A 113396-nucleotide genomic window follows, 5' to 3' on the forward strand; every position below is an offset into this window, starting at 1 on the left:
CAGCGAACGGCACGTGGTGCCCGTTAACGGCACTCGGGAAGCGATTTTTGCCTTTGTGCAGGCGGCGTTGGATCGCACCCGCCCGGCGAAAGTCGCGGTGCCCAATCCGTTTTATCAAATCTACGAAGGTGCGACGCTGCTGGCAGGCGGTGAGCCGCTCTATTTAGACTGTACCGCTGAGAACAATTTTCGACCTGACGTTAACGCCGTGCCCGCCGCGACGTGGCGCGACGTGCAAATCGTCTTTATCTGCTCGCCGGGCAACCCCACCGGCGCGGTCACGTCCCTTGATGAATTTAAGCAGCTGATTGCCCTCGCCGACGAACACGACTTTATTATCGCCTCGGACGAGTGTTACTCGGAGCTCTACCTTGACGAAACAGCCCCACCACCGGGGTTGCTGCAAGCCTGCGCCGAGCTGGGCCGTGATGATTACCGGCGCTGCGTGGTGTTTCACTCGCTCTCCAAGCGCTCCAACTTGCCGGGCCTGCGCTCGGGCTTTGTGGCGGGGGATGCGGCACTGCTCACACCGTTTAAGCGCTACCGCACTTACCATGGCTGTGCCATGTCGCTGCCGTTGCAGCACGCCTCTATCGCCGCCTGGCAGGATGAGCAGCACGTACGCGCCAACCGCGACGCCTACCGCGAAAAATTTAGCGCGGTCACCCAGGTGCTTGCCTCAGTCATGGATTTTCCCGCGCCACAAGCTAGCTTTTACCTATGGCCTGCGGTGCCCGGTGGCGACGATATCGCCTTCACGCAGAGGCTGTTTGCCGAACAGCACGTTAGCGTACTGCCCGGCAGCCTAATGGGACGCAGGGGTGAAAATGGCGTTAACCCCGGCGCAGGGCGTTTGCGCCTAGCGCTGGTGGCTGAGCTAGCGCCCACCCTTGAAGCCGCCCAACGAATTCGCCATCTCATCGAGCGCGGTTAACTTATTCCACATTCTCTGGTTCAACATTCTCAGGAGGTCGTATGCTGACGCTGTATATCATCGATAACTGCGATACCTGCCGCAAAGCGCGTAAAGCGTTAGATGAGAAAGCGCTGCTGTATAAAACCCACGATCTGCGCAAAGATGGTCTATCTGCTGCGCTACTAGAACACATTTTACATCGCGTGCCGCTTGTGGAAGTCATTAACAAACGCAGCAAAACCTGGCGCGAACTTTCCGATGAGGAAAAAGATTACGACGCCAACTCGGCCCGCCAGCTACTGATGAAATACCCCACACTGCTGAAGCGGCCGCTGCTCGAAGTAGACGACTCCACTATCTTAGTCGGCTACCGCGAGGGCGATTACGACAAGCTCGGCTAAGTACTCAAGTGGCTAAGTGCTTCAGCAACTAGATACTTGAGAAACTAAGCACTTAAGCAACTAGGCACCTTGGCTTTGCCTGCTTTTCTTCACTATTTATCACTACAGGACACCTTCTTATGCTGAGCTTTGCGCTTGGAATCGGCACCCAAAACACCCAGGGCGACTGGCTGGAAATCTACTACCCGGCGCCGCTGCTCAACCCACCCGCCAGCCTGGTGGAAGCCGCCAAACAAGCTCTGGATGCCCCCCAAGGCAACGCCGCCATCAGCTTTTTGCCCGAAGACTGCACACGCCTGGCTAAAGCGTTAGAAGCCGCGGGGCACTCCGCCCAGGCAGAGCTTGCCGAAGCGCTCTCTGCCAGCCAGCGCCCCCTGGTCGCGATGTTCCTGGAGAGCGACGAAGCGCCACAAACCGCGCCAGAGGTGTATTTAAAGCTGCATCTGCTGTCCCACCGCTTGGTCAAACCTCACGGTCTTGATCTCACCGGCATGTTTGGCCTTCTGCGCAATATTGCCTGGACCAACGAAGGCGCCATCGACATTGAAGAGCTGCCTACGCGCCGCTTGAAGGCACGTATGGCGGGCCGCGCGCTGTCCGTCGACTGTGTCGATAAATTCCCCAAAATGACTGACTACGTGGTGCCTACCGGTATCCGCATTGCCGACACCGCCCGCGTACGTCTGGGCGCTTACCTAGGCGAAGGCACTACCGTCATGCACGAAGGCTTTGTCAACTTCAATGCGGGCGCCGAAGGCCCCGGCATGATCGAAGGTCGCATCTCAGCCGGCGTGATGGTCGGCAAAGGCTCCGACTTGGGCGGCGGCTGCTCCACCATGGGCACTCTCTCTGGCGGTGGCAATATCGTCATTAAGGTCGGGGAAGGCTGCTTGATCGGCGCCAACGCAGGCATCGGCATTCCCCTGGGTGACCGCTGCACGGTAGAAGCAGGGCTGTATATCACCGCTGGCTCCAAAGTGACCTTACTGGATGATCAGGGCCAGGAAGTGAACACCGTTGCCGCCCGCGAGCTGGCCGGGCAAGACGATCAGCTATGGCGCCGCAACTCCCAGAATGGCCGCATTGAGTGCTTGACCAATAAAAGTGCTATCGCCCTGAACGAGGCGCTGCATGCCCACAACTGAATCTGAAGGACTGTCGCCGACGCTCACGCTCGCCTTTGAGCTGCTCAGCCGGGCCTCGGTAACGCCGGACGACGAGGGCTGCCAGGAACTCATGATCGAGCGCTTAGCAGCGCTCGGTTTTCATATTGAGCGGCTACCGTTTGGCGACGTAAAGAATTTCTGGGCGGTTCGCGGCCATCACGGCCCGGTGGTGGCCTTTGCCGGCCACACCGACGTGGTGCCCAGCGGCCCCTATACCAACTGGCAGTACCCACCGTTTGAGCCCTGCATTGATGATGACGGCATGCTGTGCGGACGTGGCGCGGCGGATATGAAAGGCAGCTTGGCCTCAATGCTGACCGCCGTTGAGCGCTTTGTGGCCAACCACCCGAATCACGATGGCCGTATTGCCTTTCTGATTACCTCCGATGAAGAGGGCCCGGCAGTCGACGGCACTCGCGCGGTGGTCGAGCACCTGCGCGAGCGTAATGAACGGCTCGACTACTGCATTGTCGGCGAACCATCCTCGACCACGCGCCTGGGCGATGTGATCAAAAACGGTCGTCGCGGCTCACTGGGCGCCACGCTGCACATTAAAGGCGTGCAGGGTCACGTGGCCTATCCGCATTTAGCGCGCAATCCCATCCACCAGGCCATGCCAGCGCTGGATGCGCTGGTCAACGAGCACTGGGACGCGGGCAACGACTTTTTTCCCGCCACCAGCTTTCAGATTTCCAATCTGCGCGCAGGCACCGGGGCGACCAACGTGATCCCCGGCGACGTGGAAGTGGTGTTTAACTTTCGCTTCTCCACCGAGGTGACCTCTGATGAGCTCAAAGCGCGCACGGAAACCATTCTCGACCAGCATGGATTGGAATATCAGATAGACTGGACGCTCAACGGCGAGCCGTTTTTAACCGCGGAAGGCGCGCTGGTTGACGCCGCCATTAAAGGCGTTGAAGCGGTGACCGGCGAGCGCCCGGCGCTCTCTACCAGCGGCGGCACCTCGGATGGCCGCTTTATCGCCACCCTTGGCGCTCAAGTGGTCGAGCTAGGCCCGCTCAACGACACCATCCACAAGGTCAATGAGCGCGTTCGCGCCAGCGATCTGGACGACTTAAGCCGGATTTACGAAGCGACGCTGCAAGCGCTACTCTTCTCCGGTGAGGTAAACCTATGATGGAGCGTTACCCCGATATAGAGATTTACCTAGCCAGCGTGTCGCTTGATGCGCTCAATGAGTGGTTGAAAAGTGCACTAATCGCGCCACCGCTGAGCCCCGCAGGCAAAGGTAAATGGCAAACCCGCGGCCAATACCAGGGTGACTGCGTGCCGGTATTGCTGGTAGACAAAGCCGCTGATGGCTTTGCCAGCCTATGGTTTGATAGCAACCACACGCCGTGGATGACCGACCAAGAGTGTGCCCAACAGGCCGCGGAAGCGTTGCAAACCGAAATACGTTGCTCACTGGGTGGCTGGCACCCCGGTGATGACCCTGACCGCTTCTGGCAAGTGTTGCCCGGTGGCAAAGAAGGGGCAATAGAGTGGCCCGATTCAGGGCGTTAATCGAGCGCTTTAAACGTAAACGACCCCGCCGAAGCGGGGTCGTTACTATCCAACGATCAATTTAACTAGCCGTTGGGCTCACTCAATAATACTGACATCGTCGGCCTGCAAACCACGCTCATTTTTAATCACGTGATAACGCACGATTTGGCCTTCTGCCAACATACGCGGGCCACGACCACGAATGGCACGGAAGTGTACAAACACATCTTCGCCATTATCGCGGGTAATAAAACCGTAGCCTTTGTTGGTATTGAACCACTTTACTTCACCCTCTTCGCGGCCATCGTTAGGATCGATGATGTCTTCCTCCTCATCATCGTCCAACGGTGCAGCCGCTTGGGGTTGGCGCGTTGCTGGCTTGGGACGAACCACAGCATCGGACGCCACCACGATCGAGGGCGCAAAAGCGGCAGACGCTAATGTGCCAATACACAGAACAATAAAACTACCTATCGCAACGGCGATATAGACACCGCTAACTCCACTGATTGCCAACTCGGCCATCCACAGCTCGGCGAGGGCACTATCGGTTAAATGAACAATCCCCGCCAGCAAAAGTGGCGTGGGGGCGGCAAGTAATACACTGATTAAGAAACAGCGAAACACAACTTTTGGGTTCATAGAAAAAAAAAGCTCTCTTGTTGTATGGGTAACAGACGAAGGACAATACCCGCACTATCAGGCCCATTCCCAATAGCACCGGCATACTACTACATAAGGCTGCAATGTTATCATGACACATGAATTATCGCCTGTTGACCTAGCTCAACGTCTTGAATCTTTAGAGAGTCGCATAGCCCATCAAGAGCATTGGCTGGATACCCTGGATCAAGCGGTGGTACAACAGGAGCGCCGCCTGGAGAAACTGGAGCAGCTCAGCGGCCTAATGCGCGAACGCCTGCGTGAGCAGCACCAGGCACTCCAGGCAAGCGAACCCCAGGGCGGCCAGCGCCCCGAGGATGAACTTCCGCCCCACTACTGAACTAACGCCAGCCCCGGATGCGACTAATTAATTAGCCGCCGACAGCTAGCTTTCAACAGTTTAGCTGCCAACAACGCTCGCAGGGTCGATACTTTCCAGCCCAAAGGCATCCGCTACGGCCTGGTAGGTGACTTGCCCCGCGTGCACGTTAAGGCCCGGGAGAAAGTGTGGGTCGTCATGCAGCGCCTGCTGCCAGCCCTTATCTGCCAGGGCGAGTACAAAGGGCAACGTGGCGTTGGTCAGCCCCTGGGTGGACGTACGCGCTACCGCGCCGGGCATATTGGCCACACAGTAGTGCACCACCCCATCGACGATATAGGTCGGTTCGGCATGGGTGGTGGGCTTGCTGGTTTCAAAACAGCCGCCCTGATCGATGGCAACATCGACCAGTACACTGCCAGGCTTCATATCAGCCAGCATACTGCGAGTGATTAGTTTTGGCGCAGCGGCGCCGGGCACCAGCACCGCGCCAATGATCATGTCAGACTCACGGGTGGCCGTTTCCAGCGCGTCTGCGGTGGAGTAAACGGTTTTAATGCGCCCCTGGTAACGGTCATCCAGCACTTCAAGCCGCGCTAACGACTTATCCAGAATGGTAACTTCCGCGCCTAACCCTAACGCCATGCGGGCAGCGTTTTCGCCTACCACGCCACCCCCAATCACGGTTACCTTACCTGGCGCCACACCCGGCACACCGGGCAGCAGCACGCCCGCACCGCCCTGGGCCTTCTCCAGGCTATGGGCCCCAGCCTGCACCGCCATTCGTCCCGCTACGGTGCTCATAGGCGCCAGCAGCGGTAGGCCACCGCGGGCATCGGTAATGGTTTCGTAGGCGATACAGGTGGCTCCGCTCTCCATCAGCCCACGGGTAAGGGACTCTTCAGCGGCCAGGTGCAGATAGGTGAACAGCGTATGCTGTGGGGTGAGTCGCGCCACTTCGTCCGGCTGCGGCTCTTTCACCTTGAGGATCAGCTCAGCGTTGCGCCACAAAGTGTCCACATCCGCTTCTATTTGTGCGCCGGCGGCTTGAAAATCAGCATCGCTAAAGCCTGCACCTTCTCCGGCACCGGCCTGAATGCTCACCTGATGGCCGCGCCCGGCTAATTCCCGTGCGCCGGTAGGGGTTAAGGCCACGCGATACTCGTGATTTTTGATCTCTTTGGGGACAGCAATTTTCATTGGATTTTTCCTGTGCTTTTAAAGGTCAGTCATGTTGTTAAGCAAATTACAGCACAGCTAACGTTGACCACCACCCCAGAAACAAAAAACAAAAAAAACGCCGGTCAAGGCGTTTTTTAGGAGAAAAATCTAGCGATTGCCAGTTCTACACGAAAAAATCCACTTCGTTCTACGTCACTCCACAATAACTGCGCCGCCGTAGATACGCCGATACTCCTCGGGCAGGCGCTTGGGCCGCCCTGTTGAAAGCGCCACGCAGGCAAAGCGTGTACGGGCGTAAAGCAACGTTTTAGCGTCTTTGACTCGCACCAGCTGAAAACGGCGGGTCAAACTAAAGCGCTCGTCACAATCGACAATCCAGGTAGCCAGCTGTAGCTCATCACCTGCAAAGGCAGGCGCCAGGTAATCCAGCTCGTGGCGGTGAACCACCATGGCCCGATCAAGCTCTCGGTAACGCTCAAGAGAGAGGCCGAGCGCGACCGAGTGAGCCCAGCTAATCTGCTCAACCCAGCGCAGGTATTCACTGTTGTTGACGTGCTGATAAGCATCGATCGCCTCATCGGCCACGCGGATATCGATCACAAAAGGATCGGGCAGCGCCCACTCCATCGGCTAACTCCTGTGTACCTTTACTCCCCTACACGCTGACTTCTCTGAACTCTAGCTACCTGAACTAGTCGCGGAACACACGCACACCCAGCGCCTTCAGGTAAGACGTTTCAGGGATAGCCGGATGCACCGGGTGATCAGGCCCTTGGTGGCCTTGGAAAATCACCTGCCCGTGACGATCCTGGTGGCGAACCGCACCACGCACTACGTCCATTAGCCGCTCGGGCGCCAGGTGCATGGAGCAGGACGCAGACAACAGCAGACCATCGCGACCCAGCAGGCGCATGGCCTCGCGGTTCAAGCGGGCGTAGGCACGCTCACCGTTGGGAATGTCCTTGCGCTTTTTGATAAACGCTGGCGGGTCAAGAATGACCACGTCAAACTCCTCGCCCTCTGCCTTCAACGCTGCTAACGCTTCAAATGCATCTCCCTCACTAACCGCTACCTTCTCCTGCACGCCATTCAGCTCGGCGTTGCGCGCCACTTGAGCCAGCGCCGGGCCTGAAGAGTCCAGGCACATCACCTCTTTCGCGCCATGAACAGCCGCCTGGACGCCCCAACCGCCTACGTAGCTGAATACGTCCAGCACGCGCTTACCTTCCACATTGCGATTGATCCACTCGCGATTAACCCGGTGATCAAAGAACCAGCCGGTCTTCTGACCGTTCAGCACCGGCACCACAAAGTGAGCGCCGTTCTCTTCGAGCACCACTTCGTCAGGCAGCGTACCTTTGATGACGTCAACGTGGGCCTCAAGACCTTCCTGACGACGGCCGCCAGTATCGTTACGGAAGACGATCACCTCCGGTTTGATGACTTTTTCCAGCGCGTCGACAATTTCATCCGCCAGCGCCTGCATACCCGCGGTATTGAGCTGCACGACGAGGACATCACCAAAACGATCGATCACCAAACCTGGCAACAGGTCGCCTTCGCCGTGGATCAAGCGGTAGAACGGCTGCGCATAAAGGCGCTGACGCAGTGCCAACGCTTGATTAAAGCGGTGTACAAACAGCGAACGATCCAAGCGCATCTCGGGGTCACGAGACATTATCCGGGCAGCAATTAACGAATGAGGGTTTACATACGCGACGGCCATTACTTTGCCATTGGAGGCTTCTACCAGTGCGGTTTCGCCTGCCGCAAAGTTTTTCAGCGGCGTCTCTTTGATATCCACCTCATTGGAGTAGATCCAAAGATGGCCCGCTTTAAGACGGCGGTCGGCATTTTTATTCAGGCGCAGGCGTTGGGTCACAGCAATCTCCAAAAATTTTGTCTTTAAAACCTTGCCTTAAAAACCTGTGTCTTAAAACCTGGGCTTAAAAACCCGTGTTTTAAAAACTCAGACAAGGCAAAAGATGAGGCAAAGCAATACTTAAATAAAACAGTAGCACTGATAGGTAGCCATTAGCGCTGGCAGCCGGGGCAGAACACACTAGCACGCTGGCCAAGCGTAATGCGCCGAAGCTCAGCGCCACAGCGCAAACAGGGTTGGCCGTGGCGGCCATAAACATTAAGGCGTTGGGCAAAGTAGCCGGGCTCACCCTGGCCACTGACAAAGTCCCGCAGCGTGGTGCCACCTTGGGTAATTGCCGCCGCCAGCACGTCTTTCACGGCCAGGGCCAAGGCGTCATAGCGAGCACGGGAAACTCTCCCCGCCGCACGGCGGGGATCAATGCCGGCCATAAATAGCGCCTCTGCCGCGTAGATATTCCCGGCACCAACAACCACCTGGTTATCCATCAGAAACGGTTTTACTGCCACGCGCTTGTTGCGCGAGAGCGTGTAGAGCCATTTGCCGTTAAACGCATCAGACAGCGGCTCAGGGCCCAAGTGAGCAAGCCGTTTATCCTGCGCTGCGTCTGCGGCCTGCCAATCCACAAAGCCAAACCGACGGGGATCGTGATAGCGCAGCACATAGCCGCTGGCAGTCACCACGTCCACGTGGTCATGCTTTTTAGGCAAATCCCCCACCCGGGCAATCCGCAGACTGCCCGACATACCCAAGTGCCAGAGCAGCGTCGCGCTAGCGTCACCTTCAAGCGCGCCGCCAGCCTGGATAGGAATCTGCAGGTATTTTGCCCGCCGCATCAACCCCCCAATGCGCGCACCTACCAACCGCTCGGCCAGATCATCGGGCACAGGCACACGCAGCCGCGGCTGACGCACCAGCACTTCGGTGACTTCCTGGCCTTCAATATAGGGAGCAATCCCGCGTCGGGTGGTTTCAACTTCAGGAAGTTCGGGCATATTTAGACATCGTACCTGCCTGTAGTGACAGCCTAATGAAGGTGGTTTAGCGAAGCATGCGACACACGAAAGACATGCATGCAAAAACCCGGCTTGAGGCCGGGTTTTTGAACAGGCGCTCGCCTGCAGTGGAAGCCGATCAACATCGCAAAAGCGATTACTTGATCTTCGCTTCCTTGTAGATCACGTGCTTACGGATGACCGGGTCGAATTTCTTGAATTCGAATTTATCCGGAGTGTTCCGCTTGTTCTTATCAGTGGTGTAGAAGTGGCCTGTACCGGCACTGGACACCAACTTGATTTTATCGCGCATGGTTTAACTCTCCCAAAATGCTTGGCCCAAAATACCTGGCCCAAAGGGCTCTGTATAATAAAGCTGGCTTAGATAGCGTCGCCACGCTTACGAATAGCAACCAAAACTGTGTCGATACCTTTCTTGTCGATGATGCGCATTCCTTTAGTGGAAACGCGCAGCTTGACGAAGCGGTTCTCAGACTCAACCCAAAAACGATGGGTGTGCAGGTTCGGCAAGAAACGACGACGTGTCTTACGCTGGGAGTGTGAAACGTTATTTCCAGTTACCGGACGCTTGCCGGTAACCTGACATACTTTGGACATTAGAGCCTCCAACTGCTTGGCCAGGATATAATAACCTGAGTGTTCAAAACTGTCGGGCAAACCGGAGCAGGGAAGGTGTCGACGCCGTTAACCGCCAAGCTTTATCCAAATCCGTTATTCAACCCAAGTTTAAAGGTGGCACTTTATACCAGAGCACCCGACTTACAGCAAGCAAAACCCACAAAAAAGGCTGGAAAAGCACTTTTTTGCTCATTTTACTTAATCAAAACGGCATAGAACAGTGCATTCTTATACTGCTTATAGCCAGCCGCGCTCGGCAAAAGAGATCACTTCTCCATCCCCCACCACGAAATGATCCAGCACGCGCACGTCAAAAAGTACCAGCGCCTCTTTGAGGCGTTCCGTGATACGTCGATCAGCATCGCTTGGCTCTGCCACACCAGAAGGGTGGTTATGCGCCAGGATAACGGCGCCAGCGCTCAGCTCTAATGCGCGCTTGGCAACTTCGCGGGGGTAAACGGATGCGCTGTCTAGGGTACCGCGAAACAGCGATTCATAGCGAATAATTCGGTGCTGAGTATCCAAAAAAAGCACCGCAAACTCCTCATGCCCTAAATGGCGTAGCTGCGAACTCAGGTAGTGGCGCACCAAGGCAGGTGATGTCAGCGCATTGCCCCGCGCCAACTGGCTGGCTAAATGGCGCCGCGACAGCTCAAGCGTCGCCTGGAGCTGAGCGTACTTGGCGCTACCTAACCCACGGGCAGCACAGAAGCTTTCCTGATCGGCCTCTAGCAGTTGGCGCAAACCACCGAAACTGCTGAGTAAATCCCGCGCTAAATCGACCGCCGAACGACCCTGTACGCCAACACGCAAAAAAATTGCCAGCAACTCGGCATCTGAGAGCGCCTGGGCGCCAGTATTTAATAGCTTTTCCCGGGGCCGCTCACCTTCCGGCCAGTGATTAATTCCCATCGCACCTCACCCGCGCTGCCCATCTTTGTCGATCGAAGCCAGCCTCAACACGCATAGCTTTACAGCCATAAGCCTCATTAAACCTAGCTTAACCTTGTTTGTGCTCAATATGCCAAATTGTTGGTGCCAATGGTATGGTAAGCCTCCTTACGAACGCGGATATGGATCACTGACCATGGCCTCTGCTGTTAACTCGACAAGCGCGTCGACGCTCGCCGGCAAACGCGTACTGCTCGGCGTTAGTGCGGGTATCGCTGCCTACAAAAGCGCGTTGCTTGTGCGCCTGCTCAAGCAGGTGGGCTGCGAGGTGCGCGTGGTGATGACCGACGGGGCCCAGGCCTTTATTACCCCGCTCACGCTGCAGGCGCTCTCCGGCGAGCCTGTGCGCACCTCTTTACTCGACCCCGAAGCCGAGGCGGGCATGGGCCATATTGAGCTGGCCCGCTGGGCGGATATAGTGCTGATCGCTCCGGCGACTGCCGACCTTATCGCTCGTTTGGTGCACGGTATGGCCGACGACCTGCTCACTACGCTCTGCCTGGCCTCAGAAGCGCCCAAACTGATTGCCCCGGCGATGAACCAGGCTATGTGGCGCCACCCCGCCACCCAGCGTAACGTAGCGCAGCTTGAGCATGACGGTTGGCAGCTCATAGGCCCCGCCGCCGGTGACCAGGCCTGTGGCGATGTGGGGCCAGGCCGCATGAGCGAGCCTGAAGAGATTTTTAGCGCGGTTACGGCGCTGTTTGCTGCCCCTATCACCACAGCGCCTCACTCACATGCACCCCATATTGTGATCACCGCTGGCCCTACCCGTGAGCCACTGGATCCCGTGCGCTACATCTCCAATCAAAGCTCGGGGAAAATGGGCTTTTCCCTGGCCGCAGCCGCGGTAGCTGAAGGGGCCAAGGTGACGCTGATCAGCGGGCCGGTTAACCTACCCACTCCCCAGGGCGTCACTCGAATTGACGTTGAGTCAGCCGAGCAGATGCACGCTGAAGCTCAGCGGCTAGCGCCTCAAGCGGCGCTGTTTATCGGCTGCGCGGCTGTCGCCGACTATCGCGCGGCAGCCCCTGCCGAGCATAAGCTCAAAAAGCAGGATGATAGCGACACACTCACCCTGACCCTGGTTAAAAATCCCGATATCATCGCCGGCGTCGCGGCACTGCCCGCCAAACAGCGCCCGCTGGTGATCGGCTTTGCCGCCGAAACCCAGGAGGTTGAGCGTTACGCACGGGATAAATTACAGCGCAAAGGGCTGGATATGATCGTCGCCAACGACGTCTCCCAGGCTGGCCTGGGCTTTGGCAGCGACCAGAACGCCGCCTGGATACTCTGGCGCACCCCTCAAGGCGTCGAGAGCCGCTCAGAAGCTACACAGCCGAAGACACAGCTGGCCACCACCATCATCCGTCAAGCGCTCGCCCTACTACCCACAACAGCCGCTACGAAAACATCTGGAGAATCCCCATGAGTGCACGCCCCCGCCTGCAGTGCAAAGTATTAGATGAGCGTTTGCACGACTACCTCCCTGCCTACGCGACAGCTGGCTCGGCGGGAATGGATCTGCGCGCCCTGCTGGATGAGCCGTTAATATTAGCGCCCGGCGATTGTCAGCTCGTACGCACCGGCATTGCCATCTATATTGAAGATCCGGGCTTGGCAGGCATGATCCTGCCGCGCTCCGGTTTGGGGCATAAACATGGCATCGTGCTAGGCAATTTAGTGGGTTTAATCGACTCAGATTACCAGGGCGAACTAATGATTTCGGTCTGGAACCGTGGTCAGAGCTCGTTTACGCTAACCCCCTTCGATCGGCTGGCACAGTACGTGCTTGTGCCTGTGGTACAGGCCGAACTCTCCTTGGTGGACGCGTTTGAAGACTCCTCAAGGGGCGGCGGCGGGTTTGGCAGTACGGGCAGTCAGTAACGAGTGGTCGCGCCTGTTTAGGAACCCTTTTAAGGAAACGTCTATTTAGCTGGGAAGCCCTATGAACGCACAGTCTGTACCCGCTTCGATTTTTCGCGCCTACGATATTCGCGGTATCGTTGACGACACGCTCACTGAAGAGACGGTAGAAATGATCGGGCGTGCTGTCGGCTCTGAGGCCGCCGCGCGGGGCGAATCCAGCGTGGTAGTCGCCCGCGACGGTCGCCTTTCAGGCGCTCGGCTGCAAGCAGCGCTGATGCGTGGCCTGAACGCCGCAGGGCGCGATGTGATCGATATCGGCATGGTGCCCACCCCGGTGCTCTACTTCGCCACTCACATACTGGAAGGCACCCACTCAGGCGTAATGGTCACCGGTAGCCACAATCCGCCTGACTATAACGGCTTTAAAATTGTGCTGAGCGGCGAAACGCTCTCTGGTGATGCGATTACAGCCCTGTTTGAACGTATCCAGTCCGGCAACCTAGACAGTAGCTTAGACAATGCTCAAGGCAGTATCACCCAGCAGGATGTTCGTGAACGCTATTTAACGCGCATTCTAGGCGACGTTAAGATCAACCGACCGATAAAAGCCGTGGTCGACTGCGGCAACGGCGTTGCCGGGGAACTCGGTCCGCAGCTGCTGGCACGGTTAGGTATTGAGACCATCCCGCTGTTTGCGGAAATTGACGGCCATTTCCCCAATCACCACCCTGATCCGGGCAAGCCGGAAAATGTCCAGGATCTGATCCGCAAAGTGCACGAAACCGGGGCCGACATTGGCCTTGCTTTCGATGGTGATGGCGACCGTCTGGGCGTTGTCACACCCACTGGCAAGCTGATTTATCCCGACCACCTGCTGATGGTGTTTGCCACCGATATGCTCGCGCGCCAACCTGGGGCCAAGGTTATTTTCGATATTAAGTGCACCGGCAACCTGGTCAAAGTGATCAGCGAGGCCGGCGGCGAACCGGAAATGTGGCGTACCGGGCACTCGATGATCAAGGCGCGTATGCAGGAAACCGGCGCTCAGCTTGGTGGCGAGATGAGTGGGCATATTTTTTTCCAAGAGCGCTGGTATGGTTTTGACGATGGCCTCTACGCCGCCGCTCGGCTGGTAGAGATTCTCGCCAATCAAGCCGACGACGCCGATACTTTTTTTGCCAACTTCCCTCAAGACGTTGCCACACCGGAAATTAATATAGCGGTTACCGACGATAACAAATTTTCTCTGGTGGATAAGCTTGCTCGCGAGGGCGACTTCGGCGAAGGTATAAAAACAACTTTGGACGGCATTCGCGTTGACTACCAGGATGGCTGGGGGCTGTGCCGCCCCTCGAACACCACGCCTGCACTGGTCATGCGCTTTGAAGGGAAAGACGAGGCCGCGCTAGCACGCATCAAAGCAGTTTTTAACGACGCGCTTCGGCGCGTCGCGCCAGACATTGAGCTACCCCAGTAGACAGATAGCTCTTCAAATAGTTAGGCGCTGAAGGGATCGCGACCACCTAGAAAGCGCGACCCTCACCACTCAATCAGCATAAACGTTAGCAGCATAATAAACGTTCGCAAGGGACAACCTCATGAGTTCAGCCAGTCGCGATCCCCAGGTCGTTGTGGAGGTGCTTTCCGAAGCCCTCCCGTATATTCAGCAGTTCTCCGGCAAAACCGTGGTGGTCAAATATGGCGGTAACGCCATGACCGAAAGCACCCTGATCGACTCCTTTGCCCGCGATATCGTGTTAATGAAGGAAGTCGGCATCAACCCGGTGGTGGTGCATGGCGGCGGGCCGCAGATCGGAGACCTGCTCAAAAAGCTCAACATTGAATCTCGCTTCGTCAACGGCATGCGCGTTACCGACTCGCAAACCATGGACGTGGTCGAGATGGTACTGGGCGGCTTGGTCAACAAAAGCATCGTCAACCTGATCAATCAAAGCGGCGGTAAAGCGATTGGCTTGACCGGTAAAGATGGCTCACAAATTCGTGCCCGCCAGCTCAAAGTTGAGCACCAAAGTCCCGAAATGACGGCGCCCGAGATCATCGATATTGGCCATGTGGGCGAAGTGGAGTCGATCTCAACTGAGCTTATCGAGATGCTGGCAGCGCGTGATTTTATTCCGGTGATTGCACCGATTGGCGTCGACGCCGCAGGCCACAGCTACAATATCAACGCTGACCTGGTAGCGGGAAAGATCGCCGAAGCGCTCAATGCAGAAAAGCTGATGCTACTCACCAATGTCGCCGGGTTAATGAACACCGAAGGTGAAGTGCTCACCGGTTTAAGCACCGCTCAGGTGGATGACCTGATCGCCGATGGCACGATTTATGGCGGCATGCTGCCCAAAATCCGCTGCGCGCTGGATGCAGTGAAGGGCGGCGTGAACAGCTCGCACATTATTGATGGCCGTGTCCCCCACGCGGTGTTACTGGAAATTTTCACCAATGCTGGGGTAGGTACTCAAATCAAGGACGCGAGCTAACCGCGACGGAGGTCACATTATGAGCGAAGATCAAAAACCTCGCCGCCGCGAGCAAATTCTCCAAGCCCTGGCATTGATGCTCGAGGAAGATAGCGGCAAGCGCATTACCACAGCCGCCCTCGCCCGCCAGGTAGGCGTTTCAGAAGCGGCGCTCTACCGCCACTTTCCCAGCAAAGCGCGTATGTTTGAGGGGCTGATTGACTTTATCGAAGAGAGTATTTTTGCCCGCATCACGCGTATTTTAGAAGACGTTCCCGACGCCAACTCCCGCTGCGGCACCATACTCGCGCTGCTGCTGGGCTTTGCTGAGAAAAATCCTGGCCTGGCACGAGTGATGGGCGGCGACGTACTCACCGGCGAAACCGCACGGCTACGCCAGCGGGTCAACCAGCTGTTTGAACGCCTGGAAATGCAGCTTAAGCAGATTCTGCGCGAAGCCGAACTGCGTGAAGGCCTACGCCCCACGATTCCTGCCTCTGCCGCTGCCAATTTGTTAGCGGCCCAGGCGGAGGGGCGAATTTCACAGTATGTGCGCAGCGACTTTAAGCGCTTGCCCACCGAACATTGGGAAGATCAGTGGTCGCTGCTGTCGGCCCACTTACTGCGCGCCACGGCACAGCCTGCTTAGGCTCGCGTGCTGGCTGCACAAAAAGCCGGCTCCTTTAACGGGAGCCGGTTTTTTTAATGCTGAAAAGCCACAAATTGTGCATTCAGCGTGGTCTTAGGCGACCATTTCCTCACCCATTTTCTGACGCAGCTTTTTCATGGCATTTTTTTCGAGCTGGCGAATACGCTCCGCGCTGACGCCGTAGACGTCGGCCAGATCATGCAGCGTCTCTTTGCTATCGGCTAACCAGCGGCGCTGGAGAATATCCCGCGAGCGCTCATCAAGCCCTTCGAGGGCAAGCTGCAAACGGCGCGTCGAGTCTTCCTCGAAGTTGCTATCTTCCAACTGCGTGGCAGGGTCGGAAGCGGAATCATCCAGGAAGTGCACCGGCGCTTGATAGGTGCTCTCTTCATCATCGCCTGCCGGAGCATCATAGCCTGCATCGTAAGACGACAAGCGCCCTTCCATATCGCGCACGATCTCGGGCTTAACGTCGAGATCTTTGGCGATGGCGTCCACTTCGTCGTTGTTCAACCACGCCAAACGCTTCTTCGCACCGCGCAGGTTAAAGAACAGCTTGCGCTGGGCTTTGGTCGTGGCAATCTTAACGATCCGCCAGTTGCGCAACACAAATTCGTGAATTTCTGCTTTAATCCAGTGCACGGCAAACGAAACCAGACGAACGCCCTGGTTCGGATCGAAGCGCTTGACGGCTTTCATCAAGCCAACGTTACCTTCTTGAATCAAATCCGCTTGGGGCAACCCATAGCCCGAATAGCTACGCGCGATATGCACCACAAAGCGCAAATGCGACAGTACCAAACGACGAGCGGCTTCCAGATCGCCTTCATCATAGAGGCGATAAGCGAGCTCACGCTCTTCATCGGCCGTTAATACCGAAATTCCATTGACTGCGCGGATATAACCGCCCAGATCGCCGCCGGGCGAAAGCTGCCCCACCGGTAGAAGACTAGTGCTCATGTGCAGGTGGTCTCCCCTGTAACCCATCGTGGTTGACGTAGCACGTTATCAATAACCTATTACAAAACCGTGATACTAATTCAGTCATACACATTCAGTCATACACATTCAGTCATACGAATGTCTGCGATACTGAGACCTTAACGCAAGCATAAAGTTCGCAGGTTAAGCATTACCAGCAGTATCGCATTAGCTGCTTAGAATTCATCAATTATCTTGGCCGAATACTCGAAAGGTGACGAGTCACCGCCAACCAGGCACCCAACCAACCTAGTAGTGTACTGCAAGATAGCAGAATTGTAGAGCCTGTCACGTCGAGTTGGGGTAAAGAAAAACTCGCCCCGTAACTTGCCGCCAGAGCGGATACCGGCAGGGAAAGCCAGTGATTGCCCAGACCTAACAAACCTAGTGCCAACAGCCCACCGCCTAAGCCGTACCAAGCACCGCTGTACAGGAAAGGCCGTCGCACAAAGGCATGCGTGGCGCCAATGAGCATCACGACTTCAATTTCCCGGCGACGACTCTCCACCGAGAGACGAATGGTATTACCGACCACCAGCAGCACGCCTAAACCAAACAGCACCCCTAGCGCCAGCGCTACACGGCGACCTAGCTCGGCTAGGTTTCTCAGCCGCTCTACCCAGGCCAGGTCAAGACGCACCTCATCCACCCCAGCGAGCGCTTCAAGACGGGCGGCCAACTGCTGCATGGCAACTGGATCAACGCTTTCTGGGCGCACCACCATACTGATAGGCAGCGGGTTACTCTCCAGCCCTGCCAAGGCATCATCGAGCCCCAGCGACTGCTGGAACTCCGCCATACCCTGCTCGGCGCTGATCAGCTGGGTTTCGAGCACGTCCGGTTCCGCGTTGACCGCCTCCTCGATACGCAGCGACTGGGCATCATCAGCACTCAACTCCAGGTAGACCGTTAGGGTGGCGCTCTCATCAAGCTCTGCATCCAGCAGGCGGGCACTATCCAGGGTTAGCCACAGCGCCGCAGGCAGTACCAGTGCAATAGCGATCGCCAGCATGGTCAGGAGATTACCCAGCGGATAGCGTATCAAGCGCTGAAAGCTATCCCACCCCATACTGCGGTGATGGCGCCCCCATGCCCGCAGGCGGCTGGAAAAGCGCGTTTGCTGCGACCTGGCGCCCCGCTGTGGCGCTTGGGCTTTCTCAACCGCTGGTTTAACAGCGGCTTTGCGCGGCGTTTTTAATGCTGCTCCCTGACGACGCTTGGGTGTCGCGGATGACCTCATACCGCCCCCTCATCGGCTACCAACCTGCCGTCGCTTAAGCGCAGGATGCGGTGGCGCAGTCGGGCAATTAGGGCCAAATCGTGGCTGGCGATCATCACGGTGGTACCAATCCGATTAAAGTCCTCAAATAGCGCCATGATATCCGCCGAAAGCTGGGGATCCAGATTGCCCGTCGGTTCATCGGCAAGCAGGAGCGCGGGCTTATTAACCACCGCCCGGGCAATGCCGACCCGCTGCTGCTCGCCGCCGGAGAGCTCTATGGGCAACGCCTTTTCACGATGCAGCAGCCCCACTTTATCTAACGCGGCACGCACACGGCGGGCGGCTTCCCGAGGTTCAACCCCTTGAATCTCCAGCGGTAGAGAAACATTGTGAAAAATGCTGCGATCAAAGAGCAGCTGATGATCCTGGAAAACCACGCCAATTTGGCGCCGATAGAACGGCACTTGGCTGGCATGCAGCTGGGCAATGTCGTGCCCCGCTACGACGACGCGCCCACGGCTAGGTTTCTCAAGGCGCATGATTAAGCGTAGTAGCGAGCTTTTCCCCGCCCCGGAGTGGCCGGTAAGAAACACCATTTCGCCCCGGGCAACCCGAAAGTTAAGATGTGCCAGCGCTTCAAAGCGTCCACCGTAGCGTTTTCCCACATGCTCAAAGGCGATCATGCGCTGGCATCGTCCCCTTGGCGGTCAAATAGCGCTTGGACAAAATCATTGGCCTCGAAGGGGCGCAGATCGTCGATGCCCTCCCCCACACCAATAAAACGAATCGGCGTTTCCAGCTGTTTAGCCAGCGCGAAAATAATCCCGCCTTTGGCGGTGCCGTCCAGTTTGGTTAGCGTGATCCCGCTGACCGGCACGGCGTCGTTAAAGGTGCTGGCCTGGGAAATCGCGTTTTGCCCGGTGCCCGCATCCAGTACTAGCATCACTTCATGAGGCGCGGTGTCATCTAGCTTCTGCATCACCCGGTGGACTTTTTTCAGCTCTTCCATCAGGTGGCTTTTGTTATGTAGCCGTCCGGCGGTATCGGCGATCAGTACATCAACACCTCGCGCAGTGGCGGCCGCTACCGCGTCATAAATCACCGAGGCGCTGTCCGCGCCGGTGTGTTGGGCGATGACCGGCACCTTGTTGCGCTCGCCCCAGACTTTGAGCTGTTCGACAGCGGCGGCACGGAAAGTGTCACCGGCCGCCAACATAACGCTTTTGCCTTCGCGCTGAAAACGCTGGGTGAGCTTACCAATGGTGGTGGTTTTACCCACGCCATTAACACCCACCACTAAAATAACAAACGGCCCCTTGCCCGCCTTTTCCAGTACAAGCGGTTTGGCGACCGGCGCCAGCATGGCGGACAACTCTTCTTGCAGGCCACGGTAGAGGGCTTCTGGGTTGTTCAACTCTTTGCGCGAGACCCGCGCTTCCAGGCGACCAATAATCTCGGTCGTCGCATCAATGCCCACATCGGCCATTAACAGCTGCGTTTCCAGATCTTCCAGCAGTTCGTCATCGATCTGTTTTTTACCTAAAAACAGATCGGCGATGCCATCGGTTAAATTGGCACGGGTTTTCCCCAGGCCTGACTTGATACGCGCAAACCAGCCTTTCTGGTCGCTTTTGTCAGCCACCGGTTTCTCTTGCAAAGCGGGCGCGGGCGTCAGCTCTGGCTCTGGCTCTGGCTCTGGCTCTGGCTCTGGCTCTGGCTCTGGCTCTGGCTCTGGCTCTGGCTCTGGCTCTGGCTCTGGCTCTGGCTCTGGCTCTGGCTCTGGCTCTGGCAAAGTTTCCGGCGCTTCTGAGGTCTCTTCAACAACGTCAGTGGAAGTCTCGGGCGTTGCAATGTCCATCTCATCGGCTTGCTCTTGAGGCTGCTCCTTTAACTGCTCCTCCTGCGCCTGCTTGTCTTGAGGCGCCTGTTGCGGATCTTGCTTATTCTTGCGTTTAAAAAAACCAAACATGAGTGTTACCCGACATAAATAGTGGACATTAAGGTTATGCTAACACCGTAACCCAAGACTTTGGATAAACAGCCCGCTACAATCCGCTTTATGACACGACAACGCCCCCCTCGATCCTCTACATCCCGCCGCACACCTGCTCAGCGGGGTGGTCAACAACTTGGCAAACCCGTTGGTAAGCCACTTGGTAAGTTACGCATCATCGGCGGTGAGTTCCGCCGCCGTCAGTTGCCGGTGCTGGATAGCCCAGGCTTGCGTCCAACCCCAGACCGAGTGCGTGAAACGCTGTTCAATTGGCTCGGCCAACAGCTTTACGGCCAGCAGGTACTCGACCTGTTCGCAGGTACCGGTGCGCTAGGCATTGAAGCGGTGTCTCGCGGCGCCTCCTGGGTCGATTTTGTCGAGCGCGACCCGCGGGTAGCGGCGCAGCTGTCGACCAATCTGGCATCGCTCAATATTACCGCAAGCGCGGTGCATGTTAACGATGTTCAGACTTATCTGACGCGCCCAGCCAAGCCCTATACGCTGGTCTTTCTTGACCCGCCTTTCCATCAGCAGCTGGCCGCGCCCTGCTGTTCGACATTGGAAACTAGTGGCTGGCTGGATAACGAGGCAATGATTTACCTGGAAACCGAGACATCGCTGGCTCCCAAGGTGCCCGCCAACTGGCTATTGCACCGCGAAACCCAGGCGGGCGAAAGCACTGCGCGGCTCTATCAACGTCAAGCACCGTAAACAGCGCTTGCCGCCACGCGGCGGTGGCGTTACGCTCGCCTCATTCGTCCCTACTGACAAGCTTTGTGCTTGTTTATTTGGGTGCCTTTTTATGACCTATTTTGGGTTTTCGTTTTTACGCTAGGGAGAGATACATGAGTCTGGAGCTATTTAATCAACTTGAGCAGAAAGTCACCGACACTGTTGATGCACTGGAGATGATGAAACTGGAAAATGAAGAGCTGCGCGGCGAAAACGCCAAGCTGAAAGAGGAGCGCGAAGAGTGGGAGCGTCGCCTCAACAGCCTGCTCAGCAAGTTCGACAGCCTCGAAACCTCCAGCACGCCTTAGGCTCAGGATAAGTGCGCTGCTGCCCTAAAGCACCAGGGACATCAGCAGCGCATCCTCACGCCCGGCGGCGGCTTGCGACGATAGCGGTGGGTAGTAGCCTTTGCGCCGTCCGTCTTCGCTAAACCCGCAGCGCTGGTAGAGCCGGATAGCGCTAAGATTACTCACCCGCACCTCTAGCAGCAGCCGCTCGCTCAGCCAGCCGCGTGCGGTGGACAGCACGACCTCCATCAACGCCCGACCTGCTCCACTGCGTCGCTGCTCTGGGTGTACCCCAATGGCTTGTAGTTCCGCCTCAAACGGCAGTCGCGCCACAATGGCGTACCCTAACAACTGCTCATCCTGCCACCAGCCCAGTACACAGGTATCCTGGCTGCCCAACGCTGCCAGCATTTGCGTCTCAGAAGTACCGCTCTGCGCCCGGTACTCAAGCGCAATCAGTAGGGCTAGGTGCTCAACGTTGAGTTCAGTGATCATCCGTTGCCTGCTGAGCACTTTCTAACTGAGTGCCCACTGCCTGAGCGCCAGTCGCCTTATCGGCTTCCCACTGCTGGCCTAACGCCTGCAGCGCTGGCCAGAGGTCGCGCTTACTATGGCTACCGTCGAGGAGCGCCCCAAGTGAGGGGCCCTGCCATAAGGGCAGCGAAAGCGTTTGGCTGTGACCTTCAGCCACGTTCAGTATGCGCTCCAGCGGCGCTTGTTCAGCTCCAGATTCGGTATCAGGCTCGGCTTCCAACTCACCCCACCAGAGTAATCGCTCTAACCGCCACCCCTGTCGGCTCGCGCTTCCAGCGATAAACGCCGCCAAGCCCTCGCGGGCTTCGTCCAGGGGATCCTCCACCGCAAAGGCGTTGGCCATTTGCGGCCAGGTGAAGTGGCTCACTTCCGGCAACGCTCCACGCTGAATGCCCGCGGCCTGTAACAGGTTGGCCAGTAGCTGCTGCTCAAGCGGACTCATTTCCCCCGCCTGCAGCACCATCCAGCGGCCCTCAAGACAAACGCAGGAGAGCGCGAACTTAAGCGGTTTGGCTGGCACGGTTTCCGCGCTGGAAGTCGCCGTCTCCGGGTTGGCAATCGCCGGCTTATTTTGGCCCGACTTGTCCGCACGCTGCTTGTCTTGACCCAGCAGTGCCCGCACCGCCGAGGGTGAGGCAATGGCTTCGCCTGAGGCCTGGGGGTCGGAAGATTGAAGTTCGGACGGTTGAGGTTTGGACGTTTGCCGCTTGGGCGCAGGGGCGTCGTCCAGCAATGCCTGTAGCCGCTCCCGAGGTGGCGTAGGGGCAGGCGTCGAATCCTCCCACTCGCAGGCCTCGGTGGGTAGCGCATTAGGCAACTGGTACTTCGCGGCCCAGGCGGTAATACCCATGGCGTCCAGGTAGTGGCGCCGAGTAACTTCTTGATTCACTTCCCGCCGCCGCGACAGTTGGGTGAGCTCGGGCGTTCACCGCCGTGTGCCTGCCACTCGCTGGGGGTATAAAGATGCAGCGCTAAGGCGTGCACCGGTCCGGAAAGCTCATCGGCCAACAGCGCATAAATTTGCTGGTGACGCTTCACCGGCATCATGCCGTCGAAGGAGTCACTCACTAGCGTCACTTTGAAGTGGGTTTCAGAGTTCGCGGGCACGTTGTGCATGTGGCTTTCGTTTTCAACCTGCAGCACGTCCGGCGCAAGTGCCGTTAACTTCTGCTCAATCTGTGTCTGCAGCGTCATAAGGTTCTCCTTGAGAGATCACAAACCATTTTATTGTACGCGCTTACTGGCCCGCAGACGATGCCCGTCGAGCGTGTAACGCACGCCTTGCCAGCGGCATACGCGCCACGCTTGCCAAGAGCGCCAGCAGCGTGGTCGCCGCCCCCAGCCAGAGCGTTACCTGTACCGGCCAGCCTAGCGCCAATGCAGCACCGACTAAGGCCACGCCAAACGACTGCCCGACGGTACGCGTGGTGCTCATGACGCCAGAGACGTTGGAACTGCGCTCCGGTGGCAGACTACCCATCATTTCGCGATTGTTGGGTGGCTGGAACAGGCCAAAACCAATACCGCATAGCGCAGTGCGCCATAGACTTCCCGCCACGCCGGTCGACTCATCGACCAGCGCCAGCGCAATCAGGCCAATGATAAGTAGGCCAAGCCCCGCGCTGGAGAGAATACTGGGATTAATACGGTCGGCTAAGCGCCCCGCTACAGGGCCAACGAACATGATAGCCAGTGGCCAAGGAGTGAACAGCCAAGCGGTTTCCAGTGGCGAAAAACCCATCTGCTCCTGGTAGAAAAACGACAGCGCTACAAACGTAAGGCCCTGACCTATAAAGGCAAGCCCAGAGGCCGATACCGCCAGTGTAAAGCGCAGCTCGGCAAACACGCTAAGCGGCAACAGTGGATACGGCGCACGACGCTGACGCGCAATAAACCCAGCACAGGCCAATACTGCCAACAGTACCCAGCCGCCGCTTTGCCAAATCGGCGCGGCGTGGCTCACGGCGTCCATGGCAATAAAGAAGCTGGCCAGCATAACGATCGAGAGCAGCGCCCCAGCCACATCAAAACTGCCTTTGCGTGGCTCTTCTCGGGGCAGCGCACGCTTGGCGAGCCATAACGAGCAAAGACCCAGCGGCACATTTAGCGCAAACAGCCAGGGCCAGTCGGCAAAGGACAGGATTACCCCACTCAGCGTGGGCCCTGCCGCGTACCCACCGGCCACCACCAAGGCACTCAAGCCAAGGGCGCTGCCCAAGAGGCGCGAGGGGAAAATGGCTCGATAGAGCGATGGGCCAATCGATAGTGTGGCCGCAGCACCTAGCCCCTGAAAGGCACGAAATACCAGCAACGTTTCTAAATTGCGTGATAGTGCTGCCCCTAGCGCGGCCGCGACAAAGGTGGCCAGTCCAAACAGGTAGAGCCTGCGACGTGTGATCAATTCACTAATGCCCGCAAACACGAGCAAAAAAGCCGCACAAACAACCTGAAACAGGTTGGTAATCCATACCGCTCGGGATGCCGACACATTCAAGTCGGCGGCAATAGTGGGCAGCGCTAGATTGATCATGGTGGTATCGACCACCGCCATCAAGGTACCGGTTACCAGCGCCAGCACGGCAAGGGCGCGTTCAGGCCCAGGCAGGCCATCGTCGCCGGGGCGGGTTTCAAACAGTCGCATGCAAGCGTTCCTAGGCAGGAGATATCTTAAACAAAACGGTGAAAGCGAAACGACTCAAATAGTGGTATTCAAAATCCTGTCTTAAAAACCACTATCTTAAAAACATTGTCTTAAAAACATTGTCTTAAAAACACAGAAACCGGCCTAAGCCGGTTCCGTATTGCGCTATTTCGAAGTGCGCTAGCTGGCTGTTAGCAACCAGCCGCTCAGGCAACCACTAAGCTTAAATAATACTAGGCTTGCCTAAATACTAGCACGCTAACGGCTAGTCCTGCTCACTATCGAGCAGTAACGCATCATCGACTTCTGAGATTTCCAGCGCCGTTTCGTCGTCTAGATCAATGGCCAGGTAGCTGTGCTCGACGCGCACAAACTCCTGGAACAATGCCCAGTCGAGTTTATCCGGCCACTGCCGTTCGTCCTCTTCCCAAGCGCGCAGCTCAGTCTCGAGAATTTCCACGTAGCGGTCGCGCACAAAAGTTTCCAGCGCTTCCGGGGTATCCATCTCTGGAATCAGGTAAATGGTACTTTCACGTTCGACGTCGTCCAGGGTCAGGTCGTCGTCTCCCATGGTGGGTTCCAGCGCGTTGATCCAGTCCACAAAGGGCTGGGTCGGCCTGACGCTCAGTGCGGAGCGGTTAAGCAGTTTCATGGGATTCTCCTCGCCGTCGAAACGTTGACCATTATGGGCGCTATAACGCGCCCTTACCAACTTTTCATCCGTTATCGTAGCGTGTTAGTCCACTTCAGGGCGCATCGCCGGGAACAGCAACACATCGCGAATCGATGCGCTGTCGGTGAACAGCATCACCAAGCGGTCAATACCGATGCCTTCGCCCGCGGTGGGCGGCATGCCGTACTCCAAAGCACGCACGTAATCTGCATCGTAGTACATTGCTTCCAGGTCACCGGCATCTTTTTCCGCGGACTGGGCACGGAAGCGCTCCGCCTGATCTTCTGCGTCGTTAAGCTCCGAGAAACCATTGGCGATTTCGCGACCACCGACAAAGAACTCAAAGCGGTCAGTAACGAAGGGATTGGCGTCATTACGCCGGGCAAGCGGACTCACTTCAGCTGGGTATTCGGTGATAAAGGTCGGCTGGTCGAGCTTATGCTCGGCAACCTCTTCGAATATCTCCGTTTGCACCTTGCCCAGGCCCCAGCTCTCTTTGACCTTGATGCCCAGTTTCTCGGCGGTTGCCCGCGCCGCTTCCAGCGAATCCAAATCGCTGTCGGCAATGCCGTCTCCATGATCAAGAATCGCCTGACGTAGCGTTAAGCGGGCAAAAGGTTTGCCGAAATCGTAGCTCGCGCCCTGATACTCAATCACTGAGTTACCGAGCACTTCTTCAGCGGCGGTGCGCAGCATCGCTTCGGTCATATCCAGCAGGTCGCGGTAATCCGCATAGGCCCAGTAGAACTCCACCATGGTGAACTCTGGGTTGTGGCGCGTTGATAACCCTTCGTTGCGGAAGTTGCGGTTAATCTCGAACACTTTCTCAAAACCGCCCACCACCAGACGCTTGAGGTAAAGCTCTGGCGCAATACGCAGATACATGTCGATATCCAGCGCATTGTGGTGGGTAATGAACGGCCGAGCCGCCGCTCCGCCGGGGATCGGCTGGAGCATCGGTGTCTCTACTTCCATAAAACCACGCGCTTCAAAGAAGCGGCGCATGGAGCTGATGACCGCTGCGCGGGTTTCAAACACCTTGCGCGACTGCGGATTCATGATCAGATCCACATAGCGCTGGCGATAGCGGGCTTCCATATCGGTGAGGCCGTGAAACTTGTCCGGCAGCGGGCGCAGGCTCTTGGTGAGCAGCTGCGCCTCTTTCATCATCACGTACAGATCGCCCTTGCCGGATTTATGCACCGGCCCGTGGGCAGCGACGATGTCACCGATATCCCAGCTTTTAACGTCTTCCAGCACGTCGGCGGGCAGGCCCTTTTTATCCACGTAGAGCTGGATTTGCCCGGCCACATCTTGAATGACGATGAAGGGGCCACGTTGACGCATCACACGACCCGCCACAGCGGCGTGGTGATCCAGCGCTTCAAGCTCGGCCTTGTCTTTATCGCCGAAGGCATTTTGCAGCTCGACGGTTAGGCTGTCGCGGCGAAAATCATTGGGAAACGCACTCTTTCCCTGCTCAGCGGCGCGCTCACGGCGAGCAGTCAACTTGGCACGGCGCTCGGCGATCAGGTGGTTTTCGTTGTCTGCAGGAGACGCGTCTTGGTTAGCCATGGGGCACCCTGTTCATGTTCAAACGCTAAAAAAATTACAAACCTTGCTTCAAGCTGGCGACGATAAATTGATCAATATCCCCGTCGAGTACTTTATCGCAGTTGCTGGACTGCACGCTGGTGCGCAAATCCTTGATGCGCTGATCATCCAGCACGTAAGAGCGAATCTGGCTTCCCCAGCCGATGTCAGCCTTGGAGTCCTCGGCCTCCTGCTTGGCGGCGTTGCGCTTTTGCATCTCGTGTTCCCACAACCGCGCTTTCAACTGCTTCATGGCAAAATCGCGGTTGGCGTGCTGGCTGCGTTGCCCCTGGCAGGCCACCACGATACCGGTCGGCTCGTGGGTAATCCGCACGGCCGAATCGGTGGTGTTTACGTGCTGACCGCCCGCGCCGCTGGAGCGGTAGGTATCGACGCGCAAGTCCGAGGGATTAATCTCTACCTCGAAACTGTCGTCAATTTCCGGGGACAGGAATACCGAGGCAAACGAAGTATGCCGACGGCCACCGGAATCAAACGGGCTTTTACGCACTAGGCGGTGCACGCCGGTTTCAGTACGCAGCCAGCCGAAAGCGTAATCGCCCTGGATATGCACCGTGGCCGACTTAATGCCCGCCACTTCGCCCGCAGAGATTTCGGTGATATCGGCTTTGAAGCCGTGACTCTCCGCCCAGCGCAGATACATGCGCAGTAAAATATTGGCCCAATCCTGAGCTTCGGTGCCACCAGAGCCGGACTGAATTTCCAGGTAGGCGTTGTTCTGATCCATTTCACCGGAGAACATGCGCCGAAACTCAAGCTTTTCTAACGCCGCCTGCATGCTGTCCAGCTCTTTGCACACTTCTTCGACGGTGCCTTCATCCTCTTCCATTTCTGCAAGCTCTAGCAGATCCCGGCTATCGCCAAGGCCCTGCTCAAGTTCATCAATGGTGGCCACTATGGCTTCGAGGGAGGCGCGCTCTTTGCCTAACTTCTGCGCGTAGTCTGGATCGTTCCAGACATTGGGGTCTTCCAGTTCGCGGGTGACCTCTTCTAGCCGATCTTTCTTCTCGGCATAGTCAAAGATACCCCCTAAGAACGTCTGTCCGCTCAGACAGGTCCTTGAGCTGGTTGTGAATCGGATTGGTTTCCAACATGGGATCGCCCTAGCTTGGTCTACTCGGATCGTACAGAGGTGTATCGATCAGAAAAGCGCATAGTGTAACGAAAGCCGACACGCCCCGCATCCAATGGCCTGCCACTAGGCAATAAAAAACCCGGCATGCGCCGGGTTTCATTGGGGTTTGGCTCTTTAGGGCTTAAAAGCGATAGGTTAACTGAGCACCAAAACCGTGAGCTTCGTTTTTGTAGTCGGCTGAGTAGGAGGCCCCGCCAACCGGCTGGCCACCCGTGGCCTGGCTGGCCAGCAGGTCGCTACGATCCTGCTCAACAAAGGTGCCGCGCTCTGACAGATAGGAGTAGGCAACATCGACAGTCAGGTCAGGCGTTGGGCTCCATCCTGCCCCCAGCGAGAAAATACGCCGATCATCGGAAGGAATACGTACGCTACGATCCTCATCATTGGTCGGCGTCATGTCTAACGTAACCCCAGCACGAAGCGCCAATGTCTTGGTTAACTGGTACTCGCCGCCAGTGGCAAACGCCCAGGCGTTTGAATAGTTCTGAAACTCTTGGGTAATCGTATCGCCTTGGCTGCCGGTAACCAAAATTTGATCAAAGTGGCTCCAACGCACCCAGGATGCACCGAACATCAGCTTGAGACGGTCAGTCATTTGCTGGGTAAGCGAGAAGTTAACCGTCTCAGGGGTGGTCAAATCCAGGCTAGCAGTATCTGAGCGAACGACATTACCCAGGGGATCAGTAGCGCTAAAATCACCTTCCAAGGTGTAGTCTACTTTCGAGCGGTAAGTCAGCCCCAGGGTGGTTTCAGGTACTGGACGATAGATTACGCCTAAGTTATAGCCCCACGCTTCGTCGTCACCATCAACCCGCGAGTCGATGTCGGCATCTGGGTTAAAGGTGGCCTCACTGGGTACTTGTCGGCGTAGTTCGCCTTCCACACGGTTGTAAGTAATCCCCGCGCCTACTGACCACTGGTCATTAAAGCGGTAAGAAACCGTCGGCTGTGCACTGACCACCTTGACTTCGGTGTAGTCGCCAAAGTAGCGACCCTGGAAATCATCTTCATAATCGGTTTTTGAGCCAAAGGGTGCATACACCCCAAACCCGAATGCAAGTTGGTCGGTCACCGGGTGCGCATAAAACGCAAAGGGGATCGGCGTCCCCGGCACCATATCGCCATCATTCCCACCGGGGATACTACCAACGGGAATCTGATTGCCATTTGGCGCGCCACCAAGCGCGACCCCGGAGTCGATATAGCGAGAAGCTTCGACATTAGAGATGTCAGTATTCACGTTTAGATACGTGCCACCAACGGTCACCTGGGCACGGTCTAAAAACGACATACCCGCTGGGTTACCGTACACAATGGTTGCATCATGGATGTTAGAGCTTCGCCCGGCATGGCCATAGCCCTGCCCACTCACGCTCTGCTCGTTAATTTGATACCCGCCCGCGTGGGCTTGGCTGGCAAAAGCGGCCGTAATGGCAGCAGCCAGGGTGAGCTTATTAAATTTATTATTCATAGTGGGCCTCTCTTCCCGATGATCCAGTGGATACCGACGATCCACCCTCTTTATTTTTACATGACTGTTTTCTCGCAACTGAGCCAAAGGTTCAAGGGCAAACGTTCGTTTTATTTTATTTTTGGCTTATACATTAGTCGCACGGTCGTTTTAAATCAGTGTTTTAGTCATTTCAGCTTACTGAGCCAAGAGGCCTTGACCTATGGGTTACCCATAGGTTCTACACTAAATAACCACTATTTAACCGGTCGGGAGAACAGGCCATGAAAGTTACTGAGCTTGCCAAACGGGGCGGTGTTACCGCTGAGACCGTGCGTCACTACGCTCGTGAGCGGCTACTTGCTCCTCAGCGCCACCCGGATAACGGCTATCAGCTATTTTCGGATACCGACTTAGAGCGGCTGCGTTTTATTCAGCGGGCGCGCAAATTAGGTTTTAGCGTGGCTGAGATTCGCGACATTTTGACCCACGCCGACCAAGGCGACTCTCCCTGCCCACTGGTACGCGACTTACTCGCCAGCCGCCTGCCGCAAATCCGCGCACGTATTGCCGAGCTGGAAGCGCTAGCCGAACGAATGGAACAGGCCATGGAGAGCTGGCAGCAAATGCCCAACGGCTCCCCCGACGGCCACAGCGTGTGCCGCCTGATTGAGAGTTTTCCTGACGCCACGCCTACCAAGGAGACCCCATGAGCGACGCCTCTACCGAAGCCGCCTCAAACGTGAGCCCTGCCAATGGAGTCACCACGCGAACTATTCCTGGCATGAATTGCCAGGCCTGCGTCAAGCGTATGCGCGAGGCAGTACAAAACGGTGACCCAAGTGCCGAAGTGATCGGCACGCCTAGCGAAAAACGCCTAGAGGTTGTTTCATCGCTAACCGACGCCGAGCTTGATCAACGCTTGACCGAGGCGGGCTACCCGCCCGGTGAAGCAGCGCTGGAGGAAGCAGCCCCAGACGGAGCAACTAAGCAACCAGATACCACGCCACCCGCTAAGGCTGAAAAGGCTGCAAGTCCCCCCTCCCAAGGCCAAGGTAAAAAGCAGCGTCTGGCGATTAGCGGGATGACCTGCGCCAGCTGCGTTAAGAGCGTGCAGAAAGCACTAGAGCGAACTGAGGGAGTCGACACCGCCAGCGTCAATTTTGGCACCCACTCCGCCCAGGTGTTTGGCAGTGCAAAGACCCAAGCGTTAATCGCCGCCGTTGAGTCAGCTGGCTATGGCGCCGAACCGATTGTGGATATGCGGGAAGCAGAACGCACTCGTGCAGAGCAGGATGCCAAGACTTACCAAAAACGGCTGCGCGGCAGCGCGATCTCGCTGGCACTGGCGATTCCGCTGATGCTCAGCATGCTTTTTTTCCATCCCCACCCGATGGGCATGGGGCGTCTCTACTGGCTGGTGATCGGCTTGTTAACCTTGGGTATTTTGGCCTTCCCAGGACGCCACTTTTTCGTCAACGCCTGGAAGCAGTTTAAGCATCGCCAAGCCAATATGGATACCCTGGTGGCCATGGGCACCGGCACCGCCTGGCTCTACTCCATGGCCGTGGTGCTGTTTGCGCCGTGGCTGCCAGAAGTCGCTCAGGGGATCTATTTTGAAGCCTCAGCCATGGTGATCGGGCTGATTCTACTCGGCAATGCCATGGAGCTACGTGCCCGGGGCCGCACCAGCGATGCGCTAAAGCGCCTGCTTGATCTACAGAGCCGAACAGCGCGGGTGATTCGCGACGGTCACGAGCAGGAGATTGAGATTGATGCGGTGCGCGCTGGCGACCACGTACGAGTACGCCCCGGCGAGCGTTTACCGGTGGATGGAGACGTCGTTGAAGGCCAAAGCCATATCGATGAGTCGATGCTTACCGGCGAGCCACTCCCCATCGCCAAAAGCGCGGGAGATGAAGTCAGCGCTGGCACGGTGAATGGCAAAGGCGGCTTGATCTATCGCGCCACGCGGGTGGGCACCGACACTCGCCTGGGGCAGATTACCGAACAGGTAGCGAGCGCTCAAAACTCGCGTCCACCGATTGGCGAGCTAGCCGACCAGGTCTCCAGCGTTTTTGTGCCTGCGGTAATGATCATTGCCGTATTGACGGCCCTGGTGTGGTTCAACCTAGGGCCCGCTCCCCAGGTGATCCATATGCTGGTGACGGCGACCACCGTGCTGATTATTGCCTGTCCCTGCGCGCTGGGTCTGGCGACGCCGATCTCGACCATGATCGGCGTCGGTAAAGCGGCAGAGCATGGGGTGCTGGTACGCAGCGGCGAGGCGCTGCAAACCGCTAGCAAGCTGACCACGCTAGTAGTCGATAAAACCGGCACGCTCACCCAGGGCAAGCCCAGCGTCACTGATGCGCAGATGTTTGGCGTAGAGCAATCCACCGCGCTGGCATTGGTGCACGCGCTGGAACGCAGCTCCGAGCACCCATTGGCGGCGGCGTTAATGACCTACGCGGATGAACACGAGGCTAACCCTGCCGAGATTAATGGTTTCGACAGCGTGACCGGTGGCGGAGTAAAAGCCCAAACCGCCGACGGCAAAGCGCTGCTGCTGGGCAATGCACGTCTATTGAGCGAGGTAGGGGTGGATCTCAAGGCGGGTGAAGAGCAAGCACGCGCCCTAGAAGAGCAGGCTCGCACGCTGGTGTACTTGGCGGTGGATGGCAAACTGGCCGCCCTGTTTGGCATCAGCGACCCGCTTCGCCACGACACCGTGGCCGCGATCAAGCGCCTGCAAAAAGACGGCTTAACGATTGTCATGTTAACCGGCGATAACGAGCACACCGCCAAGGCCATTGCTCAGGAAGTGGGTATTGATGAGTACCGCGCAGGCCTGCTACCCGAGGACAAGCACGCTGAGATCGAGCGCCGTCAAAAGGCGGGAGAAATCGTTGGCATGGTGGGCGATGGCATCAATGATGCCCCGGCGCTGGCCCGGGCGAACGTAGGCTTTGCCATTGGCCAAGGCACCGATGTGGCGATTGAGAGCGCGGGCATCACGCTAATGCGCGGCTCGCTGCACGGGGTGGCGTCAGCGATAGAGATCAGCCGCGCCACGCTGCGCAATATCAAACAGAACCTGGTGGGCGCCTTTGGCTACAACCTGCTGTGTATTCCTATCGCGGCGGGGGTGCTCTACCCGCTAACCGGTATGCTGCTCTCACCGATGATAGCGGGCGCTGCCATGTCACTCTCTTCCATCACCGTGGTGAGTAACGCCAACCGCTTGCGGCTATGGAAAACCAGCCAGGAGGACGCCTCATGAGCTTATTGATCAACTTGGCAGGCCTGGGGCTCATTGCACTGATCGTGTGGTGGTTCTGGCTTGGCTAAACGTTTTTAGCTCACTCCAATATATCGCCCTGGCTTATGGTTCAGGGCGATAATCAGGTTGAGCGTCAGCGCCCCTAGTACCGAATAGCCCACGCGGTCCAACGGTAGTTGGGTCAGGGCTACCAGCAGGATAACGCCATCAATGGCCAGTTGAACATAGCCTGCGCGCAGGCCGTGTTTATCCTGCAAGTAGAGCGCGAGGATATTGATACCGCCCAGGCTGGTACGGTGGCGAAACAGCATCAGCATACCAATGCCCATCAGCGCGCCGCCCATCAAGGCGGCGTAGATCGAGGGCACGTTGGCAAATTGCACCCAGCCTTGGGTTAACTCTGAAAACAGCGATACTAAGCCGATGGCGGCAAAGGTGCGTAGGGTAAAACTCCACCCCATCCGCTTCACCGCCAAGTAGTAAAACGGCAGGTTAATGGCAAAAAAGTACACTCCAAAGCCCCAGCCGGTAATGCTGCTGGTGATGTAGCTCAACAGCAGCGCTAAGCCTGCCGTACTGCCGGTCAATAGCACCGCATGGGTGTAAAAGGTCACTCCCAGCGCGACAAAGAACGTGCCCAGCAGCATCGCCATCATATCTTCATAGGGGCGATGCTGATCCTTGGGTAAATCTTCCACGCGCATGGGGCGTCCTTACTTAAGTTGCCAGTAGATGATACAATGTACAGCTTAAATTGGGCTGGCGTGCTCGACCATCAACTGCAGCGTCTCGCGGCCGCGCCAGCGGTTACGGTTAAGCTTATAAGCACAGTGCAGTGTATCCCCCACGTTAAACCCAGGCAGTTCCCCTGGCGTTAAGGCACGAAACCAGATGGCTTTGCAGGTCACCGGGCCAGTGGAGAGTTCCAGCATCAGGTGCGCGCCGTCAGCACCCACCGGGCGCAGCGCCTCGACAATAAAGCGGCCTTCAAACAGCGGCGGATCAAACTCCCGCCCGTAGGGCCCAAGGGTTTCTATCTCTTGCAAGGTGGTCAGCGAAAGCTGTGCCGTGGAGAGCTCGCCATCCGTCCATAGGCGCGGATAGAGCGTTCGTCCCTCCAGCTGTTCGCCTACGGCCCTCAGGAAAGCCGCTTTAAAGGCGTCAAGCTGATCCCGTGGCACGCCTACGCCTGCCGCACCACTATGGCCGCCAAAGCGCGGTAACGCCTGGGGAGCAAGCTCAAAGGTGCGCTGTAGGGCATCACGCAGGTGCAGCCCATCAATCGAGCGGCCGGAGCCGGTTAGCATACCCGGTGCCGAGGCTTGTGTTAGCACCAGCGCCGGGCGCCCGTAGGCCTGCACCAATCGCGAGGCGACGATACCCTGTACGCCGGGGTGCCCGTCTTCAAGCAGCACCACCACGGCGGGCTCATCGGCGTCCAGAGCTGCTGTGGCAAGAGTGCGCGCCTCGGCGGCCATATCAGCCTCAATCGCTTTGCGGGACTGGTTATCCTGATCCAGCACGTCGAGCTGGCGATTGGCGACCCCATCGTTCTCGGCCAGCATAAAGTGCAGCGCCGCGTAGGGGTCGTCCAGCCGCGAGCGGGCATTAATCCGCGGCCCCATCTGAAACGCTAACGTCTCGGCGTTAAACGGCACACTGTCAGCGCCTAAGCGCGTGGCCATGGCGCGCCAGCACGCTGCATCCATGCGATTGATCAGTTTTAACCCTTGATTGACCACCGCGCGGTTGGCGGGACTGCCCCCCAGGGAGACACAGTCAGCCACGGTGCCCAAAGCTACGTAGGAAAGCCAGGGCGACAGCTTGGGCGTCGACTCTGAAAGCGCCCCCCACTCAATCAGCACGCCGCGGGCGAGTGACATCAACAGCCACGCCACCATACAGCCAGCGATGGTTTTGTCGGGATACTCACAGTCATCACGGGTAGGGTTAACACAGGCGAATGCCGAGCTTGGCGGCCCCTCACTGGGCAGGGCGTGGTGGTCGCTGACTACCACGTCGATACCTGCCGCTTTTAATCGCGCGATACGCGGCTCATCAGAGCTGCCACAATCGGCGGTAATCACCAGGGTCGGAAACGGCTTTTGAGCCAAGGTGCGCTCTACCAGCGGTAGGCTAATCCCATAGCCGTCATGAATACGGTGGCCAATCAGGCTATGTAGCTTGCCCTCTGGCACCCCAAACAGCTCCACCAGCGTGCGCTTAATCACCACGTGGGAGGTAATGCCATCCACGTCGTAGTCGGTGAGAATGCCGATGGCCTCACCCTCTGCCACCGCCTGAGCGATACGTTCGGCGGCGCGGCGACCGTCAGCCAGTTTCTCCGGGTGGGCCAAATAACGCAGGCTAGGTGCGATTAACGGTAGCAACTCACCGCTGTAGCCCGGCAAGCGCGAGGCCAGCAAACGCGCCTGCAGTTCGCTTAGGCCTTCCGCCTGAGCGCGGGCATAAAGCGCCTCATCCACTGGACGAGGCTCTAGGCGCGGCCCGGCCTTGCTAGACGACAGCGTGCGATGGGGTAAATCAGTCACTGAGGCCATTAATACGTCAACGCCGGTTTTCCGCAACGTACTGCTGCACGGCGGCAAGTTCCGCAGGGAGCACTGTGTAGCGCTCTTCGCGCTCAATCAGGTCTTCCATATGCGGCGGCAGTGGCACGCCCAGGAAGCCCGCCTTCACAACGGCCTCGGCGAATTTAGCCGGGTGCGCAGTGGCGAGGGTAATCATTGGCGTTGACTGATCTGCCCGGGCACGCTCGGCAGCACGATAGCCGGTGGCGGTGTGCGGGTCGAGCATTTCACCAGTGCGTTTATGGGCGTCGCGAATCACTTCCAGAATCGTCGCATCGTCCACGCTGTAGCTGGAGAACTTCTCGCGCAGCTTGGCCAGCGGCGCATCGGCCAGCGCCGTGGGTTCCTGCTGGAAGCGCTCAAGCAGCGCCGCCACGGCCAAGCCATCGCGGTCGTAGGCGTCAAACAACAGGCGCTCAAAGTTAGATGACACAACGATATCCATGGAGGGCGCTAAAGTAGCCGCTAGCTCTTTTTTGGAGAAGTCGTTGGCGGCCAGCGTGCGGTGCAGAATGTCGTTGGCGTTGGTGGCGATGATGAACTGCTTCACCGGCAGGCCCATTTTGTAGGCCATATAACCAGCAAACACGTTGCCGAAGTTAGCCGACGGCACGCAGAAGCTCACTTCACGGTGCGGCGCACCCAGCGCAACGCCGGAGGCGATGTAGTAAACGATCTGCGCCATAATGCGCGCCCAGTTGATCGAGTTCACCGCGACCAAGCGAGTACCGTTGAGGAACGACTGATCGGCAAAGCTGGCCTTGACCATCGCCTGGGCGTCATCGAAATTGCCTTCGATGGCAATATTGAAGACGTTATTGGCCAGCACCGAGGTCATTTGTCGGCGCTGTACTTCCGAGACCCGGTTGTGCGGGTGCAGGATAAAGATATCCAGGTTGTCGCAGTGGCGACAGCCTTCAATCGCCGCCGAGCCGGTATCGCCAGAGGTCGCACCCATGATCACCGCACGCTCGCCACGCTTTTTCAGGAAGTGGTCGAGCAGGCGGCCGAGCAGCTGTAGCGCTACGTCTTTAAATGCCAGGGTCGGGCCGTGGAACTGCTCAAGCAGGAAGTGATTGGCATCCAGCTGTTTGAGCGGCAGCACGGCGTCGTGATTAAAGGTCGCGTAGGCCTCGGTCACGATGTTGCGGAAGGTCTCGTCGTCGATCTCACCGTTCACAAACGGCTTCATCACCCTAAAGGCGATTTCCGCATAGGAGAGCCCGGCCATGTCGGCCAGCTCTTCCCGGGAGAACTCAGGCATTGTTTCCGGCACATAGAGGCCGCCGTCGCTGGCCATACCGGTGAGCACCACTTCTTCAAAGGAGAGCGCGGGCGCCTGCCCGCGCGTGCTGATATAGCGCATCTAGGCTTACTCCCCTTCACTCAAGCTTTCCACGCGAATACGCGTGACGGGGCCCGCAATATCGGCCATGGATTCGATTTCGCGAATCGCTGCGTTCATCTGCTTCTCTTTAGTACGGTGTGTGAGCAGAATGATCGGCACCAGCTCGCCTTCGGTCGCCTCTTTCTGAATCAGTGCCTCGATCGAGATGCCCTGCTCAGATAGAATCGTGGCCACCCGCGCCAACACGCCGGGGCGATCCACCGCCAGCAGGCGCAGGTAGTAGGCCGTGATGATATCTTCCATCGGCATGATGGGCAGTTGGCTGACATCTTCGTCGATGCCGCTAAACGCCAGGTACGGCACCCGGTAGCGGTGCTCGGTGGAGATATCCCGCGCCACGTCGAGTAAATCGGCCACCACCGCTGATGCAGTCGGCTCGGCGCCGGCGCCAGCGCCGTAGTAGAGCGTCGGCCCTACCGCGTCGCCCATTACTGCAATAGCATTTTTTACGCCATGAACATTGGCCAGCAGGCGCTCTTTAGGAATCAGCGTGGGGTGAACCCGCAGTTCCAGGCCTTGATCGGTACGCTTGGAGATACCCAGATGCTTGATCACGTAGCCAAGGTTGTCGGCTTGCTCGACGTCTTCCGCAGTAATCCGTGAAATGCCTTCGGTGAAGGCTTTCTCGAACTGCAGCGGCACGCCGTAGGCAATCGAGGCCAAAATCGTCAGTTTGTGTGCCGCATCGATACCTTCCACGTCAAAGGTGGGGTCAGATTCGGCGTAGCCTAGCGCCTGGGCTTCTGCGAGCACGTCTTCAAACGCCCGGCCTTCATCGCGCATATGGGTAAGAATATAGTTGCCGGTGCCGTTGATAATTCCCGCTACCCATTCAATGCGGTTGGCACCCAGGCCTTCGCGCAGCGATTTGATCACCGGAATGCCGCCTGCGACTGCAGCTTCGAATGCCACGATGACGCCCTTTTCGTGAGCGGCTTTGAAGATTTCGTTGCCATGCACCGCAATCAGCGCCTTGTTGGCGGTAACCACGTGCTTGCCGTTTTCAATGGCGGTGAGCACCAGCTCGCGGGCGATATCGTAACCGCCAACGAGCTCCACCAGGACATCCACATTGGGGTTGGTCGCGACTTCAAACACATCGGAGGTGGCATTGATGCCGGTAATATCGCAGTCAGGATGAATACTGCGGTGAGCAACCTGCTCAATCACAATAGGGCGGCCAGCACGACGCGCAATATCATCAGCGTTGCGAGTCAATACGTTAAAGGTGCCGCCACCGACAGTACCTAGACCACAAATACCTACTCTTACCGGTTTCAAAATACTTCCCCTTTCGTGTTGTGCACCTGGTGGTGCTGGCCTTAATTACGGTTTTGAATTCGATCTTAAAGACCGTGCCTCAGCGCTTTGTATTATCTTTCAATGTGACGTCATTCGTCATCTAAGCCTAACATGGCAAAGAGCCGCTCGGGGGGCACAAAGCCCGGCACCAGTTGCCCATTGGGCAAAATAATTGCTGGCGTGCCTTGTACGCCCAGTGCCTTACCCAGATCATACTGCCCCGCCACAGGATTGTCGCAGTCTGCTGCACTGGAAATAGTCTCGCCTTCTTTGGCTTGAGTCATCGCTTCGCTGCGATTATCCGAGCACCACACCTGCTGCAGCATGGTGGCAGCCTGGCTGCCCATGCCCGCACGGGGAAAGGCCATATAGTGAACGGCGATACCACGCTCATTCAACTCCGGAATGGTGTCGTGTAACCGCGCGCAATAGGGGCAAGTAGGATCGGTAAATACCGTCACTGTTGCTTTCGGTTCATCGGCACCGCGGAAGATCACTAGCTCACTCTCAGGCACTGCCGCCAGCGCATCTGCACGCTCTTGGTTCTGCTCTTGCTCGGTCAAGTTGACCAACCCGTCGGGTGCATTTTCATATAGGTCGCCGACCAGGAAGTGGCTGCCGTCTGCATTGGAGTAGAAAGATTCGCCGTTCTCCAACCGCACGTGATAAACGCCATCCATAGGCGTTTCGGTGACCGCTTCCACGGGCATCGACTGGCCATTGACGCTAAGTGTTTCAGCCAAACGATCTGCCACGTCGTCAGCCTGTGCAGCGGAAGGTAGCAGGCTGGCAGTTAGCAAACACGCCAGCATCGAGGAAGGTGTCAGTAAAGGTAGTGTTACAAAACGGCGTTGACGCATCATCAATTCAACCTCGTGGGTGATGTTCAGCATGTAGGCTTTCCAAGCGCGCCTGGGCTACATGGGTATAAATTTGGGTCGTCGACAGATCGCTATGACCCAACAGCAGCTGTACGACCCGCAAATTGGCCCCATGATTCAATAAATGGGTGGCAAATGCATGGCGAAGCGTATGGGGCGACAGTGGCCGGGTAATCCCTGCCGTTATGGCATGCACCTTAATCCGGTGCCAAAACGTTTGCCGGGTCATCGCTTTGTCACCCCGCCCAGGAAACAGCGCGGGGCGTGTTGGGTCGCTCATCAGCGCCAACCGTGCAGTCTGCATATAGTGCGCCAGCCAATCTGCGGCCTCTTCGCCCATGGGAACCAAGCGGTCTTTATCGCCTTTACCACGCACCCTAACCACGTTTTGGCGCAGATTGACCGCATCACCAGTGAGCCCTACCAGCTCTGATACCCGTAAGCCACAGGCGTACAGCAGCTCCAGCATGGCACGGTCACGAACCCCCAAAGGAGTCTCCGTATCCGGCGCCAAGAGTAGGCGCTCAACCTCGTCCTCTTCCAAGGTATTAGGCAAGCCGGGTATGACCCGCGGTAGTTTGATATCAGTCAGTGGGTCACTTTCCACTTGGTTGTTTAAACGCCCCCAACGGTAGAAGCTGCGCAGCGTCGACAGCAGCCGGGCATTACTGCGCAGTTGATACCCCTCCTCCCGGCGATTGGCCAGCCACTCACTGAGGCGCTCCGGCGGCGGCGCCAGAAGGGCTTCACCGTGGCTCTCCAGGTGGCTCTGCCAGGCGGTTAAATCACGCCGATAGGCGGCTAACGTATGATCGCTGGCGCCCTGCTCAAGCCAGAGAGCATCTAAAAATGCATCGATAACGCTCATACGTTAGTCACCTCAAGCCGCTTTTGTTGAGCGGATAAACAAAACCCCGCCCCGCAAAGCGGTGACGGGGTCTTGGTATCCGGGCGCGACGCCTGTTCGAGAACAGCGTGCGCCCGAGGAGCAGTGGCGTTTAAGCCAGCTTTTCCTTGATACGTGCAGAACGACCACTGCGCTCGCGCAGGTAGTAAAGCTTGGCTTGACGCACGTCACCGCGACGCTTGACTTCGATAGAGTCAACCAGCGGGCTGTAGGTCTGGAAGGTACGCTCAACGCCAACGCCGTGAGAAATTTTACGCACGGTGAAAGCGGAGTTCAGGCCACGGTTACGCTTACCGATGACTACACCTTCAAACGCCTGCAGACGCTCGCGAGTACCTTCTTTTACTTTTACCTGAACGACAATGGTGTCGCCGGGGGCAAAGGGAGGAATTTCTTTGCCCATTTGCTCAGATTCGATCGCCTGGATCACTTTGCTTTTACTGCTCATCATCATACTCCTGAATAACGTGTTGGCTTGACCGCTCAATCATGGGTGGCGGAAGCCGTGATCCCGGCGCTCGAAACGAGCTACGCGGGAGTCGTTATGGGTGACACAGGTGCGCATACGCCCTGCACCGCCGCTCTGGCCTACTCAGTTTTAGCTGACAGAGCGTGTTCTTCGATAAACTCGTTCAACAGCTTACGCTGTTCGGCATCTAACGGCCGCCCTTCCAACAGGTCTGGACGACGCTGCCATGTACGCCCGAGTGACTGCTTTAACCGCCAGCGCTTGATGGCTGCATGATTACCGCTTAACAGCACATCCGGCACTTGGCGCCCGTCGATGACTTCTGGACGGGTATAGTGCGGGCAGTCTAACAGACCGTCATTAAACGAGTCTTCGATAGCGGAATCCTGATGACCCAGTACACCGGGAATCAGCCTTGCCGCTGCATCAATCAGCACCATCGCTGGCAGCTCACCGCCGCTCAACACATAGTCGCCAATCGACCACTCTTCATCGATGTCACTCTCCACCACGCGTTCATCAATGCCTTCATAGCGCCCTGCCACGACCACTAAAGGCCCGGCGGAAGCCAGTGCTTGAACGCCCTGCTGATCCAGCTTACGCCCCTGGGGCGAGAGGTAGATCACCGTCGGCACTAAGCCGGTGGCTTTCTGCGCCCGTTCCCGGGCGGCAAAGATCGCTGCGCGCAGGGTGTCGACTTTCATCAACATGCCTGGACCACCACCATAGGGGCGGTCATCGACGCTGCGGTGGCGGTCAGTGGCATAATCCCGCGGGTTCCAAAACTCCAGTGCAATACGCTGTTTTTCTACCGCTCTGCCGACCACACCCTGTTGCGTGAGCGCGTCGAACATCTCAGGAAACAACGACACTACACCAATCCACATTGCAGGCACTGCTGCTTCGCTCGCCGTTTCCGGCGCGTTGCCACTATCCAACTCGGTTGAGTCGGTAGATGCATCATTGCTCAAACTGTTCATAAGTTTGGTCAAAACTCAGGATCCCAATCGACGACCATACGGCCCTCTTGGGAACTGATTTCGATAATGACGTCGTCTGGCAAAAATGGCAGCAGTCGCTCGCGCTTGTCGATTGACTCTGAATCGCCGCGAACCACCATGACATCGTTGGCGCCGGTTTCAAACAGGTAGCTTACCCGTCCTAGCCGTTCGCCGGCCTGAGTGAAGACCGCCATGCCTTCAAGCTCATGCCAATAATACTCATCGTCGGAAAGCTCAGGCAGCGCCTCTTTGGGCATCAAGATATCCGTTTGGGCTAATGCTTCCGCCGCACTACGGTCATCGACCCCTTTAAGCTGCACCACAAGTCCTTTGCCCTGCCGACGCCCTTGAACAATGCTTATGCGCTTCAGGGTTTCACCTTGGCGCACCCACCATTCCGGGTATTCAAGAATGCTGTCCATTGGGCTAGTGTAGGAGTACACCTTGAGCCAACCTTTCACCCCATAAGGGCTAGTCAGCTTGCCTAGCACCACATGCGTGTCGTCAGTTTGGCTTATTTCAAAACGCGTCATCGACGACCTCAGCTACCCAGCACTCACTTTCTCACACAATAAGTCTCAGACAACAAGACTCAAAATCAGGCTTAGGCCTGTTTGCGTGCTTCTTTTACCAGCTCAGCAACACGACCAGACAGCTGGGCGCCTTGGCTCTGCCAGTGAACAACGCGGTCTAGGTCAACGCGCAGACGCTCTTCCTGACCACGGGCAACCGGGTTGAAGAAGCCGATACGCTCGATGAAACGACCGTCGCGAGCGTTACGCGAGTCGGTAACGGTCAGGTGGTAAAAGGGACGCTTCTTGGCGCCACCACGGGCCAAACGAATGGTAACCATACGATAACTATCCTTCGGTTGAGGTTACGAGAGTGTGTTTATAGCGCTAACCGCTATCGGAACACTCGTCGTGCTGTTTTCTTGGCGCTAAACTGGCACACGACCACATAAAGCGGCTTGCATGACCTTTTTTAACACCATTAAGGCCTTCATTGAGCGCTGCTACTGCTACGTTTTGACGTATTTGGGCAGCACCCACGCATGAAGAGGCCGCATTCTACGCAAATGCGCCCGGCTTGGAAAGCCTGACAGCCAGAAAACTGATAGGTCGTCAACCTCACCAAGCGCATCAGTACGTTACTATTGGCGTCTTAGCGCCGCGGCAATCCACCGGGGCCGCCCATTCCACCGGGCCCACCTGGGCCGCCGCCACCCATCATGCCGGACATGCCACGCATCATTTTCTGCATGCCGCCCTTCTGGCCTGCTTTCTTCATCATTTTCTGCATCTGCTTATGCTGCTTAAGCAGGCGATTGAGGTCAGGCACTTGCAGACCGGCCCCCGAGGCAATGCGGCGCTTGCGCGAGCCATTGATAATGTCGGGCTTGCGGCGCTCTTTAGGCGTCATGGAATTAATTAGTGCTTCCAACTTGCCCAGCTCTTTCTCGGGACCAGGGCCTTGAGCCATCTCAGCCATCTGCCCCATACCCGGCAACTTGCCCATTAGGCCACCCATACCGCCCATCTTCTTGAGCTGCTGGAGCTGATCGCGAAAATCTTCCAGGTCAAAGCCATCACCCTTCTTGACCTTTTTGGCCAACTTCTCGGCTTTGGACTTATCGACGGTGCGCTCGGCTTCCTCGATCAGCGACAGCATGTCGCCCATCCCCAGGATGCGCGAGGCGACTCGGTCTGGGTGGAACGGCTCCAGGGCGTCGACTTTTTCACCGACACCCATAAATTTGATCGGTTTACCGGTAATGTGACGCACAGACAGCGCCGCACCGCCGCGAGCATCACCGTCCGCTTTGGTCAGAATCACACCGGTTAGCGGCAGCGCTTCGCTGAACGCCTTGGCGGTATTGGCAGCGTCCTGGCCGGTCATGGCGTCGACGACAAACAGCGTTTCCTGAGGCGAGACCGCTTTATGCAGTGCCTGGATCTCCGCCATCATGGCTTCATCAATCGCCAGTCGACCGGCGGTATCAATCAGCACCACATCGTGAAACTGGATCTTGGCGTGCTTGATGGCCGCTTCGGCAATCGCCACCGGCTGCTGGTCAGAGCGCGAGGGGAAGAAGTCCACTTCGACTTCTTTGGCCAGGGTTTCGAGCTGATCGATCGCTGCCGGGCGATAAACGTCGGCAGACACTACCAAGACCTTCTTCTTCTCGCGTTCGCGCAGGTAGCGGGCCAGTTTGGCCACAGAGGTGGTTTTACCCGCACCCTGTAGGCCGGCCATCAATACAACGGCGGGGGAACCCTTAAGCACAAAGCCGTCGTTGGCTTCGCCCATAATCGCTTCCAGCTCTTGCTGGACGATTTTGACGAACTGCTGGCCTGGCGACAGGCTTTTGGATACTTCCTGCCCGACCGCCCGCTCGCGCACGCGCTCAATAAACTCCTTGATGACCGGCAGTGCTACGTCGGCCTCAAGCAGTGCGCGGCGTACTTCGCGCAGGGTATCTTTAATATTGTCGTCGGTCAGGCGAGCCTGACCCTTGATCGACTTTAACGTCTGGGAAAGACGCTCACTTAGATTCTGGAACATGGGGCCTCTCTGCCTCCGTCACTGCCGTCGGCGCGCACGCCCTGGACTCATTAGTAAAAAGATTATACGCGCTCATGCTTTGAGTCTCCATGGGCGAGTGCCAGCGATCCTGCCTGGGCAAGCTGACGCAAAGGCGCTGTTAACCCATCCATGGGCGCTACTTTCGCCATCCATGGCGAAAGACCCTTGCTTACAGCTTTCCCTGGCATTCCTGCATACTTACTCCGAGTCTTTAACTATTTTCATGCGTTTACCCCGCTGGGCGACGCCGCTTGGATTAGTTATAGTAGTTGGATAGATTCTCGTCGTAATCACACTTAATTCGTTTATTTATTCACCGCAACGCGCTGCAAGGCGCACGGATAGCATCATGCAGGCGCTACCTTTCGCCACGATTGCTTTTGTTCTTTATGTTGCCGCTGCCATTTGGCAAGGCATGACGCTGTTCCGGCGTGTGCCGCCTCGCCAGGGCATGGTGCGCCTGCTCGCTGTGCTGGGCTTACTGCTGCACATTCCTGTGGTGGTCAAATTAGTCGGCCAATCCCCTGGCCTACTGCCCGGCTTTACCACCAGCGCCACATTGCTGATGGCGGTTGCGGTCAACGTCGTGCTAGTTGCCAGCCTTTTTAAACCGGTGCTTAACGCCGGGATTGCACTCTTCCCGCTGGCGGGTATTGCACTACTCGCCGCCACGTGGCTGCCGAATCAGGGCGGCCATACCGGGCTTACACCGGGCATTTTATTGCATGCGATAAGTTCAGCGCTGGCGTTTGCCGTGCTGGCGATTGCCGCCGTCCAAGCGGTGCTGGTCGGCCTACAGAACCAGGCGCTGCGCCACCATCATATTCGCGGCATTGTGCAGTCGCTACCGCCGCTCACCACCATGGAGCGGGTACTTTTTGAACTGGTGTGGGCGGGCATTATCCTGCTGACGCTCTCCATCGCGAGCGGGCTTATTTTCCTGGATAACTTCTTTGCCCAGCACTTGGCGCACAAAACCGTACTCTCGCTACTGGCCTGGGTAATCTTCACGACCCTGTTGGTTGGTCGTTATCGCTTTGGTTGGCGCGGCATGCGTGCCGTGCGCTGGACACTGGGCGGTTGCGGCCTGCTGGTGCTGGCCTACTTTGGCAGTAAGTTCGTACTTGAGGTTGTACTCAATCGATAGCGGCTCAACCGCTACCGCGGGCGTTACCACGCCTTTGGTTGTCTTGACACACTACTCGCTACCTTCTACAAATCGAGCCTAATCCGCCACAAAGGACTTTTCGACTTGAGCGACGACTTCCCCCTGGGGTTACTGTTCGGCCTGCTAGCCTTACTGATACTGCTTTCTGCGTTTTTCTCCAGCTCTGAAACCGGCATGATGTCGATTAACCGCTACCGCTTGAGCCATCAAGCCAACAGCGGTGACCGCAGAGCCAAACGGGTCATGCGCCTGCTCACCCGCCCAGACCGCCTGATTGGCGTTATCCTGATCGGCAACAACTTCGTCAACAACCTGGCGGCCTCAATTGCGACCATTATCGCCATTCACTTCTTCGGCGACGTATCTGGGCCTGCAATCTCTACTGCTCTGTTGACCATCACGATTCTTATTTTTGCCGAAGTAACGCCGAAGACCTACGCCGCGATTAAACCCGAGCGGATCGCCTACCCGACCTCCTACGCCCTTGAGCCGCTGCTAAAGCTGCTTTACCCGCTCGTATGGCTGGTTAACGTGATGTCTAACGGCCTGCTCCGGTTGGTGGGCGTTAAAAGCGTTGATAACGGGGGCGATAGCCTGACCCGTGATGAGCTGCGCACGGTGGTTCACGAAGCGGGCACGCTGATCCCCTACCGCCACCGGGCAATGCTGCTATCTATTCTCGATCTTGAGAACGTCACCGTGAACGACATCATGGTGCCACGCCACGAAGTGCTGGGTATCGACCTGGATGATTCGCTCGAAGATATTTTGACCCAGATTCGCACCAGCCAGCATACCCGGCTACCGGTTTATAAAGGTGATATCAATAATATTATCGGCATGCTGCATCTGCGCAACGCGGCACGCTTTCTCTCCCGGGACGAAGTTACCAAGGCATCGATTGTTCAAGAGGCACGGGAGCCCTACTTTATTCCCGAGTCCACACCGCTCCATACCCAACTGCTCAACTTTCAAAAGCAGAAACGGCGCATCGGCATTGTGGTGGATGAGTACGGCGACGTAGAGGGCTTGGTCACCCTGGAAGATATTCTGGAAGAGATCGTGGGCGAGTTCACCACCGATGTCTCTGAAGATGAAGAGATTCACCAGCAGGACGACGGCAGCCATGTGATTGAAGGCACCGCCAATATTCGTGAGATTAACAAGATGCTCGGTTGGCAGCTGCCTACCGATGGCCCCAAAACGCTCAACGGGTTAATTCTTGAGCACCTTGAAGCTTTCCCAGAAGGCCCAGCATGCCTACAGATCGGCAATATGCGCATGGAGATTCTGGAGATCCGCGATAATCTCATTACCTCAGCACGCTGCTGGCAAAAGCTGCGGGCGCCACGCCGCTAATCAATGATAAGCGAGTTAATGGCGGTTGGCCAGATCCTGGTCAGCCGCCGCCTTTAGTGCTCTAACCCGCGCCTCGAGAAACCGCCGCAGCGCTATGTCATCGGCGTCCAGACGGTTGAGCGGGGGCCCAAAGTGCAGGCTCACCGGCGCCCGAAAACGCTTAGGGCACTTCTTTAGCGCCTTGCCATCATGGTGAGATGTCCACGACCCCCACAAGCCTGCTAACCCTGCCGGAACCACCGGCACATCGTCCCTGGCGAGAATAGCCTCTAGGCCACGCCGAAAGGCGTGAATTTCGCCATCAGGGGTCAATCGCCCTTCAGGAAAGACCATCACGACCTGCCCCTGGCGCAGCGCTGAGCTCACGTCATCCAGAGCGCGTCTCAGGGCGCCGGGGCTGCGTCGTTCAGACTCAATAGGGATTGCGCCAACCAGCTGAAACCACCATTTAAGCCAAGGCGAGTCAAAAATCGGTTGATCCATCACAAAGCGCAGCGGTCGGGGGCTAGCACCACCTAACACCAAGGCATCCATAAAACTGACGTGGTTACACACCACCAGCGCGGCCCCCTGCTTAGGGATATGCTCACGCCCATGCACCTGCAGCCGGTAGCAGAGGCGCATTGAGACAAAGATCAGCCAGCGCAGCGCCTGACGAGCCGCATTGACCCACCCACTCACGTCGCCGCCTCACGATGGCGTAGGCCCGCCAGAATGGTACTCATCAGTTGATCCAGCAGCTCATCTACTTTTAATTGCTGACCCTGCCAATAGCCCAATCGCTCATTAAGCCCTAGCTGAACTAAACCATGCACGCTGCCCCACAGCGTGCGCCCCAAACGGCGGGCTTCGAGATCATCCAGCGCTGGCTGGTAGGATTTAAGCGACGCTTCTACTTGGGTAAACAGCGCTTCGATCAAATCGCTCTGACGCTGATCAAGCTCGCCTTCTTGGGCCAGCGGGTAATCAAACAGCAGTTGCCAGCGGTAACAATCCTGCTCGGCGAACCGCCAGTAGGCACGCGCCAGCGAACGTAGCCATGGCTCAGGGTCATCGTCGATCAGGCTGGTAATGGTGTGCTGTAAACGCGCCAAGGTTTCCACATTGACGTGCTGCAATAAATTATTGAAGCTGCCATATAGCTTCAATAGGGTGCTGGGGGCACAGCCGACCTCTCTGGCCAGGGCACGCAGTGAGAGACCATGGACTGGCTGCTCAGCCAACCACTCATCACAAGCGTGCATGACCTGCGCATGGAGGGCATCGGGCGCATGCTGTCTAGGACGGGCCATGGCAATCTCTTAAGGTCAACGGCAAACAAGAAGGAAGCCTCACTGCGCTTTAGCGGGAGCAAGGGATAAGATAGGATACCTTACATCGAACACTGTTTTCGACACTAAAACGCTACATTTCGTGCTTTATTGCGCGCAGTCCCCCGCCATCCAGGTACACTTCCACGACGATTCTGCTTAAGGAGATAGCTAATGACGGGGCGATTGCATGTGCAAAATTTACCGCTGACCCGCTTATTGCCAACGCTAGCCACTCCTGAACCGTTGATTGAGTCGCCTAACCTAGCGCCTCGTAGGCCAATTTCCGCTATTCGCATAGAGCAGGGGCAGTACCGGCTCTCGTCGCTTTTCTGGGGCCTGACGCCGCCCTGGCTGGAGGTGCTGGATCACGCCCCCCACTGCGCACGGGCAGAAACCCTTGAATCACGGGCGATGTTTCGCGATGCCTTTAGCGCGCGCCGCTGCGTTATCCCGGTGAGCGGTTTCTATGTATGGAAAACCCAGCCCCGCAGCAAGCAACCCTATTTAGTGACCCAGGTATCCCGGGCGCCGTTGCTATTGGGCGCACTATGGTGCCGCTACCACACCACGTTAACGGCGTTTACCGACTCTGCCGCACTGATCACCGTGCCCGCCAACCTGCTGTTATCGCCGTTAACCGACCGCCTGCCGGTCACTATACCCAGCCATGCGTTATCCGCCTGGCTCAACCCAGACACCGATACCGAAACGCTTAATTCACTGCTAGCACCCGCACCATTGGAACTGTTGGGCGCTTTTCCGGTATCTAAACATGTCAATAATCCCGCCTACCAGTCACCGGCCTGTGCCCATCCTACCGGGTCGATGCTGCGTTGGGCTGTGTCACAGGAGCTGTAATGTTGCGATCCACTTGCATAACCCGCTGGCGTGTTTTCCCACAGTGCGCAGTGATTGGCGTTATCGCCAGCATCGCGTTAACACCACTGGCCTTCGCGGCCACCGATGACGCCGTTGCCGACGCCATTGCTGACACAGTCACCCCGATCATTAGCCCCTATGACAGCCGCGACTACCGGGTTTTGACGCTCGAGAACGGCCTCAATGTGCTGCTGGTCAGCGACCCGGAGGCAGACAAGGCGGCAGCGTCGATGAATGTGCGAGTAGGCAGCGCCCAAGATCCTGATGACCTTAAGGGGTTAGCACACTTTCTAGAGCATATGCTGTTTTTAGGCACCGAGCCCTACCCGGAATCTGATGCCTACCAGCGCTATATTTCCAATAACGCGGGCTCTCACAACGCCTTCACCGCGCAGCAGGATACCAATTACTTCTTTGATATTGAGCCATCGGCGCTGCCGGGCGCGCTTGACCGTTTCAGCGAATTTTTCCTCTCGCCGCTGTTTAACGCCGACCACCTGGAGAGCGAACGCAATATCGTTCACTCGGAGTACATGGCGCGTATTCGTGATGAGTCCCGTCGCGAAAACGATGTGCTCAACCAACTGCTCAACCCTGACAACCCCACCACCGGATTTGCCGTGGGTAGCCGGGAAACCTTAGCCAGCCCGCCTGAAGGCGAGGCAACGCTACGCGAGCGGGTGATCGATTTCTATCACCAGCATTACGACGCCAATGTAATGAACCTGGCGATTGTGGCACCACAGCCGTTGGATCAGTTGGAGGAGTGGGTAGCCGAGCGCTTTGCCGATATTCCCGACAACGACTTAAGCGTGCCGACGATTGACGCGCCGCTGGTTGATTCAGACACGCTACCCCGCTATATCGAGCGCCAGTCGCTGCAGGATCGTCGTCAATTACGCTTCTACTTCCCAGTACCCGACCCCACTGAGGACTACCGTACAAAGCCGACCCAGGTAATCGCCCACCTGCTTGGCGATGAAGGTGAAGGTAGCCTGTTAGCGGTACTGCGCGATGCAGGACTGGCCGATGGGCTTTCCGCCGGTGTGGGGCGCGGCGATGGCAACGAAGCACTATTCACTATTTCCATCAGTCTGACGCCCGCAGGCGCCGAACGCTTGGACGATATTGAAGCCACCCTGTTTGCCGCCATTGATCAACTGCGTAATGATGCCCTCGCCGAATGGCGCTACGAAGAGCAGGCAAAACTCAATGAGCAGGCCTTCCGCTTTCAGCAGTATGGCGCCCCACAGCAGGAAGCCACTCGCCTTTCAATGAGCCTATCTCGCTACCCGGTAGAGGACGTGCAGTACGCGGCCTACCGTATGGATGGCCCCGATGCAGAGCGCCAGCAGGTTTATCTTGACGCGCTAACGCCGGATAACATGCTGCGCTTCTACTCAGCACCGGATATCGAAAGCGACACTGTCTCCCCTTGGTTCAATACCCAATGGGACGAGCAAGTACCCGAACAGCCGGGCCAACCCCTGAGCGGTTTGGCACTCCCGGGGCCCAACCCCTTTATCGCCAGTGACCTGACGCTGTTGGAAGGCCAGGATGAGCGCCCCAGCCTGCTGGTCGAAACACCATCGTTTACCGCTTGGCACATGCAGGATGAGCGCTTTAATACTCCCACAGTTGAGTGGCGGGTCAGTCTGCAAAGCCCCACCGCCAGCTACTCCGCCCATGAAGCAGTGCTCACTCGGCTACTCGCCAGCTGGCTTAACGACAGTTTGAATGAATCCCTCTACCCAGCGTGGTTGGCAGGGCAGTCGTTTAGCGCTTATCCCCACGCCAGGGGCATGACACTATCGTTCTCAGGCTGGCGTGATGGCCAAACCCCGCTGATTGAACAAGCGCTTGAGCAATTAGCGCACGCAGAAATTACCGACAGCGCTTTCGAGCGGGTGCGTTATCAGCTGCAGCGCGAGTGGCGCAATGCGCCCCAAGCATCGCTCTACGGTCAAGCTAGCCGCACGCTGGGCGAAGCCCTACTCACACCACAATGGTCTACCGCTGAACTTCTCGCCGCCAGCGAGCGCTTTGACAGTGGTCACCTGGAAGATTTTCGCCAGCGCTTTCTAGATAACCTGTACGTCGATGCCATGGCGGTGGGCAACCTGGACGCTGACCTGGCGCGTGAACAAACACAGCTGATGCGTGCCAGGCTAAAACCGCGGTTAAACCGCGACGATATTGCTAACCTCACCCCACTTGCAGCAAGTGATGAGCACAGCGTGCTGCACCCTCACAGCTCTCGGGATGAGTCCTTGGTTCTGCGCTATCTGCAAGGCCGCGATCAGACGCCAGAGGAACAAGCCACCACCGCGGTGATCGCCCAGTGGCTGGAAACACCGTTCTACCAGCAACTGCGCACCGAGCAGCAGCTCGGCTACATCGTCAACGCCGGCTATTCGCCGCTGCTCGAAGCGCCAGGGGTTGCCCTTATGGTGCAATCACCCGACGTGGATAGCGGCACCATCGCCGAACGCATGGATGTGTTTCTTGATGAGGCTAACCAGCGCCTTGAACAACTCAGCGACGCTGACTTAGCGCCTTATCGCCAGGCTGTTCACGACCAGTTACGCCAACGCGATACCAGCCTTGCGGGCATGGCCAACCGCTATTGGCAAGCCACCGCGTTGGAAGATGTGCGCTTTGATCGCCGCGACCAACTGGCCGAACTAGTGCTGAACGTTAGCCTTGAGGATATTAAGGCCCTATGGCCATCGTTGCGCGAGCACACCCTGGATATACGCTTTAATCCGGGCGACGAACCCAGCGATGTCAGCGATTATCGTGAAGAGCGCTCACCCCTGCCCAAAGTGCGTGATGACAATGCGTAAAGAGAACTCCCTACAGGAGTGACCTAAACGGGTACCGGCTCAGGCGTCAAATGCTTGAGCCGGCATCATGGCTTCCACGAACATCACCAGCTCTTCCAAAATCTGCCGCTCGCGATCAGTAAGGGTTTGCTGATTGTACTGAGCGATTTCCCGCGCAAACGCCTTGAGGGTAAAGCCCGCCAGGGCCGGATCATTGATCCGCATCCAACGAAACGCTTCCCACTGCTCGCGCTCTTCGCCTTCCAACGTGTCGGGGTAACTGCGTGCACGAAAGCGAAACAACATCTCTTCCAAGCGCGGATCCTGAAACGCAAAGCGCTGCCCTACCAAATCCCACGGCTCCATCTCTCGCACCCGCTCCATCTGCTGACGGTCGGCAGCCGAGAAGAAACTGCCTGAGTAGAGCATTAGATCAGGGTCTTGTGGCGCATCGTCGTAGCCAGCACTAAATACCTCTGCGACTTTTGCGGCGACACCGCTGGCATCGCGCAGGGCTTTCCAGTGCTGCCGACAAGCCACCACATCCAAGCCTAAGCGCGCGACGATGGTGCCATACTCACCCTGTTGAGGCCCCTCAACGTCTTTCAAAGCACTGGCGGGAAACACCACCGGGCAACGGTTGATATGAATCACCTTCAGCGGAATCCGCGCCTCGCCTTCGGCTAGATCCTGCTGACTGACAAACACGCGCTCACGAACCTGCTCCGCCGACATACTCAGCATATCGCTAGGATCAACGCTCAAATCGTAAACGATCACCCCATTAGGATTTGTCGGGTGTTCGGCCAGCGGCATGACTAACGCACTACAGCCCCGGCTGGCGGGATAACGACGGGAGATATGCAGCAGCGGTTTGGCGTTGGGCAGGTCAAGCTGCTTAGCCACCGCGCGCTTACCGCGCAAACCGAGTAAATAGTCGAACAGCTTCGCATTGCGCGCCTTGAGCAAGCGGGCCAACGCGATCGTGGCCCGTACATCGGCTACCGCATCGTGGGCACCCTCATGGGCAATGCCGTTAGCTGCAGTTAAGTGCTCAAGCTTGAAGCTGGGTGCGCCGTCTTCGCGCAGCGGCCACTCAATGCCATCAGGACGCAGCGCATAAAAGGCGCGCACAACATCGATTAAATCCCAACGGGAATTGCCGTTTTGCCACTCACGGGAATAAGGGTCGAGCAAATTGCGGTAAAACAGATGGCGGGAGACTTCGTCATCAAAACGCAGGCTGTTGTAACCCACCACGCAGGTGCCCGGCTCACTCATATGGCGCTGAATCTCGCCCGCGAATTCTGCTTCGGGCAAACCATGGCGTTGGGCTTTTTGAGGCGTAATACCGGTAATCAAACAGGCGGCAGGATGAGGCAGGTAATCATCGGCGGGCTTGCAGTAGAGCTCGATCGGCTCGCCGATCTCGTTCAGGTCAGCATCAGTGCGCAGGGCTGCGAACTGTGCGGGCCGATCGCGACGCGGATCCGCCCCGAAGGTTTCATAGTCATGCCATAGAAAACTGGCAGGGGCAGCATTGGGTGGCGCCATGAACAATCACTCCGCTGGGCAGTTAAAAGCCCAAGCCTAGCACACCCGCCGCCCCTTTCGCCGCGTCTTCAGCGCTTAGGGTTAGCTTTTGGGGAGCGTAACGTTCAGTTCAAGCACTGAGCAGTTGTCTTCGCTGTCCAAGGAGATTTGAATGGCGTCGTCATCCACATGGACATAGCGACGGATCACCTCAAGTAGCTCGCGCTCAAGCATCGGCATATAGTCGGGCTGCCCGCGCTGGCTACGCTGATGCGCCACAATAATTTGCAAACGTTCTTTGGCTACCGAGGCGGATTTTCTGCGCTCACGCTTCAAGAACTCAAGCAGTTTCATCGACGACCTCCCCCGAACATACGGCTCAGCAGGCCTTTGCGTTGCATTTCATGGAAACGCAGCGGCATGTCTTCGCCGAGCAGGCGCGATACCGTATCGCTGTACGCTTGGCCCGCATCGCTGGAGATATCGTGGGTAACGGGCACGCCCTGATTAGAGGCACGCAGCACGGCCTCAGACTCAGGAATCAAGCCCAGCAGGTTAATCGCCAAAATTTCGCGGATATCATCGAGCGTCAGCATATCGCCTGAGGTCACACGCTCGGGATTATAGCGAGTCACCAACAGGTGCTCTTTGATAGGGTCTTCGCCCTGTTCGGCACGTCGGGTTTTAGAGGCCAGCAGCCCCAAAATACGGTCAGAGTCGCGCACTGACGACACTTCCGGGTTGGTGACCACAATCGCCTCGTCGGCAAAGTACATGGCCAACTGTGCACCACGCTCAATACCGGCAGGTGAATCGCAAAGAATGAAATCGAAATCTTCTTTCAATTTCTCCAGAATCTCCGCGACCCCCTCTTGGGTCAAGGCGTCTTTATCACGGGTTTGAGAAGCTGGCAAAATAAACAGATTCTCGACGCGCTTATCACGAATCAGCGCCTGGTTAAGCCCCGCTTCGCCTTGAATCACGTTGACTAAATCATACACCACGCGTCGTTCGCAGCCCATGATCAGGTCGAGATTCCGCAGGCCCACATCAAAATCAATTACGACTGTTTTTTTACCGCGCAGCGCAAGCCCCGTAGAGATGGCTGCCGCGCTAGTGGTTTTACCGACCCCTCCTTTACCAGAGGTCACTACAATTATCTTGGCCAAGAGTCACTTCCTTCTTGAAGTCGTTCGTCGCGAGCGCGAGACAGCTGGCGCTCTGCGCATAACGGGAACGTCAATGTCATCAACATGCCATACTGTAACGGATAGCGTCTTCGGCGTCGCTAGGCATGAAGCACCAACGCAGCCTCATACAAATACCTTAGCCCAGTGGCTTAATTTCAAGCTGTTCTTTTGTAAAGTGAACTTCTGCGGGCCGCCCCAGAAGCTGCGCATCAATATCTTCAGAGCGTTTGTAATTACCTGCCACTGAAAGCAGTTCAGCCTCCAATTCGCGGCAGTAAATACCCGCTTGGATATTGCCATGAATACCCGCCAACGCACGGCCACGCAGCGCGCCATAAACATGAATACTGCCAGCGGCCAGCACTTCTGCACCGGCATTCACCGCCCCAATCACCACTAAATCTCCATCAGAGGCGCTTACTTGCTGCCCCGACCGCACGGTACCGCGATAAAGCCGCGTAGCGAGCGTTGGCGCTTCCGCCTCACTTACTGCCTCCTCACGGGAGACTTCTTGGACTGGCGAATTACTGACACTTTCAAGCCCCCGGGCACGGCCCTCTGCCACTGGTGGAAACCACCCCAACCCCAGCGCCCAGGACGATTGGCGCACCGGCTCGGTGCCACCGCGTACGGCCACCGGCAACAGCTTGTGGTCACGGCACACAGCACAAATGCGTTCAAGGGCTAAGTGGGGTTCATCGAGTTTTTCCACGCTGAGCACAACCGGTGTATGCTGAAAGAAAGCAGGAGACTGGGAGAATTTGCCAGCCAACTGCTGCCGGATTTGCTCCGGATCAGCACTACTTAGCTCCATGACGGTCATCGGCAACATGCCCCCTTTGAAGGTAAAGGCCACTACGGCACTATCCACGTTAAGGCTCATGGCCGAACTCCCCGTCATGTTCAGATAAGATAAAGGTAGCGTACTATCACGCATTTCGTCGTCTAGAAACACTGTAGTCTAAAAACAGTGTGGTCTAGAAGCAGTGTGGCCTAGAAAATAGACGTTTATCACACCATAGTAAGGCCAAGCTAAGCGACAGCGCCGGTGACTGCAACCACTGAGCCGCTTTTTTCATGCTACGCATTTCATACTAGCAGGATGATTCATGCACGGACTGTTAAGACGACTGTTCGCACCTCGGTGGCAGCACCCTGACCCCGAGGTGCGCCGTCAGGCCCTCCAGCGATTGAACCCTGAGCAAGCAGAGCAGCGCCAAGCGCTGCAGTCGCTCACTCAAGATAGCGACAGCCAGATTCGCCTAGCCGCGCTGCTAGCCCTGGATGACTGCGCAGGCCTGGTCGACGCTTACTCGCACCACCAGCAGGATGAGGCCTGGTTCAATGCTATTTGCCAACGGCTCAGCGGGCGTGAAGGCCATACCGACTTGCACCAACGCCAATCCTTGGTGGAACAGATCGAAGAGCCGCGGGTACTGAGCGCGGTGGCCCTGCAGGGTGACAACCTGAATCTACGCTTGACCGCACTGAGCAAGCTGGGCGATGAAAATGATCTGATTCATCAAGCTTGCCACAACGGCGTGGCCGCCGTTCGCCATCAGGCTGCCGAACGCATTGAGGGCGAAGAGGGGCTAAAACGGTTGTTAAAAGAGGCCCGCCGCGACCGCCAAGTGGTGCGTCTGGCACGGGAACGCCTCAACCGCTTGCGTAGCGACGCCCAGTGGCTAGAAGCAGAAGCGCAGCAACGCGAAACGCTCCTGAATCAATTAGAGCAGCACGCCCGTGCGCCTTGGGAACCCCTCTATGGCGGCCGCTTTCGCCACCTTGAACGGCAGTGGGAACAGTTGAACCAGCCGCCAAGCGTGGAGCAAGAGCAGCGCTTTCATCAAGCGGTGCTCAATTGCCGCAAGACGCTTCACGACCACGAAACCCAGGAGCAGGCGCGCCAGCAGAGCGACGAGCGCCGTGAAGAAGCCGAAAACACCCGCGAACAGCTGCTTGAAGGCATCGAAGAAACCCTTGATGGCCTGCGCCACGCCTCAGCCATGACCGTGCAGGATATCGACAGCCTGCGCGCCCAGCGCCAACTATTAGGCCAACGCTGGCAGGCGCTTTCTGATATCCATCCGCCCAGTGAGACCATGCGCCAGCGCTACACGTTGGCGATTCATCACTACGACCAGTGCTTAGAGGCATGGCAGCGCTGGTGCGCGGCAAGCGCCCCCATCGAAACCGCATTGGCCAACGGCGACCACGCTACCCTCGCCACGCTGATGAGCGAATGCCAATGGCCGGATGCCTTAACGCCGCCCGCGCTGCTCGGCCGTGCCCAAGCGGCCCTCAACGCTGAAAACACTACGCCCTCGCAGCCGACAGAAGACAACGCCTCCCTAAAAGCACATGGCGCAGAACTCGACACCTTTGAGCACTTGTTAGAGCGCGGCGCCTTTAAAAGTGCCAGCCGTCTGCATCAGCGGCTAAAGCCGCGCATTGAAGCGCTGGAAAGCCCAGCCGCTCAACCGCTCAAAACGCGCTTAAAGCACTTAGCCGCCCGGCTCGCGGAATTACGCGATTGGCGGGGGTTTGTCGCCGGGCCAAAGCGCGAGCAGCTATGTGACAGCATCGAAACCCTCGCGAATGACCGCCATATGGCGGAAGAAGCACTTGACCGCCACCATCGCCAACTGGTCAAAGAGTGGAAATCACTGGGAGATGCGGCGGCTAACCGCGAACAGTCTGCTCGTTTTCGCAGCGCCTCGGATCGCATCCACGAACGTCTCGCCCCTTGGCGAGACCAGCTCAGCGAAGAGCGTGAGGCAAACCTTCAAGCCCGCGAAGCGCTGTGCGATCAGCTGGAAAACCTGCTGGCTCAGCCCGCCGAAGACGCCGACCCCGATGTGCTACGGCAAATCCGCGACAAAGCGCGCCACCAGTGGCGACACTACAGCCCCGTTCCCCGTGAACGCTCCGAGTCCGTTGGGCGGCGCTTTGGTGTCATTCGCCATCAGCTACAGGCGTTGATCGATCAGCGCGCTGAAACTATCGCCGCGCAAAAACGGGATCTGATCAGCCAGGTGAGCGCGCTGCGCAGCGACGAAAGCCAACCTCTTGCACAGCGCATTCACTTGACCAAACAGCTGCAGCAGCAGTGGCGGGCCCTGGGCCGGGCACCCAAAGGCGAAGAGCAAACGCTGTGGAAAACCTTCCGCCACGAATGTGATCAACTCTTTGCCCAGCGCGATGCGCATAAAACTGAGCAGGCAGCGCGCCAGCAACAGCAGCTTGATGAGATGCAAGCCCTCATCGACGAAATGGATAGCTGGCAGCCGATTGAGGCGAGTGAGTCGGCCACGTTGGAGCGCTTTATCGAACAAGCCAATCAACTTGAGCCGTTGCCACGCAATCGGCGCAGCGAAGGCATGCAGCGGCGGATGAGTGGCATCGTGCGTGCGCGCCGAGAACGCTTAAACCGTCTGGCGGTTGCCGATACAGTTCAACAGTGGCATGCGATCATGCCATTAGTGAGCGCTCACTTGACTGCCGACCAGCGCTACCTCGACGAAGGGATCCCAAGCAACGTGGACGCACAAGCGGCTCTCGGCACTTCACTGCCTACCGCCTTTAATGAGGCGCATAACGCACGCAATCAACAGCGCCATAGCGTAGCGGTACCGCTATCAGACGCTGATCACACTCGCATCGCCGACTCCCTCGCCAGACTGAGAGTGCACCTCTCGATGCTGGCCGTGGGTAGCGTGCGGCAGAGCGATGAGCCGCTGCGCTTGGCGATTCAGGTAGAGCGTTTGAATGAAGGCTTCAATCAAGAGCGCAGCCGTGATCAAGAAGTGATCAACATCTTGGTCGCGCTATTGGCGCTAGGGCCAATGCCAGCCACGCTATGGGACACTGAAGTAGAAGAGCTGGATAACCTGCTTAGCCGACTAGCGCGAGTCCCGCTACCTTAAGCGTTAGCAAGAAAACGGGAGGCTTATAGCCTCCCGTTTGCGCTCTCCTCTTGGGCTAATCACTAGCCCATAAACTGACCACCGTTGATATCGATGTTCGCACCGGTGATAAATCCTGACTCCTTATCGGCTAAGAAGGTAACCAGTCGACCAATCTCCTCTGGCGTGCCGTAGCGCTTCACCGGGATTGTTTCCCGGATTGCTTCGCGCACTTTTTCTGGAATATTCATGATCATATCGGTGGCGATATAGCCAGGCGATACGGTATTGACGGTAATCCCTTTGGTCGCTGTTTCCTGTGCCAGCGACATGGTCAAGCCATGCATACCGGCTTTCGCCGCCGCGTAGTTGACCTGGCCAAACTGACCTTTACGACCATTGATGGATGAAATATTAATAATTCGACCATAGCCATTCTCAAGCATCATCTCAATGACACTTCGGCAGGTGTTAAAAACGCTGTTGAGATTGGTATCGAGCACTTCGTACCACTGCTCGTAAGACATTTTTTTCATGGTGCCATCACGGGTGATCCCCGCACAGTTCACCAACACACTAATAGGGCCATACTTGTCGTGGATTTGGCGGGCTCCTTCCAGGCAGGCGTTGTGGTCAGAAAGGTCGATACCCGACAATTCGATATTGCGATAGCCGTCGGCGTGCTGCGTTTCTAGCCAGGTCTTAGCCTTGTCGGGGTTGCGATAACCCGCCACGACCAGATATCCCGCATCTGCCAACGAACGACAAATTGCCGTACCGATACCACCAGTTCCACCAGTTACCCAGGCGACGGGGGCTTGATTGGCCATTGACTACCTCCCTGAAATGACAAATGGCTTGGATCTCAAAGCACGCACATCGCGCCGCAAGCCATTGTGAATAAGCGCGACTGCGCCTGTATTACCCTAGTGCATAATTTTCTTGAACAATGCACCAACGTAAGCTTTTTGTTATGGCTATATAAAGCATAGCTGCACTTACCCCATGTTGCCGCAGGTCATAATCAACGGCTATAAGCCAAACGTGTTAATCACCCTATTGACTTCACCTAAAACTTCTGTAGAATACGCCACACGTTGATGCGGGGTGGAGCAGTCTGGTAGCTCGTCGGGCTCATAACCCGAAGGTCATCGGTTCAAATCCGGTCCCCGCTACCAATATTTTGAAAGGCAGATCAGTTACTTACTGACCTGCCTTTTTTGTGTTTATTAGCATACTAATATCCTGTGACACATATGTGACGTATATGTGCCACATTAGCTTTCTCTATTTCTTCAGCAATTTCTTCTAACGACCTTCAGGCGACTTACTCCACCGCCTCTAATCATTTCCCTTTGTAGCACGTTCTTCCTGAAATTCTAGCAAATCACCCACCTCACAATTGAAAAGCCTGCATAGCTTATCCAGTGCATCCAGCTCGATTCGCTGAGCAGTTTCTTTATAAAGAAGCGTAACAGTATTGCGGTTAAGTCCTGTTTCACGCGCAACATCCACGATCTTCATTTTGTGCTCACCCATCAAGCGCGCGAGATGACAACGAACCATCAAAACCTCCTGTAAATGCTTTTTGTCATCCTGAATGGCAAAAAACGCTTGCAAATGGTTTTTTGCTGTCTAAAATGTCATTCAGGATGGCATTCTGATATTTGGAATGCCTTTTAGTCACGCAGAATACCACTCCTTTTGGAGGTTTTCGATGGAATCATCCTATACCTATCTCACGACCGAAGAGCTTGCCCAGCGCATCAAGTACGACTGTCGTACTATCCGACAGCAGCTAAAAGACAGCGTCCTTATCGAGGGCACCCACTACATCAAGCCATTTGGCCGACGGAAAATTTTGTTCTTGTGGGAAGCCGTTGAAAAAGAAATGCTTAAAGCCGCTCATGGCACTATTTCCATTCCGATGGCAAATGGAGGCTATAGCCATGGGTAAGGTTCGCCAACGAAAAGAGACGGGTAAGCTCTATCTGGATTTTTTCTACCAAGGCCTGCGGTTACGTGAGCAAACTGCACTGAAAGACACGCCTACTAACAGAAAAAAGGTGGAGCAATTACTGGCAAAGGTAGAAGCAAAAATTTTGCTAGATGATCTCGACTATGCTGAGTTTTTCCCTGGCAGTAAAAATTTACAGAAGTTGGGGTTAAATAACGCCGCTAAAAATCAATCTCTTCAACCTGCACAGATCGAGAACACTCAACCGGCTGTGGAGACACCGCTCTTCAACGTTTTTTCTGATCAGTGGTTCGACGAGAGCAAAATCCAATGGCGTGCTTCCCACGTACGCAATGTGAGTTCGATCCTGGATAGCTCACTTAAGCCAGCGTTTGGGAAAAAACACATCGGAGATATCACCAAGGCGGACATCCTGGCGTTCCGCACCAAACTAGCCAAACGCAAGGGCCGTGGTACCACAGGGCTGGTTTCGTCCAAAACGATCAACAGCCATATGTCCATTTTGCGTATGGTGCTCGATGAGGCGGCCGAGCGGTTCGATTTTGAGACACCGTACAAAAATATCAAGCCGCTAAAGCTACAGAAGACGCATATCGAGCCGTTTTCGCTTCATGAGGTACAACGCATCATCGACAATGTCCGCCCAGACTATTGCAACTATTACACCGTGCGCTTCTTTACCGGCATGCGTACTGGTGAAGTCGATGGACTGAAGTGGAAAAACATTGATTTTGCTAAGCGTGAAATCTTAGTTCGCGAAACATTGATCAATGGCGAAACGGAATACACCAAGACCGATGGCTCGCAGCGTGAAATCCCCATGTTTGGTCAAGTGTATGAAGCGCTAAAAACGCAGTACGCCGCCACTGGGAATATGAGCCAATACGTGTTCTGCAATCAGTTGGGGCAGCCGCTTGATCACAATAACGTGACGAAGCGCGTGTGGTATCCCTTGCTGAAGTCTCTGGGGCTGACCAAACGTCGGCCTTATCAAACACGCCATACCGCCGCGACGCTCTTTCTGGCCTCAGGTGAAAACCCGGAATGGGTGGCGCGAATGCTGGGCCACAGTTCAACCGAGATGCTGTTCAAGGTCTATTCCCGTTACGTCCCCAATGCCACCCGTATGGATGGCTCTGCCTTTGAGCGTTTGTTAGGCAACACCACGCCCACTAAGCCCCAGAAGGAGCATCGTCATGAAACGGCTTGATAAAGTCCCGACTCACCTGTCTCGCAACTTCACGGGCACTTACCGCCTTACTGGACGCGTGGTGGAGTTTGATAACGCGAAAACGCCTTTCTTAAAGCTGCGGCTGAGCGATTGCGTGGGGGATCAAATCGCGATGCTCAATTTGAGCAAAACAACGGTACCTGAGCGCATCGGCCATCTGGACTTTGTTACCGCTTCCGGAGTGAAGTGTTTGTCAGGCCAATTCATCCTTGATGAGTTCCGTAGGGCGTCCCGGGATGAAGTGACCTCTATGGATACCCTGCAATCCTTACCACGCGTGTACTCCCCGATGCCAGAGGTATTCGATAAGCTAGTCGCGACCGTACAGTCGCTTCAATCAGACTGCCTTCGCGCGTTTTTGACGCGGGTACTGGAACGCAAGGATCGGCTTGAAGCTTTTTTGAATGCACCCGCCAGCGTCAATTATCACCATGCGTATCCAGGTGGTTTGCTACAGCATTCGCTGGAAGTTGCCAATCACTCAGTGGCTATGCTGCGCCTTAACGAACCAACCATACCTCGACTCATGCAGGAAGCCTGTTTTGTGGGAGGGTTATTGCACGATATTGGTAAGACATATACTTATGATTCCAAAGGCAAGCCAAATGCCGCCTGGAAGCTGTGCAGCCATGACGTGTTTACGCTAGAGGCTTGTGCCTACGGGCTTACATACTTGGATGCACATGAACCCGACATTGCGATGACACTTCGCCATTTGTGGACATGTGCTTCGCCAGGCGCTCGTTACGGCCATCCCGCAGCAATGACGTTGGCCCGCTATATTCGTGACGCGGATGGGCAAAGCGCGATGGCCGATAACCAACAGCGGGCTTTTCGCCGTCAAACTAGCAAGGGATTTGGCCGACTCGGACAAAACCTTTTTTGGCAGCCTCAACTACCTGCCGCAGCATCTCATTGATGCCGTCTTCTACTTTTCGACCTGAGCCGTCAGCTTTTGGTGTGGCGGTTCTATCAAAGCAAAAGAAAAATTTTATGACCATGCCAAATGAACGCACACGCTCGGTCATTTAAGCCCGTGAATTCTTAATCGAGCTTAGTCATAACACAGGTCTTTCAGAAACCACCCGCAGGCAAACAAAGCAGCTATTAAGGCATGTCCCTTCACGGATGGATATGCTTGGCGCTGGCCAACTGGAGGAGCACCTTACTGATGGGACTATATTCCAGCCTATTTTCAGCTCTGCTATTGAGGGACTCTAAAGTGTAGCGCTACTCAATCAAGGGGTGACTTCGGTGGCGTCAGCGCTGTCGGCTTCTTAACGCCCTTCCAGGCCTTGAGCGTGGCGAGCGGGTAACCGATATCGCACTATCTTGTGGCTATGACAGTATATATCCGCATTCATCACGGCCTTTCGCGAGCAGCTAGGCGCTACACCCGGCGAGTTTTTTCGTGAATCACCCATGCTATGAAAACCTGCAAAATACTGACCTCTTTATTCCCTGGATTCATAGAATAACCGCAGCACTTTGGATCACAAGGTAAAGGAAGGAGGGCCAGCGCCGGTATCCTCTCTGCCTTACCTACCAAAGTGAAGCAGAGCATGGGATGCCGACAATTCACTAAGATCCAATGATACCAAATTATTGCCTATCTTGAGACAGGCATCAGCCAGCGACAGATAGTTAAGTCCATTGGTGTCCACAGCAGCACCATTAGCGCAACGGTCTGACCAGTGGTTATGCGCCTGAACAGGCCCAATTAAAAAGTGATCAGCGTCGACGTAGTGCTTGGAAAGTGACTAAACGACTGCCAAGCCTGATTCGCTGTGTCGTAGGTCAATTGACGGACGAATGGAGCCCTCAGCAAATCAGTGGATTTATGCATTAATTTGGGACGACAAGAAACACGGCGGCGAATTATGGAGGCGACTCCGGCTACATCGCAGCGGAGTTATCAGAGCCAGTTAGCCAAGCATGCGGGATTGGGCAAGACCCCACCCCGGGTGGGCATTGAACAGCCCCGCTGAAGTGGAAGAACGCCGCCATATTGGCCATTGGGAAGGCGATACGGTGCTCAAGGGCCACAAAGAACCCGGCCGGTGACCCTTGGTCGAGAGACGCAGCGGATACCTCTTGGCAGCGCGCCTGCCGACAATCACGGCCACTGGAACGGCCAAAGCGATGACCCGGTTATTAAAACCACGCCGAGGTGCAGTGCAAACCATCACCTTGGATAACGGTTCGAAATTCGCCGAGCACCGACAGGTTGCCAAGGCCGTCTCAGCCAAGACCTATTTTTGCGACCCGTACCGCTCATGCCAGCGTGGCACCAATGAAAACACCAATGGACTGATTCGCCAATATTTCCCGAAAGGGACGGACTTCCGAAAGGTGAGCGACTCAGCCCTGAGGCAAGTCGTTGCCAAGATGAATAATCGCCCCAGAAAACGCTTGGGGTATCGGACACCGGCACAAGTGTTCCTGGGAGAGTATTCAGGGGCGCTGAAAACCGCGGGTGCTGCGCTTAATGTTTGAATTCAGGCTACCGGATAGCTCTTGTTACTTGCTGGCGGCGGATTTTGATAAGGGGGACTGGAAAGCGGATGTTCGTGCACTAGCCCAGGTCTGTCGTGGTGAAGGCGTACCCTATCTTGTGGAGATTTCTCGGTCCGGTGCGGGTGCCCATCTATGGGTTTTCTTTTCAGAAGCTGTTCAAGCTTCGTCAGCGAGGAGGTTGGGATTCAAATTGTTGGATAAGGCCATGGAGCTTCATCCAGGCTTATCCTTCGACTCCTATGACCGGCTATTTCCTAACCAAGACACCATGCCTGATGGTGGATTTGGCAATCTGATTGCCCTGCCGCTTCAACACGAGGCGCGAAGTCGCGGATGCACCGTCTTCGTCGACGACAACTTTACGCCATACCCGGATCAATGGGCACTGCTCAGTCAGCAACAGACACTTTCATCAGCTCAGCTTGAAGAGCTGATCGGCAAGGAGGCTAATTCCGGTGTGACTGCAGATACTGTGTTGCCGTGGGAGTCAACGTTACCGGTTGATACCGGGAAGCTTTCTGGATGTCCTGAAAGCTTTACGCTCATCCTGACCAGTCACATTCATATAAAGTTATCAGGCATTCCAGGAACATTGGCGGCACGAATAAAGCGAATGGCCAGCTTTGCTAATCCTGTATTTTTCAAAACACAGTCGCTTCGTTTCTCGACGCATGGCATCCCTCGCTACATATCATGCGCCCATATTGAGCAAGGTTATCTTTCTATTCCCAGAGGCTGCTTGGATGAGCTTCAAGATCTGCTGCTGGAACAGGGAATCACGGTGGACATTGATGACCGTATAATATCAGGCCAGTTTTTACCTGGAGTCAGCCTAAAAGCAACGCTGCGTGGCGACCAGGATAAGGCGGTGCAGGCACTTGTCCAACACGATACCGGAATACTTCATGCACCGACCGCTTTCGGTAAAACCGTAACGGCTATTGGCGTGATAACCAGGCGGCAAGTCAACACACTGATCCTCACGCACAGTCGTCAGCTACTTGATCAATGGAAGGAGCGACTCGACACCTTCCTTGAGGGGGCGCCCATCGGTGTAATTGGCGGCGGTAAAAAGAAACCTACTGGGCAGGTCGACGTTGCCACTTACCAAAGCTTGATCAATAAGAAAGACAATACGGTCTCGAAGCTGATCAAGGAGTACGGGCAAGTCATCATCGATGAATGCCATCATATCTCAGCGCCACGTTACGAGATGTTGCTTAATGAGGTCAGCGCTCGATACGTCATTGGTTTGACAGCAACGCCTGATCGTCAGGATGGCCACCAAAAAATCATGTTGATGGTTGCAGGGCCCATTCGTCACAAAGCCCAGGCGCAACACAGTAACCGATTTATCCAACGCGTCATTGTTCGAGAGCATCACGAAACGCCACCCACCCACATCTGCCAGCCTAGTGAGCGGCCCCATATCGCATCGGTTTACCATTGGCTTGCCCAGAGCAGCGCCCGAAATGAGGCCATTGTTCAGGATGTTGCAAGCTGTGCGCACAACCAAGCAAATTGCCTTGTGCTGACGGAACGACGAGAACATGCCGAGACCTTGGCGACAATGCTGGATGCTGAATCCATATCGTCAGTTATCTTACGTGGTGGAATGCGCGTCAAAGAGCGCCAGTCGGCAGAAAAAGAGTTGCATAGGGTTCAAGTCATCGTTGCAACCGGGAAATACATTGGAGAAGGCTTTGACTTGCCTCGACTGGACACCTTGTTTTTAGCTCTGCCCATCGCATGGAAAGGAACGCTGTCACAGTATGCAGGCAGACTCCATCGAGATACCGAAGAAAAACTAGAAGTCACTGTCTATGATTACTTGGATACTGGCCTGCCTATGCTTGAGCGAATGTTCCGAAAGCGTGAGAAAGGCTATAAGGCTATGGGGTATAAGTTTATCGCTTCCGGGCAAACCAGATTGTTTTAGCCTTTGAGAGGCAGTCAGTCGTTAAAAGCTCATCAAGTGAACTGAGGCCAAGAATTTCTTCACTTGTCTAGCTGAACCCAGTTTATCTGGTCACTCTCAGGCGGCTACTTCCTTCTCGTCTTCAATCTCCAGTTCGAGATGGAAGTTAGCTGGCCCCGTCAGGTTGACCAAAGCATCGAGACTGAACTTATTAATACGGCCGTTCAGCAAGTCGTTGAGGCGGGGTTGGGTGATTCCCAGACGATGTGCAGCCTCTTTCTGAGTAATATCCCACTCCCTTACACGGCCAGCAATCCTCGCCATGAGCTCGGAGCGCAGCCGCATGTTCAGCGCCTCTTCAGGAGTGTCCTCGATGGCGTCCCACACACTGTCGTAATACTCGATGGCCATTTTCTAACCTCGCTTGGTGGTTGGGCTCAGGGCAGCTCCTTGTATCGCTGCTTGCCCAAGTCGATGTCTTTTTTGGCGGTCTGCTGGGTTTTCTTCTGGAAGCAGTGGAGCACAAATACCGCATCGCCCCGGTTGGCCACGTAGAAGACCCGAAAGGCGCCGTTGTGTTCCCGAATGCGGATTTCCATGACACCAGGGCCAACGCTTGGCATTGGGCGGAAATCGTCCGGCTGGCCTCCAGCCTGAATCTTGTCTATCTGAAACCCCGCTTCTCGCTTGGCGTCCAGAGAGAAGTCGCGCAGCCGATCCTTCGAGTCTCCAACGAATGCAACAGGTTTCTTGCGCGCCACGCTGGCTCCTTGACTGCCATAAGTTTATATCAGTTCAGATATAATAAACTCATCAATCGAATGCTTCAAGCTGCTTCCACTGTAGCCGTATCACCAATAAGATGCCGTTGACTATTCGCACCTGGGTTGGCGATCTCAATGACCCAATGCAATATCTGACCCTCCGGTATGGTTTTGCCACGACTCACTGCTATTGCGACCTCTCTACTAAAGACCGAGCCGCCATCATGCAGATGCGGGTTCACTACTAAATCCGAACCATCGCCCGACAATTGGAACATCCGCCCAGCGCCATCTCACGGGAACTGGCATACCAAACAATCCGTTCTGACAAAACCTATGATGCCAGCCTCGCCGGTTTCAGAGTCCGGCTAACCCGCTGCCGACCTCAGCAGCAGCCTAACGGTCATTTATGCTGTAAATTTTACATTTTATTTTGTGACACTCTTTAGCGTGCGAGATTGACCTTAAATTACCTAGACAGCATTTCAAAAACCGACGAAAACACTTATATAGCAGGCTATTTAGACAAATAACAACAAATAAAGCAGTGCTAAGGAAATCAAATCAATCCGGCTCATAACCGTCATCGGTTCAAATCCGGTCCCCGCTACCAATATTTTTAAAGGCAGATCAGTTACTTACTGGTCTGCCTTTTTTTATTGCCTAGAGTTCGGTGAGAGTAGTCAGAAAAGCTCTCGGGTTCAGCGTCTCATCCCCCCTGAAGGCCATCGGTTCGCTTTTATTCTAAAGCCAAAGCCAGCGAATCTCGCTATCCAATACAACAGAGAAAGCCGTTATCGAAAGGCAGCGGCTTTTTTGTGCCTGAACCCTTACACCGCCAGCTGCTCACGCCAGCGATCCCATTCTGGTGTAGATCCAACCATCTCAAACAGATGATCCAAAAAAGCGCTTACCTTGCGGGTGTGCAGCCGACGCTGGGCGTAGAGCACGTGGATATCGCGCCTGCCTGGCACGACTTCACATCGCCACGCTTCGAGCAGAGGCAGCAGTTTGCCCGAGGCCAGCTCATCAGCGATCAGCCAGGTGGGAAACATCACCAGTCCCTGCCCCATTAGCGCGGCACGCACCAGGCTCTCGGCATCGTTGCTATACAGGCTGCCGTCGACTTTGTAAGCAAAGGCTTGCGGCTGCTCGGCATGATGGAAGTACCAGCGCTGACGACCCATTTCACCTTGGTAGAGCAGGCAGTCGTGGTGTTCAAGGTCATCTGGGGTATTGGGCCTACCGCAGCGCTGTATATAGGTGGGGGCAGCAACCACAACGTAGTTCATTGACGCTAGGCGGCGTGCCACCAGCGTTGAATCGGCCAATTCGCCGACACGAAAGGTAATATCGATGCCCTCGCGCACCGGGTCGGTCAGTTGATCGGTTAACATCAGTTCGGATTTGATCGCCGGGTAGCGGCGTTGAAAGTGATGCAGAATCGGCACGATTTGGCGCTGGCCGAAAGCCACGGGAGCATTGAGGCGCAGCACGCCGCTAGGCGCTGTATTGGGGGCCGTTAGCGCTTCCGTCGCCAGGTCGAGTCGTTCAAGTATCTCGCGAACTTCCTGATAGTAGCGCAAACCTGCCTCGGTCAGCGTCACGGCACGGGTGTGGCGATAGAACAGTTGCTGACCAAGCGCCTCCTCTAAAGAGGCAATCTGACGCGAAACCGACGACACGGCGCGATGAAAGTGGCGTGCGGTGGCGGTAAAACTTCCTGTCGCGGCGACGCGCTCAAAGATGCGTAGCGCATTGAGATCCATCGAGTTGCTCCTAGCGCAATAAAGATTTGCGATTTTTCCAATTGTAGCAATGATCCTTGGCGACCAGACTGCTTTTCATCGGACACAAAGCACATTTCCACTGCCCGTTCCGAAAATTTTGTCTACAAAAGGAGTTAACGATGCGCAAAGGCACCGCATTAGTCGTCGGCGCGACCGGCATCACTGGTGGCAACTTAGCCAGCTACCTCACCGCTAGCGGGTGGAGTGTCTATGGATTATCTCGTCGCCCCTCTGATCAAGCAGGGGTAATTCCCGTCGCTGCCGATCTGTTAGATCGCGAGGCTACGGCGGAAGCACTGGCGGGGCTACCCATCACCCACGTGTTTTATTGCACTTGGGTGCGGCGCGAAAATGAAAAGGCTAACGTCGAGGCCAACGGCGCAATGATGCACAACTTGCTCGACGCTCTGCAGGGCGCAAGCTTAGCGCATGTCTCGCTGGTGACCGGCACCAAGCAGTACCTGGGTGCCTTCGAGAACTACGGTAGCGGTAAAACCGAGACGCCGTTTCGTGAATCAGCGCCCCGCGTACCTGGCGAGAACTTTTACTACACCCTCGAAGACATCATGTTCGCGAAGGCGGATCGGGACGGCTTTAGCTGGAACGTGCACCGTCCGCACACGGTCATCGGCTATGCCCGCGGTAACGCCATGAACATGGGCGTGACGCTGGCGGTTTACGCCTCTATCTGCAAAGCAACGGGCAAGCCGTTCACATTCCCTGGCTCGCAGGTGCAGTGGAACGCCTTGACCGATCTAACCGATTCGCTGGTGTTGGCGCGGCAGATGGAGTGGGTGGCGACCACGCCCGGTGCCCACAATGAGGCCTTTAATACGGTCAATGGCGATGTGTTCCGCTGGCGTCGACTGTGGCATGAAATTGGCGAATTCTTCGAGCTTGAAGTAGCCGACTGCCCGGAAACGCCACAACCGCTCGAAACCCAGATGGCCGACATTGCGCCTACCTGGGCCGAGATTGTCGAAAAGAACGAGCTAGTCGAAGCCGATGTCAGCAAGTTAGCCTCCTGGTGGCACACCGATGCCGACCTGGGGCGCGAGCTTGAGTGCGTCAACGATGTCACCAAGTCGCGAGATTTCGGCTTTGATCACTTCCGTGAAACACGCGCGGCGTTTTTCGATCTGTTCGCTCGCCTACGCGCGGAGCGCATCATTCCTTAAGTAATTTCAGAAGCAATTTCAGAAACAATGCCAAAAATAGTAGCTCATCCAGGGCGCCTAACCGCGCCCTGTTTCTGCTTTATCAGGTTCACGTAGCTTGATACCCACTAGCAGTGAGTTTTATTTCCCTCCTCTTCCTTGAATCCACCGGCAAATGCCTGCATATCATGGGGAACTATTGTTCATTTTTTGATGCCGAGTCTACCCATGCAAATTATCGATCCCCGCTCAGGTAAGCCGCTTACGGCGGATACCGGAAGTGCTGACGCTACCGCGCCTAACGCTGAACAAGCGGCGGTGCGCCCTGAAGATGTCATTATCGAGCTCAATGCTGGCAATATTCAGCAGGTGCTTGAAGCGTCCATGCAGGTGCCGGTGCTAATGGGCTGCTACTCGCCGTCCAACGCAAGCAGCAGCACCCTGCTCGCGGTGCTGGAGAAGCTGGTGGTTGAGTACGCGGGCGCTTTCCTGCTCGGCAAGCTCGATATTGAAGCAAACCCCGAAATCGGCGGCCAACTGGGCGTGCGTTCTGTGCCCGATGTGAAGCTGATTAGCCAGGGCGGCTTGGTGGATGGATTCCAGGGCGCTCTGCCGGAGAAAGAAGTGCGCGAGTGGCTCAATCGCTACTTCCCAGCCCCCGGCGAAGCGCCGCCTACCCCTGAAGAGCAGGCGGAAGAAGCGCTTAAAGCCGGTGACACCGCCGCTGCCCGCGAGATTTATCAAACCCTAATGGGCCAGTACCCAGAGCACTATGCCTACCAAGTAGCCTTCGCACGGGTATTGGTGGCCGAAGGGCGCGGCAGTGAGGCCCGTGAAGTACTCGATAACCTGCCCCCGGAAGAGCGCGACGCGGCACCTGCGCGTGGCGTACGCGCCAGCATCGAGTTTAGCGAGCAGGCACTCTCAGCCGAAGAGATTGCGGCCCTGGGCGATCGTACCGATAGCGAAGCGCAGTACCAGCGCGCCCTGCGCCAAGTGGCCGACGGTCATTATGATGAAGGGCTGGAGGCGCTGCTGGCACTGATGAAGCAGGATCGCGCCTATAATGATGACGCCGCGCGTAAAACGCTGCTGCAGGTATTCGACGCCCTGGGCGCCGACCACCCGCTGACCGTTGCTTACCGCCGTAAGCTCTTTGCGATGCTGTACTAAGGTCTTCTGAAGGCTCTCAATCCTGCTTCAGCAGGGAATCCATACGAGACAGCGCCGCTTCCAGCTGGGAAGCGGTGGTACCAAAGTTAAGCCGCACAAAGCCGGGGCAGCCAAAGGCCGCCCCGTCCGAAAGCGCTACTCCCGCCTCTTTCAGCAACGTCTTGTAGGGCGCCTCACCTAACCCTGCCTCGCGCATATCCAGCCAAGCCAGATAGGTCGACTCCGGCGCACTCCAGCGCACGCCCGGCCAAGCCGCTACGCGTGCCTGCAGCGTCCCACGATGCTCACGTAACACGCTTAACAGCTCCTGGCGCCACGGCTCGCCATGTCGATACGCTGCTTCCGCCGCGACCAAGCCGAGCACGTTGCCATCGGGAAGTAACCCCTTGGTAGCCGCCGCAAAGCGCTCACGCAGTGCGGGGTCGGGAATCACCGCGCAGGCGCTGGTTAAGCCCGCTAGGTTAAAGGTTTTCGACGGTGCCCATAGCGTAATGGTGCGCTTCGCTAATTCAGGAAATGCCGCGGCTAACGGGCGGTGCTGGGCGCCTTCGTCCAATAACAGGTCGCAGTGCAGCTCATCGGAGACCACCCAAAGGTCGTGGCGCTCCACTAGCTCAGCCAGCGCTGCAAGCTCCTCATGGCGCCACACTCGCCCCGTAGGGTTGTGGGGCTGGCACCACAGCAGCAAGCGCGTACGTGGCGTAATAGCGGCCTCCAAGGCATCAATATCGAGCTGCCAAGGCTCATTGGGTGCTGAAGGCGCTGCCAGCATCGCCTGCTGGGGTAGTCGCCCGGTGCGCTTTGCAACCTCTAAAAATGGCGGGTAGATCGGCGCTACCGTCAATACACCGTCGCCTAGCTCGGTCAGCGTTAACGCGGCCAGGTGCAAAGCTGGCACGACGCCCGGCAGCCACTGCTGCCACTCCGGCTGAATGGGCCAGTCGTAGTGGTGGGCGCTCCACTGGCACAGGGTTTCTGTTAACGTAGCAGGCACTTCGCCATAGCCATATACACCGTGGGCCACGCGCGCCTGCAGTGCATCAATCACCTCAGGCGGGGAGCGAAAATCCATATCGGCGACCCAAAGGGGCAGTACGTCGTCGCCGTAGCGGTGCCATTTTTGCGATGCCCAGCCACCTTCAGGGTGGCGTCGCTCCACAGGCGTGGCAAAATCGTAGGCCATGAAAAATCTCACTCATTCAATAGGGGTTGTGCCAAGCATGCCGCAAGATGACTTTTATACCAAGATGCGGGCGGGGCTATCGGCGCTGTTGCGGCAATGGCGCTCGCTTGGGCAAGCGAATACGGATCAGCTAGCGCTCATTTTGGCTGAAACAGCACGGGTAGCTAAATTAGGTACACCCGACGCCACGCCCAGCGGCGCCACCCTGGAGCAGTGGAGCCAGGATGAGCTAGGTGAAATGCCGCTATGGGCGCCGCGCACTGCGGTCTTTCTGCTCAATCAAATGCCCGCTCGCCCGACCCCCGATAGCGACGCCGAAGCCTGCGCCTGGGCTTACTGCTGGCTGCGCAACCGTTCGTTTGATTCACTCCAAGCGGCGCAGGAGGCGCTCCCCGCGCACTTGAAAGCGCCCCTAAAAGATGCCCTTGAGGCCGCATGGCGCGACCAGCAAGGCCTGCGCTTGGTTTAATTAAAAGCGCGCGCTGACAGCACCCAAACAAAAACAGCAAGGATGACGCCGCATGATTGAAGTCCCTCTCACTTGGCAGCTAGCGAAATTAGGGCTCTCGATCAGCATGGTGCTGGGGCTAGGCGCGATTGCTGTGCGTGCTAGCCCGCGCATGGCGGGCCTGCTGGCGGGCTATCCGTTAGGCACGGCCTTGGCGCTATTTTTTATCGGCTTGGAAATTTCCCCTCAGTTTGCGACCCAAAGTGCGGTGCATACCCTGGCGGGCTTTACGGCCACAATGGCGCTAGGGGCCGGTTATTGGATGGCAGGACGACAGCCGGGCGTTAAAGGTGTCATTGGCGGCGTGGCGGGCGGCTTGGTTGCCTGGCTCGCCATTAGCACGCTGCTCGCTCAGTTTAACTTCACGCGTTTGAGCGGCACGCTGGTGACGCTATGCGCCATTGCTCTGTTCAGCGGCTTATTTCGCAGCATTACTGATGTCAGGATACCCGCCAGCAGAACGTTTTCGTTACCGGCGCTTGCCGCGCGGGCGGCACTTGCCACGGTGATCATATTTACCATTACCAGCCTGGCCCACTGGCTGCCGCCCGCCTGGGCGGGAACGTTGGCCGCCTTTCCCGTCACGATGCTGCCTTTTTTGCTGATCCTACACCTGAACCATGGGGCAGCGCCGGTGGCGACGGTGATCAAGCACTACCCGATGGGACTTGGCTCGCTACTGAGTTACACGCTATGTGTTTCCTATACTTACAGCACACTAGGGTTGCTATGGGGCACATTGGTCGGCTTCGCTGCTGCCACGCTATGGCTGTTGGGGTGGATGCAACTCATTGCGTGGTATCAACGCCGCACCGCTTGACCAAGCGCTTGCTTGGGCTAATCCTAAACGTTGCCGTTGCGATTACCCCTACTAATAACCTTTTTTTTAATAACAAGGACAAGCCATGTTTACCCGAACCATTGAGCCCGCCTTTTACGATACTGACGCCTTAGGGCACATTAACAACACCCGCCTGCCAGCGTGGTTTGAGCTTGCCCGAAATGACTTGTTCAAACTCTTTACCCCTGATTTAAACCCCAAGCAGTGGCGCTTGATTATGGCGCGCATGGAAGTCGACTACCGGGCTGAACTGTTTTACGGTCACGATATCGAAATACGTACTTACTTAACGCGATTAGGCAATAGCTCGTTTACAGTCACCCAAGAGGCGCGGCAGCACGGCAAGCTCACTAACCTGGGCCATGCGGTTATGGTGCAGTATGACCACCAGGCCAAGTGCGCCATGCCTATTGAGGGTGACCTGCGCGAGGCGCTAATGTCGCACCTTCAAGACGCGCCTGAGCCCGCCTGATCGACGCTGCCCTGCACTACCGGGGCAACAGGAGCCTTATAATGGCAATCCGCTACAACCTCTGGATAGACCCTGACAACGTCGCCCAGCATCGCGCCGTGGAGGCAGACCTTGAGCGCTATTTTATTGAGCGCTTTGCCGACTATCCGCATATCCGCTTGTTTGGTGCCGATCCCTACGATTATGATGCCCCCTTCAATCGCCTTTATGACGTGCTAATGGCACGAGCCGCTGAATACTGTGAGCGGACGTGGTGCTATGTCGCGTCGCCTGAACAGCTCAATCGCTGCTTTTTCCGTGCCGTTGGCCGCTCGACTAAATTTGTTCAAGACGACCGTTCGTGAGAGACCAACCCAATGGTGATACGCACCAACCAAGCGCCTGACGAACGTCAGCTCGCCATTATTGCCCAGCAGCTTGGCCGCGCACCGCGTGGTATCGAAGCGGTAGCCGCCACCGACGGTGAAGGTACACCGCTAGTACTGCGTATGGCGCCTATTGTCGATGGCAAACCCTTCCCCACCCTGTATTGGCTCTGTTCCGATGTTCTGAAAGTTGAGATTTCCCGCATCGAAGCCGTTGGGGTTATCAAAGCGCTCGAACAACGCCTACAGGAAGAGCCTGAATTTCTTGAGGCTTACCAACAGAGCCATCGCGACTATGTGACCGCTCGCTGGGACTATATGAGTAATGCTCAGCGTGAAGAAGTCGCTAAGCTGGGTTACACCAACGTGATGACCGAACGCGGCATTGGCGGCATTAGCAACTGGCATCAGATACGCTGCCTGCACACCCAGTACGCCCACCACCTGTGCGGTGATAATGTGATTGGGCAGTGGATGGATGAGCATCATCAGGTAGACCGCTGTTTACCCTAAGCCCCTTTTAACCTAAGCCTCGTAGTAATCTCGTTTTCTTTTTGGCTACGGTTTTAGTCACGTTCATTTTTTAACGACAGGAAATAGACGAATGGCTCGAATTTGCGTTTATCTTGGCTCCCGTGAAGGTAACAGCCCTGCCTTCCGCCAGGCCACCAATCAACTGGGGCGCACCCTCGCTGAACGCGGCCACACGTTGGTTTATGGTGGGGCACGCGTTGGCCTGATGGGCGAGCTGGCTAACGCAGCACTTGAGGCCGGTGGTGAAGTCATTGGTGTGATGCCCGACCACCTGGTGGAGCGCGAACAGGCCCACTTTGGCTTGAGCGAGCTGATTCGGGTGCGCAACATGCACGAACGCAAAGCCACCATGGCGGCCAACGCCGATGCTTTTATTGCCTTACCCGGCGGGATTGGCACCTTGGAAGAGCTGTTTGAAATATGGACGTGGGGCTATCTAGGCCTGCATGAAAAACCGATGGGGTTGCTGAACATCGACGAGTTCTATTCGCCGCTACTGACCTTTTTAGACAGCACGGTTAGTCATGGCTTTTTGGCGTCTCCCACCCGCGAGATGCTGCTCGATGCACCGTCCCCCAATGAGTTGCTCGAGGCGCTGGAGGCCCAGCTATAAAACTGGTGAGGGAAGAGTTACTAACGTCCCGGGTGCTCGGTGAGCTTGCGGGTATGCTGATAGGTAAGCTGCAGTAAACGGGCATCTTCACCTGCCCGGTGGCGGTGAATACCCTGTTCGGCGATCAGCGCTTCTTTGGTGTCGCTCCACACTGCCTGCTGCTCTTCGCTAAGCAGAATTCTTAGCGCCTCAAGGCGAAAACGCGGCAGCATACCCGCATGATGGAAGAGCAGCGACAGCCAGGTATTGTCGTACCCCCAACTATCGCTGTACGCCTTACCCAGCTCGCGTAGTTCATCGTTCAGCCAGTGGGCGACCTGGCGTACCGGGTAGCCCTCCTGAATAAGGCGATCACGGGAGATGCCATGCAGCAGTTCAGCCTTGGGATCCCAGTGCGTCCACTCTTCCAGCGGTTGAATGAGAAAAGCACAGCAGCTTCCATCGGCACGGGCGATGCCTACTTCAATGGGGTAGCTGCCGCGCCCAAATCCGGACGCTTCAATATCTAGCACTGTGGGTAGCGTCTCGGACACAACCTTCCTCACTCAATCAAAACGCGGTAACGCTTCATGCGGCGGCCACGCTATTTAGTGCCAGCTGATCCGCCTGTCGCTGCCAGTAAGCCGCACGCTCACCATCTACCGCCAAGCCTAATTCACCCAGGCGATAAGCGCGAGCAAGCCGCTCTGCGGCGAGATAGTGCCCAGACTGGGCGGCGCGTGCGTACCAGGTCACCGCGTAATCTTCACGGCGCGGGTACTGGGCACAGCCATGTTCGTGGATTTGTGCCACCTGGTACTGTGACTTTACATCCCCGGCATGCGCAGCTTCCAGAACGTACCGCGCTCCGCGCGCTTTGTCCTGGGGCGTCTGACTGCGATGAAACAGCATATGGCCGTATACGGAGAGCGCGTCTGGGTGACCCGCTTCCGCACAGCGCTTAAACAAGCGCATCGTTAAACGCTGGGTGCGCGGTGAACGCGGCAACAGCCAGTGATTATGAAACAGCCGTTCAGCTAGGCGAAATTCTAGCCGAGTAAACAACGTTGATGCCTGCAGCATGGCAAACCACCCTGCCTGTCGTCTGTTGGAACCTTGGGCTAGCAGTCACAAAAATAGCTGCCAACCACACGAGAAACCGGCCTTTAGCCGGTCGATGGGCTGGCAAGCATACGCCTGCCTTTGCGACGACTCAACCCCATTAATTTGCTGCTTGCAATGAGCCTCGCTAACATGCCATTCATACGCCGTTTACCAGCCTGGTAATGGCGGCTTATCTTGTGGCAATTCCGCCTTAGTAAGGAGATAAAAATGCAAACGCGCCCACTTGGCAGAACCGGCATGGAGGTAAGTCGACTCTGTTTAGGCACGATGACGTTTGGCGAGCAAAACAGCGAAGCTGAAGCCCACGAACAGCTTGATAGAGCCGTGGCGTTTGGCATCAATTTTATTGATACCGCAGAAATGTACCCCGTTCCGCCCATGGCCCAGACCCAGGGCTTAACTGAGCGCTATATTGGCAGTTGGCTTAAGCAGCGTGGCGCCAGGGACGATCTGATCATAGCCACCAAGGCCGCAGGCCCAGGGCTTGACCATATACGGGGTGGCCCGCGTTTAACCCGTGAGCATATTCATCAGGCCATCGATACAAGCCTGGAGCGCTTGAACACCGATTACGTTGACCTTTACCAACTGCACTGGCCCGACCGTCAAACCAATTTCTTTGGCAAGCTAGGCTACGTTCATAGCGAAGACGAAGATGCGACGCCGCTAGAAGAGACGCTTGATGCGCTGAAAGAGCTGGTTGATGCAGGCAAAGTACGGGCTATTGGGCTCTCTAATGACACGCCCTGGGGCGTGATGCGCTCACTGCAGCTTGCCGATAAGCTGGATTTACCGCGCGTGGCGTCTATTCAAAACCCCTATAACCTTCTAAATCGCTCTTTTGAAGTTGGTTTGGCTGAAATTGCCCACCGTGAAGATGTCGGTCTACTTGCTTATTCACCGCTAGGGTTTGGGGTACTCTCAGGTAAATACCTGAATGGCGCGCAACCACCCAAAGGTCGTTTGACGCTGTATGAGCGCTTCAAGCGTTACACCTCGCCCGAAGCCGAGGCGGCCACCCAGGCTTACGTTGCGCTTGCTGAAAAGCACGAGCTAGACCCTGCGCAAATGGCGCTGGCGTTTGTTAACTCTCGCAGCTTCTTGACCAGCAATATCATTGGTGCGACCACCATGGAGCAGTTGGAAAGCAATCTTGCCAGCGAGAGCCTCAAGCTGGACAACGAAGTGCTAGAGGCAATCGAAGATATTCACCGCCGTATGCCCAATCCCTGTCCTTAAAACAAACAGCCCTTAAAAACAGCCGACTCTCATAAGGCTATCACCGCTATAGCCTCGGCCTTTGCCGAGGCTTGGTATACTGAGCCCACTTATATCAGGCTTTTATTTATCAGGGCACGACCAGGAGCATGCGATGCTGAGCGTTATCTCTCCCGCCAAAACGCTGGACTTTGAAACCCCACCGACCACAGAGCAAGTGTCACAACCCGACTTTCTGAAACACAGCCAAGCGCTTATCACTATTTTGCGTGATTACTCGCCGCAGCAAATCAGCGAACTCATGGGTATCAGCGATAAATTGGCGGGCCTGAATGCGGCGCGTTTTGAGGAGTGGCACCCTCCTTTCACTCTGAGCAATGCCAAACCTGCTGCACAGGCTTTTCAGGGCGACGTTTATACCGGCCTGCAAGCAGAAAACTTCAGCGAAGCGGAGAACCGTTACGCACAGTCGCATCTGCGCATACTTTCTGGCCTATATGGCCTGCTGCGGCCGCTGGATTTGATTCAGGCCTACCGCCTGGAAATGGGCACCAAGCTGCCTAACAGTGCCGGTAAGGATCTGTATGCCTATTGGAAGCCCATCCTGGCACCTGCACTTAATGAAGCCATTGCAGAAAGCGGCTCCAACGTGCTGGTTAATCTCGCCTCGAATGAGTACTTCAAAGCGGTAGATACCAAGCAGCTTAATGCCCGGATCATTACGCCGGTGTTTAAAGATGAGAAAAACGGCACCTTTAAAATCATCAGCTTCTACGCCAAAAAAGCGCGTGGACTGATGAGCGCTTGGCTTATCCAGGAACAGGTCAACGATCCAGATGAACTCAAGGCGTTCGATGTGGCAGGTTATCGTTTCGATGCATCGGCATCCCAGGGGGATACCTTCGTTTTCACTCGTAAAGAAGCCGATCGCTAAAGCGAATGGCCTAATAGAAACGTACGGGGCGTGACGCGCGCGGCTTTAAAAAGCGCTGGTGCGCCTCTTTGAACAGCGCTGTATCGCAGCGGTGAAGCCACTCATAAGCCACCATATCTGCCGTCACCGCCACAGCACCGCTCGCGCAGGCGCGCTCACGGGCAAACGCAGCCTCTTGCGGGCGTCGACTGGCAGAGGCGTCGCTCAGCCAGTACAACTCGTAGCCTGCCTCTAATAGCCCTAAACCCGTTTGCAGCACGCAGATGTGCGCTTCTGTTCCACACAGTACAATCTGTGTTTTACCCGTTGCGTTTAGCGCTTCACGAAATTCAGTTTCCGCCATGGCCCCAAAATGCTGTTTCTGCCAGAACCGATAGTCATTCAGGCAGGCGAGCAGTGATGCCGAGGATCCTCCCAGTTTTTCTGGAGACTGCTCGGTTAACCATACAGGCACCTCAAGCAAGCACGCCATTTCGCCTAGCCAAGCCGCTTCATTCATGGCTTCTTGACCACCATCGATTACAGGCAGCAGACCCGCCTGGAAATCGACCATTAACAACAGGCTTTTATCGCGTTGTAGTAGCACGTTGCCACCTCATTTTTATCGTTATTCAGGCTAACCATAATAGACGCGATACAAACAATAAAGCAGCCGCTTTTCAGCGACTGCTTCGGTTAACTCATCAAACAAATGCTCGGCCTAGTTCTCGGCCGCTTCTTCCATATCTTCGCCGAGCTCTTCCATGCTCTCCCCGGCATCTTCTGCGGCGTCATCAATGCTTTCACCCGCTTCTTCAGCAGGCCCTTGATCATCACAAGCGATCAGTCCGCCTGCCATCAAAGCCATAAATAGAGCGATTGCTAACTTCTTGGCTACTTGCGTCGTCATACCGTTTCTCCTCCTGAGATTTTACTTCTGGGTACGTGCAACATAATACTAGATGCTGCGTGGCAACAATACCATGTTAAATGCACAAGCTATTGTTATATCTGGAATAAAATGCCTGGAAATCGCGCTGAGGTGTGAGGTGTGAGGTGTGAGGTGTGAGGTGTTGGAGTGGCCCTGAAAAAGTAGACACCTTTATAGAGAGAAGGTGTTATGAAATTTAAATCTAGCCCTCGCTACAGTGACGAGTTCAGACGTCAGGTTATTCAGGTCTCACTCACTTCGCCGCAGACACAGGCTCAACTTGCTGCCAAGCTAAACATTCACCCGAACACGTTAAGCCGCTGGCGTAGGGAGTGGATGATGGGCAAGAATTCGTCGGATAAATTAATCAGGGATACGCAACCAGAGAAGAGTGTTCAAGAACTAGAACGCGAAGTGAAGCGCTTGAAAAAGCAGCTGAAGCGCGCTGAGCTGGAGAATGACATTCTAAAAAAGGCGGACGAGTACTTCGTCAAACACGGCAAATAAGGTTTGCTTTTATTGATGCTCGCCGTTGTCAGCAATGGCCAGTATCGGTCGTTTGTGAAGTACTCGGCGTCTCGCGTGCAGGTTACTATCGTTGGCGGGAGCGACAGTGTCGTCCTGGCCCGCGTCAAGCGCGACACCTAGCTATCAAGGAATTTCTGCTTAATCGTGCTCGCCAAATGGAGCATGTGCCGGGGTATCGGAAATTATGGCTAGAGGCTCAGGATGCTGGTTTCTGCTGTGGCAAAAATCAGGTACAACGTCTGTTACAAGAGGCAGGATACCGCTCACGAACAGCCTCAAAGCCAGGCTATAGGCGTAGCAAGTCATCCTTGCCTGTCCTGCCAAATCTGTTGAATCGCCAGTTTTCGGTAGGGGCTGGCAATCGAGTTTGGGTATCAGACATTACTCAGGTTCGCTGTCGGGAGGGATGGCTTTATATCGCCGCGGTGCTTGATTTAGGTACTCGCCAAATCGTGGGTCGGGCGATGGGGCCAGTTAATAGCTCACAGCTTGTTTTGAAGGCGTTAGAACATGCATGGCAGCATCAACGGCCGACGGGAAAGAATCTCTTGTTCCACTCCGACCAGGGGACTCAGTACCGAAGCGAAGAGGTGATGACTTGGCTAAACAATCGGCAAGTAACGATTAGCATGTCTCGTCGAGGTAATTGTTGGGACAATGCCTGTGCGGAAAGCTTCTTTGCTCTACTGAAGAAAGAATGGATTCAGCCGCTAGGTATGATCCATCGAGACGAGATGGTAGATGAAGTTCGCTATTATATTGATCATTATTATTCGAAAGTGAGGCGTCATATGACGCTGGGTGGGTTGACCCCCAGCGCCTACGTAGCCGCCTCTTAACATCAAGTGTCTACTAAACTAGGGGCACTCCATGTGAGGTGGAACAGGATATTCGTTAGATACCCCTACACCAACGTTTTCTACTCACTATTCCCCTCACTCCTCACTATTTACCCCTCACGCCCATGCAAAAAAAATCCCCCAAGGCATCAGCCCTGGGGGATTTTTCATAATAAGTGCCTGACGATGACCTACTCTCGCATGGGGAGACCCCACACTACCATCGGCGCTAAGCGGTTTCACTTCTGAGTTCGGCAAGGGATCAGGTGGTTCACGCGTGCTATGGTCGTCAGGCGTAACTGTTAATGTACATCATGCTGTTTGTGATCGTCTCATTGTGCCGCCTGCTCGTTTGAGTCAGGCCACACGCTGCGTATCCGGCTTTTTAATGCTTCGTCATCATCACGACCAGACCCCTTGGGTGTTATAGGGTCAAGCCTCACGGGCCATTAGTACACGTTAGCTCAACGCCTTGCAGCGCTTCCACACCGTGCCTATCAACCAGCTGGTCTCGCTGGGCCCTTCAGGAGGCTCTAGGCCTCAGGGATGTCTCATCTTGAAGGGGGCTTCCCGCTTAGATGCTTTCAGCGGTTATCCCGTCCGACCATAGCTACCCGGCAATGCCACTGGCGTGACAACCGGAACACCAGAGGGTCGTCCACTCCGGTCCTCTCGTACTAGGAGCAGCCCTTCTCAAACATCCAACGCCCACGGCAGATAGGGACCGAACTGTCTCACGACGTTCTAAACCCAGCTCGCGTACCACTTTAAATGGCGAACAGCCATACCCTTGGGACCGACTTCAGCCCCAGGATGTGATGAGCCGACATCGAGGTGCCAAACACCGCCGTCGATGTGAACTCTTGGGCGGTATCAGCCTGTTATCCCCGGAGTACCTTTTATCCGTTGAGCGATGGCCCTTCCATACAGAACCACCGGATCACTAGAACCTGCTTTCGCACCTGCTCGACGTGTCTGTCTCGCAGTCAAGCACCCTTATGCTCTTGCACTCAATGCACGATGTCCGACCGTGCTGAGGGTACCTTCGTGCTCCTCCGTTACTCTTTAGGAGGAGACCGCCCCAGTCAAACTACCCACCACACACTGTCCTCGATCCGGATAACGGACCTGAGTGAGAACGCCAATGATGCCAGGCTGGTATTTCAAGGTTGGCTCCCTCCGAACTGGCGTCCAGAGTTCAAAGCCTCCCAGCTATCCTACACAGGCAACATCAGCGTCCAGTGTGAAGCTATAGTAAAGGTTCACGGGGTCTTTCCGTCTAGCCGCGGGTACACCGCATCTTCACGGCGATTTCAATTTCACTGAGTCTCGGGTGGAGACAGCGTGGCCATCATTACGCCATTCGTGCAGGTCGGAACTTACCCGACAAGGAATTTCGCTACCTTAGGACCGTTATAGTTACGGCCGCCGTTTACCGGGGCTTCAATCAAGAGCTTCGCCTTGCGGCTAACACCATCATTTAACCTTCCGGCACCGGGCAGGCGTCACACCCTATACGTCCGCTTGCGCGTTAGCAGAGTGCTGTGTTTTTAATAAACAGTTGCAGCCACCTGGTATCTTCGACCGGTTCGGGCTAGGAGAGCAAGTCTCTTCACCCTATGCCGGCGTGCCTTCTCCCGAAGTTACGGCACCATTTTGCCTAGTTCCTTCACCCGAGTTCTCTCAAGCGCCTTGGGATTCTCACCCTGACCACCTGTGTCGGTTTGGGGTACGGTCGCACATGATCTGAAGCTTAGAGGCTTTTCCTGGAAGCGTGGCATCAGTGACTTCCTGACCGTGGTCAGTTCGTCTCGTGTCTCGGCTTTAAGACCCCGGATTTACCTAAGGTCTCGGCCTACTCACTTTCACCAGGACTACCAACGCCTGGCTCACCTAGCCTTCTTCGTCCCCCCATCGCAACCATGTCCGGTACGGGAATATTGACCCGTTTCCCATCGACTACGCCTTTCGGCCTCGCCTTAGGGGCCGACTCACTCTGCTCCGATTAGCGTCGAACAGAAACCCTTGGTCTTCCGGCGAGGGTGTTTTTCACACCCTTTATCGTTACTCATGTCAGCATTCGCACTCGTGATACCTCCAGCGAACTTCTCAATTCACCTTCATCGGCTTACACGACGCTCCTCTACCGCGAATTCCTATCGAAATAGAAACTCACCCGTAGCTTCGGTACCTGGTTTAGCCCCGTTACATCTTCCGCGCAGGCCGACTCGACTAGTGAGCTATTACGCTTTCTTTAAAGGATGGCTGCTTCTAAGCCAACCTCCTAGCTGTCTGAGCCTTCCCACATCGTTTCCCACTTAACCAGGATTTCGGGACCTTAGCTGACGGTCTGGGTTGTTTCCCTTTTCACGACGGACGTTAGCACCCGCCGTGTGTCTCCCACGCGTTACTCACCGGTATTCGGAGTTTGCCTCGGGTTGGTAAGTCGGGATGACCCCCTAGCCGAAACAGTGCTCTACCCCCGGCGGTACTACGTGAGGCGCTACCTAAATAGCTTTCGAGGAGAACCAGCTATCTCCGAGCTTGATTAGCCTTTCACTCCGATCCACAAGTCATCCAAATCTTTTTCAACAGATCCTGGTTCGGGCCTCCAATTGATGTTACTCAATCTTCACCCTGCTCATGGATAGATCGCTCGGTTTCGGGTCTATATCCAGCGACTGTGTCGCCCAGTTAAGACTCGGTTTCCCTACGGCTCCCCTATACGGTTAACCTCGCCACTGAATATAAGTCGCTGACCCATTATACAAAAGGTACGCAGTCACAGAACAAGTCTGCTCCTACTGCTTGTACGCACACGGTTTCAGGATCTATTTCACTCCCCTCTCCGGGGTTCTTTTCGCCTTTCCCTCACGGTACTGGTTCACTATCGGTCAGCCAGGAGTATTTAGCCTTGGAGGATGGTCCCCCCGTCTTCAGTCAAGGTTTCTCGTGCCCCGACCTACTCGATTTCACATGATCAGATTTTCGACTACGGGGCTATCACCCGCTACGGCCACGCTTCCCAGCGTGTTCGCCTAATCAGTCACATGCTTAAGGGCTGGTCCCCGTTCGCTCGCCGCTACTAGGGGAATCTCGGTTGATTTCTTTTCCTCAGGGTACTTAGATGTTTCAGTTCCCCTGGTTCGCCTCGTACACCTATGTATTCAGTGCACGATACTCATCTTGTGATGAGTGGGTTTCCCCATTCAGAAATGCCCGGGTCACAGGTTGTTGCCACCTCACCGAGCCTTATCGCAGGCTACCACGTCTTTCATCGCCTCTGGCTGCCTAGGCATCCACCGTGTGCGCTTCATTGCTTGACCCTATAACCCGAAGGAGTCTGGATGTCGCAATGATCACGTTTCATTTTGCCGGATACGCTGACGCGTATCACAATTTAAGACCACTTCTTGCGAAGTGTTCTTGTCAGCATGATATACATTGTTAAAGAGCGACTGCTATAAGCAGTGATAAGCGTTCTTTCATATTAAAAAAGAAAAAGACCTTTAAGACCTTAAAAGCTATTTTTTCTTTTTAACGTGAAAAAAACAGAGCCACTTATCACTGCGTATCAACAGTATTCTGATCAGGTAATTCATTGTGGACGCTTACCGACTGTGACGCATCGTTTAAGGAGGTGATCCAGCCGCAGGTTCCCCTACGGCTACCTTGTTACGACTTCACCCCAGTCATGAACCACACCGTGGTGATCGCCCTCTTGCGTTAGGCTAACCACTTCTGGTGCAGTCCACTCCCATGGTGTGACGGGCGGTGTGTACAAGGCCCGGGAACGTATTCACCGTGACATTCTGATTCACGATTACTAGCGATTCCGACTTCACGGAGTCGAGTTGCAGACTCCGATCCGGACTGAGACCGGCTTTAAGGGATTCGCTGACTCTCGCGAGCTCGCAGCCCTTTGTACCGGCCATTGTAGCACGTGTGTAGCCCTACCCGTAAGGGCCATGATGACTTGACGTCGTCCCCACCTTCCTCCGGTTTGTCACCGGCAGTCTCCTTAGAGTTCCCGACATTACTCGCTGGCAAATAAGGACAAGGGTTGCGCTCGTTACGGGACTTAACCCAACATTTCACAACACGAGCTGACGACAGCCATGCAGCACCTGTCTTACAGTTCCCGAAGGCACACCAGAATCTCTTCCGGCTTCTGTAGATGTCAAGGGTAGGTAAGGTTCTTCGCGTTGCATCGAATTAAACCACATGCTCCACCGCTTGTGCGGGCCCCCGTCAATTCATTTGAGTTTTAACCTTGCGGCCGTACTCCCCAGGCGGTCGACTTATCGCGTTAACTTCGCCACAAAGTGCTCTAGGCACCCAACGGCTGGTCGACATCGTTTACGGCGTGGACTACCAGGGTATCTAATCCTGTTTGCTACCCACGCTTTCGCACCTCAGTGTCAGTGTCAGTCCAGAAGGCCGCCTTCGCCACTGGTATTCCTCCCGATCTCTACGCATTTCACCGCTACACCGGGAATTCTACCTTCCTCTCCTGCACTCTAGCCTGACAGTTCCGGATGCCGTTCCCAGGTTGAGCCCGGGGCTTTCACAACCGGCTTATCAAGCCACCTACGCGCGCTTTACGCCCAGTAATTCCGATTAACGCTTGCACCCTCCGTATTACCGCGGCTGCTGGCACGGAGTTAGCCGGTGCTTCTTCTGCGAGTGATGTCTTTCCTACCGGGTATTAACCGATAGGCGTTCTTCCTCGCTGAAAGTGCTTTACAACCCGAGGGCCTTCTTCACACACGCGGCATGGCTGGATCAGGGTTGCCCCCATTGTCCAATATTCCCCACTGCTGCCTCCCGTAGGAGTTCGGGCCGTGTCTCAGTCCCGATGTGGCTGATCATCCTCTCAGACCAGCTACGGATCGTTGCCTTGGTGAGCCATTACCTCACCAACTAGCTAATCCGACATAGGCTCATCCAATAGCGGGAGCCGAAGCCCCCTTTCTCCCGTAGGACGTATGCGGTATTAGCCTGGGTTTCCCCAGGTTATCCCCCACTATCGGGCAGATTCCTATGCATTACTCACCCGTCCGCCGCTCGTCAGCGGGTAGCAAGCTACCCCTGTTACCGCTCGACTTGCATGTGTTAGGCCTGCCGCCAGCGTTCAATCTGAGCCATGATCAAACTCTTCAGTTTAAGATCTATGTGATCCTTACATGCCACCCGAAGGCAACAAAAGCGGATCAAACTTGGCTCAAGGTTCAAACGAATTCATTCAAAACAGATCCCAAAGGACGAATCCTTTAAAACCTTATTGCTTGAGTCGCTTGCCTTGATATTGGGTGATTTGTCACCAACATCAGCAAGCGCCCACATGAATTACCTGATCAAATTGTTAAAGAGCTGTTTCGCTGTGATGGCTAGCTAATAAACCAACTGGGCCACTCGGCTTGCCGTTGAACTGGCTTGCCTCAGCGAGGAAGGCGTATTCTACGCATTTCCTGGTGGTTGTCAAGGGCGTTGTTTTCGATGCAAACCTGACCACATCCAAAACCGCTAACTCTTTGACAAACCGAAGCTTTTACACTTCATTTACCGCTGGTAACGCTTGGCGTCCCCGGCAGCGGATGCGTACTTTACGGATTCGCTGACGGGTTGGCAAGGGCTTTTTGACAGAAAGTTCAAATAAGTGTCACACGGGCGTAACGTTTCTTACCCGCCTGGATAACATAGCTCTTACCTGTCGCCAGCATGGTGTCTTTGGCAACGACGTCGCCGTCGACTTTGACCCGGCCATTACCCAGCATATCTTTGGCTTGGGCACTGTTGTTCGCGAGCTCTGCTCGATTGAGCACTGCCGCAATGGGCGCTTGCTCGCTGCCTTCGAAATCGACCGTGACTTCCGGCAGATCTTCTGGGAGTTCGCCATCGGCCAGCTGATTACCCGCAGACTTGTGCGCATTGGCTGCTGCTTCGTCCCCGTGGTAACGGGCAATTAGCTCACGTGCCAGCTCCATCTTTATATCCCGCGGGTTCGCGCCCTGCTCAACGCTCTGCTTGAGCGCGTCAATCTCTTCGTTCGATTTCAAAGAGAGCAGCTCAAAATAGCGCCACATTAAGCTATCCGGCATGGAGACCAGCTTATTGAACATGGAGCCAGGCGCTTCATCGACACCAATGTAGTTGCCCAGGGACTTCGACATCTTCTGCACGCCGTCTAACCCTTCCAACAGCGGCATGGTGATGACCACCTGGGGCTCCTGGCCGAAGTGCTTTTGAATTTCGCGCCCCATCAGCAGGTTGAACTTCTGGTCGGTGCCGCCCAGCTCCACGTCCGCCTCAAGCGCTACCGAGTCGTAGCCTTGTACCAGCGGGTAGAGAAATTCGTGAATGGCAATGGACTGATTGGCTTTATAGCGCTTTTCAAAGTCATCCCGTTCCAGCATGCGTGCGACGGTGCTTTGGGCAGCCAGCTCAATCATTTTGGCAGCGGAGAGCTCGCCAAACCATTCGGCGTTAAAACGTACCTCGGTCTTTTCAGGGTCGAGGATTTTAAACACTTGCTCTTTATAGGTTTCGGCGTTGGCTTTCACATCCTCTTCGGTGAGCGGTTTGCGCGTCACGTTCTTACCGGTAGGGTCACCAATACGCCCGGTAAAGTCACCGATCAAAAAGATAACCGTGTGCCCCAAATCCTGAAACTGGCGCATTTTGGTCAGCAACACGCTGTGCCCCAGGTGCAAGTCAGGGGCCGTGGGATCAAAACCCGCTTTGATACGCAGTTTGCGGCCTGAAGCCAGCTTCTGTTTTAGCTCATCCTCTACCAGGATTTCATGCGTACCCCGCGACAGCAGCGCTAAAGCCTGATCCACCTCACTCATTGCCTCTCTCCACTATAAAGAACCGCCCTTACCGGGCTCAGGTGATAAATAGCCGACGATGTTACCATGCTCGCTCGCCTTGGTTGAGCCTTGGTTTCGCTCTCACCCTGGTTTAGTCTCAGCCCAGCTTTGTACGAGTTCGCTTATGAAAACGCCTACCGCTTCGCCGCTTTACTATATTGGCCTGATGTCCGGCACTAGTCTGGACGGTATTGATGCGGCACTTATCACCATCGAAGGTGATTCGCCGCCGCGCCTGTTGGCCACCCATGCCGAACCGATGCCGGACGAGCTTCATCGCCTACTGTTTAAGCTGTGTCATGCGGAGCAGGTGAGTTTTGCGCAGCTCGCAGCAGCGGAACACGCGTTCTGCCAATGCCAGGCCCAAGCCGTGCAACACTTATTAGCGCCACTTTCAGTGGGCGTAGAACAGATCAGTGCCATCGGCAGCCACGGCCAAACTATCGAACACGCCCCTGCAGGTCACGACGACGGCCCGAGCTATACCTTACAGCTGGACAACCCCAGCCTGTTAGCGGAACTCACCGGCTGCACGGTAGTGGCCGATTTCCGTCGCCGAGATTTAGCCGCTGGGGGGCAGGCTGCACCGCTGGCACCAGCATTTCATCAGGCGCTATTTGGGCGAGCAGACACGCATCAGCTGGTACTTAATTTGGGCGGCTTTGCCAATCTCACCTGGCTCTCTAGCCAGCCGAACGACCTGGTGATAGGTTTTGATACCGGGCCTGCGAATGTTTTATTGGATGCCTGGTTTGCCTTGCACCAAGGCGGCCGCTTTGACCAAGACGGCTCTTGGGCCGCTAGTGGAAAGATAGATGAAGCGCTGTTAGCTCGGTTGTTATCAGAACCGTTTTTCCAGCAACCACCGCCGAGAAGCACAGGGCGTGAGCTATTTCATCTGGATTGGCTACAGAAACATCTCAGCGGTCAGGAAGCCGCCGCCGATGTTCAGGCGACGCTGGCTGAACTCACCGCCGTCAGTGTCGTCCAGGGGATTGAACAACTGCGGATCGATAGTGGCCCGCTCACGCTGATCACCGCTGGCGGCGGCGCCCACAACGCCTATTTGATGCAGCGCCTTGCCTATCATCTCCCCCGCGCCACGCTCACTTCGCCAGCGGCGTACGGCTGGCCTGAAGACTGGATTGAAGCGGGCGCCTTTGCCTGGTTGGCGCACCAGCGTCTGCACCACCTGCCAGGCAACTTGCCCTCAGTCACCGGCGCGCAGGGCCCCCGGGTATTGGGTGGAATCTATGCCCCCTAATACTCATTGTTTGAATACGCCCCTAGACCTCAAAGAAAAGCAGTGGGTACGTCACAAGGCTTAAATTATTCAGCTTTTGCGGCGAGAGTGCCTTTAGCCTGAGCCTGGGCTTCCTCTATGCTTACAACGCCCTCATTGACTAACCGAGACAGCGCGGCATCCAGGGTTTGCATACCCAGGCTGCCACCGGTTTGAATAGCTGAGTACATCTGCGCCACTTTGTCTTCGCGGATCAAGTTGCGCACTGCAGAAGTGGCAATGAGGATTTCGTGGGCCGCTACGCGCCCGCCGCCCTGACGTTTAAGCAGCGATTGCGACACCACTGCCTGGAGCGATTCCGACAGCATGGAGCGCACCATGGCTTTCTCTTCGCTGGGAAAAACATCGATGATCCGGTCAATTGTCTTGACGGCAGAGGTGGTATGCAGCGTTCCCAGCACCAGATGACCAGTTTCAGCAGCGGTCAGTGCTAAACGGATGGTCTCCAGATCACGCAGCTCGCCGACCAGGATCACATCCGGGTCTTCACGCAGCGCGCTACGCAACGCATCGGCAAAGCTATGGGTGTCGCGATGCACTTCGCGTTGGTTAATCAAACAGCGCTTGCTAACGTGGACAAACTCGACGGGGTCTTCAATGGTGAGAATGTGCTCGTAACGATGATCGTTAATGTAATCGATCATCGCGGCCAGCGTGGTGCTTTTGCCCGACCCCGTTGGCCCAGTCACCAGCACCAGGCCCCGAGGTAACATCGCCAGGCGCTCGAACACCTCACCGAGCCCCAGGGTTTGTATGGAAAGTACTTGATTGGGAATGGTGCGAAACACCGCCCCCGCCCCGCGAGCTTGAGTAAAGGCGTTAACACGAAAGCGGGCGATCCCCAGCACTTCAAAGGAAAAATCAATTTCCAGGTGCTCTTCGTAGTCGCGCCGCTGACGATCATTCATGATGGCGTAGATCAATCTGCGCACATCGTTATTATCGATAGCGGGCACATTGAGCCGACGAATATCGCCATCAACACGTATCATGGGCGGCAAACCGGCCGAAAGGTGCAAGTCAGAGGCATTCTGCTTTGCCGAGAATGCTAGCAGTTCGGTAATATCCATCTCTCTTCCCAGCTGCGGTAAGGTGCTTGAGTATGACAGACATCGCGCTTAACGAGTCACTCGGCCATTCATACGCTCAGGCGCTTGAACGCCTGCATAATGCATTAGAAAACGCGGGGCGCGCCCAGGGTGCAGCCAAGCTACTGGCCGTCAGCAAAACCAAGCCTGCGGCGATGATTCGTCAGGTTTGGCAGTTGGGTCAGCGTGAATTTGGTGAAAACTATTTGCAAGAAGCGCTGGAAAAGCAGGCCGAACTTACTGATCTTGACGGCATTGTATGGCATTTCATTGGCCCCCTGCAGTCCAACAAAACCCGCTCTGTGGCCGAGCACTTTGACTGGGTACACAGCGTCGATCGGCTAAAAATTGCCAAACGCCTTAACGAGCAGCGCCCAACGCACCTTGCGCCGCTCAATATCTGCCTGCAGATTAATATCAGCCGAGAAGAGAGCAAAGCTGGTGTGCTGCCCGAGGAGTTAGAGGAATTGGCTAGGGAAGTCGCCACACTGCCTAATCTGCGCCTGCGCGGTTTAATGGCGATCCCCGCTCCAGCAGTGGATATAAGTGCTCAGCGCCAGCCATTGGCAGCACTACGCGAAGCTTTTACCGCCTTACAAAGCAGCTTGCCAGACGCGCCCCTTGATACGCTCTCAATGGGCATGAGCGACGATTTAGAAGCGGCGGTGCTGGAAGGCGCCACGCTGGTGCGTTTGGGCACTGCAATTTTCGGCGCTCGCCCATCGGCTTAGACGAAAAGTAGCCCACTTTTTTACGTAGAACACTTTTACTTAAGGGACACCTACCATGGCGAATAAGATTACCTTCATTGGGGCCGGCAATATGGCCAGCGCCATTATCGGCGGCCTAATCGACAGCGGCGTCGCGCCTTCTACTATTACCGCCACCGCGCCGAATGACAGCGAACTGACATCGATTAAACAACGCTTAGGCATCAATACAGACACCGACAACAATGCGGCGGTGGCTGAGGCCGATGTGGTGGTACTCGCGGTGAAGCCACAAATCATGCGCAACGTATGCGAAGCGTTGCGCGACAGCGTTCAGCGCCAGCAGCCGTTGGTCATCTCGATTGCTGCCGGCCTGGATGCCGGCACGATCGACCAGTGGCTAGGCGGCCAGAATGCCATGGTACGCTGCATGCCCAATACGCCCTCGCTGGTCGGTTATGGCGCCAGCGGCCTCTACGCCAATGCCAACGTCAGCGATGCCCAGCGTGACGTGGCCACCCAGTTAATGGAAGCGGTCGGCATTGTGGAGTGGGTGGAAGAAGAAGCCCTGTTAGACGCAGTCACCGCTGTTTCTGGTAGCGCCCCGGCCTACTTCTTTCTGATGTTCGAAGCCATGGAAGAAGCCGCGGTTAAACTCGGCCTACCTGCCGCCACCGCGCGCCGCCTGGCTATTCAAACCGCGCTGGGTGCGGCCACCATGGCGCAGCAGAGTGATAAAGACCCGGCCACGCTGAAACAGAACGTTATGTCGCCGGGCGGCACCACCGAACGTGCCATTCAACATATGGAAGAGGCACAATTGCGCACCACGATTGCCGACGCCATGCAGGCCTGCGCCGACCGCGCCCAGGCAATGGCCAAGGAACTAAGCGGCAGCTAATGCAGCCATTCGGCTAACACAGCCTAAGCTACCGGATCATCAAGGAGACATAATAATGGGCAATGAATTGGGCAGTGCAGGGTTAATGCTGGTAAATACCCTCATCAATATTTACCTCTTTTTACTCATGCTGCGCTTCCTGCTGCAAGCGTCGCGGGCGGATTACTACAACCCGTTAAGCCAATCGGTGGTCAAAATCACCCAGCCGGTAGTGGGGCTATTTCAAGGCTTTTTAGGCCCTGTGGCTGGCCGCTTCGACCTCGCCACCTTAGCAGCAGGCTTTGTATTGAAAGTGGCTAGCATCATCGCCATTTTTATGGTGATTGGCGTTGGCATGCCGCCCATTGCTGGACTGCTGATTGCCGGTGCGGCCGCCTTGGCGAATGCAATTTTAAAAATCTACTTCTTCGCCCTGATTGTGATGATTATTTTGAGCTGGGTAGCGCCCAACGCCAGCCATCCAGGTGCGCTGCTGGTTATGCAGTTGGTAGAGCCGATTATGGCCCCGGTACGCAAAGTGATTCCTCCGCTGGGCATGATCGATCTATCGCCTATCGTGGTGTTTATCGCCATTAACCTGATCGATGGTTTGGTGGTCGGCGCCCTGATTCGTGCGGCGGGCATTTCCGGCGCGCTGGTCGGGCTGTGATGGCAACTGCCATCTCCGTATTCTTAGCAAGGAAGCCTCTGATTAACGTAATGAGTGCAGGCCAGACAAGGCAAAAATCAACGAAAAAGCGGAATTTACAGGTTGTAAATGAGCATTTTGAGGCGATTTTTAACGCCGTATGGGCAAGCGCAATAGTTAATCAGAGGTTTACAGGATCTACTTCAGTCGCCCTCTTTCAGCAGGACTAGCGCCTTCAATGCCTGACTCAGATACGCTTGCATTTGCAGACCGACCGGCGGGCTCCGTCGGCGTGGTCACCCCGCACGTGGCACGCTTCGACACGCCGCTCGCTCTCGCCTGCGGCAAAGTGCTGCCTGCCTACGAGCTGATTTACGAAACCTACGGCACATTGAATGCCGATCGCAGTAACGCGGTACTGATTTGCCACGCGCTCTCGGGTCACCACCACGCCGCGGGCTACCACAGCGAAGAAGACCGCAAGCCCGGCTGGTGGGATGCCCATATTGGCCCCGGCAAAGCGATCGACACCAACCGCTTTTTTGTTGTGTCACTCAATAACCTGGGGGGCTGCCATGGCAGCACCGGGCCGGTCAGTCATAACCCCGACACCGGCCGCCAGTGGGGGCCTGAGTTCCCCATGGTCACGGTCAGCGATTGGGTGGCCAGCCAGGCGCGGCTTGCCGACCACCTGGGGATTGAGCGCTGGGCCGCCGCGGTGGGCGGCAGCTTGGGCGGCATGCAGGTGATGCAGTGGACAATGACCTACCCGGAACGGGTGGCTAACGCGGTGGTGATTGCCGCCACGCCTCGACTCTCGGCGCAAAATATCGCTTTTAACGAAGTAGCCCGTCAGGCAATTCGCTCTGATCCGGAGTTTTTTGACGGTTGGTATGCCGAGCACGACACCGTGCCCAAACGCGGGCTAAAGCTGGCTCGTATGGTAGGCCATATCACCTACCTGTCCGAAGACGCCATGGGCAGCAAGTTTGGCCGCGATTTGCGTAGCGACGACCTTAACTTCGGCTTTGACGTTGAGTTCCAGGTGGAGTCCTACTTGCGCTATCAGGGCGATACCTTCTCCACCGCCTTTGATGCCAATACTTACTTGCTGATGACCAAAGCGTTGGACTACTTTGACCCTTCTGCCACCCAAGGGGGCGACTTAGCCAAAGCCCTGGCCCCAGCGCAATGCCCGTTTTTGATTGTTAGCTTTACCACCGACTGGCGCTTTCCCCCCTCGCGCTCCCGCGAGCTGGTCGATGCGCTCATTCGTGCGGGCAAAGCGGTTAGCTACGCCAACATCGACTCGCCCCATGGGCACGATGCTTTCTTACTCTCAGAGCCGCGCTACGACGCCATCTTCAGCGCTTTTATGAACCGCGCTGCCGGCGAGCTTAACCTCGCCGAAGTGGGTAAAGATGAAGCAAGCGAAGATGCAACGAGCTCAGAGGAGACGCCATGATGCGCGCCGATCTTGAACTGATTTATGACTGGGTGCCCGAAGGAGCCCACGTGCTCGACCTCGCCTGCGGCGACGGCGAACTGCTTGAGACCCTGGCTAACAATAAGGGCGTGACCGGCTATGGCTTAGAGATCGACCATAACGGCATTAATGCCTGCGTCGCCCGGGGCGTCAGCGTGATTGAGCACAACCTGGATGACGGTTTAAGCAGCTTCTGCGACAACAGCTATGATCAGGTGATCATGACCCAGGCCCTGCAGGCGCTGCGCCGTCCGGACAAGATGCTTGATGAAATGCTGCGTGTCGCCGAAGAGGGCATCATCACTTTCCCCAACTTCGCCTACTGGCGTCACCGTGTTCATTTGGGTCTGCGCGGCTATATGCCGGTATCCAAATCGCTGCCCCACGCCTGGTACGACACGCCCAACATCCATCTCTCAACGTTCAACGACTTTGAGCATCTGTGCCGCGAGAAGGGCTTGATGATTGTTGATCGCGCGGTGGGCGTGGGGGATCATCAAGGTCACTGGAAATCGCGGCTATGGCCCAATCTATTTGGTGAAATTGCCATTTTCCGCGTTCGTCGCCGCTAGATATTCATCGCGCTTAAACGCAACCCAAGGAGCCACGCCATGTTACGCAGATTAATGATGAGTGCCGCCCTTGTCGGCATGCTCTTCGCCGCCGCTGGGGCCCACGCTGAGCAGTTCGTCAGCGTGGGCGATTACGAGATTCACTACAGCGCGGTGAACAGCAGCTTTTTGACCCCGGAAGTGGCCCAAGCGAACAACCTCCAGCGCAGCGCCAACCGCGGCCTGGTTAATGTAAGCGTTCGCGAGCGCCAGGAGGATGGCAGTACCCGCCCCGTTAACGCCAGCGTACAGGGCCACGTAAGCGGCTTGACAGGCGCCCAGGAGTCGCTCAGCTTTCGCACCGTGCACGACGGCGATGCCACCTACCACCTGGCGCCTTTTACCCTACTCGACGATGAGAACATGCGCTTTGAGCTAAGCGTGCGCTACGACCGCAACGCCGCCCCCGAACCGGTGAACTTTATTCAGCGTTTTTATATTGATCGCTAAGTCAATCCTGTATAGCTCTCGACATGCCGTAGGTAGATTGACGCAAGGGCGCTGTAAACCCATCCTTGGGCGCTACTTTCGCCATCCATGGCGAAAGACCCTTGCTTACAACTACCCACGGCCGCTGGTCATAGGCCAACGTATGCAAAGCTTGCTCTATCTACAGCCGTACAGGCAGGCTACGGGTTAACCGCACTCCAATGGGGCGCTCTTGCTCCCGCACCACCTCAATACCATAGGCCAGCACTTCCACTTCGCTGGCCGAGGCCTCCGCTAGGGCTGCCGCGTAAGTCGCGTCAATATGGGCTGCGGCGGCCACGTCCGCTATACCTTCGTGGGCGACACAAAACAGCAGCACCGCCCGTTCGCCCTGCTCTGCCAGCACTCGCAGCGAATGCAGATGCTTGGTACCGCGCACACTTACCGAGTCCGGAAAGTAGCCGTGACCATCCTGCTCTTTGAGGGTGACCTGCTTCACCTCGATATACGCCCGCCCCCGCTCTGGGTCATCCAGCCTAAAATCGAGGCGGGCGTCGGCCACTTTCACCTCCCGGCGCAGAGTGGCGTAGCCTGCCAACGGTGCCAAAGCCCCCGCCTCCAGCGCCGCTTCCACGATGCGGTTAGCGCGGCCGGTATGCACCGAGGCGAGCGCCACCTGCCCATCCGCTTGGGGCAGCTCGATAAGCTCCCACGTCCAGGCAAGCTTGCGCTTGGGGTTATCGCTGGGTGACAGCCACACTCGGCACCCTGGCACGTTCACCGCCTTCATCGAGCCGGTATTGGGGCAGTGGGCGACTACTTCGCGACCATCATCCAAACGCACATCGGCGAGAAAGCGCTTATAACGCTTGATCAGCGTGCCCGGTACCAGCGCCGGATAAGACAGCATCACAGCCTGCCCACAAAGCGTGCAATCCGCGCCACCGCCTCTTCCAGCCGGGCCACATCATTGGTGAACGCAATGCGCACATGGTGTTCGCCGCCACGTACGGCAAAATCAATACCCGGGGTAATCGCCACGTTCTCCTCCTGCAATAAGCGCTCGCAGAAGGCCTGGCTATCGCGGCTGTAGCGGGAGATATCCAACCACAAATAAAACGCCCCCTGGGGCGGGAGATCCGGTGCCAGCCCCAAGTCTACAAGGCCCTCCAGCAGCACTTGGCGGCGCTCTTTCAGGGTTTCACGGCGCTGTTCAAGAACACCACGACACTCGGGCGTAAACGCCGCCAGGGCGGCATGCTGCGAAGGCGTCGGCGCGGCCAGAAACATGTTCTGCGCCAGCCGCGTTAATGGCTCCACTGCATGCTCTGGCGCCACCAGCCAGCCCAGGCGCCAGCCGGTCATACCAAAATATTTTGAGAAGCTGTTGACCACAAAGGCGTTGGCGGAGAGCGAGGTCGCTGAGAGCGGTGCATCGTCGTAGTTGAGGCCCTGGTAGATCTCATCGACGATGACCTCGCCTTCGCGCTCAGCGACCGCTGCCAGCACTGCAGAGAGCTGTTGCGCGCTCAACGTGTGGCCGGTAGGGTTAGAGGGCGACGCCAACATCGCTAGGCTTGTGTCCTCACGCCAATGCTGGGCGACCAGGGCAGCGTCCAACTGCCAGCCGCTATCTCGCCCCACGGATACCGCATCAATCTCAGCGCCAGCTAGCGCCATAAAGTGACGATTGCAGGGGTAGTTAGGGTCAGCCATCAGCACCCGCGAGCCGGTTTCGACTAATAACTGGCTGGCCAGCAGCAGCGCCCCCGACGCCCCGGGCGTTACCAAAATACGCGCAGGATCCACCGTAGCGTTAAAGTGCTCGGCGTAATGTCCGGCGATTGCCTCGCGCAGTGCGGGCAGCCCAGCCGCTGGGGTGTAGCGGGTATGGCCACTGGCCAACGCCTGCTGCCCGGCAGCGATAATGGGCTCGGGGGTAGCAAAATCCGGCTCGCCTACTTCCAGGTGAATCACATCGTGGCCGGCGGCTTCCCGCGCCTGGGCCATTTCCAGCAAATGCATGACCCGAAAAGGGGCAACGTGATCGACACGCGAATTCCAGGCCATAACGGCTCCTTCATCTAATCATTTTTGAAACTGGACAAATATTGAAAAACTAACTAAAACATGGCGCTAGTCATATTCAAGGCCAAACAATCGTCGATAGCTCACCATTATGCTTGCAACCCAGTCATTTTTCAGCTAAACAAGCATCCCTTTGGCGTGAGATCGTGACAATCGCTCATGGTCGATCAGTAGTCACATATGTAAGGGGCAGTCCCATGCCAGTAGCAGAAAAGAAACCGGAAGCGTCCAAGTCCTTCACTCCGTATGAGCCAGCGCCGGGTGAAGAGTATATGAACGAGCAGCAGCTAGCGCACTTCCGTCAGCTGCTGCTGGATTGGAAACAGGATCTCATGGAAGAGGTGGATCGTACCGTACGCCACCTGCAGGAAGATGCGAACAACTACGCCGACCCCGCCGACCGTGCTACCCAGGAAGAGGGCTTTAGCCTGGAACTGCGTACCCGGGATCGCGAGCGTAAGCTGCTCAAGAAAATTAACGAGACGCTAGATAACATCGATGATGATGATTATGGCTTCTGCGAAGCCTGCGGCGTTGAAATCGGCATTCGTCGTTTAGAAGCTCGCCCCACCGCCACCCTTTGTGTGGATTGCAAAACCCTGGCGGAACTCAAAGAGAAACAGCTAGGCGGCTGAGCACTAAAAGACCGTGCTACTCGAACGCGGGCACCTTAGGGTGCCCGTTTTTGTGAATGGCTTTTTGTGAATAGCTTTTTGTAAATAACCAGCCCCTCTCAACAATGACGCTACCATGATTGATTTTGCTCGCTACCGGGGGCGCTTTGCCCCTACGCCCTCAGGCCCGCTGCACTTTGGCTCTTTGGTCGCCGCCTTAGGCAGCTATTTAGATGCCCGCGCAGCCGATGGGCAGTGGCTGGTACGCATTGAAGATATCGACCCACCGCGCTGCCCTGAAGGAGCGGCGAGCACTATCCTTCGCCAGTTGGAAACCTTCGGGCTGGAGTGGGACGAAGCGGTAATGTGGCAGCACACCCGCGGCGATGCTTACCAACAGGCGCTTGACCAGCTTGTCCAACTCGGCCTGGCCTATCCCTGCAGCTGTTCGCGCAAGCAGTGGCAGGCGTTTGATATCTACCCCGGCTGGTGCCGCGATGGCGTTTGCGATGCGAGTAAACCGGTGGCCTGGCGGCTGCGCAGCGACCGTGGCGAGCGCCCTATCCGCTGGCAAGACCGGCTGTTCGGCGAGCAGCAGTTTGACCCGGCTGAACTAGGCGATGTGGTATTAAAGCGCAAAGATGACCTATGGGCGTATCAGCTCGCCGTGGTAGTGGATGACGCCGAGCAGCAGATTACCGATGTGGTACGCGGGCTCGATTTGCTCGATAACACCCCTTGGCAGCGCCAATTGCAGAGCGCACTTCAGCTACCGCAGCCGCGTTACCTGCATCTGCCACTCATTGTGACCGCTGAAGGGCAAAAGCTCTCCAAGCAAAACCTGGCCCCGGCCCTGGCAGAAGACGAGCAGAAAGTGCGCCAGCAGCTCTTTCAGGCGCTGGAAGCGCTTGATCAAGCGCCGCCACAAGAACTGGCCTCAGAGCCCTCCGCGACTCAGCTACACTGGGCGGTAGCGAACTGGTCGTTGGCACGTTTAAACCCAACGGCACACCGTTTAAATCCCTCTTCACCTCCAGTAGGAGATTGATATGTATGTCTATCGCATCATGCTGTTTTTGGTGTTTGGCGGCTACCTGCTCTCTCCGCTACTGATGAATGGCTGGAGCGACCCTGAGGCCGCCTGGTACCGGCCGTTTGCGATTTGGGGCGGTTTGATTGCGTTAACCCTCTGGCTGGAGCAGAAGAGGAAGCTTGATGAACGTTGAGATGCACGTTGAGATAGTCGGCGTCCTACTGCTTGGGCTGGGCTACCTGGCACTGCTGTTTGGCTGCGGTTTTGCGGTAGAGCGCGGCTGGGTGCCGGTGCGTATTACCCGCCACCCGATTGTTTACACCCTTGCCCTGGGTGTTTATGCCAGCGCCTGGGCGATTTACGGCAGCGTGGAAATGGCTGCCCACGCGGGGTTTGGCTTCCTCGCCTACTACCTGGGCGCAGCGGGCGCCTTCTTGCTCGCCCCTGTGCTACTGGTGCCCATCCAGCGCATCACCCGCACCTATCAACTAACGTCATTGGCGGATCTGTTTGCCTTTCGCTTTCGCTCTCGTTGGGCGGGTACGCTGGTCACCATCGTCAGTCTACTGGCGGTGCTGCCACTGCTCGGCATTCAAGTCCAAACCCTGGGCGAAGCCATCAATATCATCACCGCCAGCCAAGCGGGAGGTAGCGTTGCGCTACTTTTTTGCGCCGTAATTGCCGCCTTTGCGGTTATTTTCGGTGCCCGCCACAGCCAGTCTCACGGCCGCCACGACACTCTGCTTAGCGCCATTGCGTTTGAATCCATTGTTAAACTGCTGGCCATGCTGGGGCTCGGCGTGGTGGCGCTATGGATGGTGTTTGACGGCCCAGGCGACCTGCAGCTGTGGCTGGAGGGCCCTGGCGCTCTCCTCCAACAACAGACACCCAAACTTGACCCGGCCCAGTGGCGAATTCTCCTGCTGCTGTTTTTTGCGGCGGCGTTTATGATGCCGCATCTGTTTCATATCAGTTTTTCAGAAAGTCTATCCCGGCATACCCTGCTACAAGCGAGCTGGGCGCTGCCGCTTTTCCTGCTATTAATGGCGCTACCCGTACCGTTGATTTGGTGGGCCGCGCAATCGGTCAATCCCGACATACCCATCGCCGCCTATGCCGCCTACCTAATGACCGAACACTGGTGGGTAGGGGCGCTGGCGTTTATCGGCGGGCTAGCCGCCGCCAGCGGCACCATGATTATGATTGCGCTGGCGCTTTCCGGCATGGTGCTTAATCATATTGTACTGGTAGCGAGGCCCCCGGAAGCGCGCAGTGATCTTTACGGCTGGCTACTGTGGCTGCGCCGTGGGCTAGTGGTCGCTGTGATTATCAGCGGCTGGATGTTTTACCAGTGGGTAGGTCGCCATCATGGGCTTATCGGTTTGGGATTAGCCGCATTTGTGGGGATGGCCCAGTGCCTGCCTGGCATGCTGGCGCTGCTCTACTGGCCGGGCGCTAACCGTAAAGGCATGATTATTGGCCTCATCGCAGGCGTCGGCGTATGGCTATGGGGGCTATGGCTGCCGCTCATGTTCTCGCTACCCGTACCGACGCTGCCCTTTACCCCACTTACCGACGCTGGTGCGCCGGTTTGGTACAACGTCACGCTGCTCTCGTTAGCGGTCAATATCCTGCTGTTGATTGTGATATCGCTGTTTACGCGTATTTCTGAAGGTGAGCAGTCCGCCGCGGAAGCGTGCTCCGTCGATGCGGTTATCCGCTCCAAGCGCTTTCCACTGGAAGCCGCCACGGCGAGCGATTTTTCGACTCACTTAGCCCATGCCCTCGGCGATGAGGCGGCTAGCCGTGAAGTGAAGCGGGCATTGCAAGCACTCAATTTAACGCCCCAGGAGCGCCGGCCCTACGCGCTGCGTCGCTTGCGTGACCGTATTCAGGCCAATCTCTCGGGCCTAATGGGCCCATCGGTGGCACGGGATATTGTTGATCGCTATCTACCCTACCGCCACGACGACACCCCTGAAACCGACGATATTCATTTTGTCGAGAGCCGCTTGGAAGCCTACCGGTCACGCCTGACAGGGTTAGCCCGTGAACTCGACGGTTTGCGCCGCCATCATCGCCAAACCCTGGCGTATTTACCGGTGGGGCTGTGTGTTCTGGGCGATGATGATGAGCTGCTAATGTGGAATCAGGCGCTCTCTCAACTCTCGGGTATTAGCGGTGAAAGCGTGATCGGTTCACGTCGCGACAGCCTGCCTGCCCCCTGGCCCAGCCTACTCGGCGGCGTGCTGAAAACCACGTCAACACCGCTCTACAAACAGGCGGTCACGCTGCACGGTAAAGACTATTTTTTGACCTTGCACAAAGCGATTCTCAGCGGTAGTGACAGCCGTGGCGGCAGCGTTATTCTGATTGAAGACCATACCGAAATGAAATGGTTGGAAGATGAGTTGGTGCATGCAGCGCGCCTTGCCTCTATCGGTCAGTTAGCCGCTGGGGTCGCCCACGAAATTGGCAACCCGATTACCGGCATCTCGTCGCTGGCGCAAAATCTACGCTACGACACCAACGACCCCGCCCTGCTGGAGACCGCCGAGCAAATCCAGCAGCTGACCCAACGGGTCACCAAAATCGTTAACTCACTGGTTGGCTTTGCCCATGGGGGAAGCCAATCGGTACCGCTCCCTGCCTCACCTGTGGCACTTGCATCCATTAGCGAAGATGCACTGCACTTGATCCACCTCGCCCGCTCGGGAGAGGATGTTACCTTAACCAATGAAACGCCTGACGACGTGGTGGTGCGCGGCGATGCCCAGCGATTAACGCAAGTGATGGTCAACCTGCTGAGCAATGCCCGGGATGCCTGCGGCCAAGGGGGAGAAGTTCACATGACCGCAGGGCGCCACGAGCAGCTTGCATGGTGGCGGATAACCGATAACGGTCAGGGCATCGACCCACGAGTGCGCGAGCACCTATTCGAGCCCTTTACCACCACCAAGCCCGCCGGCGAGGGCACCGGTCTGGGCCTTTCATTGGCCTACCAGATTATCAATGAGCACCAGGGTAAAATAGACGTGGCTTCGCCACCCCCCGGACAGCCTCGCGGCACGGCCATTACGTTATGGCTGCCGCTTTACCAACAGGATGATCAGCCAACCCATGCCCAGGATTCTGATTGTTGAAGATGAAGCGATTATTCGCAGCGCGCTAAAGCGCCTTCTGGAACGCCACGACTATACGGTCAGCGAAGCAGGCAGCGCTGAGGAGGCCAGCCAGCTTGAGCTCGCAGGGTTCGACCTCATCATCAGCGACCTGCGTCTGCCGGGCGAACCGGGCACCTCGCTGATCGCCGCCGCGGCCCCCGTGCCAGTATTGATCATGACCAGCTACGCCAGCATGCGCTCTGCGGTGGAAGCGCTCAAACAGGGGGCTGTGGACTACGTTGCCAAGCCCTTTGACCACGCGGAGCTATTGGAGACCGTTGAGCGGATCCTGCACAAGCAGTCGATGCAGCAGAGTCCGCCCCCGGATATCACCGATGCAGGCGGCAGCCGGCAAACCATGATCGGCAACTGCGTTGCCATGCAGCAGGTCTACACCCGCATTAGTAAAACCGCACCGGCCGATGTCACCGTATTGATTCTTGGCGAGTCAGGTACCGGCAAGGAGCTGGTGGCACGCGCCATTCACCAGCAGAGCAAGCGCGCCAAGGCACCATTGATCTGCGTCAACTGCGCGGCGATTCCTGAAACGCTGATCGAATCAGAGCTGTTTGGCCATGAGAAAGGCGCTTTTACCGGCGCCAGCGCTGCGCGCACCGGGTTAGTCGAAGCCGCTGATGGCGGTACGCTATTTTTGGATGAGATTGGTGAACTACCGCTGGATGCCCAGGCGCGTCTGCTGCGCGTTCTTCAAGAGGGTGAAATCCGTAAAATTGGCTCGGTGGAAACCCGCCACGTCAATGTCCGCCTGATTGCGGCCACCCATCGTGACCTGCGAGCACTGTCAAAAACCGGTGAGTTCCGCCTTGACCTTTACTACCGGCTGAACGTAATGCAGATCGAGCTGCCGCCGCTGCGCGAGCGCGAGGATGACGTGCTTGAGATCGCCGACATTCTGCTCGACAAGGCGTGTAAACGCCACGAACGCACGGGCCTGCGTTTGTCCCGCGCAGCCCGCCAGGATCTGCGCGACTACCCTTGGCCGGGTAACGTTCGCGAGCTGGAGAATGCCCTTGAGCGCGGGGTGATTCTTGCCGAGGGGCATCTGATCCACCCGGATGACCTGGGCCTAGCGCCGGCCACCCCACGCCCCCATCCGTCCTCTGGCGCGTCCAGCACACCTGCTGCCAGTGGTGGCGGTGATAAAAGTGCTGAAGAGAATGAAGATGATCTCTCTTTAGAAGATTATTTTCAGCACTTTGTCCTCGAACACCAAGACCAGATGAGTGAAACCGAATTGGCACAAAAACTGGGCATTAGCCGTAAAAACCTTTGGGAACGACGCCAGCGGCTTGGCATACCGCGCAAAAAAACCGCCCGGCGCCCAGGTTAAGCACCTGGGCATTGCTATCCACTCGCGCCTCCACACCACTCCTACGACCATCGTCTAATATACTGATTTAAATAAGAAATATTCTGCCTTTCGCTACCCAGGCACTGTTACCTTCCCACACAACGCCGCGCACAAACGGCCGCGAAAGGGGTAACACTTCTCGCGCCGTAAAGTTCCGCAGCGACTTAAAAAACCCCAACCTTCTGAAATTTATAATTTATTAAATAGGTGGCACAGGGTCTGCAGTATTACTGGGTAAGAAAAACAAACTGGGCATAGCGCCAGGTCACCAACAAAAACAACATGACCTCGCCACAACCTGAGCCACAACAAAAACAACAGGGCCAGGTAGAGATAACGGTACTAACAAGAACAACAGGCTTGAATCTCATTACTTGCTTGCGCAGGCAACACAGGCGCAGCGAACAACAACAAAAGTTAGCAAGTGGCCCGAAAGGACGCGACGTGCAATGTGACTTGGCATCCTAACAACAACAATAGCTGTCAGTGTGTACACCCCGGCGCCAATAATAATACCCCGGGGGGAGAAAAGTTCGCGGTTGGATTATTGTTTTGAATACGAGGCGGTCGGAACCATCGTGATCCTTACGCCTACCGACTGCGGTGCGTATTCAGGGCGATGTGCCATCATGAAGAAAAATAGCAGCACGGACGCTGATTAATTGCTTGATAGGGGAGGCTCTTTTAGCCTCCCCTTTCCGTGTTTGGAGCCTGGGTTTAAAACCTGTGTTAGCCCCCGCCAGCGTCAAGTGCTTTGCAAGCCGCTACTTTGCAAGCCGCTCTTTGCAAGCCATGAAGGGTCGGCTACACTCAGCCACTCGTGGTTTATGTTCAGTACTCGTTTGAAGTGTTTTCTAACGACTATTTTTACGACCATTTTTTCGTACCTGCGAGTTGAAATCGTCGCATGTTTAAAGGATTTACCCGTTTCCTACACAGCCCGGGGGAGCAATTGAAAACCTTGCTTGATCCCCAAGAGAGCACCACCAGCGCCCTCACTCCGCGCAACATCCCTCGGTCAGAGCACCCTGTTTCTCGCCAGCATATTAGCGATGCCGCGTTAAAAGTGCTTTATCGCCTTAGCGGCGCGGGTTTCGACGCCTATTTGGTGGGCGGTTGCATTCGTGATGCGCTGCTGGGCAAGATGCCCAAAGATTTTGATGTCGCCACCAACGCCACTCCAGAGCAGGTTCGCGATCTATTTCGTAACTCGCGCCTGATCGGCCGCCGTTTTCGGATTGTCCATGTGCGCTTTGGCCGCGAGGTCATTGAGGTCACCACCTTCCGTGGCAAACCCCAAGACGAGCATGGCGACCACATTGCCCACCAGTCCGATGAAGGGTTACTGCTGCGCGACAATGTATGGGGCAATATCGAAGAAGACGCGCTGCGCCGCGACTTTACCGTTAATGCGCTCTACTACAATATCGCCGACTTCAGCATCACTGATTTTGCCAATGGTGCCGAGGATATTAAGACCCGCACCCTGCGCCTGATTGGCGACCCGGCGACACGCTACCGCGAAGACCCGGTACGGATGCTGCGGGCGGTGCGCTTTGCGGCTAAGCTCGACTTCACGCTAGACCCCGCCACCGAAGCGCCGATGTACGATCAGGCACCGCTGCTGCTGCAGATTCCACCAGCACGGCTATTCGATGAAGTCCTCAAGCTGTTTATGTCGGGCCACGGTTTGGTCACCTTCCGGCTACTCAGCCACTACGGCCTGTTCGGCATGCTGTTCCCCGAGGCCGAAGAAGCCATGGCCGATGCCGCCTGGGCCGAAGAGCTGATTGAGCAGGCGCTGACCAACACCGATAAACGTATTGCCGAAGAGCGCCCCGTCACCCCGGCCTTCCTGCTGGCAGCGTTTTTATGGGCCCCGGTCAAGCATCGCCAGGAAGCGCTGGAGCAAGAGGGCATGCCGCCCATTCCGGCGCTTCAAGCAGCCGCTCAGCAGGTGGTCTCCCGTCAGTTAGAGTTCACATCGATTCCCAAGCGCTTTGGCATCCCGATGCGGGAAATTTGGGAATTACAGCAGCGCCTACCCCAGCGGCGCGGTAAAAAGGCCTTTCAAACCCGCGAACATTCGCGTTTCAGAGCGGGCTATGACCTGCTGCTGCTGCGCGAACAGGCGGGCGAGATACCCAGTGGTTTAGGCGAATGGTGGACGGCGTTTCAGCGCGGCGATGAGCACGAACAGCGTCGCCTGCTGCAAAAAGTTGGCGGCGACCCCGCCAGCCAGGGCGATCGTCGCCGCAAACGGCGCCGTAAGCCGAGCGCGCCAGAGTAGTGGGTACTCCTCCCCAGCTCGCCTATATTGGCTTGGGTAGTAATCTAGAGTCGCCTATCGAGCAGGTTCGCGAGGCCCTCAACGAGCTGGCAATGCTACCGCTAAGCCGATTAGTGGCAGCATCATCGCTTTACGCCAGCCGCCCGGTGGGGCCGCAGGATCAGCCGGACTTTATCAACGCGGTGGCCGCGCTGGAGACACGGCTCTCGCCGCTGGCGCTACTCGACCAGCTTCAGGCGTTAGAGCAGCAGCATCGCCGCCGCCGCCAGCGCCACTGGGGGCCCCGCACGCTCGATCTTGACCTGCTGCTCTACGCCAATGAGCACATCAACTCGCCGCGTTTACGCGTACCGCACCCGCAAATGACTGCCCGGGCCTTTGTACTGCTCCCCCTCGCAGAGATCGCCCCCTCTCTAGACCTTCTCCAACAGCCGCTATCCACCTGGCTTGAACGTGTTGAGAACCAAGGCTTGGAACGCTTATCTAACGCCTAATGTGCGGCTAACGCTACCATTTGACACAAATCTCGACACCGACACCCCATTCAGGTAACAATTGCCGGTTACGCCACTTCGCGTATGCAGGGATGCAGCATCAATAATGGTCGGCTGCCTATGTCGCAGCGGCCTCACGTAAAACATGAGAGCACGCCATGAAAACCGTCACCCTAAGCACGCTGCAGGCCTATAAGCAGGCTGGCGAGACATTCAGTTGCCTAACCGCTTACGACGCCTCCTTTGCCCATGCGGCAAGCCAAGCAGGCATTGATGTCCTGCTCGTCGGTGATTCGCTGGGCATGGTGCTACAGGGCCATAACAGCACTCTGCCCGTCACCATTGAAGACATCGTTTACCACACCCGCTGCGCTGCGCGTGGCAAAGGCCATAGCCTGTTGATGGTGGATCTACCCTTTATGAGCAACGCCACCACCGAGCGCCTGCTGGAAGACGCCGGTGCCGTGATGCGCGCGGGGGCGGAGCTGGTCAAACTGGAAGGCGAAGCGTGGATGGCAGATGGCATTCGTGAACTCACCCGCCGCGGCGTACCGGTATGTGCCCACCTGGGCTTAACCCCACAAACCGTGCATCAGCTAGGTGGCTATAAAGTGCAGGGGCGCGACGCTGCTCACGCTGAGCGCATCATTAATGACGCAAAAGTGCTTGTCGAGGCGGGCGCCTCGGTGATTCTGCTTGAGTGCGTCCCTGCCAGCCTGGGCAAAGCGGTCACCGAAGCGCTGGATGTACCGGTGATTGGCATTGGCGCAGGGCCGGATACCGATGGCCAGATTCTGGTGATGCACGATGTGCTGGGCGTCACCCATGGCCGCACACCGCGCTTTGTGAAAAACTTTATGGTTGAGGCGGACAGTATTCAAACTGCGTTTCAGCGCTACCATGAAGCGGTCAAAACACGCACTTTCCCAGCCCAAGAGCACTGCTTTTAAAGATGACGGTTAAGACATCTAGTCTATCGACCACCTTTTGTCACTAATACGAAACAACTATGCGCACTTTGCGAGACATTGATCAGCTACGCAGCACGCTGCGAGATTACCGCCAACGCGGCCAGCGTATTGCCCTGGTACCCACCATGGGCAACCTACATGCCGGGCACCTAGCGCTGGTCGCCTGCGCGCGCCAGCACGCCGATATCGTGGTCGCAAGCCTGTTTGTCAATCCGATGCAGTTTGGCCCAGGCGAAGATTTAGACGGTTACCCGCGTACCTTTGATGCCGACCAAGCGCAGCTTATCGAGGCTGGCTGCGACGTGCTGTTCGCCCCGGCGGTGAGCTCGCTCTACCCCAACGGCTTGGACGCCCAGACCCGCGTGCATGTGCCCGTGGTGGGTGAGGGTCTGTGTGGTGGCTCACGCCCCGGCCATTTTGACGGTGTCTCCACCGTGGTTAGCATGCTGTTTAATTTGGTGCAGCCCGACGTCGCCTGCTTTGGGGAGAAGGATTACCAACAGCTTGCGGTGATTCGTAAGCTGGTGTGCGATCTGCACATGCCCATCGAAATTATCGGCGTGCCCATCGTACGCGCAGAAGATGGCCTGGCACTGTCATCACGCAATGGCTATTTAAGTAGCGAGGAGCGTGCAATCGCCCCTGCGCTTTACCGCACGCTGTGTACGCTTCGCGATGCGCTAGAGCGCGGAGAACCTATCGAAAAGGTACTACACCAGGGCAACACCGCGCTGTATGATGCGGGCTTTACGCTGGACTATTTGGAACTGCGCGATGTCACGCTAGGCCCCATTAACCTAGCGACCCGCCATGCGGTACTGCTGGCCGCCGCCAAGCTGGGCCCGGCGCGATTAATCGACAACCTCACTGTTCAACTCCCGGCCAGCGCTGCCACTACTGGCAGAGAATAAACAAACAACGGGTAAAAATAGGAACTCACATGCATACTATTATGCTCAAAGCCAAGCTGCACATGGCTCGCGTCACTCACGCGGTGCTTAACTACGAAGGCTCCTGCGCCATCGACGGCGACCTGCTGGATATGGCGGGTATTCGTGAAAATGAGCAGATCCAGATTTACAACGTCGAGAATGGCGAACGCTTTACCACTTACGCCATTCGCGGTGAGGAAGGCTCCAAGCTCATTTCGATCAACGGCGCTGCGGCCCACCTCGCCGCCCCTGGCCACCGGATCATTATCTGCAGCTATGCCCACTACTCCGAAGCCGAACTGGAAAACCACCAGCCTGCTCTGGTGTATCTCCAGGAAGGCAACCACGTCAGCCACACCAGCAATATTATCCCGGTACAGTTGGCCTGATCACAACTGGCCTAATCTTAGCGCCTCTAATGCTTTCTTCTGACGGGCCACATGTTGGCCCGTTTTTATTTGCCCATAAAGGTTTATTGCCGCAACGCACCACCTTCCCCTATGCTGAAGAGACGGCTGACAGAGTACGAATAAAAGAGTACGGCTGACAGAGCACGCCTATCGGGCATCTGGTATCAGACTGTCTGTTAATTACTCCAGGAGTCATCTTATGCAAGAAGTAGTCATTGTTGCGGCACGCCGCACCGCTGTGGGCGCTTTCGGCGGCTCCCTCGCAGGTATTCCAGCGAGCGACCTAGGCGCTTTGGTGATCAAGGATATCCTTGCCTCAACCGGCGTTTCTCCCGATCAGGTTGACGAAGTACTGCTGGGCCAGGTGCTCACCGCGGGCGTTGGTCAAAACCCGGCGCGCCAAGCGGCTATTAAAGGCGGCCTACCGGACTCGGTACCGGCCATGACCATCAACAAAGTGTGTGGCTCAGGCCTTAAGGCACTGCATCTCGCTACGCAGGCCATTCGCTGCGGCGATGCCGAGCTGATTCTGGCCGGCGGTCAGGAGAATATGTCTGCCTCGCCCCACGTACTGCCCAATTCTCGCAACGGTCAGCGCATGGGCGATTGGAAGGCAATTGATTCCATGGTACACGACGGCCTGTGGGATGCGTTCAACAACTACCATATGGGCATTACCGCCGAGAATTTAGCCGAGAAGTACGGTATCACCCGCGAAGCGATGGATGAGTTCGCCGCAGCGTCACAGCAGAAAGCAGCTGCCGCCATCAAAGAAGGTAAGTTCAAAGGCCAAATCGTGCCGGTGGAAATTCCCCAGCGCAAAGGCGACCCGGTGGTGTTTGATACCGACGAGAATCCACGGGAAGTGACCGCGGAGAAGCTTGGCGGCATGCGCCCTGCGTTTAAGAAAGACGGCACCGTTACCGCCGGTAACGCCTCGGCGCTTAACGACGGCGCGGCGGTGGTTATGCTCTGCTCCGCCGAAAAAGCTAAGCAGTTGGGGCTAGAGCCACTGGCACGCATAGCGGCTTACTCCAACGCAGGCGTTGACCCTGCCATTATGGGTATCGGGCCCGCACCGGCCACTCGCCGCTGCTTGGAAAAAGCCGGCTGGAGCCTGGACGACCTGGACTTGGTCGAAGCCAACGAAGCGTTTGCCGCCCAGGCGCTATCTGTCAACAAAGAGCTCGGCTGGGATACGTCTAAAGTGAACGTCAACGGCGGCGCGATCGCTCTAGGCCACCCCATCGGTGCCTCCGGCTGCCGCGTACTGGTCACGCTGCTCCACGAAATGATCGCCCGCGACGCCAAGAAAGGCCTCGCGACGCTGTGTATCGGCGGCGGTCAGGGCGTAGCCTTGGCTATCGAGCGGCCTTAAAAACCCACCCTTCGCTCGCTTAGCTAAGAACTAATATAAGCCCTTGTCAATTGACGAGGGCTTTTTCCGTTCGGGATGCACAAACCTCTTTATCTTGTTCTACTAACATCATCATTACCGAGCTAAATGGCACTAGTCGCCATTGGCCTCTGACGCGACAAGAGAAAATCGTTGTTGAGTCACCCATCTCCCCTCAGTATTCACGATCAACGCAAAATTTTTGCAGTAACACTGAATCGCTCTCTGTTTCGCCATCAACAAACGCACCTCATCTTCTATTCGTTCGAGTGCCTCTGGCTCACTCTCTCTGGCGACGGTGAGGTGAAGTATGCTGCCCGTATGGAGACCACCGTAGGGTGGGTAGTCTGGGAAGGCATCGACGAATGCTTTAATCAGCGAGATAAAAGGAGCGCTAGGGCTTGGCTGAAGATACACCGTGTCCGTGAATCGGCCCACACCCGATAGCCAAAACTCAAAAGCAGTGGCTTGTTTAGCAATCGCTTTAAGCTTGCGAAGATCTTTCTCGACAATCTCGTTAGGTGATACAAAGGGATAAAGTAGTGTTATGTGCGCGGGCACGCCTATAGCCGCTGTGGCGTCATAGCGCTGACGAAGCTCGTCAACCACGGGTTCGGCTTCGCGAACAGGAACGATCAAGGCCGCTTGCGGTGCCACTCGGGTCATGTGCACATCGTCCAGTTAGACCAGCCCGCAGGGCTGTTAGCGTGAATACCCCGCTCGCAGGCAGCAAGCGCCGCGGTGGCGCCAATAGCAAACGAGGATGGGAAAACGGGATCATGGCCGGTCAACGTGATCTTGTCCAAAGCCTCCGCCGGCAAACCACCCAGTGACCAGAGCGCAGTCAGTGCATCGCGTGCTGTCATCGTATGAAAACTCATGCTAATGCCTCCAACAACGCCCACCCCTGAGGCCACTCCCCCAACTGACTTGCGGCGTTGATATGCCCGCAGGCGCCCACGTCAACAAAGTCGGCTTGCCATGTCGCAGCCTGCTGCCGGGCATAGTCCGTCGTCGCGTAGGGGTCGTCACTGCTGGCTACAACCAGCGCTGGAAATGGCAGAGGCCGAGCAGGAGCGTTGCGGAAATCGCTCGCTTCGGGTGGGAAAGCCTTTGCGCCAGGGTCAGGTACTGCCACCAGCAACGCGCCGCTTACCTGCGCCAATCGATGAGCTCTCTCATCGCTGCTCTTCTTATCGCTAATAGTGACCTCCTGTACCCAGTGCGCCACCAGCAGGCACGCAAGACTGTGAGCAACGAGCAACACCGGTGCCTCAGCTTCATCAATGGCGGTATCCAATGCCTGCAGCCAATCGTTGAGATTCGGCTCATCCCAGGAGCCAGGCTGAAAACGGAGGCTATTAGGCCGCTTTAGCCCCCATAGTGACTGCCAGTGGTCGGCATCAGAATTGCCGAGACCGGGCAGAAATAGCATCTGGGTCGCTGGCTTGTTAGTTGTCATTGCAGGTCTCCTTACGCGGTCGATAGCGCAGCTCGCCAGGAAAAGTCGTGGGCGGATTACCGGTGCGCAGCCACTCCATGGCAAGTGGCCAGAGCACGTCGCGAAAGCGCTTATGGAAAAAAGCGAAATGACCGATGCTTGGCTGGCCCACCGCAGTTGGCGCTAGCCGCAGGTGATAGCGTTCGCTACTACTGTAATACTCTAGAAGGCGATCAAGCGCGGGACGAGTGCCGAAAGGGTCATCATCGATGCCCAGCGCCAAAATCGGTGCCTGCACACGCGTGAAGCCCCGCACCAGCATCTCAGCTTCGGGCTCACCCTCAGGTGTTTCACGTTTACGCCGCACGTTGTGCTCAAAGCGCGGCCCCATTCGCGCCCAATCCAGTGCTACGCCTTTGGGTGTATCTTCCATCCACCCCAGACGCTTGGCGGGTACGTAGCCGACCAAAAGTGCCAACAGTGGCATCGCTAGATGCCAACGCAAGAACATAGATCGCCGAGCCTCGGGTGCGTAGTCCCGCCAGTAGGCATACTGTGCGCCCATGGTGAAGATGCGACGCACGCGATGGGCGGACTGGGCAAAGCCAATCACGAAACCGCCCGCAGAGTGACCCACCACATCGACAGGCTGACCAGGAAAACGTCTGGCGACGTAGCGTAGAACGCCTTCAAAATCATGCTGCCCCCAGTCGATCCAGTCGGCCTTGAGTTTGCGCAGCGAATGGTGGCGCGAATCGCCGATTCCCCGGTAGTCGTAGGTCACTACGTCCCACCCTTGCTGATACAAATAATCAGCAAAGGGCATGTAATAGCGGCAGCGCACCGAGGTGGCGGTGTTAATGATCACCACGGGGCCAGGGTGAGACGACGAAACACAAGGTCGGCGCCATACCCACCCGCGCAGCGCATAACTATCCGCCGCGCTGATATAGACGGGCTCAGGCATCAATGTTCTGTCGCCTTGCAGCTATACCGTTCTTAGCCCCAGTAACCGTAGCATGAAAGTCCGCAATCAGTTGCTGGGTGACAGGGCCCACGGGCCATTCGGTCTTCGCCTTATCTTCCACCAATGCCACCACCGGCTGAAGCTCGACCGAGGTGCCGGCAGTCAACACTTCGGTTGCAGCACGCAGTTCCTCGAGTGTAACCGCTCGCTCCTCTACCGGCAGGCCTCTCTGACGTGCCAAACCCAACACATGGCGCTTGGTGATGCCATCAAGAAAACAGGTCGGCAGTGGGGTTACCAGTACGCCATCACTGACCAAAAGCAGATTAGTGGCTGTCGTTTCAGCGACTAAGCCGTCGCTATCGAGCAGTAACGCATCATCACAGCCTACTGCTATGGCCGCATGGCGGGCTAGCGTGCCGATCATATACAGTCCAGAACACTTAGAGGCAGTAGGCGCCGTATTAGGGGGCGGGCGTCGCCAGTTGGCCAGTTGCAGCCGAATACCTACCTCTGCCCGCCCCTGGGACGCCGCCGTAGGCCAATCCCAAGCGGCAATCGCCACATGGACACGTGCTTGAGGCGCCGCGATAGACACACTATCCGCGCCACGCCAGGCGATAGGGCGGATATACGCATCGGTTAGCTGATTGGCCCATAGCACCGCGTCAATCGCTTGGCTGAGTTCGCGGTGCGACCAGGGCAGCCGATAGTCCAGTAGTGCGGCGGAACGCTCTAAACGCTCCAAATGCGCGTCACCCAGAAAAACACGCCGCCCGTAGGCACGCATGCCTTCGAATACCGCTCCCCCCATGTGTAACGCATGGCTAAGCACGTGCAGGCGCGCCTCACGCCAAGGAAGCAGCTCACCATCGAGCCAGATCAACCCATCTCGGTCATCAAGAGCGTTTAGCATGGCACCCACCCAGTAGCAGATTATCGATATCGTCAGTCTGTCCTCTGTATGTTTTAAAAACGAGTGAGTAAATCTCAAACTGGGCTGAGTTTTGCTCAGCGATTTTTACAGCGTGGTCAGCGCGGCTTCTTGTATGATCTGTTTATCAACCTTCGAGGGTGGGGGTAGCGATTATGCGGATTCCTGTGCCATTAAATGCTCTACGCGCTTTTGAGGCGACGGCGCGGCATCTTTCAATCAAGGAAGCGGCCATGGAGCTTTCGGTCACTCCTTCGGCCGTCAGTCACCAACTGCGCATACTGGAGGAGTTGTTTGGCGTCGTGCTTCTGCGCCGAACAGGAACGCGTCTTGAGCTTACCGACGCGGGACACAAGCTAACACCTTACCTGCAACAAGGCTTTACGCAGATTGCCAAGGGGGTTGACTCACTTCGCCAAAAACGCCGTGACGGGCCGCTACGTCTCAACATGTTGCCTACTTTTGCAACCAACTGGCTGTCGCCACGGTTAAGCCTGTATCCCTTCGAGCGGCGTGGATTCTCGCTTGAGATATCCACTACGCAGGATGAGGTAGACCTTGCCGCGGGGGTGGCCGATGTGGGCATCTGGTACGGCAACGGGAATTGGCCGGAATTACAGGCCGATCTCCTCTTTGAAGCAACCATCGACCTTTATGCCCGTCCAGGCTTTGCTACCGGCTCCCATCGCGATCGCCTTGACCGTGTCAGCCAGGCCAATCTGTTTGTCTCCCGCCACTGCCTGACATGGCAACGCTGGATGGAGAGCCTTCCCGACGGCCCCTTCAAACCCGCTGTGGTCACGCAGGTGGATTCCGGAGGATTAACCCTGCAGGCCGCCGCCGATGGGGTGGGTGTATCGATAGTGGTCTGCGAGCTGGCCGATAGCGCCGTGCGATTGGGCCGGCTAACGTCGGTATTCGAACATCCAGTCAACGCAGACGTTGGTTTCTGGTTAGTCTACCCAGATGCACTGCGCGAGGATCGCCGTTTGGATAATTTGCGTAGTTGGCTGCGCGAGCAGCCAACATAGCCAGATACTTGCGCATTATTTATCGCTTACTTAACGACGCTTCTCCCCCACGATGCGTGACGGTGTTCGCCAGACCAACAGCGCCCCCAACAGGAATAATCCGGATGCGGCCCACATGGCAATGGGAAGGCTAGTGCCATCGACGATACGCCCGCCTAGCATGGCACCCAGGCCAAT

Annotated in this window: 111 protein-coding genes, 1 tRNA gene, 3 rRNA genes and 2 pseudogenes (2 of these 117 only partly in view); 57 read left to right on the plus strand and 60 right to left on the minus strand. The window is 56.4% G+C overall.

The features are described 5' to 3' along the window. The 5 genes from dapC to AC4EYZ_RS09085 form a co-directional block, all read left to right on the plus strand. On the plus strand, positions 1–934 hold the 3' portion of the coding sequence (gene dapC / locus AC4EYZ_RS09065; protein WP_190374853.1) for a succinyldiaminopimelate transaminase. Its footprint begins 263 nt before the window's first position; 934 of the gene's 1197 nt are visible here — the last part of the coding sequence; its start codon lies off the left edge, out of view; the stop codon is at positions 932–934. Between the two features lie 41 nt (positions 935–975). Further along, a complete protein-coding gene (locus tag AC4EYZ_RS09070) occupies positions 976–1317 on the plus strand; it encodes a Spx/MgsR family RNA polymerase-binding regulatory protein (protein ID WP_022520197.1) in 342 nt (113 codons plus the stop codon). Positions 1318–1436: 119 nt separating this feature from the next. After that, on the plus strand, positions 1437–2462 hold the full coding sequence (dapD, locus tag AC4EYZ_RS09075; RefSeq protein WP_009288624.1) for a 2,3,4,5-tetrahydropyridine-2,6-dicarboxylate N-succinyltransferase: 1026 nt from the start codon (positions 1437–1439) through the stop codon (positions 2460–2462). Further along, positions 2449–3621 (plus strand): succinyl-diaminopimelate desuccinylase, encoded by a 1173-nt coding sequence (gene dapE / locus AC4EYZ_RS09080; RefSeq protein ID WP_190374048.1) that lies wholly within the window; start codon positions 2449–2451, stop codon positions 3619–3621. Before dapD ends, dapE begins: the two co-directional genes overlap by 14 nt. Continuing rightward, positions 3618–4007, plus strand: coding sequence for a hypothetical protein (locus AC4EYZ_RS09085; RefSeq protein WP_009288622.1), 390 nt, complete (start codon positions 3618–3620; stop codon positions 4005–4007). The genes dapE and AC4EYZ_RS09085 overlap by 4 nt, the downstream gene beginning before the upstream one ends. Before the next feature lie 78 nt (positions 4008–4085). Here AC4EYZ_RS09085 and AC4EYZ_RS09090 read toward each other — a convergent pair whose 3' ends face one another. Next, complete coding sequence (locus AC4EYZ_RS09090; protein WP_022520199.1) at positions 4086–4631, minus strand: cold-shock protein; 546 nt, start codon at positions 4629–4631, stop codon at positions 4086–4088. Between the two features lie 112 nt (positions 4632–4743). On the opposite strand from AC4EYZ_RS09090, the gene AC4EYZ_RS09095 reads away from it, so the two are divergent. Further along, on the plus strand, positions 4744–4992 hold the full coding sequence (locus tag AC4EYZ_RS09095; protein WP_022520200.1) for a SlyX family protein: 249 nt from the start codon (positions 4744–4746) through the stop codon (positions 4990–4992). 60 nt (positions 4993–5052) lie between these two features. On the opposite strand, the gene ald is transcribed toward AC4EYZ_RS09095, so the two are convergent. The 7 genes from ald to radC all read right to left on the minus strand — a co-directional run bounded on the left by ald (position 5053) and on the right by radC (position 10581). Further along, on the minus strand, positions 5053–6171 hold the full coding sequence (ald, locus tag AC4EYZ_RS09100; protein WP_474191905.1) for an alanine dehydrogenase: 1119 nt from the start codon (positions 6169–6171) through the stop codon (positions 5053–5055). A gap of 174 nt (positions 6172–6345) precedes the next feature. Continuing rightward, on the minus strand, positions 6346–6780 hold the full coding sequence (locus tag AC4EYZ_RS09105; protein WP_009288620.1) for an acyl-CoA thioesterase: 435 nt from the start codon (positions 6778–6780) through the stop codon (positions 6346–6348). A 64-nt stretch (positions 6781–6844) separates the two neighbouring features. Next, positions 6845–8035 carry a class I SAM-dependent rRNA methyltransferase gene (locus AC4EYZ_RS09110; RefSeq protein WP_022520202.1) on the minus strand — a complete coding sequence of 397 codons (1191 nt, stop codon included), beginning with the start codon at positions 8033–8035 and terminating at the stop codon, positions 6845–6847. Positions 8036–8187: 152 nt separating this feature from the next. Beyond that, positions 8188–9030, minus strand: a complete 843-nt coding sequence (gene mutM, locus AC4EYZ_RS09115; protein WP_022520203.1) for a bifunctional DNA-formamidopyrimidine glycosylase/DNA-(apurinic or apyrimidinic site) lyase — start codon at positions 9028–9030, stop codon at positions 8188–8190. 157 nt (positions 9031–9187) lie between these two features. Beyond that, entirely contained in the window at positions 9188–9343 is a 156-nt protein-coding gene (gene rpmG, locus AC4EYZ_RS09120; RefSeq protein WP_022520204.1) for a 50S ribosomal protein L33, read from the minus strand. A 68-nt stretch (positions 9344–9411) separates the two neighbouring features. Next, complete coding sequence (gene rpmB, locus AC4EYZ_RS09125; RefSeq protein ID WP_022520205.1) at positions 9412–9648, minus strand: 50S ribosomal protein L28; 237 nt, start codon at positions 9646–9648, stop codon at positions 9412–9414. A 258-nt stretch (positions 9649–9906) separates the two neighbouring features. Continuing rightward, positions 9907–10581: a RadC family protein gene (radC, locus tag AC4EYZ_RS09130; protein ID WP_009288617.1), complete on the minus strand. Its 675-nt coding sequence runs from the start codon at positions 10579–10581 to the stop codon at positions 9907–9909. A 175-nt stretch (positions 10582–10756) separates the two neighbouring features. On the opposite strand from radC, the gene coaBC reads away from it, so the two are divergent. The 5 genes from coaBC (at position 10757) to slmA (ending at position 15615) form a co-directional block, all read left to right on the plus strand. After that, positions 10757–12052, plus strand: coding sequence for a bifunctional phosphopantothenoylcysteine decarboxylase/phosphopantothenate--cysteine ligase CoaBC (gene coaBC, locus AC4EYZ_RS09135; RefSeq protein ID WP_490204230.1), 1296 nt, complete (start codon positions 10757–10759; stop codon positions 12050–12052). Beyond that, complete coding sequence (dut, locus tag AC4EYZ_RS09140) at positions 12049–12507, plus strand: dUTP diphosphatase (RefSeq protein ID WP_233974523.1); 459 nt, start codon at positions 12049–12051, stop codon at positions 12505–12507. Before coaBC ends, dut begins: the two co-directional genes overlap by 4 nt. A 61-nt stretch (positions 12508–12568) precedes the next feature. Next, positions 12569–13966 (plus strand): phosphomannomutase/phosphoglucomutase, encoded by a 1398-nt coding sequence (locus AC4EYZ_RS09145; protein WP_457547854.1) that lies wholly within the window; start codon positions 12569–12571, stop codon positions 13964–13966. 121 nt (positions 13967–14087) lie between these two features. Beyond that, positions 14088–14987: an acetylglutamate kinase gene (argB, locus tag AC4EYZ_RS09150; protein ID WP_007111740.1), complete on the plus strand. Its 900-nt coding sequence runs from the start codon at positions 14088–14090 to the stop codon at positions 14985–14987. Positions 14988–15006: 19 nt separating this feature from the next. Beyond that, positions 15007–15615, plus strand: coding sequence for a nucleoid occlusion factor SlmA (gene slmA, locus AC4EYZ_RS09155; protein WP_490204231.1), 609 nt, complete (start codon positions 15007–15009; stop codon positions 15613–15615). 93 nt (positions 15616–15708) lie between these two features. Here slmA and rpoH read toward each other — a convergent pair whose 3' ends face one another. The 4 genes from rpoH to ftsY form a co-directional block, all read right to left on the minus strand. Beyond that, the gene (rpoH, locus tag AC4EYZ_RS09160; protein ID WP_022520210.1) at positions 15709–16575 is read right to left on the minus strand and encodes an RNA polymerase sigma factor RpoH; all 867 of its coding nucleotides are present in this window, start codon (positions 16573–16575) and stop codon (positions 15709–15711) included. Positions 16576–16786: 211 nt separating this feature from the next. After that, positions 16787–17836, minus strand: a complete 1050-nt coding sequence (ftsX, locus tag AC4EYZ_RS09165) for a permease-like cell division protein FtsX (RefSeq protein WP_027957754.1) — start codon at positions 17834–17836, stop codon at positions 16787–16789. Next, positions 17833–18501 (minus strand): cell division ATP-binding protein FtsE, encoded by a 669-nt coding sequence (gene ftsE / locus AC4EYZ_RS09170; RefSeq protein WP_022520212.1) that lies wholly within the window; start codon positions 18499–18501, stop codon positions 17833–17835. Before ftsE ends, ftsX begins: the two co-directional genes overlap by 4 nt. Continuing rightward, entirely contained in the window at positions 18498–19787 is a 1290-nt protein-coding gene (gene ftsY, locus AC4EYZ_RS09175; RefSeq protein WP_490204232.1) for a signal recognition particle-docking protein FtsY, read from the minus strand. The genes ftsE and ftsY overlap by 4 nt, the downstream gene beginning before the upstream one ends. A gap of 90 nt (positions 19788–19877) precedes the next feature. Here ftsY and rsmD point away from each other — a divergent pair, with 90 nt between their 5' ends. After that, positions 19878–20522 (plus strand): 16S rRNA (guanine(966)-N(2))-methyltransferase RsmD, encoded by a 645-nt coding sequence (rsmD, locus tag AC4EYZ_RS09180; RefSeq protein WP_022520214.1) that lies wholly within the window; start codon positions 19878–19880, stop codon positions 20520–20522. A 134-nt stretch (positions 20523–20656) separates the two neighbouring features. After that, on the plus strand, positions 20657–20851 hold the full coding sequence (gene zapB, locus AC4EYZ_RS09185) for a cell division protein ZapB (RefSeq protein WP_022520215.1): 195 nt from the start codon (positions 20657–20659) through the stop codon (positions 20849–20851). A gap of 24 nt (positions 20852–20875) precedes the next feature. Here zapB and rimI read toward each other — a convergent pair whose 3' ends face one another. From rimI to AC4EYZ_RS09225, 8 genes are all read right to left on the minus strand, one after another. Continuing rightward, positions 20876–21325: a ribosomal protein S18-alanine N-acetyltransferase gene (gene rimI / locus AC4EYZ_RS09190; RefSeq protein WP_022520216.1), complete on the minus strand. Its 450-nt coding sequence runs from the start codon at positions 21323–21325 to the stop codon at positions 20876–20878. Then, the gene (locus AC4EYZ_RS09195; protein WP_159175991.1) at positions 21315–22253 is read right to left on the minus strand and encodes a hypothetical protein; all 939 of its coding nucleotides are present in this window, start codon (positions 22251–22253) and stop codon (positions 21315–21317) included. The genes rimI and AC4EYZ_RS09195 overlap by 11 nt, the downstream gene beginning before the upstream one ends. Further along, on the minus strand, positions 22250–22558 hold the full coding sequence (locus tag AC4EYZ_RS09200) for a BolA family protein (protein ID WP_190374051.1): 309 nt from the start codon (positions 22556–22558) through the stop codon (positions 22250–22252). The genes AC4EYZ_RS09195 and AC4EYZ_RS09200 overlap by 4 nt, the downstream gene beginning before the upstream one ends. Before the next feature lie 43 nt (positions 22559–22601). Then, positions 22602–24005 carry an MFS transporter gene (locus AC4EYZ_RS09205; protein WP_022520219.1) on the minus strand — a complete coding sequence of 468 codons (1404 nt, stop codon included), beginning with the start codon at positions 24003–24005 and terminating at the stop codon, positions 22602–22604. Between the two features lie 265 nt (positions 24006–24270). Beyond that, entirely contained in the window at positions 24271–24657 is a 387-nt protein-coding gene (locus AC4EYZ_RS09210; protein WP_022520220.1) for a hypothetical protein, read from the minus strand. Between the two features lie 84 nt (positions 24658–24741). Beyond that, positions 24742–26253: a lysine--tRNA ligase gene (gene lysS / locus AC4EYZ_RS09215; protein WP_022520221.1), complete on the minus strand. Its 1512-nt coding sequence runs from the start codon at positions 26251–26253 to the stop codon at positions 24742–24744. A gap of 34 nt (positions 26254–26287) precedes the next feature. Next, positions 26288–27386, minus strand: a protein-coding gene (prfB, locus tag AC4EYZ_RS09220) for a peptide chain release factor 2 (RefSeq protein WP_138800386.1) whose coding sequence is annotated in 2 segments (ribosomal slippage) — positions 26288–27310 and positions 27312–27386 — 1098 coding nt in all. Because the reading frame shifts where the segments join, the coding sequence is not laid out codon by codon here. A 162-nt stretch (positions 27387–27548) separates the two neighbouring features. Next, complete coding sequence (locus AC4EYZ_RS09225) at positions 27549–28898, minus strand: OmpP1/FadL family transporter (RefSeq protein ID WP_022520223.1); 1350 nt, start codon at positions 28896–28898, stop codon at positions 27549–27551. Between the two features lie 263 nt (positions 28899–29161). Here AC4EYZ_RS09225 and AC4EYZ_RS09230 point away from each other — a divergent pair, with 263 nt between their 5' ends. Continuing rightward, on the plus strand, positions 29162–29590 hold the full coding sequence (locus AC4EYZ_RS09230) for a MerR family transcriptional regulator (protein ID WP_022520224.1): 429 nt from the start codon (positions 29162–29164) through the stop codon (positions 29588–29590). Then, positions 29587–32160 (plus strand): heavy metal translocating P-type ATPase, encoded by a 2574-nt coding sequence (locus AC4EYZ_RS09235; protein WP_190374052.1) that lies wholly within the window; start codon positions 29587–29589, stop codon positions 32158–32160. Before AC4EYZ_RS09230 ends, AC4EYZ_RS09235 begins: the two co-directional genes overlap by 4 nt. Before the next feature lie 74 nt (positions 32161–32234). Here AC4EYZ_RS09235 and AC4EYZ_RS09240 read toward each other — a convergent pair whose 3' ends face one another. From AC4EYZ_RS09240 to ffh, 11 genes are all read right to left on the minus strand, one after another. Continuing rightward, positions 32235–32864, minus strand: coding sequence for a YitT family protein (locus AC4EYZ_RS09240; RefSeq protein ID WP_022520226.1), 630 nt, complete (start codon positions 32862–32864; stop codon positions 32235–32237). A gap of 45 nt (positions 32865–32909) precedes the next feature. Beyond that, positions 32910–34721 (minus strand): single-stranded-DNA-specific exonuclease RecJ, encoded by a 1812-nt coding sequence (locus tag AC4EYZ_RS09245; RefSeq protein ID WP_190374053.1) that lies wholly within the window; start codon positions 34719–34721, stop codon positions 32910–32912. A gap of 7 nt (positions 34722–34728) precedes the next feature. Beyond that, on the minus strand, positions 34729–36117 hold the full coding sequence (gene thrC, locus AC4EYZ_RS09250; protein ID WP_138800381.1) for a threonine synthase: 1389 nt from the start codon (positions 36115–36117) through the stop codon (positions 34729–34731). Positions 36118–36123: 6 nt separating this feature from the next. Continuing rightward, positions 36124–37440: a homoserine dehydrogenase gene (locus AC4EYZ_RS09255; RefSeq protein ID WP_009288268.1), complete on the minus strand. Its 1317-nt coding sequence runs from the start codon at positions 37438–37440 to the stop codon at positions 36124–36126. 110 nt (positions 37441–37550) lie between these two features. Further along, a complete protein-coding gene (locus AC4EYZ_RS09260) occupies positions 37551–38354 on the minus strand; it encodes a DsbC family protein (RefSeq protein WP_161463735.1) in 804 nt (267 codons plus the stop codon). Beyond that, positions 38329–39210 (minus strand): site-specific tyrosine recombinase XerD, encoded by an 882-nt coding sequence (gene xerD / locus AC4EYZ_RS09265; protein WP_190374055.1) that lies wholly within the window; start codon positions 39208–39210, stop codon positions 38329–38331. Before xerD ends, AC4EYZ_RS09260 begins: the two co-directional genes overlap by 26 nt. Before the next feature lie 130 nt (positions 39211–39340). After that, positions 39341–39697 carry a 50S ribosomal protein L19 gene (gene rplS, locus AC4EYZ_RS09270; protein WP_027957738.1) on the minus strand — a complete coding sequence of 119 codons (357 nt, stop codon included), beginning with the start codon at positions 39695–39697 and terminating at the stop codon, positions 39341–39343. Positions 39698–39837: 140 nt separating this feature from the next. After that, the gene (gene trmD / locus AC4EYZ_RS09275) at positions 39838–40605 is read right to left on the minus strand and encodes a tRNA (guanosine(37)-N1)-methyltransferase TrmD (RefSeq protein WP_027957737.1); all 768 of its coding nucleotides are present in this window, start codon (positions 40603–40605) and stop codon (positions 39838–39840) included. Positions 40606–40706: 101 nt separating this feature from the next. Continuing rightward, positions 40707–41252, minus strand: a complete 546-nt coding sequence (rimM, locus tag AC4EYZ_RS09280; protein WP_027957736.1) for a ribosome maturation factor RimM — start codon at positions 41250–41252, stop codon at positions 40707–40709. A gap of 71 nt (positions 41253–41323) precedes the next feature. Next, on the minus strand, positions 41324–41572 hold the full coding sequence (gene rpsP / locus AC4EYZ_RS09285; protein WP_007111767.1) for a 30S ribosomal protein S16: 249 nt from the start codon (positions 41570–41572) through the stop codon (positions 41324–41326). A 311-nt stretch (positions 41573–41883) separates the two neighbouring features. Continuing rightward, positions 41884–43284 carry a signal recognition particle protein gene (ffh, locus tag AC4EYZ_RS09290; RefSeq protein ID WP_027957735.1) on the minus strand — a complete coding sequence of 467 codons (1401 nt, stop codon included), beginning with the start codon at positions 43282–43284 and terminating at the stop codon, positions 41884–41886. Positions 43285–43654: 370 nt separating this feature from the next. Between ffh and AC4EYZ_RS09295 the strand changes: the two genes are divergently transcribed. Both AC4EYZ_RS09295 and AC4EYZ_RS09300 read left to right on the plus strand, forming a co-directional pair. Continuing rightward, positions 43655–44452, plus strand: a complete 798-nt coding sequence (locus tag AC4EYZ_RS09295) for a cytochrome C assembly family protein (protein ID WP_190374056.1) — start codon at positions 43655–43657, stop codon at positions 44450–44452. A 105-nt stretch (positions 44453–44557) separates the two neighbouring features. Next, positions 44558–45832, plus strand: coding sequence for an HlyC/CorC family transporter (locus AC4EYZ_RS09300; RefSeq protein ID WP_009288263.1), 1275 nt, complete (start codon positions 44558–44560; stop codon positions 45830–45832). 15 nt (positions 45833–45847) lie between these two features. Here AC4EYZ_RS09300 and AC4EYZ_RS09305 read toward each other — a convergent pair whose 3' ends face one another. Together AC4EYZ_RS09305 and AC4EYZ_RS09310 are read right to left on the minus strand one after the other, a co-directional pair. Beyond that, complete coding sequence (locus AC4EYZ_RS09305; protein ID WP_217920682.1) at positions 45848–46456, minus strand: 1-acyl-sn-glycerol-3-phosphate acyltransferase; 609 nt, start codon at positions 46454–46456, stop codon at positions 45848–45850. A 53-nt stretch (positions 46457–46509) separates the two neighbouring features. Beyond that, positions 46510–47124, minus strand: a complete 615-nt coding sequence (locus AC4EYZ_RS09310; protein WP_027957733.1) for a TetR/AcrR family transcriptional regulator — start codon at positions 47122–47124, stop codon at positions 46510–46512. A 192-nt stretch (positions 47125–47316) separates the two neighbouring features. Here AC4EYZ_RS09310 and AC4EYZ_RS09315 point away from each other — a divergent pair, with 192 nt between their 5' ends. Both AC4EYZ_RS09315 and AC4EYZ_RS09320 read left to right on the plus strand, forming a co-directional pair. Further along, positions 47317–48003: an SOS response-associated peptidase gene (locus AC4EYZ_RS09315; protein WP_009288261.1), complete on the plus strand. Its 687-nt coding sequence runs from the start codon at positions 47317–47319 to the stop codon at positions 48001–48003. Continuing rightward, positions 48003–50870: an insulinase family protein gene (locus tag AC4EYZ_RS09320; protein ID WP_027965460.1), complete on the plus strand. Its 2868-nt coding sequence runs from the start codon at positions 48003–48005 to the stop codon at positions 50868–50870. The genes AC4EYZ_RS09315 and AC4EYZ_RS09320 overlap by 1 nt, the downstream gene beginning before the upstream one ends. Positions 50871–50909: 39 nt before the next feature. Here the strand turns inward: AC4EYZ_RS09320 and sbcB are convergent, their stop codons facing one another. From sbcB to minC, 4 genes are all read right to left on the minus strand, one after another. Continuing rightward, positions 50910–52403, minus strand: a complete 1494-nt coding sequence (gene sbcB, locus AC4EYZ_RS09325) for an exodeoxyribonuclease I (RefSeq protein WP_039860366.1) — start codon at positions 52401–52403, stop codon at positions 50910–50912. A gap of 81 nt (positions 52404–52484) precedes the next feature. Then, entirely contained in the window at positions 52485–52736 is a 252-nt protein-coding gene (gene minE / locus AC4EYZ_RS09330) for a cell division topological specificity factor MinE (protein WP_007111776.1), read from the minus strand. Then, on the minus strand, positions 52733–53551 hold the full coding sequence (gene minD / locus AC4EYZ_RS09335) for a septum site-determining protein MinD (RefSeq protein ID WP_027957730.1): 819 nt from the start codon (positions 53549–53551) through the stop codon (positions 52733–52735). Before minD ends, minE begins: the two co-directional genes overlap by 4 nt. A 157-nt stretch (positions 53552–53708) precedes the next feature. Next, positions 53709–54455: a septum site-determining protein MinC gene (gene minC, locus AC4EYZ_RS09340; RefSeq protein WP_027957729.1), complete on the minus strand. Its 747-nt coding sequence runs from the start codon at positions 54453–54455 to the stop codon at positions 53709–53711. Positions 54456–54681: 226 nt separating this feature from the next. Here minC and AC4EYZ_RS09345 point away from each other — a divergent pair, with 226 nt between their 5' ends. Continuing rightward, entirely contained in the window at positions 54682–57498 is a 2817-nt protein-coding gene (locus AC4EYZ_RS09345; protein ID WP_027957728.1) for a DUF349 domain-containing protein, read from the plus strand. A gap of 62 nt (positions 57499–57560) precedes the next feature. Here the strand turns inward: AC4EYZ_RS09345 and phbB are convergent, their stop codons facing one another. Further along, positions 57561–58307, minus strand: a complete 747-nt coding sequence (gene phbB, locus AC4EYZ_RS09350; RefSeq protein ID WP_009288260.1) for an acetoacetyl-CoA reductase — start codon at positions 58305–58307, stop codon at positions 57561–57563. A gap of 271 nt (positions 58308–58578) precedes the next feature. On the opposite strand from phbB, the gene AC4EYZ_RS09355 reads away from it, so the two are divergent. Further along, positions 58579–58655: transfer RNA gene (locus tag AC4EYZ_RS09355), tRNA-Met, on the plus strand. Between the two features lie 163 nt (positions 58656–58818). On the opposite strand, the gene AC4EYZ_RS09360 is transcribed toward AC4EYZ_RS09355, so the two are convergent. After that, a complete protein-coding gene (locus AC4EYZ_RS09360; RefSeq protein ID WP_490204233.1) occupies positions 58819–59097 on the minus strand; it encodes a helix-turn-helix domain-containing protein in 279 nt (92 codons plus the stop codon). Positions 59098–59194: 97 nt separating this feature from the next. Here AC4EYZ_RS09360 and AC4EYZ_RS09365 point away from each other — a divergent pair, with 97 nt between their 5' ends. The 6 genes and pseudogenes from AC4EYZ_RS09365 to AC4EYZ_RS09390 all read left to right on the plus strand — a co-directional run bounded on the left by AC4EYZ_RS09365 (position 59195) and on the right by AC4EYZ_RS09390 (position 65142). Continuing rightward, on the plus strand, positions 59195–59434 hold the full coding sequence (locus AC4EYZ_RS09365) for a hypothetical protein (protein ID WP_027957726.1): 240 nt from the start codon (positions 59195–59197) through the stop codon (positions 59432–59434). Beyond that, complete coding sequence (locus AC4EYZ_RS09370) at positions 59427–60665, plus strand: tyrosine-type recombinase/integrase (protein WP_474193053.1); 1239 nt, start codon at positions 59427–59429, stop codon at positions 60663–60665. The genes AC4EYZ_RS09365 and AC4EYZ_RS09370 overlap by 8 nt, the downstream gene beginning before the upstream one ends. Beyond that, positions 60652–61605, plus strand: a complete 954-nt coding sequence (locus tag AC4EYZ_RS09375) for a TraI domain-containing protein (protein WP_474193054.1) — start codon at positions 60652–60654, stop codon at positions 61603–61605. Before AC4EYZ_RS09370 ends, AC4EYZ_RS09375 begins: the two co-directional genes overlap by 14 nt. 125 nt (positions 61606–61730) lie before the next feature. Continuing rightward, positions 61731–61907, plus strand: a pseudogene (locus AC4EYZ_RS09380) (BPSL0761 family protein); the annotation flags it as partial. Positions 61908–62287: 380 nt separating this feature from the next. Then, positions 62288–63182 (plus strand): annotated as a pseudogene (locus tag AC4EYZ_RS09385) (IS30 family transposase). After that, on the plus strand, positions 63175–65142 hold the full coding sequence (locus AC4EYZ_RS09390; protein WP_474192938.1) for a TOTE conflict system archaeo-eukaryotic primase domain-containing protein: 1968 nt from the start codon (positions 63175–63177) through the stop codon (positions 65140–65142). The pseudogene AC4EYZ_RS09385 and the gene AC4EYZ_RS09390 overlap by 8 nt, the downstream one beginning before the upstream one ends. Positions 65143–65238: 96 nt before the next feature. Here AC4EYZ_RS09390 and AC4EYZ_RS09395 read toward each other — a convergent pair whose 3' ends face one another. The 3 genes from AC4EYZ_RS09395 to AC4EYZ_RS09405 form a co-directional block, all read right to left on the minus strand. Continuing rightward, positions 65239–65532 (minus strand): helix-turn-helix domain-containing protein, encoded by a 294-nt coding sequence (locus AC4EYZ_RS09395; protein WP_317507503.1) that lies wholly within the window; start codon positions 65530–65532, stop codon positions 65239–65241. Positions 65533–65558: 26 nt separating this feature from the next. Then, positions 65559–65882, minus strand: coding sequence for a type II toxin-antitoxin system RelE/ParE family toxin (locus AC4EYZ_RS09400; RefSeq protein WP_035565904.1), 324 nt, complete (start codon positions 65880–65882; stop codon positions 65559–65561). A gap of 833 nt (positions 65883–66715) precedes the next feature. Then, complete coding sequence (locus AC4EYZ_RS09405; protein WP_141440076.1) at positions 66716–67654, minus strand: LysR family transcriptional regulator; 939 nt, start codon at positions 67652–67654, stop codon at positions 66716–66718. Positions 67655–67794: 140 nt separating this feature from the next. On the opposite strand from AC4EYZ_RS09405, the gene AC4EYZ_RS09410 reads away from it, so the two are divergent. Both AC4EYZ_RS09410 and AC4EYZ_RS09415 read left to right on the plus strand, forming a co-directional pair. Then, entirely contained in the window at positions 67795–68853 is a 1059-nt protein-coding gene (locus AC4EYZ_RS09410; RefSeq protein WP_490204234.1) for an SDR family oxidoreductase, read from the plus strand. Between the two features lie 207 nt (positions 68854–69060). Beyond that, positions 69061–70005 (plus strand): co-chaperone YbbN, encoded by a 945-nt coding sequence (locus tag AC4EYZ_RS09415; protein WP_027957665.1) that lies wholly within the window; start codon positions 69061–69063, stop codon positions 70003–70005. Positions 70006–70021: 16 nt separating this feature from the next. Here the strand turns inward: AC4EYZ_RS09415 and AC4EYZ_RS09420 are convergent, their stop codons facing one another. After that, a complete protein-coding gene (locus AC4EYZ_RS09420) occupies positions 70022–71188 on the minus strand; it encodes a MalY/PatB family protein (protein WP_457547844.1) in 1167 nt (388 codons plus the stop codon). 37 nt (positions 71189–71225) lie between these two features. Here AC4EYZ_RS09420 and AC4EYZ_RS09425 point away from each other — a divergent pair, with 37 nt between their 5' ends. The 6 genes from AC4EYZ_RS09425 to AC4EYZ_RS09450 all read left to right on the plus strand — a co-directional run bounded on the left by AC4EYZ_RS09425 (position 71226) and on the right by AC4EYZ_RS09450 (position 74521). Then, the gene (locus AC4EYZ_RS09425; RefSeq protein ID WP_022520367.1) at positions 71226–71657 is read left to right on the plus strand and encodes a hypothetical protein; all 432 of its coding nucleotides are present in this window, start codon (positions 71226–71228) and stop codon (positions 71655–71657) included. A 52-nt stretch (positions 71658–71709) separates the two neighbouring features. Next, positions 71710–72516, plus strand: coding sequence for a hypothetical protein (locus tag AC4EYZ_RS09430; protein WP_490204235.1), 807 nt, complete (start codon positions 71710–71712; stop codon positions 72514–72516). Between the two features lie 85 nt (positions 72517–72601). Further along, the gene (locus AC4EYZ_RS09435; protein ID WP_022520368.1) at positions 72602–73009 is read left to right on the plus strand and encodes an acyl-CoA thioesterase; all 408 of its coding nucleotides are present in this window, start codon (positions 72602–72604) and stop codon (positions 73007–73009) included. 41 nt (positions 73010–73050) lie between these two features. Further along, on the plus strand, positions 73051–73353 hold the full coding sequence (locus AC4EYZ_RS09440; RefSeq protein WP_007111787.1) for a hypothetical protein: 303 nt from the start codon (positions 73051–73053) through the stop codon (positions 73351–73353). 12 nt (positions 73354–73365) lie between these two features. After that, a complete protein-coding gene (locus tag AC4EYZ_RS09445; RefSeq protein WP_009288547.1) occupies positions 73366–73887 on the plus strand; it encodes a DUF501 domain-containing protein in 522 nt (173 codons plus the stop codon). A 91-nt stretch (positions 73888–73978) separates the two neighbouring features. Then, a complete protein-coding gene (locus AC4EYZ_RS09450; protein WP_009288546.1) occupies positions 73979–74521 on the plus strand; it encodes an LOG family protein in 543 nt (180 codons plus the stop codon). A gap of 20 nt (positions 74522–74541) precedes the next feature. Here AC4EYZ_RS09450 and AC4EYZ_RS09455 read toward each other — a convergent pair whose 3' ends face one another. Next, complete coding sequence (locus tag AC4EYZ_RS09455; protein ID WP_027957659.1) at positions 74542–75054, minus strand: hypothetical protein; 513 nt, start codon at positions 75052–75054, stop codon at positions 74542–74544. A gap of 34 nt (positions 75055–75088) precedes the next feature. Beyond that, a complete protein-coding gene (locus AC4EYZ_RS09460) occupies positions 75089–75583 on the minus strand; it encodes a tetratricopeptide repeat protein (RefSeq protein WP_009288545.1) in 495 nt (164 codons plus the stop codon). Positions 75584–75832: 249 nt separating this feature from the next. On the opposite strand from AC4EYZ_RS09460, the gene AC4EYZ_RS09465 reads away from it, so the two are divergent. Together AC4EYZ_RS09465 and yaaA are read left to right on the plus strand one after the other, a co-directional pair. Further along, positions 75833–76864 (plus strand): NADP(H)-dependent aldo-keto reductase, encoded by a 1032-nt coding sequence (locus AC4EYZ_RS09465; RefSeq protein ID WP_022520370.1) that lies wholly within the window; start codon positions 75833–75835, stop codon positions 76862–76864. Between the two features lie 133 nt (positions 76865–76997). Next, positions 76998–77777, plus strand: coding sequence for a peroxide stress protein YaaA (yaaA, locus tag AC4EYZ_RS09470; RefSeq protein ID WP_022520371.1), 780 nt, complete (start codon positions 76998–77000; stop codon positions 77775–77777). 10 nt (positions 77778–77787) lie between these two features. Here yaaA and AC4EYZ_RS09475 read toward each other — a convergent pair whose 3' ends face one another. Together AC4EYZ_RS09475 and AC4EYZ_RS09480 are read right to left on the minus strand one after the other, a co-directional pair. Next, positions 77788–78363: an isochorismatase family protein gene (locus AC4EYZ_RS09475; protein WP_474192637.1), complete on the minus strand. Its 576-nt coding sequence runs from the start codon at positions 78361–78363 to the stop codon at positions 77788–77790. A 114-nt stretch (positions 78364–78477) separates the two neighbouring features. Continuing rightward, entirely contained in the window at positions 78478–78666 is a 189-nt protein-coding gene (locus AC4EYZ_RS09480) for a hypothetical protein (RefSeq protein ID WP_022520373.1), read from the minus strand. Between the two features lie 210 nt (positions 78667–78876). On the opposite strand from AC4EYZ_RS09480, the gene AC4EYZ_RS09485 reads away from it, so the two are divergent. Next, positions 78877–80054 (plus strand): IS3 family transposase gene (locus AC4EYZ_RS09485; protein WP_490203995.1). Its coding sequence is split into 2 segments (ribosomal slippage): positions 78877–79168 and positions 79168–80054, totalling 1179 coding nucleotides; the frame shifts between segments, so codons are not numbered across the junction. Between the two features lie 178 nt (positions 80055–80232). On the opposite strand, the gene rrf is transcribed toward AC4EYZ_RS09485, so the two are convergent. The 4 genes from rrf to tyrS form a co-directional block, all read right to left on the minus strand. Then, positions 80233–80348, minus strand: a 5S ribosomal RNA gene (gene rrf, locus AC4EYZ_RS09490). A 134-nt stretch (positions 80349–80482) separates the two neighbouring features. Then, positions 80483–83380: ribosomal RNA gene (locus tag AC4EYZ_RS09495) — 23S ribosomal RNA — on the minus strand. A gap of 307 nt (positions 83381–83687) precedes the next feature. Beyond that, positions 83688–85220, minus strand: a 16S ribosomal RNA gene (locus tag AC4EYZ_RS09500). The 16S, 23S and 5S rRNA genes sit together here, the layout of an rRNA operon. A 485-nt stretch (positions 85221–85705) precedes the next feature. Beyond that, complete coding sequence (tyrS, locus tag AC4EYZ_RS09505; protein WP_190374079.1) at positions 85706–86905, minus strand: tyrosine--tRNA ligase; 1200 nt, start codon at positions 86903–86905, stop codon at positions 85706–85708. A gap of 145 nt (positions 86906–87050) precedes the next feature. Between tyrS and AC4EYZ_RS09510 the strand changes: the two genes are divergently transcribed. Next, complete coding sequence (locus tag AC4EYZ_RS09510; protein WP_490204236.1) at positions 87051–88190, plus strand: anhydro-N-acetylmuramic acid kinase; 1140 nt, start codon at positions 87051–87053, stop codon at positions 88188–88190. A gap of 65 nt (positions 88191–88255) precedes the next feature. Here AC4EYZ_RS09510 and AC4EYZ_RS09515 read toward each other — a convergent pair whose 3' ends face one another. After that, the gene (locus AC4EYZ_RS09515; protein ID WP_474192144.1) at positions 88256–89299 is read right to left on the minus strand and encodes a type IV pilus twitching motility protein PilT; all 1044 of its coding nucleotides are present in this window, start codon (positions 89297–89299) and stop codon (positions 88256–88258) included. Between the two features lie 32 nt (positions 89300–89331). Between AC4EYZ_RS09515 and AC4EYZ_RS09520 the strand changes: the two genes are divergently transcribed. From AC4EYZ_RS09520 to AC4EYZ_RS09545, 6 genes are all read left to right on the plus strand, one after another. Further along, on the plus strand, positions 89332–90048 hold the full coding sequence (locus AC4EYZ_RS09520; RefSeq protein ID WP_474192143.1) for a YggS family pyridoxal phosphate-dependent enzyme: 717 nt from the start codon (positions 89332–89334) through the stop codon (positions 90046–90048). 55 nt (positions 90049–90103) lie between these two features. Beyond that, complete coding sequence (gene proC, locus AC4EYZ_RS09525) at positions 90104–90928, plus strand: pyrroline-5-carboxylate reductase (protein WP_022520687.1); 825 nt, start codon at positions 90104–90106, stop codon at positions 90926–90928. 55 nt (positions 90929–90983) lie between these two features. Continuing rightward, the gene (locus tag AC4EYZ_RS09530; protein ID WP_009287945.1) at positions 90984–91577 is read left to right on the plus strand and encodes a YggT family protein; all 594 of its coding nucleotides are present in this window, start codon (positions 90984–90986) and stop codon (positions 91575–91577) included. A gap of 217 nt (positions 91578–91794) precedes the next feature. Next, entirely contained in the window at positions 91795–93021 is a 1227-nt protein-coding gene (gene metX / locus AC4EYZ_RS09535; RefSeq protein ID WP_009287944.1) for a homoserine O-succinyltransferase MetX, read from the plus strand. Next, positions 93021–93614, plus strand: a complete 594-nt coding sequence (gene metW / locus AC4EYZ_RS09540; protein ID WP_474192146.1) for a methionine biosynthesis protein MetW — start codon at positions 93021–93023, stop codon at positions 93612–93614. The genes metX and metW overlap by 1 nt, the downstream gene beginning before the upstream one ends. Positions 93615–93653: 39 nt before the next feature. Continuing rightward, positions 93654–94103 (plus strand): DUF4426 domain-containing protein, encoded by a 450-nt coding sequence (locus AC4EYZ_RS09545; RefSeq protein ID WP_022520688.1) that lies wholly within the window; start codon positions 93654–93656, stop codon positions 94101–94103. Positions 94104–94263: 160 nt separating this feature from the next. On the opposite strand, the gene sfsA is transcribed toward AC4EYZ_RS09545, so the two are convergent. Together sfsA and AC4EYZ_RS09555 are read right to left on the minus strand one after the other, a co-directional pair. Further along, complete coding sequence (sfsA, locus tag AC4EYZ_RS09550; RefSeq protein WP_474192142.1) at positions 94264–94992, minus strand: DNA/RNA nuclease SfsA; 729 nt, start codon at positions 94990–94992, stop codon at positions 94264–94266. After that, the gene (locus AC4EYZ_RS09555) at positions 94992–96152 is read right to left on the minus strand and encodes an aminotransferase class I/II-fold pyridoxal phosphate-dependent enzyme (RefSeq protein WP_490204237.1); all 1161 of its coding nucleotides are present in this window, start codon (positions 96150–96152) and stop codon (positions 94992–94994) included. Before AC4EYZ_RS09555 ends, sfsA begins: the two co-directional genes overlap by 1 nt. Positions 96153–96367: 215 nt before the next feature. Here AC4EYZ_RS09555 and dksA point away from each other — a divergent pair, with 215 nt between their 5' ends. From dksA to AC4EYZ_RS09610, 11 genes are all read left to right on the plus strand, one after another. After that, complete coding sequence (gene dksA, locus AC4EYZ_RS09560) at positions 96368–96805, plus strand: RNA polymerase-binding protein DksA (protein ID WP_007111809.1); 438 nt, start codon at positions 96368–96370, stop codon at positions 96803–96805. A 115-nt stretch (positions 96806–96920) separates the two neighbouring features. Continuing rightward, positions 96921–97832 carry a tRNA glutamyl-Q(34) synthetase GluQRS gene (gene gluQRS, locus AC4EYZ_RS09565; RefSeq protein ID WP_474192140.1) on the plus strand — a complete coding sequence of 304 codons (912 nt, stop codon included), beginning with the start codon at positions 96921–96923 and terminating at the stop codon, positions 97830–97832. A gap of 1 nt (position 97833) precedes the next feature. After that, complete coding sequence (locus AC4EYZ_RS09570; RefSeq protein WP_007111811.1) at positions 97834–98010, plus strand: hypothetical protein; 177 nt, start codon at positions 97834–97836, stop codon at positions 98008–98010. A 1-nt stretch (position 98011) separates the two neighbouring features. Continuing rightward, the gene (locus AC4EYZ_RS09575; RefSeq protein WP_490204284.1) at positions 98012–100960 is read left to right on the plus strand and encodes an ATP-binding protein; all 2949 of its coding nucleotides are present in this window, start codon (positions 98012–98014) and stop codon (positions 100958–100960) included. Further along, positions 100938–102332 (plus strand): sigma-54-dependent transcriptional regulator, encoded by a 1395-nt coding sequence (locus AC4EYZ_RS09580; protein WP_474193055.1) that lies wholly within the window; start codon positions 100938–100940, stop codon positions 102330–102332. The genes AC4EYZ_RS09575 and AC4EYZ_RS09580 overlap by 23 nt, the downstream gene beginning before the upstream one ends. A 928-nt stretch (positions 102333–103260) precedes the next feature. After that, the gene (gene pcnB, locus AC4EYZ_RS09585; RefSeq protein ID WP_009287938.1) at positions 103261–104643 is read left to right on the plus strand and encodes a polynucleotide adenylyltransferase PcnB; all 1383 of its coding nucleotides are present in this window, start codon (positions 103261–103263) and stop codon (positions 104641–104643) included. Then, complete coding sequence (folK, locus tag AC4EYZ_RS09590) at positions 104643–105137, plus strand: 2-amino-4-hydroxy-6-hydroxymethyldihydropteridine diphosphokinase (RefSeq protein WP_138801359.1); 495 nt, start codon at positions 104643–104645, stop codon at positions 105135–105137. The genes pcnB and folK overlap by 1 nt, the downstream gene beginning before the upstream one ends. 158 nt (positions 105138–105295) lie before the next feature. After that, entirely contained in the window at positions 105296–106087 is a 792-nt protein-coding gene (gene panB, locus AC4EYZ_RS09595) for a 3-methyl-2-oxobutanoate hydroxymethyltransferase (protein WP_022520694.1), read from the plus strand. Between the two features lie 59 nt (positions 106088–106146). Further along, a complete protein-coding gene (gene panC / locus AC4EYZ_RS09600; protein ID WP_027958255.1) occupies positions 106147–107019 on the plus strand; it encodes a pantoate--beta-alanine ligase in 873 nt (290 codons plus the stop codon). Between the two features lie 29 nt (positions 107020–107048). Beyond that, positions 107049–107429, plus strand: coding sequence for an aspartate 1-decarboxylase (gene panD, locus AC4EYZ_RS09605; protein WP_007111819.1), 381 nt, complete (start codon positions 107049–107051; stop codon positions 107427–107429). 220 nt (positions 107430–107649) lie between these two features. Next, the gene (locus tag AC4EYZ_RS09610; RefSeq protein WP_022520696.1) at positions 107650–108828 is read left to right on the plus strand and encodes an acetyl-CoA C-acetyltransferase; all 1179 of its coding nucleotides are present in this window, start codon (positions 107650–107652) and stop codon (positions 108826–108828) included. 132 nt (positions 108829–108960) lie between these two features. Here the strand turns inward: AC4EYZ_RS09610 and AC4EYZ_RS09615 are convergent, their stop codons facing one another. Genes AC4EYZ_RS09615 through AC4EYZ_RS09635 form a run of 5 tightly spaced genes read right to left on the minus strand, consistent with a single transcriptional unit; the run spans position 108961 to position 112170 of the window. Further along, positions 108961–109512 (minus strand): 2'-5' RNA ligase family protein, encoded by a 552-nt coding sequence (locus tag AC4EYZ_RS09615; RefSeq protein WP_474192973.1) that lies wholly within the window; start codon positions 109510–109512, stop codon positions 108961–108963. Continuing rightward, positions 109509–109727: a hypothetical protein gene (locus tag AC4EYZ_RS09620; protein WP_474192972.1), complete on the minus strand. Its 219-nt coding sequence runs from the start codon at positions 109725–109727 to the stop codon at positions 109509–109511. The genes AC4EYZ_RS09615 and AC4EYZ_RS09620 overlap by 4 nt, the downstream gene beginning before the upstream one ends. Beyond that, positions 109724–110308 (minus strand): RBBP9/YdeN family alpha/beta hydrolase, encoded by a 585-nt coding sequence (locus tag AC4EYZ_RS09625; RefSeq protein ID WP_474192971.1) that lies wholly within the window; start codon positions 110306–110308, stop codon positions 109724–109726. Before AC4EYZ_RS09625 ends, AC4EYZ_RS09620 begins: the two co-directional genes overlap by 4 nt. Continuing rightward, positions 110298–111254, minus strand: a complete 957-nt coding sequence (locus tag AC4EYZ_RS09630; RefSeq protein ID WP_039860012.1) for an alpha/beta hydrolase family protein — start codon at positions 111252–111254, stop codon at positions 110298–110300. The genes AC4EYZ_RS09625 and AC4EYZ_RS09630 overlap by 11 nt, the downstream gene beginning before the upstream one ends. After that, the gene (locus tag AC4EYZ_RS09635) at positions 111247–112170 is read right to left on the minus strand and encodes an aminotransferase class IV (RefSeq protein WP_414121540.1); all 924 of its coding nucleotides are present in this window, start codon (positions 112168–112170) and stop codon (positions 111247–111249) included. Before AC4EYZ_RS09635 ends, AC4EYZ_RS09630 begins: the two co-directional genes overlap by 8 nt. 173 nt (positions 112171–112343) lie before the next feature. Between AC4EYZ_RS09635 and AC4EYZ_RS09640 the strand changes: the two genes are divergently transcribed. Next, positions 112344–113219, plus strand: coding sequence for a LysR substrate-binding domain-containing protein (locus AC4EYZ_RS09640; protein WP_027958251.1), 876 nt, complete (start codon positions 112344–112346; stop codon positions 113217–113219). Between the two features lie 30 nt (positions 113220–113249). Here the strand turns inward: AC4EYZ_RS09640 and AC4EYZ_RS09645 are convergent, their stop codons facing one another. Then, positions 113250–113396, minus strand: partial view of an MFS transporter gene (locus tag AC4EYZ_RS09645; protein WP_138801366.1) — the 3' portion only. It continues 1023 nt past the right edge of the window; only the last 147 of its 1170 coding nucleotides appear in the window; its start codon lies beyond the right edge, outside the window; the stop codon is at positions 113250–113252.

Source organism: Vreelandella sp. 162(4c) (assembly GCF_058152265.1).

Excerpts from the sequence above, each read along its gene's own strand:
- AC4EYZ_RS09310 (WP_027957733.1), bottom strand. The coding sequence starts at position 47,124 with ATGGCCCGTCCTAGACAGCATGCGCCCGATGCCCTCCATGCGCAGGTC.
- AC4EYZ_RS09105 (WP_009288620.1), bottom strand. The coding sequence starts at position 6,780 with ATGGAGTGGGCGCTGCCCGATCCTTTTGTGATCGATATCCGCGTGGCC.
- AC4EYZ_RS09375 (WP_474193054.1), top strand. The coding sequence starts at position 60,652 with ATGAAACGGCTTGATAAAGTCCCGACTCACCTGTCTCGCAACTTCACG.
- metX (WP_009287944.1), top strand. The coding sequence starts at position 91,795 with ATGCCTGACTCAGATACGCTTGCATTTGCAGACCGACCGGCGGGCTCC.
- rimI (WP_022520216.1), bottom strand. The coding sequence starts at position 21,325 with ATGATCACTGAACTCAACGTTGAGCACCTAGCCCTACTGATTGCGCTT.
- AC4EYZ_RS09555 (WP_490204237.1), bottom strand. The coding sequence starts at position 96,152 with ATGGCCTGGAATTCGCGTGTCGATCACGTTGCCCCTTTTCGGGTCATG.
- AC4EYZ_RS09365 (WP_027957726.1), top strand. The coding sequence starts at position 59,195 with ATGGAATCATCCTATACCTATCTCACGACCGAAGAGCTTGCCCAGCGC.
- AC4EYZ_RS09370 (WP_474193053.1), top strand. The coding sequence starts at position 59,427 with ATGGGTAAGGTTCGCCAACGAAAAGAGACGGGTAAGCTCTATCTGGAT.
- AC4EYZ_RS09615 (WP_474192973.1), bottom strand. The coding sequence starts at position 109,512 with ATGACCCGAGTGGCACCGCAAGCGGCCTTGATCGTTCCTGTTCGCGAA.
- tyrS (WP_190374079.1), bottom strand. The coding sequence starts at position 86,905 with ATGAGTGAGGTGGATCAGGCTTTAGCGCTGCTGTCGCGGGGTACGCAT.
- mutM (WP_022520203.1), bottom strand. The coding sequence starts at position 9,030 with ATGCCCGAACTTCCTGAAGTTGAAACCACCCGACGCGGGATTGCTCCC.
- AC4EYZ_RS09430 (WP_490204235.1), top strand. The coding sequence starts at position 71,710 with ATGATTGAAGTCCCTCTCACTTGGCAGCTAGCGAAATTAGGGCTCTCG.
- ftsX (WP_027957754.1), bottom strand. The coding sequence starts at position 17,836 with ATGAGGTCATCCGCGACACCCAAGCGTCGTCAGGGAGCAGCATTAAAA.
- AC4EYZ_RS09480 (WP_022520373.1), bottom strand. The coding sequence starts at position 78,666 with ATGACGACGCAAGTAGCCAAGAAGTTAGCAATCGCTCTATTTATGGCT.
- AC4EYZ_RS09210 (WP_022520220.1), bottom strand. The coding sequence starts at position 24,657 with ATGAAACTGCTTAACCGCTCCGCACTGAGCGTCAGGCCGACCCAGCCC.
- rpmG (WP_022520204.1), bottom strand. The coding sequence starts at position 9,343 with ATGCGCGATAAAATCAAGTTGGTGTCCAGTGCCGGTACAGGCCACTTC.
- trmD (WP_027957737.1), bottom strand. The coding sequence starts at position 40,605 with ATGTGGATTGGTGTAGTGTCGTTGTTTCCTGAGATGTTCGACGCGCTC.
- minE (WP_007111776.1), bottom strand. The coding sequence starts at position 52,736 with ATGAAACTGCTTGAGTTCTTGAAGCGTGAGCGCAGAAAATCCGCCTCG.
- thrC (WP_138800381.1), bottom strand. The coding sequence starts at position 36,117 with ATGCGCTATATCAGCACGCGCGGGCAGGCGCCCGCGCTCTCCTTTGAA.
- rimM (WP_027957736.1), bottom strand. The coding sequence starts at position 41,252 with ATGACGCGTTTTGAAATAAGCCAAACTGACGACACGCATGTGGTGCTA.
- AC4EYZ_RS09070 (WP_022520197.1), top strand. The coding sequence starts at position 976 with ATGCTGACGCTGTATATCATCGATAACTGCGATACCTGCCGCAAAGCG.
- AC4EYZ_RS09085 (WP_009288622.1), top strand. The coding sequence starts at position 3,618 with ATGATGGAGCGTTACCCCGATATAGAGATTTACCTAGCCAGCGTGTCG.
- AC4EYZ_RS09145 (WP_457547854.1), top strand. The coding sequence starts at position 12,569 with ATGAACGCACAGTCTGTACCCGCTTCGATTTTTCGCGCCTACGATATT.
- panC (WP_027958255.1), top strand. The coding sequence starts at position 106,147 with ATGCGCACTTTGCGAGACATTGATCAGCTACGCAGCACGCTGCGAGAT.
- AC4EYZ_RS09510 (WP_490204236.1), top strand. The coding sequence starts at position 87,051 with ATGAAAACGCCTACCGCTTCGCCGCTTTACTATATTGGCCTGATGTCC.
- ffh (WP_027957735.1), bottom strand. The coding sequence starts at position 43,284 with ATGTTCCAGAATCTAAGTGAGCGTCTTTCCCAGACGTTAAAGTCGATC.
- AC4EYZ_RS09390 (WP_474192938.1), top strand. The coding sequence starts at position 63,175 with ATGTTTGAATTCAGGCTACCGGATAGCTCTTGTTACTTGCTGGCGGCG.
- AC4EYZ_RS09260 (WP_161463735.1), bottom strand. The coding sequence starts at position 38,354 with ATGCTGAACATCACCCACGAGGTTGAATTGATGATGCGTCAACGCCGT.
- AC4EYZ_RS09320 (WP_027965460.1), top strand. The coding sequence starts at position 48,003 with ATGTTGCGATCCACTTGCATAACCCGCTGGCGTGTTTTCCCACAGTGC.
- dksA (WP_007111809.1), top strand. The coding sequence starts at position 96,368 with ATGCCAGTAGCAGAAAAGAAACCGGAAGCGTCCAAGTCCTTCACTCCG.
- AC4EYZ_RS09440 (WP_007111787.1), top strand. The coding sequence starts at position 73,051 with ATGGCAATCCGCTACAACCTCTGGATAGACCCTGACAACGTCGCCCAG.
- sbcB (WP_039860366.1), bottom strand. The coding sequence starts at position 52,403 with ATGGCGCCACCCAATGCTGCCCCTGCCAGTTTTCTATGGCATGACTAT.
- zapB (WP_022520215.1), top strand. The coding sequence starts at position 20,657 with ATGAGTCTGGAGCTATTTAATCAACTTGAGCAGAAAGTCACCGACACT.
- yaaA (WP_022520371.1), top strand. The coding sequence starts at position 76,998 with ATGCTGAGCGTTATCTCTCCCGCCAAAACGCTGGACTTTGAAACCCCA.
- AC4EYZ_RS09090 (WP_022520199.1), bottom strand. The coding sequence starts at position 4,631 with ATGAACCCAAAAGTTGTGTTTCGCTGTTTCTTAATCAGTGTATTACTT.
- AC4EYZ_RS09635 (WP_414121540.1), bottom strand. The coding sequence starts at position 112,170 with ATGCTAAACGCTCTTGATGACCGAGATGGGTTGATCTGGCTCGATGGT.
- AC4EYZ_RS09580 (WP_474193055.1), top strand. The coding sequence starts at position 100,938 with ATGCCCAGGATTCTGATTGTTGAAGATGAAGCGATTATTCGCAGCGCG.
- AC4EYZ_RS09640 (WP_027958251.1), top strand. The coding sequence starts at position 112,344 with ATGCGGATTCCTGTGCCATTAAATGCTCTACGCGCTTTTGAGGCGACG.
- AC4EYZ_RS09295 (WP_190374056.1), top strand. The coding sequence starts at position 43,655 with ATGCAGGCGCTACCTTTCGCCACGATTGCTTTTGTTCTTTATGTTGCC.
- AC4EYZ_RS09545 (WP_022520688.1), top strand. The coding sequence starts at position 93,654 with ATGTTACGCAGATTAATGATGAGTGCCGCCCTTGTCGGCATGCTCTTC.
- AC4EYZ_RS09435 (WP_022520368.1), top strand. The coding sequence starts at position 72,602 with ATGTTTACCCGAACCATTGAGCCCGCCTTTTACGATACTGACGCCTTA.
- panB (WP_022520694.1), top strand. The coding sequence starts at position 105,296 with ATGAAAACCGTCACCCTAAGCACGCTGCAGGCCTATAAGCAGGCTGGC.
- AC4EYZ_RS09445 (WP_009288547.1), top strand. The coding sequence starts at position 73,366 with ATGGTGATACGCACCAACCAAGCGCCTGACGAACGTCAGCTCGCCATT.
- phbB (WP_009288260.1), bottom strand. The coding sequence starts at position 58,307 with ATGGCCAATCAAGCCCCCGTCGCCTGGGTAACTGGTGGAACTGGTGGT.
- ftsE (WP_022520212.1), bottom strand. The coding sequence starts at position 18,501 with ATGATCGCCTTTGAGCATGTGGGAAAACGCTACGGTGGACGCTTTGAA.
- panD (WP_007111819.1), top strand. The coding sequence starts at position 107,049 with ATGCATACTATTATGCTCAAAGCCAAGCTGCACATGGCTCGCGTCACT.
- minC (WP_027957729.1), bottom strand. The coding sequence starts at position 54,455 with ATGAGCCTTAACGTGGATAGTGCCGTAGTGGCCTTTACCTTCAAAGGG.
- AC4EYZ_RS09405 (WP_141440076.1), bottom strand. The coding sequence starts at position 67,654 with ATGGATCTCAATGCGCTACGCATCTTTGAGCGCGTCGCCGCGACAGGA.
- AC4EYZ_RS09205 (WP_022520219.1), bottom strand. The coding sequence starts at position 24,005 with ATGCGACTGTTTGAAACCCGCCCCGGCGACGATGGCCTGCCTGGGCCT.
- AC4EYZ_RS09420 (WP_457547844.1), bottom strand. The coding sequence starts at position 71,188 with ATGGCCTACGATTTTGCCACGCCTGTGGAGCGACGCCACCCTGAAGGT.
- AC4EYZ_RS09575 (WP_490204284.1), top strand. The coding sequence starts at position 98,012 with ATGCACGTTGAGATAGTCGGCGTCCTACTGCTTGGGCTGGGCTACCTG.
- rplS (WP_027957738.1), bottom strand. The coding sequence starts at position 39,697 with ATGAGCAGTAAAAGCAAAGTGATCCAGGCGATCGAATCTGAGCAAATG.
- AC4EYZ_RS09570 (WP_007111811.1), top strand. The coding sequence starts at position 97,834 with ATGTATGTCTATCGCATCATGCTGTTTTTGGTGTTTGGCGGCTACCTG.
- slmA (WP_490204231.1), top strand. The coding sequence starts at position 15,007 with ATGAGCGAAGATCAAAAACCTCGCCGCCGCGAGCAAATTCTCCAAGCC.
- AC4EYZ_RS09530 (WP_009287945.1), top strand. The coding sequence starts at position 90,984 with ATGGGCAATGAATTGGGCAGTGCAGGGTTAATGCTGGTAAATACCCTC.
- AC4EYZ_RS09225 (WP_022520223.1), bottom strand. The coding sequence starts at position 28,898 with ATGAATAATAAATTTAATAAGCTCACCCTGGCTGCTGCCATTACGGCC.
- AC4EYZ_RS09395 (WP_317507503.1), bottom strand. The coding sequence starts at position 65,532 with ATGGCCATCGAGTATTACGACAGTGTGTGGGACGCCATCGAGGACACT.
- AC4EYZ_RS09240 (WP_022520226.1), bottom strand. The coding sequence starts at position 32,864 with ATGCGCGTGGAAGATTTACCCAAGGATCAGCATCGCCCCTATGAAGAT.
- metW (WP_474192146.1), top strand. The coding sequence starts at position 93,021 with ATGCGCGCCGATCTTGAACTGATTTATGACTGGGTGCCCGAAGGAGCC.
- AC4EYZ_RS09425 (WP_022520367.1), top strand. The coding sequence starts at position 71,226 with ATGCCGCAAGATGACTTTTATACCAAGATGCGGGCGGGGCTATCGGCG.
- rpoH (WP_022520210.1), bottom strand. The coding sequence starts at position 16,575 with ATGAGCACTAGTCTTCTACCGGTGGGGCAGCTTTCGCCCGGCGGCGAT.
- AC4EYZ_RS09460 (WP_009288545.1), bottom strand. The coding sequence starts at position 75,583 with ATGCTGCAGGCATCAACGTTGTTTACTCGGCTAGAATTTCGCCTAGCT.
- AC4EYZ_RS09520 (WP_474192143.1), top strand. The coding sequence starts at position 89,332 with ATGACAGACATCGCGCTTAACGAGTCACTCGGCCATTCATACGCTCAG.
- AC4EYZ_RS09630 (WP_039860012.1), bottom strand. The coding sequence starts at position 111,254 with ATGCCTGAGCCCGTCTATATCAGCGCGGCGGATAGTTATGCGCTGCGC.
- AC4EYZ_RS09345 (WP_027957728.1), top strand. The coding sequence starts at position 54,682 with ATGCACGGACTGTTAAGACGACTGTTCGCACCTCGGTGGCAGCACCCT.
- AC4EYZ_RS09465 (WP_022520370.1), top strand. The coding sequence starts at position 75,833 with ATGCAAACGCGCCCACTTGGCAGAACCGGCATGGAGGTAAGTCGACTC.
- lysS (WP_022520221.1), bottom strand. The coding sequence starts at position 26,253 with ATGGCTAACCAAGACGCGTCTCCTGCAGACAACGAAAACCACCTGATC.
- rsmD (WP_022520214.1), top strand. The coding sequence starts at position 19,878 with ATGACACGACAACGCCCCCCTCGATCCTCTACATCCCGCCGCACACCT.
- pcnB (WP_009287938.1), top strand. The coding sequence starts at position 103,261 with ATGTTTAAAGGATTTACCCGTTTCCTACACAGCCCGGGGGAGCAATTG.
- AC4EYZ_RS09315 (WP_009288261.1), top strand. The coding sequence starts at position 47,317 with ATGACGGGGCGATTGCATGTGCAAAATTTACCGCTGACCCGCTTATTG.
- AC4EYZ_RS09415 (WP_027957665.1), top strand. The coding sequence starts at position 69,061 with ATGCAAATTATCGATCCCCGCTCAGGTAAGCCGCTTACGGCGGATACC.
- AC4EYZ_RS09620 (WP_474192972.1), bottom strand. The coding sequence starts at position 109,727 with ATGAGTTTTCATACGATGACAGCACGCGATGCACTGACTGCGCTCTGG.
- AC4EYZ_RS09230 (WP_022520224.1), top strand. The coding sequence starts at position 29,162 with ATGAAAGTTACTGAGCTTGCCAAACGGGGCGGTGTTACCGCTGAGACC.
- proC (WP_022520687.1), top strand. The coding sequence starts at position 90,104 with ATGGCGAATAAGATTACCTTCATTGGGGCCGGCAATATGGCCAGCGCC.
- sfsA (WP_474192142.1), bottom strand. The coding sequence starts at position 94,992 with ATGCTGTCTTATCCGGCGCTGGTACCGGGCACGCTGATCAAGCGTTAT.
- AC4EYZ_RS09515 (WP_474192144.1), bottom strand. The coding sequence starts at position 89,299 with ATGGATATTACCGAACTGCTAGCATTCTCGGCAAAGCAGAATGCCTCT.
- dut (WP_233974523.1), top strand. The coding sequence starts at position 12,049 with ATGAGTGCACGCCCCCGCCTGCAGTGCAAAGTATTAGATGAGCGTTTG.
- AC4EYZ_RS09235 (WP_190374052.1), top strand. The coding sequence starts at position 29,587 with ATGAGCGACGCCTCTACCGAAGCCGCCTCAAACGTGAGCCCTGCCAAT.
- radC (WP_009288617.1), bottom strand. The coding sequence starts at position 10,581 with ATGGGAATTAATCACTGGCCGGAAGGTGAGCGGCCCCGGGAAAAGCTA.
- AC4EYZ_RS09305 (WP_217920682.1), bottom strand. The coding sequence starts at position 46,456 with ATGCGCCTCTGCTACCGGCTGCAGGTGCATGGGCGTGAGCATATCCCT.
- AC4EYZ_RS09610 (WP_022520696.1), top strand. The coding sequence starts at position 107,650 with ATGCAAGAAGTAGTCATTGTTGCGGCACGCCGCACCGCTGTGGGCGCT.
- xerD (WP_190374055.1), bottom strand. The coding sequence starts at position 39,210 with ATGAGCGTTATCGATGCATTTTTAGATGCTCTCTGGCTTGAGCAGGGC.
- ald (WP_474191905.1), bottom strand. The coding sequence starts at position 6,171 with ATGAAAATTGCTGTCCCCAAAGAGATCAAAAATCACGAGTATCGCGTG.
- AC4EYZ_RS09450 (WP_009288546.1), top strand. The coding sequence starts at position 73,979 with ATGGCTCGAATTTGCGTTTATCTTGGCTCCCGTGAAGGTAACAGCCCT.
- rpsP (WP_007111767.1), bottom strand. The coding sequence starts at position 41,572 with ATGGTTACCATTCGTTTGGCCCGTGGTGGCGCCAAGAAGCGTCCCTTT.
- rpmB (WP_022520205.1), bottom strand. The coding sequence starts at position 9,648 with ATGTCCAAAGTATGTCAGGTTACCGGCAAGCGTCCGGTAACTGGAAAT.
- argB (WP_007111740.1), top strand. The coding sequence starts at position 14,088 with ATGAGTTCAGCCAGTCGCGATCCCCAGGTCGTTGTGGAGGTGCTTTCC.
- coaBC (WP_490204230.1), top strand. The coding sequence starts at position 10,757 with ATGGCCTCTGCTGTTAACTCGACAAGCGCGTCGACGCTCGCCGGCAAA.
- gluQRS (WP_474192140.1), top strand. The coding sequence starts at position 96,921 with ATGATTGATTTTGCTCGCTACCGGGGGCGCTTTGCCCCTACGCCCTCA.
- dapE (WP_190374048.1), top strand. The coding sequence starts at position 2,449 with ATGCCCACAACTGAATCTGAAGGACTGTCGCCGACGCTCACGCTCGCC.
- dapD (WP_009288624.1), top strand. The coding sequence starts at position 1,437 with ATGCTGAGCTTTGCGCTTGGAATCGGCACCCAAAACACCCAGGGCGAC.
- AC4EYZ_RS09410 (WP_490204234.1), top strand. The coding sequence starts at position 67,795 with ATGCGCAAAGGCACCGCATTAGTCGTCGGCGCGACCGGCATCACTGGT.
- AC4EYZ_RS09245 (WP_190374053.1), bottom strand. The coding sequence starts at position 34,721 with ATGGCCTCAGTGACTGATTTACCCCATCGCACGCTGTCGTCTAGCAAG.
- AC4EYZ_RS09625 (WP_474192971.1), bottom strand. The coding sequence starts at position 110,308 with ATGACAACTAACAAGCCAGCGACCCAGATGCTATTTCTGCCCGGTCTC.
- AC4EYZ_RS09095 (WP_022520200.1), top strand. The coding sequence starts at position 4,744 with ATGACACATGAATTATCGCCTGTTGACCTAGCTCAACGTCTTGAATCT.
- ftsY (WP_490204232.1), bottom strand. The coding sequence starts at position 19,787 with ATGTTTGGTTTTTTTAAACGCAAGAATAAGCAAGATCCGCAACAGGCG.
- AC4EYZ_RS09200 (WP_190374051.1), bottom strand. The coding sequence starts at position 22,558 with ATGACGCTGCAGACACAGATTGAGCAGAAGTTAACGGCACTTGCGCCG.